This is a genomic window from Mycobacterium sp. ITM-2016-00317 (genome assembly GCF_002968295.1).
Taxonomy (GTDB): domain Bacteria; phylum Actinomycetota; class Actinomycetes; order Mycobacteriales; family Mycobacteriaceae; genus Mycobacterium.
On sequence record NZ_CP134399.1, the window covers coordinates 3145250 to 3258037 of the forward strand.

At 66.7% G+C, this 112788-nt stretch carries 112 protein-coding genes and 5 pseudogenes (2 of these 117 only partly in view); 54 read left to right on the top strand and 63 right to left on the bottom strand.

Annotated features, from left to right (window positions below; all coding sequences use genetic code 11):
* Positions 1-406: the 3' portion of a hypothetical protein gene (locus C6A87_RS14910; RefSeq protein WP_311112991.1), read on the top strand. The gene continues 113 nt to the left of window position 1, outside the view; the window shows 406 of its 519 coding nt (coding positions 114-519); the start codon falls outside the window, past its left edge; it ends in the stop codon at positions 404-406.
* Between the two features lie 27 nt (positions 407-433).
* Here the strand turns inward: C6A87_RS14910 and yaaA are convergent, their stop codons facing one another.
* The 6 genes from yaaA to C6A87_RS14940 form a co-directional block, all read right to left on the bottom strand.
* Entirely contained in the window at positions 434-1180 is a 747-nt protein-coding gene (gene yaaA / locus C6A87_RS14915; protein ID WP_311112992.1) for a peroxide stress protein YaaA, read from the bottom strand.
* Between the two features lie 34 nt (positions 1181-1214).
* Positions 1215-1799 (bottom strand): NlpC/P60 family protein, encoded by a 585-nt coding sequence (locus tag C6A87_RS14920; RefSeq protein ID WP_311112993.1) that lies wholly within the window; start codon positions 1797-1799, stop codon positions 1215-1217.
* 269 nt (positions 1800-2068) lie between these two features.
* The gene (locus C6A87_RS14925; protein ID WP_311112994.1) at positions 2069-3202 is read right to left on the bottom strand and encodes an alkaline phosphatase family protein; all 1134 of its coding nucleotides are present in this window, start codon (positions 3200-3202) and stop codon (positions 2069-2071) included.
* A gap of 1 nt (position 3203) precedes the next feature.
* Complete coding sequence (locus C6A87_RS14930) at positions 3204-3644, bottom strand: response regulator (protein ID WP_311112995.1); 441 nt, start codon at positions 3642-3644, stop codon at positions 3204-3206.
* The gene (locus tag C6A87_RS14935; RefSeq protein ID WP_311117945.1) at positions 3641-5161 is read right to left on the bottom strand and encodes a CHASE3 domain-containing protein; all 1521 of its coding nucleotides are present in this window, start codon (positions 5159-5161) and stop codon (positions 3641-3643) included. The genes C6A87_RS14930 and C6A87_RS14935 overlap by 4 nt, the downstream gene beginning before the upstream one ends.
* A gap of 74 nt (positions 5162-5235) precedes the next feature.
* Positions 5236-6411 carry a fused response regulator/phosphatase gene (locus C6A87_RS14940; protein WP_311112996.1) on the bottom strand — a complete coding sequence of 392 codons (1176 nt, stop codon included), beginning with the start codon at positions 6409-6411 and terminating at the stop codon, positions 5236-5238.
* A gap of 269 nt (positions 6412-6680) precedes the next feature.
* Between C6A87_RS14940 and C6A87_RS14945 the strand changes: the two genes are divergently transcribed.
* Together C6A87_RS14945 and C6A87_RS14950 are read left to right on the top strand one after the other, a co-directional pair.
* Positions 6681-7883, top strand: coding sequence for an acyltransferase (locus C6A87_RS14945; RefSeq protein ID WP_311112997.1), 1203 nt, complete (start codon positions 6681-6683; stop codon positions 7881-7883).
* A gap of 60 nt (positions 7884-7943) precedes the next feature.
* On the top strand, positions 7944-8627 hold the full coding sequence (locus C6A87_RS14950) for an Rv0518 family GDSL lipase (RefSeq protein ID WP_311112998.1): 684 nt from the start codon (positions 7944-7946) through the stop codon (positions 8625-8627).
* Between the two features lie 66 nt (positions 8628-8693).
* Here C6A87_RS14950 and katG read toward each other — a convergent pair whose 3' ends face one another.
* Entirely contained in the window at positions 8694-10925 is a 2232-nt protein-coding gene (katG, locus tag C6A87_RS14955; protein WP_311112999.1) for a catalase/peroxidase HPI, read from the bottom strand.
* A 43-nt stretch (positions 10926-10968) separates the two neighbouring features.
* Positions 10969-11424 carry a Fur family transcriptional regulator gene (locus C6A87_RS14960; protein ID WP_311113000.1) on the bottom strand — a complete coding sequence of 152 codons (456 nt, stop codon included), beginning with the start codon at positions 11422-11424 and terminating at the stop codon, positions 10969-10971.
* A gap of 70 nt (positions 11425-11494) precedes the next feature.
* Here C6A87_RS14960 and C6A87_RS14965 point away from each other — a divergent pair, with 70 nt between their 5' ends.
* A complete protein-coding gene (locus C6A87_RS14965) occupies positions 11495-11788 on the top strand; it encodes a Dabb family protein (RefSeq protein WP_311113001.1) in 294 nt (97 codons plus the stop codon).
* A 101-nt stretch (positions 11789-11889) separates the two neighbouring features.
* Positions 11890-12264 (top strand): group 1 truncated hemoglobin, encoded by a 375-nt coding sequence (locus tag C6A87_RS14970; RefSeq protein ID WP_311113002.1) that lies wholly within the window; start codon positions 11890-11892, stop codon positions 12262-12264.
* Here C6A87_RS14970 and C6A87_RS14975 read toward each other — a convergent pair.
* Positions 12185-13009 (bottom strand): glutamine amidotransferase, encoded by an 825-nt coding sequence (locus tag C6A87_RS14975; protein ID WP_311113003.1) that lies wholly within the window; start codon positions 13007-13009, stop codon positions 12185-12187. The genes C6A87_RS14970 and C6A87_RS14975 overlap by 80 nt on opposite strands.
* 35 nt (positions 13010-13044) lie before the next feature.
* On the opposite strand from C6A87_RS14975, the gene C6A87_RS14980 reads away from it, so the two are divergent.
* The 3 genes from C6A87_RS14980 to C6A87_RS14990 all read left to right on the top strand — a co-directional run bounded on the left by C6A87_RS14980 (position 13045) and on the right by C6A87_RS14990 (position 15200).
* Positions 13045-13824: an O-succinylbenzoate-CoA synthase gene (locus C6A87_RS14980; protein ID WP_311113004.1), complete on the top strand. Its 780-nt coding sequence runs from the start codon at positions 13045-13047 to the stop codon at positions 13822-13824.
* A 276-nt stretch (positions 13825-14100) separates the two neighbouring features.
* A complete protein-coding gene (locus C6A87_RS14985; RefSeq protein ID WP_311113005.1) occupies positions 14101-14493 on the top strand; it encodes a limonene-1,2-epoxide hydrolase family protein in 393 nt (130 codons plus the stop codon).
* Between the two features lie 200 nt (positions 14494-14693).
* Positions 14694-15200, top strand: coding sequence for an ester cyclase (locus C6A87_RS14990; protein ID WP_311113006.1), 507 nt, complete (start codon positions 14694-14696; stop codon positions 15198-15200).
* A 97-nt stretch (positions 15201-15297) separates the two neighbouring features.
* Here C6A87_RS14990 and aceA read toward each other — a convergent pair whose 3' ends face one another.
* The 5 genes from aceA to tenA form a co-directional block, all read right to left on the bottom strand.
* Entirely contained in the window at positions 15298-17610 is a 2313-nt protein-coding gene (gene aceA / locus C6A87_RS14995; protein ID WP_311113007.1) for an isocitrate lyase ICL2, read from the bottom strand.
* Positions 17611-17654: 44 nt separating this feature from the next.
* Positions 17655-18296 (bottom strand): uracil phosphoribosyltransferase, encoded by a 642-nt coding sequence (upp, locus tag C6A87_RS15000; RefSeq protein ID WP_311113008.1) that lies wholly within the window; start codon positions 18294-18296, stop codon positions 17655-17657.
* Positions 18296-19561, bottom strand: a complete 1266-nt coding sequence (locus tag C6A87_RS15005) for a URC4/urg3 family protein (protein WP_311113009.1) — start codon at positions 19559-19561, stop codon at positions 18296-18298. Before C6A87_RS15005 ends, upp begins: the two co-directional genes overlap by 1 nt.
* A complete protein-coding gene (locus C6A87_RS15010; protein WP_311113010.1) occupies positions 19558-20829 on the bottom strand; it encodes a GTP cyclohydrolase II in 1272 nt (423 codons plus the stop codon). Before C6A87_RS15010 ends, C6A87_RS15005 begins: the two co-directional genes overlap by 4 nt.
* 80 nt (positions 20830-20909) lie before the next feature.
* Positions 20910-21608, bottom strand: a complete 699-nt coding sequence (tenA, locus tag C6A87_RS15015; RefSeq protein WP_311113011.1) for a thiaminase II — start codon at positions 21606-21608, stop codon at positions 20910-20912.
* An 88-nt stretch (positions 21609-21696) separates the two neighbouring features.
* On the opposite strand from tenA, the gene C6A87_RS15020 reads away from it, so the two are divergent.
* The 3 genes from C6A87_RS15020 (at position 21697) to ripD (ending at position 23738) form a co-directional block, all read left to right on the top strand.
* Complete coding sequence (locus C6A87_RS15020; protein WP_311113012.1) at positions 21697-22383, top strand: DUF899 family protein; 687 nt, start codon at positions 21697-21699, stop codon at positions 22381-22383.
* A gap of 52 nt (positions 22384-22435) precedes the next feature.
* Positions 22436-22933, top strand: a complete 498-nt coding sequence (gene tpx, locus C6A87_RS15025; RefSeq protein WP_311113013.1) for a thiol peroxidase — start codon at positions 22436-22438, stop codon at positions 22931-22933.
* Positions 22934-23132: 199 nt separating this feature from the next.
* Positions 23133-23738 (top strand): NlpC/P60 family peptidoglycan-binding protein RipD, encoded by a 606-nt coding sequence (gene ripD / locus C6A87_RS15030; protein WP_311113014.1) that lies wholly within the window; start codon positions 23133-23135, stop codon positions 23736-23738.
* Between the two features lie 6 nt (positions 23739-23744).
* Here ripD and C6A87_RS15035 read toward each other — a convergent pair whose 3' ends face one another.
* Positions 23745-24713, bottom strand: coding sequence for an oxygenase MpaB family protein (locus C6A87_RS15035; protein ID WP_311113015.1), 969 nt, complete (start codon positions 24711-24713; stop codon positions 23745-23747).
* A gap of 145 nt (positions 24714-24858) precedes the next feature.
* Between C6A87_RS15035 and C6A87_RS15040 the strand changes: the two genes are divergently transcribed.
* The 3 genes from C6A87_RS15040 to C6A87_RS15050 all read left to right on the top strand — a co-directional run bounded on the left by C6A87_RS15040 (position 24859) and on the right by C6A87_RS15050 (position 28793).
* Positions 24859-25470 (top strand): TetR/AcrR family transcriptional regulator, encoded by a 612-nt coding sequence (locus C6A87_RS15040; RefSeq protein ID WP_311113016.1) that lies wholly within the window; start codon positions 24859-24861, stop codon positions 25468-25470.
* Positions 25471-25804: 334 nt separating this feature from the next.
* On the top strand, positions 25805-26905 hold the full coding sequence (locus C6A87_RS15045; RefSeq protein WP_311113017.1) for a PE-PPE domain-containing protein: 1101 nt from the start codon (positions 25805-25807) through the stop codon (positions 26903-26905).
* Positions 26906-26978: 73 nt separating this feature from the next.
* Positions 26979-28793 (top strand): fatty acyl-AMP ligase, encoded by a 1815-nt coding sequence (locus C6A87_RS15050; RefSeq protein WP_311113018.1) that lies wholly within the window; start codon positions 26979-26981, stop codon positions 28791-28793.
* A gap of 4 nt (positions 28794-28797) precedes the next feature.
* Here the strand turns inward: C6A87_RS15050 and C6A87_RS15055 are convergent, their stop codons facing one another.
* Both C6A87_RS15055 and C6A87_RS15060 read right to left on the bottom strand, forming a co-directional pair.
* A complete protein-coding gene (locus tag C6A87_RS15055) occupies positions 28798-29508 on the bottom strand; it encodes a CPBP family intramembrane glutamic endopeptidase (protein WP_311113019.1) in 711 nt (236 codons plus the stop codon).
* Between the two features lie 21 nt (positions 29509-29529).
* Entirely contained in the window at positions 29530-30141 is a 612-nt protein-coding gene (locus C6A87_RS15060; RefSeq protein ID WP_311117946.1) for a YdcF family protein, read from the bottom strand.
* A gap of 122 nt (positions 30142-30263) precedes the next feature.
* Between C6A87_RS15060 and C6A87_RS15065 the strand changes: the two genes are divergently transcribed.
* Positions 30264-30815 (top strand): hypothetical protein, encoded by a 552-nt coding sequence (locus C6A87_RS15065; RefSeq protein ID WP_311117947.1) that lies wholly within the window; start codon positions 30264-30266, stop codon positions 30813-30815.
* Positions 30816-30979: 164 nt separating this feature from the next.
* A complete protein-coding gene (locus C6A87_RS15070; protein WP_311113020.1) occupies positions 30980-32521 on the top strand; it encodes a hypothetical protein in 1542 nt (513 codons plus the stop codon).
* A 30-nt stretch (positions 32522-32551) separates the two neighbouring features.
* On the opposite strand, the gene C6A87_RS15075 is transcribed toward C6A87_RS15070, so the two are convergent.
* The gene (locus tag C6A87_RS15075; RefSeq protein ID WP_311113021.1) at positions 32552-33304 is read right to left on the bottom strand and encodes an alpha/beta fold hydrolase; all 753 of its coding nucleotides are present in this window, start codon (positions 33302-33304) and stop codon (positions 32552-32554) included.
* A 98-nt stretch (positions 33305-33402) separates the two neighbouring features.
* Here C6A87_RS15075 and C6A87_RS15080 point away from each other — a divergent pair, with 98 nt between their 5' ends.
* Complete coding sequence (locus tag C6A87_RS15080) at positions 33403-34284, top strand: TIGR03854 family LLM class F420-dependent oxidoreductase (protein ID WP_311117948.1); 882 nt, start codon at positions 33403-33405, stop codon at positions 34282-34284.
* Here the strand turns inward: C6A87_RS15080 and C6A87_RS15085 are convergent.
* Positions 34256-35793: pseudogene (locus tag C6A87_RS15085) on the bottom strand (class I adenylate-forming enzyme family protein). The gene C6A87_RS15080 and the pseudogene C6A87_RS15085 sit on opposite strands and share 29 nt — an antisense overlap.
* A 63-nt stretch (positions 35794-35856) precedes the next feature.
* On the opposite strand from C6A87_RS15085, the gene C6A87_RS15090 reads away from it, so the two are divergent.
* The 3 genes and pseudogenes from C6A87_RS15090 to C6A87_RS15100 all read left to right on the top strand — a co-directional run bounded on the left by C6A87_RS15090 (position 35857) and on the right by C6A87_RS15100 (position 37047).
* Positions 35857-36369 carry a DinB family protein gene (locus C6A87_RS15090; RefSeq protein WP_311113022.1) on the top strand — a complete coding sequence of 171 codons (513 nt, stop codon included), beginning with the start codon at positions 35857-35859 and terminating at the stop codon, positions 36367-36369.
* A gap of 33 nt (positions 36370-36402) precedes the next feature.
* Positions 36403-36657, top strand: a pseudogene (locus C6A87_RS15095) (STAS/SEC14 domain-containing protein); the annotation flags it as partial.
* A gap of 9 nt (positions 36658-36666) precedes the next feature.
* Complete coding sequence (locus tag C6A87_RS15100) at positions 36667-37047, top strand: DUF4267 domain-containing protein (RefSeq protein WP_311113023.1); 381 nt, start codon at positions 36667-36669, stop codon at positions 37045-37047.
* A gap of 7 nt (positions 37048-37054) precedes the next feature.
* Here C6A87_RS15100 and C6A87_RS15105 read toward each other — a convergent pair whose 3' ends face one another.
* Positions 37055-37603 carry a class I SAM-dependent methyltransferase gene (locus tag C6A87_RS15105; protein ID WP_311113024.1) on the bottom strand — a complete coding sequence of 183 codons (549 nt, stop codon included), beginning with the start codon at positions 37601-37603 and terminating at the stop codon, positions 37055-37057.
* Positions 37604-37630: 27 nt separating this feature from the next.
* Positions 37631-37975: a DUF3253 domain-containing protein gene (locus C6A87_RS15110; RefSeq protein WP_311113025.1), complete on the bottom strand. Its 345-nt coding sequence runs from the start codon at positions 37973-37975 to the stop codon at positions 37631-37633.
* A 157-nt stretch (positions 37976-38132) separates the two neighbouring features.
* Between C6A87_RS15110 and C6A87_RS15115 the strand changes: the two genes are divergently transcribed.
* Positions 38133-38399 (top strand): hypothetical protein, encoded by a 267-nt coding sequence (locus C6A87_RS15115; RefSeq protein WP_040542565.1) that lies wholly within the window; start codon positions 38133-38135, stop codon positions 38397-38399.
* A gap of 72 nt (positions 38400-38471) precedes the next feature.
* On the opposite strand, the gene C6A87_RS15120 is transcribed toward C6A87_RS15115, so the two are convergent.
* The gene (locus C6A87_RS15120) at positions 38472-39431 is read right to left on the bottom strand and encodes an alpha/beta hydrolase family protein (protein WP_311113026.1); all 960 of its coding nucleotides are present in this window, start codon (positions 39429-39431) and stop codon (positions 38472-38474) included.
* A gap of 176 nt (positions 39432-39607) precedes the next feature.
* On the opposite strand from C6A87_RS15120, the pseudogene C6A87_RS15125 reads away from it, so the two are divergent.
* Positions 39608-40945: pseudogene (locus C6A87_RS15125) on the top strand (NAD(P)/FAD-dependent oxidoreductase); the annotation flags it as partial.
* Positions 40946-41250: 305 nt separating this feature from the next.
* Here the strand turns inward: C6A87_RS15125 and C6A87_RS15130 are convergent.
* The 6 genes from C6A87_RS15130 to C6A87_RS15155 all read right to left on the bottom strand — a co-directional run bounded on the left by C6A87_RS15130 (position 41251) and on the right by C6A87_RS15155 (position 45257).
* Entirely contained in the window at positions 41251-41616 is a 366-nt protein-coding gene (locus C6A87_RS15130) for a S4 domain-containing protein (protein WP_311113028.1), read from the bottom strand.
* A gap of 27 nt (positions 41617-41643) precedes the next feature.
* Positions 41644-42510: an EamA family transporter gene (locus tag C6A87_RS15135; RefSeq protein ID WP_311113029.1), complete on the bottom strand. Its 867-nt coding sequence runs from the start codon at positions 42508-42510 to the stop codon at positions 41644-41646.
* 74 nt (positions 42511-42584) lie between these two features.
* A complete protein-coding gene (locus C6A87_RS15140) occupies positions 42585-42884 on the bottom strand; it encodes a hypothetical protein (RefSeq protein WP_311113030.1) in 300 nt (99 codons plus the stop codon).
* Between the two features lie 2 nt (positions 42885-42886).
* A complete protein-coding gene (locus tag C6A87_RS15145; RefSeq protein ID WP_311113031.1) occupies positions 42887-43537 on the bottom strand; it encodes a DJ-1/PfpI family protein in 651 nt (216 codons plus the stop codon).
* A gap of 82 nt (positions 43538-43619) precedes the next feature.
* Positions 43620-44582: a helix-turn-helix domain-containing protein gene (locus C6A87_RS15150; protein ID WP_311113032.1), complete on the bottom strand. Its 963-nt coding sequence runs from the start codon at positions 44580-44582 to the stop codon at positions 43620-43622.
* Positions 44583-44591: 9 nt separating this feature from the next.
* Complete coding sequence (locus C6A87_RS15155) at positions 44592-45257, bottom strand: HD domain-containing protein (protein WP_311113033.1); 666 nt, start codon at positions 45255-45257, stop codon at positions 44592-44594.
* A gap of 149 nt (positions 45258-45406) precedes the next feature.
* Here C6A87_RS15155 and C6A87_RS15160 point away from each other — a divergent pair, with 149 nt between their 5' ends.
* Positions 45407-46156: an SDR family oxidoreductase gene (locus tag C6A87_RS15160; RefSeq protein ID WP_311113034.1), complete on the top strand. Its 750-nt coding sequence runs from the start codon at positions 45407-45409 to the stop codon at positions 46154-46156.
* A gap of 30 nt (positions 46157-46186) precedes the next feature.
* Positions 46187-46795 (top strand): TetR/AcrR family transcriptional regulator, encoded by a 609-nt coding sequence (locus tag C6A87_RS15165; protein WP_311113035.1) that lies wholly within the window; start codon positions 46187-46189, stop codon positions 46793-46795.
* Here the strand turns inward: C6A87_RS15165 and C6A87_RS15170 are convergent.
* Together C6A87_RS15170 and C6A87_RS15175 are read right to left on the bottom strand one after the other, a co-directional pair.
* Positions 46785-47360, bottom strand: coding sequence for an FKBP-type peptidyl-prolyl cis-trans isomerase (locus C6A87_RS15170; protein WP_311113036.1), 576 nt, complete (start codon positions 47358-47360; stop codon positions 46785-46787). The genes C6A87_RS15165 and C6A87_RS15170 overlap by 11 nt on opposite strands.
* A 56-nt stretch (positions 47361-47416) precedes the next feature.
* Positions 47417-47926: a MarR family transcriptional regulator gene (locus C6A87_RS15175; protein WP_311113037.1), complete on the bottom strand. Its 510-nt coding sequence runs from the start codon at positions 47924-47926 to the stop codon at positions 47417-47419.
* Positions 47927-47982: 56 nt separating this feature from the next.
* Between C6A87_RS15175 and C6A87_RS15180 the strand changes: the two genes are divergently transcribed.
* The 5 genes from C6A87_RS15180 (at position 47983) to C6A87_RS15200 (ending at position 51466) form a co-directional block, all read left to right on the top strand.
* Positions 47983-49104 carry an FUSC family protein gene (locus C6A87_RS15180; protein ID WP_311113038.1) on the top strand — a complete coding sequence of 374 codons (1122 nt, stop codon included), beginning with the start codon at positions 47983-47985 and terminating at the stop codon, positions 49102-49104.
* A gap of 199 nt (positions 49105-49303) precedes the next feature.
* Positions 49304-50224 (top strand): permease, encoded by a 921-nt coding sequence (locus tag C6A87_RS15185; protein ID WP_311113039.1) that lies wholly within the window; start codon positions 49304-49306, stop codon positions 50222-50224.
* A 56-nt stretch (positions 50225-50280) separates the two neighbouring features.
* The gene (locus C6A87_RS15190; RefSeq protein ID WP_311113040.1) at positions 50281-50622 is read left to right on the top strand and encodes a metalloregulator ArsR/SmtB family transcription factor; all 342 of its coding nucleotides are present in this window, start codon (positions 50281-50283) and stop codon (positions 50620-50622) included.
* Positions 50603-50953 (top strand): DUF1801 domain-containing protein, encoded by a 351-nt coding sequence (locus C6A87_RS15195; RefSeq protein WP_311113041.1) that lies wholly within the window; start codon positions 50603-50605, stop codon positions 50951-50953. Before C6A87_RS15190 ends, C6A87_RS15195 begins: the two co-directional genes overlap by 20 nt.
* A gap of 21 nt (positions 50954-50974) precedes the next feature.
* The gene (locus C6A87_RS15200; RefSeq protein ID WP_311113042.1) at positions 50975-51466 is read left to right on the top strand and encodes an SRPBCC domain-containing protein; all 492 of its coding nucleotides are present in this window, start codon (positions 50975-50977) and stop codon (positions 51464-51466) included.
* A gap of 12 nt (positions 51467-51478) precedes the next feature.
* On the opposite strand, the gene C6A87_RS15205 is transcribed toward C6A87_RS15200, so the two are convergent.
* From C6A87_RS15205 to C6A87_RS15215, 3 genes are all read right to left on the bottom strand, one after another.
* On the bottom strand, positions 51479-51616 hold the full coding sequence (locus tag C6A87_RS15205; protein WP_311113043.1) for a PLDc N-terminal domain-containing protein: 138 nt from the start codon (positions 51614-51616) through the stop codon (positions 51479-51481).
* 97 nt (positions 51617-51713) lie between these two features.
* Positions 51714-52964 carry a cytochrome P450 gene (locus C6A87_RS15210; RefSeq protein WP_311113044.1) on the bottom strand — a complete coding sequence of 417 codons (1251 nt, stop codon included), beginning with the start codon at positions 52962-52964 and terminating at the stop codon, positions 51714-51716.
* Between the two features lie 82 nt (positions 52965-53046).
* On the bottom strand, positions 53047-54486 hold the full coding sequence (locus C6A87_RS15215; RefSeq protein WP_311113045.1) for an aldehyde dehydrogenase: 1440 nt from the start codon (positions 54484-54486) through the stop codon (positions 53047-53049).
* Positions 54487-55027: 541 nt separating this feature from the next.
* On the opposite strand from C6A87_RS15215, the gene C6A87_RS15220 reads away from it, so the two are divergent.
* Positions 55028-55765, top strand: a complete 738-nt coding sequence (locus C6A87_RS15220; RefSeq protein WP_311113046.1) for a sigma-70 family RNA polymerase sigma factor — start codon at positions 55028-55030, stop codon at positions 55763-55765.
* Positions 55766-55965: 200 nt separating this feature from the next.
* Here the strand turns inward: C6A87_RS15220 and C6A87_RS15225 are convergent, their stop codons facing one another.
* Positions 55966-57648 (bottom strand): GMC family oxidoreductase, encoded by a 1683-nt coding sequence (locus C6A87_RS15225; RefSeq protein ID WP_311113047.1) that lies wholly within the window; start codon positions 57646-57648, stop codon positions 55966-55968.
* A gap of 136 nt (positions 57649-57784) precedes the next feature.
* On the bottom strand, positions 57785-58258 hold the full coding sequence (locus tag C6A87_RS15230; protein ID WP_311113048.1) for a molybdopterin-dependent oxidoreductase: 474 nt from the start codon (positions 58256-58258) through the stop codon (positions 57785-57787).
* Between the two features lie 690 nt (positions 58259-58948).
* Between C6A87_RS15230 and C6A87_RS15235 the strand changes: the two genes are divergently transcribed.
* Positions 58949-59500 (top strand): RNA polymerase sigma factor, encoded by a 552-nt coding sequence (locus tag C6A87_RS15235; RefSeq protein WP_311117949.1) that lies wholly within the window; start codon positions 58949-58951, stop codon positions 59498-59500.
* Between the two features lie 62 nt (positions 59501-59562).
* Here C6A87_RS15235 and C6A87_RS15240 read toward each other — a convergent pair whose 3' ends face one another.
* The gene (locus tag C6A87_RS15240; RefSeq protein ID WP_311113049.1) at positions 59563-60372 is read right to left on the bottom strand and encodes an acetoacetate decarboxylase family protein; all 810 of its coding nucleotides are present in this window, start codon (positions 60370-60372) and stop codon (positions 59563-59565) included.
* 332 nt (positions 60373-60704) lie between these two features.
* On the bottom strand, positions 60705-61022 hold the full coding sequence (locus C6A87_RS15245; RefSeq protein ID WP_311113050.1) for a hypothetical protein: 318 nt from the start codon (positions 61020-61022) through the stop codon (positions 60705-60707).
* Positions 61023-61147: 125 nt separating this feature from the next.
* Between C6A87_RS15245 and C6A87_RS15250 the strand changes: the two are divergent.
* The 4 genes and pseudogenes from C6A87_RS15250 to C6A87_RS15265 all read left to right on the top strand — a co-directional run bounded on the left by C6A87_RS15250 (position 61148) and on the right by C6A87_RS15265 (position 64929).
* Positions 61148-61757, top strand: a pseudogene (locus tag C6A87_RS15250) (dihydrofolate reductase family protein).
* Positions 61758-61808: 51 nt separating this feature from the next.
* Positions 61809-62273 carry an SRPBCC family protein gene (locus tag C6A87_RS15255; RefSeq protein WP_311113052.1) on the top strand — a complete coding sequence of 155 codons (465 nt, stop codon included), beginning with the start codon at positions 61809-61811 and terminating at the stop codon, positions 62271-62273.
* A 448-nt stretch (positions 62274-62721) separates the two neighbouring features.
* A complete protein-coding gene (locus tag C6A87_RS15260; RefSeq protein WP_311113053.1) occupies positions 62722-63108 on the top strand; it encodes a DUF6394 family protein in 387 nt (128 codons plus the stop codon).
* A 9-nt stretch (positions 63109-63117) separates the two neighbouring features.
* Entirely contained in the window at positions 63118-64929 is a 1812-nt protein-coding gene (locus C6A87_RS15265; protein WP_311113054.1) for a potassium channel protein, read from the top strand.
* 1 nt (position 64930) lies between these two features.
* Here C6A87_RS15265 and C6A87_RS15270 read toward each other — a convergent pair whose 3' ends face one another.
* Positions 64931-65620, bottom strand: a complete 690-nt coding sequence (locus tag C6A87_RS15270) for a type 1 glutamine amidotransferase domain-containing protein (protein ID WP_311113055.1) — start codon at positions 65618-65620, stop codon at positions 64931-64933.
* A gap of 105 nt (positions 65621-65725) precedes the next feature.
* Here C6A87_RS15270 and C6A87_RS15275 point away from each other — a divergent pair, with 105 nt between their 5' ends.
* Entirely contained in the window at positions 65726-65908 is a 183-nt protein-coding gene (locus C6A87_RS15275) for a hypothetical protein (RefSeq protein ID WP_311113056.1), read from the top strand.
* Between the two features lie 17 nt (positions 65909-65925).
* Here the strand turns inward: C6A87_RS15275 and C6A87_RS15280 are convergent, their stop codons facing one another.
* From C6A87_RS15280 to C6A87_RS15290, 3 genes are all read right to left on the bottom strand, one after another.
* Positions 65926-67107: a serine hydrolase gene (locus tag C6A87_RS15280; RefSeq protein ID WP_311113057.1), complete on the bottom strand. Its 1182-nt coding sequence runs from the start codon at positions 67105-67107 to the stop codon at positions 65926-65928.
* A complete protein-coding gene (locus C6A87_RS15285; protein WP_311113058.1) occupies positions 67104-68579 on the bottom strand; it encodes a biotin carboxylase in 1476 nt (491 codons plus the stop codon). The genes C6A87_RS15280 and C6A87_RS15285 overlap by 4 nt, the downstream gene beginning before the upstream one ends.
* Positions 68580-68700: 121 nt before the next feature.
* Entirely contained in the window at positions 68701-70620 is a 1920-nt protein-coding gene (locus C6A87_RS15290; protein ID WP_311113059.1) for an ABC transporter ATP-binding protein/permease, read from the bottom strand.
* 720 nt (positions 70621-71340) lie between these two features.
* Here C6A87_RS15290 and C6A87_RS15295 point away from each other — a divergent pair.
* Genes C6A87_RS15295 through C6A87_RS15310 form a run of 4 tightly spaced genes read left to right on the top strand, consistent with a single transcriptional unit; the run spans position 71341 to position 75443 of the window.
* A complete protein-coding gene (locus C6A87_RS15295) occupies positions 71341-71769 on the top strand; it encodes an MmpS family transport accessory protein (protein WP_105341162.1) in 429 nt (142 codons plus the stop codon).
* Positions 71766-74666, top strand: coding sequence for an RND family transporter (locus tag C6A87_RS15300; RefSeq protein WP_396836874.1), 2901 nt, complete (start codon positions 71766-71768; stop codon positions 74664-74666). Before C6A87_RS15295 ends, C6A87_RS15300 begins: the two co-directional genes overlap by 4 nt.
* A gap of 5 nt (positions 74667-74671) precedes the next feature.
* Complete coding sequence (locus C6A87_RS15305) at positions 74672-75004, top strand: DUF732 domain-containing protein (protein ID WP_311113060.1); 333 nt, start codon at positions 74672-74674, stop codon at positions 75002-75004.
* Positions 74991-75443: a DUF5078 domain-containing protein gene (locus C6A87_RS15310; protein WP_396836875.1), complete on the top strand. Its 453-nt coding sequence runs from the start codon at positions 74991-74993 to the stop codon at positions 75441-75443. Before C6A87_RS15305 ends, C6A87_RS15310 begins: the two co-directional genes overlap by 14 nt.
* A gap of 25 nt (positions 75444-75468) precedes the next feature.
* Here the strand turns inward: C6A87_RS15310 and C6A87_RS15315 are convergent, their stop codons facing one another.
* Complete coding sequence (locus C6A87_RS15315; RefSeq protein WP_311113061.1) at positions 75469-75597, bottom strand: hypothetical protein; 129 nt, start codon at positions 75595-75597, stop codon at positions 75469-75471.
* An 8-nt stretch (positions 75598-75605) separates the two neighbouring features.
* Positions 75606-75995: a helix-turn-helix domain-containing protein gene (locus C6A87_RS15320; protein ID WP_311113062.1), complete on the bottom strand. Its 390-nt coding sequence runs from the start codon at positions 75993-75995 to the stop codon at positions 75606-75608.
* A 930-nt stretch (positions 75996-76925) separates the two neighbouring features.
* Here C6A87_RS15320 and C6A87_RS15325 point away from each other — a divergent pair.
* Positions 76926-77669, top strand: coding sequence for a hypothetical protein (locus C6A87_RS15325; RefSeq protein ID WP_311113063.1), 744 nt, complete (start codon positions 76926-76928; stop codon positions 77667-77669).
* A gap of 21 nt (positions 77670-77690) precedes the next feature.
* Here C6A87_RS15325 and C6A87_RS15330 read toward each other — a convergent pair whose 3' ends face one another.
* On the bottom strand, positions 77691-78278 hold the full coding sequence (locus C6A87_RS15330) for a TetR family transcriptional regulator (RefSeq protein ID WP_311113064.1): 588 nt from the start codon (positions 78276-78278) through the stop codon (positions 77691-77693).
* A gap of 108 nt (positions 78279-78386) precedes the next feature.
* On the opposite strand from C6A87_RS15330, the gene C6A87_RS15335 reads away from it, so the two are divergent.
* Positions 78387-79100 carry an SDR family NAD(P)-dependent oxidoreductase gene (locus C6A87_RS15335; RefSeq protein WP_311113065.1) on the top strand — a complete coding sequence of 238 codons (714 nt, stop codon included), beginning with the start codon at positions 78387-78389 and terminating at the stop codon, positions 79098-79100.
* A gap of 88 nt (positions 79101-79188) precedes the next feature.
* Here the strand turns inward: C6A87_RS15335 and C6A87_RS15340 are convergent, their stop codons facing one another.
* From C6A87_RS15340 to C6A87_RS15350, 3 genes are all read right to left on the bottom strand, one after another.
* Positions 79189-81612, bottom strand: coding sequence for a plasma-membrane proton-efflux P-type ATPase (locus C6A87_RS15340; protein ID WP_311113066.1), 2424 nt, complete (start codon positions 81610-81612; stop codon positions 79189-79191).
* Positions 81613-81769: 157 nt separating this feature from the next.
* Positions 81770-83713 (bottom strand): thiamine pyrophosphate-dependent enzyme, encoded by a 1944-nt coding sequence (locus tag C6A87_RS15345; RefSeq protein WP_311113067.1) that lies wholly within the window; start codon positions 83711-83713, stop codon positions 81770-81772.
* Positions 83710-85338 (bottom strand): glutamate synthase-related protein, encoded by a 1629-nt coding sequence (locus C6A87_RS15350; RefSeq protein ID WP_311113068.1) that lies wholly within the window; start codon positions 85336-85338, stop codon positions 83710-83712. Before C6A87_RS15350 ends, C6A87_RS15345 begins: the two co-directional genes overlap by 4 nt.
* Before the next feature lie 274 nt (positions 85339-85612).
* Here C6A87_RS15350 and C6A87_RS15355 point away from each other — a divergent pair, with 274 nt between their 5' ends.
* Positions 85613-86257 carry a dihydrofolate reductase family protein gene (locus C6A87_RS15355; RefSeq protein WP_311113069.1) on the top strand — a complete coding sequence of 215 codons (645 nt, stop codon included), beginning with the start codon at positions 85613-85615 and terminating at the stop codon, positions 86255-86257.
* A gap of 196 nt (positions 86258-86453) precedes the next feature.
* On the opposite strand, the gene C6A87_RS15360 is transcribed toward C6A87_RS15355, so the two are convergent.
* Positions 86454-87590, bottom strand: coding sequence for a PucR family transcriptional regulator (locus tag C6A87_RS15360; protein WP_311113070.1), 1137 nt, complete (start codon positions 87588-87590; stop codon positions 86454-86456).
* A gap of 140 nt (positions 87591-87730) precedes the next feature.
* Between C6A87_RS15360 and C6A87_RS15365 the strand changes: the two genes are divergently transcribed.
* Positions 87731-88639, top strand: a complete 909-nt coding sequence (locus tag C6A87_RS15365) for an MFS transporter (RefSeq protein WP_311113071.1) — start codon at positions 87731-87733, stop codon at positions 88637-88639.
* Between the two features lie 24 nt (positions 88640-88663).
* On the opposite strand, the gene C6A87_RS15370 is transcribed toward C6A87_RS15365, so the two are convergent.
* Complete coding sequence (locus tag C6A87_RS15370) at positions 88664-89635, bottom strand: IS481 family transposase (protein ID WP_311113072.1); 972 nt, start codon at positions 89633-89635, stop codon at positions 88664-88666.
* A gap of 147 nt (positions 89636-89782) precedes the next feature.
* Between C6A87_RS15370 and C6A87_RS15375 the strand changes: the two genes are divergently transcribed.
* Both C6A87_RS15375 and C6A87_RS15380 read left to right on the top strand, forming a co-directional pair.
* Positions 89783-90178 (top strand): hypothetical protein, encoded by a 396-nt coding sequence (locus C6A87_RS15375; RefSeq protein WP_311113073.1) that lies wholly within the window; start codon positions 89783-89785, stop codon positions 90176-90178.
* Between the two features lie 33 nt (positions 90179-90211).
* Positions 90212-91528: an ArgE/DapE family deacylase gene (locus tag C6A87_RS15380; RefSeq protein ID WP_311113074.1), complete on the top strand. Its 1317-nt coding sequence runs from the start codon at positions 90212-90214 to the stop codon at positions 91526-91528.
* Between the two features lie 30 nt (positions 91529-91558).
* Here the strand turns inward: C6A87_RS15380 and C6A87_RS15385 are convergent, their stop codons facing one another.
* Both C6A87_RS15385 and C6A87_RS15390 read right to left on the bottom strand, forming a co-directional pair.
* On the bottom strand, positions 91559-92452 hold the full coding sequence (locus tag C6A87_RS15385) for an alpha/beta hydrolase (RefSeq protein ID WP_311113075.1): 894 nt from the start codon (positions 92450-92452) through the stop codon (positions 91559-91561).
* A gap of 95 nt (positions 92453-92547) precedes the next feature.
* Positions 92548-94233 (bottom strand): GMC family oxidoreductase N-terminal domain-containing protein, encoded by a 1686-nt coding sequence (locus C6A87_RS15390; protein WP_311113076.1) that lies wholly within the window; start codon positions 94231-94233, stop codon positions 92548-92550.
* A 102-nt stretch (positions 94234-94335) separates the two neighbouring features.
* Between C6A87_RS15390 and C6A87_RS15395 the strand changes: the two genes are divergently transcribed.
* Positions 94336-94527 (top strand): hypothetical protein, encoded by a 192-nt coding sequence (locus C6A87_RS15395; protein WP_311113077.1) that lies wholly within the window; start codon positions 94336-94338, stop codon positions 94525-94527.
* Positions 94528-94854: 327 nt separating this feature from the next.
* On the opposite strand, the gene C6A87_RS15400 is transcribed toward C6A87_RS15395, so the two are convergent.
* Positions 94855-95478, bottom strand: coding sequence for a DJ-1/PfpI family protein (locus C6A87_RS15400; RefSeq protein WP_311113078.1), 624 nt, complete (start codon positions 95476-95478; stop codon positions 94855-94857).
* An 83-nt stretch (positions 95479-95561) separates the two neighbouring features.
* Here C6A87_RS15400 and C6A87_RS15405 point away from each other — a divergent pair, with 83 nt between their 5' ends.
* Positions 95562-96899, top strand: a complete 1338-nt coding sequence (locus C6A87_RS15405; protein ID WP_311113079.1) for a PLP-dependent aminotransferase family protein — start codon at positions 95562-95564, stop codon at positions 96897-96899.
* A 9-nt stretch (positions 96900-96908) separates the two neighbouring features.
* On the opposite strand, the gene C6A87_RS15410 is transcribed toward C6A87_RS15405, so the two are convergent.
* The 5 genes from C6A87_RS15410 to C6A87_RS15430 all read right to left on the bottom strand — a co-directional run bounded on the left by C6A87_RS15410 (position 96909) and on the right by C6A87_RS15430 (position 102347).
* The gene (locus C6A87_RS15410; RefSeq protein WP_311113080.1) at positions 96909-97499 is read right to left on the bottom strand and encodes an HD domain-containing protein; all 591 of its coding nucleotides are present in this window, start codon (positions 97497-97499) and stop codon (positions 96909-96911) included.
* A gap of 104 nt (positions 97500-97603) precedes the next feature.
* Positions 97604-98389, bottom strand: a complete 786-nt coding sequence (locus tag C6A87_RS15415; RefSeq protein WP_311113081.1) for a nitrilase-related carbon-nitrogen hydrolase — start codon at positions 98387-98389, stop codon at positions 97604-97606.
* A 22-nt stretch (positions 98390-98411) separates the two neighbouring features.
* Positions 98412-99725 (bottom strand): NtaA/DmoA family FMN-dependent monooxygenase, encoded by a 1314-nt coding sequence (locus C6A87_RS15420; protein ID WP_311113082.1) that lies wholly within the window; start codon positions 99723-99725, stop codon positions 98412-98414.
* Between the two features lie 62 nt (positions 99726-99787).
* A complete protein-coding gene (locus C6A87_RS15425; RefSeq protein WP_311113083.1) occupies positions 99788-101176 on the bottom strand; it encodes an amino acid permease in 1389 nt (462 codons plus the stop codon).
* Positions 101177-101366: 190 nt separating this feature from the next.
* Complete coding sequence (locus tag C6A87_RS15430; protein WP_311113084.1) at positions 101367-102347, bottom strand: LacI family DNA-binding transcriptional regulator; 981 nt, start codon at positions 102345-102347, stop codon at positions 101367-101369.
* 266 nt (positions 102348-102613) lie between these two features.
* Between C6A87_RS15430 and C6A87_RS15435 the strand changes: the two are divergent.
* Together C6A87_RS15435 and C6A87_RS15440 are read left to right on the top strand one after the other, a co-directional pair.
* A pseudogene (locus tag C6A87_RS15435) lies at positions 102614-103406 on the top strand (SDR family oxidoreductase).
* Positions 103407-103448: 42 nt separating this feature from the next.
* Positions 103449-104360, top strand: coding sequence for a helix-turn-helix transcriptional regulator (locus C6A87_RS15440; RefSeq protein WP_311113085.1), 912 nt, complete (start codon positions 103449-103451; stop codon positions 104358-104360).
* A 17-nt stretch (positions 104361-104377) separates the two neighbouring features.
* Here the strand turns inward: C6A87_RS15440 and C6A87_RS15445 are convergent, their stop codons facing one another.
* Entirely contained in the window at positions 104378-104524 is a 147-nt protein-coding gene (locus C6A87_RS15445; protein WP_311113086.1) for a hypothetical protein, read from the bottom strand.
* A gap of 194 nt (positions 104525-104718) precedes the next feature.
* Here C6A87_RS15445 and C6A87_RS15450 point away from each other — a divergent pair, with 194 nt between their 5' ends.
* Complete coding sequence (locus tag C6A87_RS15450) at positions 104719-105201, top strand: helix-turn-helix domain-containing protein (protein ID WP_311113087.1); 483 nt, start codon at positions 104719-104721, stop codon at positions 105199-105201.
* Here C6A87_RS15450 and C6A87_RS15455 read toward each other — a convergent pair.
* Positions 105152-106702, bottom strand: coding sequence for an MFS transporter (locus tag C6A87_RS15455; protein ID WP_311113088.1), 1551 nt, complete (start codon positions 106700-106702; stop codon positions 105152-105154). The two genes, C6A87_RS15450 and C6A87_RS15455, sit on opposite strands and share 50 nt — an antisense overlap.
* Positions 106703-106785: 83 nt before the next feature.
* Between C6A87_RS15455 and C6A87_RS15460 the strand changes: the two genes are divergently transcribed.
* Positions 106786-107529, top strand: coding sequence for a TetR/AcrR family transcriptional regulator (locus tag C6A87_RS15460; protein ID WP_311113089.1), 744 nt, complete (start codon positions 106786-106788; stop codon positions 107527-107529).
* A 207-nt stretch (positions 107530-107736) separates the two neighbouring features.
* Here the strand turns inward: C6A87_RS15460 and C6A87_RS15465 are convergent, their stop codons facing one another.
* Together C6A87_RS15465 and C6A87_RS15470 are read right to left on the bottom strand one after the other, a co-directional pair.
* Positions 107737-108732, bottom strand: a complete 996-nt coding sequence (locus C6A87_RS15465) for an alpha/beta fold hydrolase (protein ID WP_311113090.1) — start codon at positions 108730-108732, stop codon at positions 107737-107739.
* 3 nt (positions 108733-108735) lie between these two features.
* Positions 108736-110190 carry a glutamine synthetase family protein gene (locus C6A87_RS15470; protein WP_311113091.1) on the bottom strand — a complete coding sequence of 485 codons (1455 nt, stop codon included), beginning with the start codon at positions 110188-110190 and terminating at the stop codon, positions 108736-108738.
* A 541-nt stretch (positions 110191-110731) separates the two neighbouring features.
* Here C6A87_RS15470 and C6A87_RS15475 point away from each other — a divergent pair.
* Both C6A87_RS15475 and C6A87_RS15480 read left to right on the top strand, forming a co-directional pair.
* Positions 110732-111313 carry a TIGR00730 family Rossman fold protein gene (locus C6A87_RS15475; RefSeq protein ID WP_311113092.1) on the top strand — a complete coding sequence of 194 codons (582 nt, stop codon included), beginning with the start codon at positions 110732-110734 and terminating at the stop codon, positions 111311-111313.
* Entirely contained in the window at positions 111303-111725 is a 423-nt protein-coding gene (locus C6A87_RS15480) for an NUDIX domain-containing protein (protein WP_311113093.1), read from the top strand. The genes C6A87_RS15475 and C6A87_RS15480 overlap by 11 nt, the downstream gene beginning before the upstream one ends.
* 412 nt (positions 111726-112137) lie before the next feature.
* Here C6A87_RS15480 and C6A87_RS15485 read toward each other — a convergent pair whose 3' ends face one another.
* Together C6A87_RS15485 and C6A87_RS15490 are read right to left on the bottom strand one after the other, a co-directional pair.
* Entirely contained in the window at positions 112138-112686 is a 549-nt protein-coding gene (locus C6A87_RS15485) for a hypothetical protein (RefSeq protein WP_311113094.1), read from the bottom strand.
* On the bottom strand, positions 112683-112788 hold the 3' portion of the coding sequence (locus C6A87_RS15490; protein ID WP_311113095.1) for a hypothetical protein. The gene runs 995 nt beyond the window's last position; 106 of the gene's 1101 nt are visible here — the last part of the coding sequence; its start codon lies off the right edge, out of view — the gene reads right to left on this strand; it ends in the stop codon at positions 112683-112685. The genes C6A87_RS15485 and C6A87_RS15490 overlap by 4 nt, the downstream gene beginning before the upstream one ends.

Consider the following 112788-nt stretch of genomic DNA (forward strand, 5'->3'; position numbering starts at 1 on the left):
GTCCGCAGGACCGGTCATGGCGCCGTTCAGCCAGACCTGGCGGCGGTGCGATTTCAGCAAGTTCGCCTACACCGGCCCCACCGCCTACGGCAGGATGTTCGGCCAATTCCGGGTCGAGGGCGGCGAGTTGGTGGCGGATCTGCAACTGGCGACCGGGAAGCTGAACGCGCCGTACGACGTCCGCGTGATCCAGATGCCGCGCGCGTCGGCGTCGTCCTGCAACGCCGGGGATCCCGGAGTGCTGGCGGCGACGCTGTTCACCGACGGGGCCGGATCGGGGTCGGTCACCGTCCGCGGCCCGATCGCCCCCGGCACCACCGGCGTGTGGGCGTCGGTCACCCGCCCGAGCCCGTTCTCGCAGACGCCCGAGGAGTTCTACACCACCGACTTCGTCGTCTCGATGTAGTCGGATCAGGCTGCTGCCCAGCGGTTTTCAGGCAGGCACCACCACGGTCAGGTGGTCGCCGCGGCGCTCGACCCGCATGTCGGCGCGGCGCGCCACCGCTGCCACCGCCGCGGCGTCGGCGGGCTCGGATCTGGTGGTCGCCAGCGCGCGGGCCAGCCGGCCCTTGTGCGCCTTGTTGAAGTGGCTGACGGTGGTGCGCCTGCCGTCGTCGCGCTCGGCCACCACGTCCACTGACACCGCGCCGGGCACCTTGCCCAGTGCCGCATACGATCCCGACCGAAGGTCGACGACCAGCTGCTGTTCGGCGAGCTCGGCCAGGACCGGTTCGAGGACCGGTTTCCAGCGCGCCGCCAGCGTGGGCCGCCCCGGCAGCTTCGAGCCTGCCGACAGCCGGTAGGCCGGGATGTGGTCGCCGGCCCGCAGCAGGCCGAACAGTGCCGAGCCCACGGCCAATCGCTCCTCTGCGCGGCCGGCGGCGGCGCCGGTCAGGGATTCGACGTCGAGCGCGTCGTAGAGCACCCCGGTGTAGCGGCGGATCGCGGGCAGCGTCGGGGTAGTGCACAACGCGGCATTGCGGTCGATCTCGGCGTCCTGGGACGGCGAGATACCGAGGGCCTTGCGACAGGCGGGCCGGTCGGCGGCAAGGGCGACCAGTTCGCCGACGAGTTCGGCGCGCAGACCGTTCAGCGCCGGTGTGCTCAGCGTGTCCAGCGACAGAGGAGGTCCGTCGCCGCCGGCGCGTTTGGTCTCAGAGGGCGGCAGCAGCACGATCACCGCACAGAGGCTAGTGCCTGCCGCAGTGGCCGATTCAGGGTGCCGGTGGCGGGGGAACCTCGTGTGCCGCCAGCATGACCGGCGCGGGCGCCGGCGGCGGTGGAGGGGGCGGCGGGAGCAGTGGGTCGAAGCCGGGCGGAGGCGGCGGGGGTGGCGGCGCCATGGGCGGCGGCGGCCCCATCGGCGGCGGGGGCGGGGGCGCCATCGGCGGCAGGAGCATCGGGTCGGCGGCGGGCGGCACGTCGGCGGGCATCGGCAGGAACATGTGGTTGGTGAACTGCTTCTGGAAGGCGCCGCCGCCTCCGACCTTCACGCCGCGGCCTCCCTCGCCGGAGGACACCGGGGTGCCGTCGGGCAGCGTGACGGCGGTGTGGCCGCGGTTCCAGCCCACCACCAGCGCGCCGGGCTGGGATCCGTACTGGAACCCGCGGGCCAGCAGTGCGCTCTCGATGTTTCCGGTGTGGAACCGGTCCCCGTAGACCGGCCGGCCGGTGGCGGCATTGGTCACCCAGGACACGAGCCCGGAGCAGTCGGTGCCGGCGGGGGAGTCCCCGCCGGAGACGTACGGTGTGCCCGACACTTGGTTGACAAGTGTCAAGAGTATTGCGGTGGCAAACATGCGGACGGACAGTAACAGAGGGTCTCTAATTCACCCAAAATCTGTGATGGCGAGCACCATACGCGTGCACCGCACCACCTTGTCACGAAAAGTGTTGTGCACAGGCGCGATTGGCAGTCCACCGGCACATCATCAGCGTATCGCCCAAATATGTTCTTCTACAGTGCTTTCAGTGACTCCAGCACAGGCGAAACGGTGGGTGTCGACCTTGCGTCCGTGGCGTTAGTTTGTTTGCTGGACGGTGTCCGGACGCAGCGCTGGGCGGCTGCTCAGCGATGGGCCACCAGCAACGGGATCCGCTGCTCGGCGTCGGTCAGCGAGCCATGCTGCCCCACCAGCGAAGATTCGATCGGTTCGGTCGTCCGGCGCAGCATGCCGGAATTGCCCCGCGCGGCGGCCACGACGTCGCCGATCCGCCCGCGGATGGCTTCGGCGACGTGTTCGCCGAACCAGCCGAGCTCGATCGCCTCGTCCCCGGTGACCACCCACGCGCGGTCGCCGAGGGTCGAGCGCCAGCTGTCCAGCACGTCCGGGGTGGCGCCGGCCCGGGTGTAGACGTGCCGCGCCCGCACCTCGCCGCCGACCGCCGTGGTGCCGTCGGCGAGCGCTGCCTCGGCGTCGAGGTCGATGACGCTGGTGTCCAGCGAGACCATGCCGTGGTCGGCGACCACGGCCAGCAGGCCGCCGGTGGGCAGGCCCTCGACGATCGACTCGACCATCCTGTCGACCTGCCGCAGTTGCAGCCGCCAGGCCCGCGACCCGGGCCCGTGCAGGTGGCCCACCAGGTCCAGATCGGCGTGGTAGCCGTAACAGAACCCGCGATCGGCGATGACCGAGCCGATGGTGGCCGCCAGGTCACCCATGGTGTGCACGCCCGCGTAGGTGCCGCCGCGCAGCACCGCGCGCGTCAGACCCGATCCGGCGAACTTGGCCTCCGAGATCACGGTGACCGCGGCGCCCGCCGAGGCGGCGCGCTCGAACAGTGTCGGTCGCGGCTGCACCACCTCGGGGACCGCTGTGTCTCGCAGATCCTCGCCCCAGGGGTGCGGTGTCCAGCGCAATGCGTTGACGACTCCGGTGCCGGGCAGCCGGAAGGACATCCCGACCATGCCGTGCTCGCCGGAGCGGCAGCCGGTACCCACCGCCGCCAATCCGGCCGCGGTGGTCGAGGGGAAGCCGGCCTGCAGAGTGGGCCCGCGCAGGCCGGCCAGCACCGGCGCATCGCGGGCGTGGGCGTCCAGCAGTTCGGCGCCCAGACCGTCGATCAGCAGGACGCAAGCGCCTGCCACGTCGTAGGGCAGCCGGATCGGCGATTCGAAGCCGGTCAGGCCCATCGCTGCGAGCACGGAGGGCACCACGTCGGCCAGGTGCGGCAGCGACGGATCCGGACGCGGCGGCGCCATGTCAGAACTGCGGGAGCCGAACCACCTGGACGAAGAACTCGTCGATCTGGCGGACGGCGTTCATGAACTGGTCCAGGTCGACCGGCTTGGTGACGTAGGCGTTGGCGTGCAGCTTGTAGCTACGCAGGATGTCCTCTTCGGCCGACGACGTGGTCAGCACCACCACAGGAATGTGGCTCAGATCGGGGTCCGACTTGATCTGCTCGAGCAGCTGGCGACCGTCGTACTTCGGCAGGTTCAGGTCGAGCAGCACCAGGTCCGGCCGCGGCGCATCGGCGTACGCACCCCGCCGGTACAGGAAGTCCAGGCCCTCCTCGCCGTCGTGGGCGACGTGCAGCGTGTTCTTGATTTTGTTGTGCTCGAATGCTTCCCGCGTGATCAGCTCGTCTCCGGGGTCATCCTCGATGAGCAGGACGTCGATGGCGCGTTCAGCCTGTGTCATGGGGTCGATCCTTGCAGGGCGACAGGCGTCGTGTCATCCGCGGTGATCGGCAGCGTGAACCGGAACCTGGTGCCGTCGGTGTAGGAGGTGTCGATCCAGATCGCGCCGCCGTGGTGTTCGACGATCTTCTTGCACAGCGCCAGCCCGATGCCCGTGCCGCTGTAGGCGTCGCGGCCGTGCAGGCGCTGGAAGATCACGAACACCTTGTCGGCGAACTCGGGAGCGATGCCGATCCCGTTGTCGGTCACCGTGAACGACCAGTTGTCGGTGTCCTCGTCGGTGTCGCGGGCGACGTCGATGACGATATGCGGGGCCACGCCGTCGCGATGGAACTTCACCGCGTTGCCGATCAGGTTCTGCCACAGCATCGTGAACAGCGTGGGGTCGCCCGTGAGGGTCGGCAGCCCGTCGGCGGGGCGCTCGATCACGGCCCCGGATTCCTCCACCGCCGCGGACAGATTGTTCATCGCGGTGTCGAGCGTCTTGTCCAGGTCGACCTCGGTCTCGGTGGAGTTGAGCCGCCCGACCCGCGAGAACGTGAGCAGGTCGTTGATCAGCACCTGCATGCGTTTGGCCCCGTCGACCGCGAAACCGATGTACTCGGTGCCGCGTTCGTCGAGCTTGTCGCCGTAGCGCTTCTCCAGGAGCTGGCAGAACGAGGCGACCTTGCGCAGCGGTTCCTGCAGGTCGTGGGACGCCACGTAGGCGAACTGTTCGAGTTCGGCGTTGGAGCGGCGCAGTTCCTCGGCGTGCACGTCGAGCGCCTCGGTGGCCTCCCGCGACGCCTCGAGTTCGTCCACGATCCGTTGCCGCATGTTCTCCACGTCGCCGGCGATGGCGCGGATGTCCCTGGGCCCCTGCGCGAGGATGCGCTCACCGAAGTTGCCCTGCGCGACGCGACGGCACGCGGCGGCCAGCACGCCCAGCGGCCGCACCAGTGACCGGCGCAGCACCACCGCCAGGGCCACGATCGTCGCCGCGAAGGTGGCCGCGATCGCCAGCAGGACGGCGTTGCGCAGGGTCCGCACCCGCTCCAGTTCGGCGACATCACTGTCGCGGGCCTGGCTCAGTCGCTTGTTCTGGGCGTCGAAAAGCCCGCGCAGCGCGTCGAAGTCGGTCTTGCCGATCTCGGTCAGCGCGGGATCGACCGCGCCGGGGAAGCCGTTGCGGACGTTCGCGATCACCGGCTCCGCGTACCCCGTCCGCCAGGCGCCGGAGGCCTGTTCGATCGCGTCGAGGTCGGCGAGCAGATCGGGACGATCCTGCTCCAGCTGGCGGATCTCGGCGGCGGCCTGCTGTTCGGTCACCCGGCCCTCGTCGTAGGGCAGCAGGAACTGCCGGTCCGCGGCGATCAGGTAGCCGCGCACCGCGGTCTCCTGGTCCCGGAGGGCCGCCTGTAGCTGATAGGCCGCGACGCGGGCGGGTTGGATGTGGTTGATGAGCTGGCTGGACACCTGGTCGGTGCGGTTGAGCAGCACCGCCACCGTGATCCCGCCGATGAGCACCACCAGCCCCATCACCGACAGCACGACGTACTGCCAGCCCTGCACCGTCAGGCCTGCCGCGATGTTGCGGCGGCGCTGTCCGCCGCTCACGAGGTCCTGGTCCGTTCCACCCGCACCACCGCGATGTCGTCGCTGATGCCGCCGTGCGAGGCCGCGCGCTCCTCGACCGCGTCGATGAGGGCGTCGACGAACTCACGCCCGGGCAGGGCGGCCAGCGAGCGCGCGAGCTCGAGCAGGCCGTGCTCGCCGAGGCGCTCGTTGCCGCGGCCGATGTGGCCCTCGAAGAGGCCGTCGGTGAGCAACACCAGTCCCTTTCCCTCGGGCAGCTCGACCTGCTGCGCTTTCCAGTCACTGCCGTGCAGACCGAGTGCCGGACCGCCGGGCGGTTCGACCCATTCCACAGTGCCCCCGCCATGCAGCAGCATGCCGGGATGCCCGGCCCGCACCGCGGTGACCAGCGGTCCCTCCGGGGGGATCGCGAGACTGAGCACGGTCGCGAAGATGCCGCGGCCCGCCCGCTCGGCGCGCAGGATCCGTTCCAGTTGTTTCATCCGGTCCGAGCCGCGCAGACCCGCGAAGGTCAGTGCCCGCCACGCGATACGCAGCGCCACCCCCAGTGCCGCCTCGTCGGCGCCGTGCCCGGACACGTCGCCGATCATCACGTGCACGGTGCGATCCGGGGTCTGCACGAAGTCGTAGAAGTCGCCGCCGAGCAGTGCGTTTTCCCGGCTGGGGCGGTACTGGGTGACGATCTCGACACCCGGATCGTCGAGCAGCAGCGGCGACGGGAGCAGGCCGCGCTCCAGGCGAGCATTCTCGCGGGCGCGCAACTGGCTGGCGTGCAGGTCGACCGTGGTGAGCTCGGCCCGCTTGCGCTCGATGGCGTAGAGCACCGCGCGCCGCAGTACCTCGGGATCGACCCGGTCCTTGACCAGATAGTCCTGCGCTCCGGCCGACAGCGCAGACACCCCGACGTGCTCGTCGTTGAGCCCGGTCAGCACGACGATCGGGAGGGTCGGCGCGTGCCTGGCGATCCGGCTGACACCCTCGATCCCGTCGGTGTCGTGCAGGTGCAGGTCCAACAGGATGCAGTCGGGCCGGGCGATCGCGATCTCCTGCTCGGCCCGGGCCATCGACTCGGCCCAGACCACCTGCATCTCCGTGCCTGCGTCGGCTATCAGCTCTTCGACCAGGATCGCGTCCGCGCGATCGTCCTCCACGAGGAGCAGCGACAGGGCCCGACCGTCACTCGGGGCGATCATGTGACCCGACACCCCCGTTGGCCGGCGGCGAACTCCTCCGCCGATACGTTCGATTGACAACGTCCCGAGGATACCTGGCCCGGCACGGGAGGCGGACGCCCCGCGCCGCGGCGTTGCGTGCCACGCCGGCAGGTCGCGCGCTGGTAATCTCCGACCCGGTCGCCGGTTGGACATCACGGGTGGGCGGCCGTGCCGTATTCGCCGTCCCGCGACCTCAGCCGGGACCGTCACTGACGACGCCGACAGCAAACTGCCTGGAAATTTACGAAATGAGTCGTGTGCGCACCGGAGAGATCAGAGCCTTGTCCGGCTTGCGCATCGTGGCCGCTCTGTGGGTTGTGCTGTTCCACTTCCGGCCGATGTTCGCCGAGGCCGCGCCCGGCGCCAGCAGCGCGCTGGCGCCGATCCTCAACGCCGGCGCCCAGGGCGTCGACCTCTTCTTCATCCTCAGCGGTTTCGTGCTGACGTGGAATTACCTGGAGCGGATGGGGGAGAGCTGGTCGACACGGTCGACCCTGCGATTCCTGTGGCTGCGCCTGGCCCGGGTATGGCCGGTGTACCTGGTGACCATGCACCTGGCCGCGGCGTTCGCGATCTTCACCCTCTATGTCGGTGGCTTCCCGTTGCCCCCGCCGGTGATCGAATCGCTGAACGCGCTGAGCTGGCTCAAACAGGTGCTGCTGACCCAGTTGTGGTTCCAGCCGTACTTCGACGGCTCCAGCTGGAACGGGCCGGCCTGGTCGATCAGCGCGGAATGGCTGGCCTATCTGATGTTCGGCGGGCTGGTCTTGGTCATCTTCCGGGTCGCGGCCGCGACCCGCGCCCGCGGACTGATCTGGCTGGCGCTCGCCGCCGCGTTGGCGCCGACTCTGCTGCTCCTGGCCCACGGGGTGTTCTACACGCCGTGGAGCTGGCTGCCGCGCATCGTCATGCAGTTCACCGCCGGAGCGCTGGCGTGCGCGGCGGTCCGCAAGCTGGTGCTCACCGACCGCACCCGCAAGGCAGCCGGTCTGGCCTCGCTGCTGCTGGGCGTCGCGATCGTCGGCGGGCTGTACGCGCTCGACGCGAATCCCCCTGGGGAGATGCTCGATGCCGGCGGGCTGATCGACGTGCTGTTCGTCCCGCTGGTGATCACACTGTCGATCGGCGCGGGCACGCTGCCGGCGCTGCTGTCGACCAGGGTGATGGTCTACCTCGGGCACATCTCGTTCGGCCTGTACATGGTGCACGAGATCGTGCACACCATGTGGAACTGGGCGGTGCTGCAGTTCGACATCCACCTCACGCCGAGCTGGTGGGCCAAGCTCGTCGTCCTCGGGCTGATCCTGGGCGCCGGTGTCGCGGCAGCGCTGCTCTACCACCTTGTCGAGGAGCCCGCCCGGCGGTGGATGCGGCGGATGGTGGAGCCGAGGGAGGCCCCTTCGACGCAGTCGGCGGGACGCTTGCACCCGGTCGCGGCGCGTGCCGGATAGCGAGTTCGGCGGACGGCGAGTCGGGGCGCGGCCGGGCCGCCGCGACCCTAGGCTGGTGCAGTGAGTCGCCTTCTTACAGTGGTGTTTTCCGTCACGGTGTTGTTCAGCGCCGGATTCGCCCACGCTCCGCAGCACCGCGAGGTGCGCCTGACGCAGTTTGTCCAGAACCGTGTCTCGGTGATCGGCGACTCCTACACCACCGGCAGCGATCAGGGCGGCAACGGTCCGCAGGGTTGGGCTCCGCAGGTGTGGAAGGCGTTGACCGAGCACGGCATCGGCGTGCTGCCGACGGTGGCCGCCGAAGGCGGCGCCGGGTACTGCACCCGCGGCAACCGCGGCGGGGTGTACGAGGACCTGACCGTGCGCGCGGTCAAACCCAGCGACGTGCTGGTGGTGTTCTTCGGGTCCCGCAACGACATGAACGTCGAGCCGACGCGTCTGTCGATCGCGATGTACGGCACCTTCAAGATGGCCCGTCAGATCGCCCGCACCGCCGACCTGCTGGTGATCGGGCCGCCTTGGCCGACCGCCGATCCGCCGCCGGAGATCGTGCGCGTGCGCGATGTGCTGAAGTACCAGGCCGAGCTGGCCGGCGGCACGTTCTTCGATCCGATCGCCGCGCGCTGGTTCGTCGGGCGCCCCGAGCTCATCGGCAGGGACGGCGTGCATCCGACCGACGCCGGTCACGCCTACATGGCCGAGAAGATCGCACCGCTGATCAGCTCCCGGCTCCATCCGTTCTAGCAGGCACGAGAAAAGGGGCGCCCGGTCGGCGATTTCGCCGGCCGAGCGCCCCTTCCTTGCGGGCTGTTACTCGAGACCCTTGCCGATGTCGTAGCGATCGGCGTCCATCACCTTGGACCACGCCGCGACGAAGTCCTTGACGAACTTCTCCTTGGCGTCGCTTTCGGCGTACACCTCGGCGACGGCGCGCAGCTGCGAGTTCGATCCGAACAGCAGATCGACGCGGGTGCCGGTCCACTTCTGCGAGCCGGTCGCCCGGTCGTTGCCGACGTAGGTGCCGTCATCGGCGGGCGAGGGCTTCCAGTCGGTGCCCATGTCGAGCAGGTTGACGAAGAAGTCGTTGGTCAACGCGCCCGGCTTGTCGGTGAACACGCCGTGCCTGGTGCCACCGAAGTTGGTGTCCAGCACACGCAGGCCGCCGACGAGGACCGTCATCTCCGGAGCCGACAACCCGAGCAGGTTGGCCCGGTTCACCAGCCGGAACTCGGCCGGCAGGTCGCCGCCCTTGCCCAGGTAGTTGCGGAACCCGTCGGCCTTGGGCTCCAGATAGGAGAACGACTCGACGTCGGTCTGCTCGGCGGTCGCATCGCCCCGGCCCGAGGTGAACGGCACCTCGACGTCGAACCCTGCGGACTTGGCCGCCTTTTCGACACCGACGGCACCGCCGAGGACCACCAGGTCGGCGAACGACACCCGCGTCCCCGATGCGGCCTGGATCTCCTCGAGCTTGCGGATCACCTGGGCCAGCTCGTCGGGCTCGTTGACCTCCCAGCCGAGCTGCGGCTGCAGCCGGATCCGGCCACCGTTGGCGCCGCCGCGCTTGTCGCTCAGGCGGAACGACGAAGCCGCCTTCCACGCCGTCGACACCAATTGCGACACAGTCAGACCCGAGTCGGCGATCGCGCTCTTCAGTTTCGCGACCTCGTCGGCGGACAGCTCGGTGCCGGCCGGGGTGAGGTCCTGCCAGAGCCAGGTGTCCTTGGGCACCTCGGGTCCGAGGTAGCGCACCACCGGGCCCATGTCACGGTGCAGCAGCTTGAACCAGGCCTTGGCGAACTCCTCGGCCAGCTCCTCGGGATGATCCAGCCACCGGCGGGTGATCTGCTCGTAGATCGGGTCGAACCGCAGCGCCAGGTCGGAGGTCAGCATCGACGGGTGGGTCTTGCCGGCCCCGTGGGCCTCGGGAACCGAGTTGGCCCAGCCGTTGTCCTTGGGCCGCCACTGGTTGGCGCCCGCGGGGCTCTTGAACAGTTCCCACTCATTGCCGTACAGGATCTCCAGGAAGCTGTTGTCCCACTTGGTGGGCGTGTGCGTCCAGGTCACCTCCAGGCCGCTGGAGACGGTGTCCTTACCGTGGCCGGCGCCCTGCGGGTTGGCCCAGCCCAGACCCTGAAGCTCCAGATCGGCGGCTTCGGGCTCGGGGCCGACGAGTTCGGCGTCACCGTTGCCGTGCGTCTTGCCGAACGTGTGGCCGCCGACGATGAGCGCGGCGGTCTCGATGTCGTTCATCGCCATCCGGCCGAACGTCTCGCGGATGTCGATCGCGCTGGCGAGCGGGTCCGGATTGCCGTTGGGGCCTTCGGGATTGACGTAGATCAGGCCCATCTGGACTGCGGCCAGCGGGTTCTCCAGGTCACGCTCACCGGTGTAGCGCTTGTCGTCGAGCCATTCCTGCTCGGGACCCCAGTACACGTCCTCCTCGGGCTCCCAGCGGTCCTCGCGACCGAACGCGAAACCGGCGGTGCGGAAGCCCATGTCCTCCAGTGCGACGTTGCCCGCGTAGACGATCAGGTCGGCCCACGAGATGGCCTTGCCGTACTTCTGCTTGACCGGCCAGAGCAGGCGGCGCGCCTTGTCCAGGTTGACGTTGTCGGGCCAGCTGTTGAGCGGCGCGAAACGCTGCATGCCTGCGCCGGCGCCGCCGCGGCCGTCACTGACCCGGTAGGTGCCCGCGGAGTGCCAGGCCATCCGGATGAACAGCGGGCCGTAGTGGCCGAAGTCGGCCGGCCACCAGTCCTGCGAGGTGCGCATGACCTCGACGATGTCGGCGCGCAGCGCGTCGACGTCGAGGGACTGCACCTTCGAGGTGTAGTCGAAGTCGTCGTCGAGCGGGTTGATGACGTCGGGGTTCTTCTGCAGGATCTTCAGGTTCAGCTGGTTGGGCCACCAGTCGTGGTTGCCACCACCGGCCACCGGCGGCTTGAGCCGTCCGAAGCCTGCGGGGCAGCCGCCTTCGGGCGCTTCTGACTGCGCTTCTCCGATGGGCGGGCTGTCTTCCAAGGGGCGATCGTCGGGCACAGGGCCTTCCTTCCGTATTGGTGGTGGTGGTGTCGAACAGTGATCACGGATGTGATCGGGGGACTTGCTGGGTGACGCACTGCGGGCAGAGGCCCCAGTAGACGACCTCGGCCTCGTCGACCACGAAGCCGTCGAGTTCGCCGAGCGGGTCGGACGGGATCAGGCACGGCGCCGCGCCGACCGCGCAGTCGACGTCGGCGATCGCGCCGCAGGAACGGCACACGATGTGGTGGTGATTGTCGCCGACCCGCGTCTCGTAGCGGGCCACCGACCCCAGCGGCTGGATCTTACGCACCAGGCCGGCTGCGGTCAGCGCCGCGAGCACGTCGTAGACCGCCTGGCGGGACACCTCGGGCAGCGTCGCGCGCACCGCTCCGAAGATTGTGTCGGTGTCGGCGTGTGGATGCGCCGCAACCGCCTGCAGGGCAGCTAGTCTCGGACGCGTCACGCGCAGGTCCGCCTCGCGGAGCAGTTGCGCGTAGTCCGAAGTCACCCCCATGTTCTACGCGGTTTTCTGGACTGAGTCAAGAAAAGGTCCACGGGATCGCCCGCACTGTTAGGGTTCGGCGGTGATCCGAAACGTGGTGCTGGCGAAGTTGAAGGACGGCTACGACACTGCCGAGGTGGAGCGCATCCAGACCGGCCTGCGCGCACTGAACTGCCCCGGCACCGTGCGCTACACGGCCGGCACCGACGCCGGATTGCGCGACGGGAACTGGGACTTCGTAATCGTCGCCGACTTCGACGATGTCGCCGCCTACCGCGGCTACGACGAGGACGCGACCCACAACGAGTTGCGGGCCCGGCTGGCGCCGTTCGTCGAACAGATCGCCCGCGCCCAGTTCGAGATCCCGGCGAGCTGACCGGGCCTCACCGCGGCCCCGGTGCGACGGTGAGGACAAGTTAACGCGGTCTCAAAGTCGCGCAGTGCCGCGTGTTAACCCGCGGCGACCACCCTGTCGGGATGAGCATCTTCGACCAGATCGGCGGCCGCGCTGCTGTCACGGCGGCTGTCGACGACTTCTACCGCCGGGTCATCGCCGACCCCGAGTTGACGCCGTACTTCGACGGCGTCGACATGCGTCGGCTCAAGGGCCATCAACGCTCGTTCATCGCCGCGGCGATCGGCGGGCCGGAGCCCTATCTCGGACGCTCCATGCAGGAGGTCCACGGAGGCCTCGCCATCCAGCCGGCCCACTTCGACCGTGTCGTCGGTCATCTGGTGGAGACGTTGACCGACCTGGGGGTCGAGGGCTCCATCATCGGTCAGATCGGCGACCGGCTGGCACCGCTGAAGGCCGAGATCGTCGCCCCGGAAGCGCCCGCACGCGCGGGCTGAGCGTCAGCGGCCTGCGGTAGCGCTGCACGAAACGGCGCAGGATCTCCGTCGCGTGTGTCACCTGCCTGCGCCGGGCGTCGTCCTTGAGCGCCTGGGCGGACTCCGGTGCGAAGTATCCGTAGTCCTTGTAGACGTCGATGCGGGTGCAGATCCCGTCGACGTCGAGCTCGGGGTGGAACTGTGTGGCGTAGACGTTCTCGCCCACCCGGAAAGCCTGGATCGGGCACGCCGCGGACCGGGCGAGCACGACCGCACGGTCGGGCAGCATCGCCACCGCCTCCTTGTGCCCGCCGAACGCGTCGAAGCTGTCCGGCAGCCCGGCGAACAGCGGGTCGCGTCTCCCGTCGTCGGTCAGCTCCACGGTGACCCCGCCGACCGGCTCGCTGTGGGACCGGTCGATCACCGCACCGATGGCCGCGCCCACCGTGCCGACCCCGTAACAGCACCCGAGGAACGGGTGGTCGTCGGCCACGACGCGGGCGAGCAGCCGGCCCAGTTCGTCCTCGACCCGGCGCTGGGTCGGTGTCTTGGCCGCCGGGTCGTCGCTGACGTTGTAGGGCCCGCCGCCGAGGATGATGCCCGACCAGTGCGCGGGGTCGACATCGCCGAGTTCCTGCGTTGTCAACCGGACCCGGCGCAGCCCGGTCTCGTCCAGGTGCGATAAGCGCATCACCGCCGCGTACTCGTCATCCGCGGCCTCATCCTCGGCGCGGATGGACAACAGCAGAAACGCGGCGTCGGCCACAGCGCCAGAGTAACGACCGGATAGCTTGTCGGTCAGTGAGAACACTCATCGATATCGACGATCCGGCGGTGTTCGCCGTCCCGACCGCCTCCGGCGTGCGCGAAGGCGCGCTTCTCGACGGACCCCAGGGTTGGGGCGAGTTCAGCCCGCCCACCGACGCCGACGACGCGCTCGCCGCGCGCTGGCTGACAGCCGCGATGGAGCCGAGCACCGTCGGCTGGCCCGACGCGGTGCGCGGCCGGGTGCGGGTCGCCGACCGGCCGGCCCGTGTCGTCGTGGGCCCCGGTGGCGTCGACGAAGCGGTATCCCGCATCGCGGCGCTGGGTCCGGCCGTCGACCTGGTGGAACTGGCCTGCCGCAGCGCCGACGACGCCGCAGCGGTGCGGCGCCGAGTGGATGTGCGCCTCGCGGTCGACGCGGACCTGCTGGCCACCGACCCGGGGTGCGCCGACGTCGCCGTCCTGCGCTGCGGCGCACTCGGTGGAGTGCGGCGCGCGATGCGCCGGGCCGAGAAGCTGAACATGCCGTGCGCGGTGGCGTTCACCGGCGCGACCAGCATCGGCCTGGCCGCCGACGTCGCGCTGGCCGCGGCCCTGCCTACGCTGCCGACGGTCTTCGGGCCGGTCCCGGAGTGGCTGGCCGACCACGACGTCGTCTCGGGCTCAAGGTCTCTCGTCCCGGCAGACGGTCACCTGCCCGCCGCGCCCATGCCCGCCGGGCCGGATCCGGCACGCCTGGCGCGGGTCACCGTCACCGACCCCGACACCGTCACGCGGTGGCGCGACCTTCTGCGCCGGGCCGCGGCACTGCTTTAGCGTCACCGACCGCGACCTACCGGGGAATCTCCGAGCCGATCCCCAACATGGTTGGGCAACAGGGGAATCGAGGACAAACAGCGCTCAAGAATCCCTCGGCGATCCAGACGGACACCAGGATCAACCGCGTTCGATTTTTCCAAACACGTTCTCCGCTTGCGCATCTGCACAACCGCACCGCCCAATCCGACCGCCGCGGCTCGGGATGCACCGACCGCGGATACGTCAGTAGCATTCTGCGCGAATGTGATTCGTTGATATCCCTCCTCTGCTACGGTGAGGGCTGATCACCGAACGACCGACGGGAATGCGATGACTGCTGAAGAGATCGTGCGCGCCGAGATCGCCGCATGGGGTCGAAATGACGTCGACGAAGTCATGAGTCACTTCGGCGAAGACGCCGCATTCGACATCGGCCCGTCCTATCCACGCCTGCAGGGTCGCGACGCGATCCACAAGATGATGAAGGCGTTCTTCGCCGGTGGCACGTGCGTCGATCTCGAAATCCGCCATCTCGCCGTGGACAGCGACGTGGTGATGATGGAGCGCTTCGATCACTGGATCGTCGACGGCAAGCAGAAGAGCTGGCCGGTGATGGGTGCTTATCAGGTGCGCGAGGGCAAAATCGTGGCCTGGCGGGAGTACTTCTACCCGCCGAGCGATTCCTGACCTCACGTCTTCACGGGTCAGGCGCCGCTGGGTGCCCGTCTCGTCGACGAACTCCAGGTGCAACAGCTCGCTCATGATGTCGTCCGACGGATTGTCCACCCGCCCGTCGAGATACTCGGCGATCACGTCGAACCTGTCGGTGCCCACCAGTGGGTCCATCCGTCGGTCGATGTCCGCAAAGCTGTTGTGGGTCAACCCGATTGGGACAGTCCACCCCCTGCCTCATCCGCAAGCCCGCTCCGGAGTTTGCTGACGGCGGCGACGTCACCGGCTACGGTAACCATGACACCGACCGGCTTGGAGGCATCGTGGAGGCGAACAGAGCACTGGTGAAGAAGTTTTTCGCCGCGGTGGAGAGCGGTGACTTCGACGCCTTCGACGCACTGGTGGCCGAGGACTACGACGACCACCTCGCGGGGCAGTCACCAGGGCGCGAAACGCTCAAGACCTACTTTCAGCAGTTGCGGGTCGCCTTCCCGGATATCAAGCTTCCGATTTCCCAGATGGTCGCCGAGGGCGATCGCGTCGCGGTGCTCAACTCGGTGCAGGGCACGCATCGCGGCGAGTTTCTCGGTATCGCGGCCACCGGACGGCGAGTCGACGCACCTGCGTTCCAGTTGTACCGGATCGAGGGAGGCCAACTGGCTGAGCACTGGGAAGTCGCCGACTTCGCCACGCTGATGCGGCAACTGCAGCCCGACACCTAGGCAGTTCGACAGTCACATCCACCACAGGAATCCACGTTTCGCGGTGGTGCACTCGCACTTTCGCCGCAAAACGTGGATACCTGTGACTGGCGCCGGCTCAGTCCTGCTTGCTGATCAGCCGGAGCAGCGCCTTCCGGTCGGGAGCCAGCAGCTCGTCGATCCGCGGCTGGTTCACGTCGGCGACGATGATCTCGCCGACCTCCTGGTAGACGTCGCTGAAGATGCCGTGCGACTTCATCTTCTCGGTCTGATAGATGTTGTCCTCGGTCGGCGTCACGTAGTAGACGATCTCGGCCTTGAACCGGTGGATCAACCACAGGTGGATGAGGTCCATCAGCCGCTTCTGCCGCAGCTGCTCGGCGAAGGTGTTCTGGTCGCGCACCGTCAGGATGCTGCGGCCGTGCCGGTCCTTGATCGGGTCGACCACCACGTTGGCCAGCGGCTCTGTGCCGTCTTCGGAGCCGTCGCTGAATATCTGCAGATCCAGCACATCGGAACCGGCACGCCGCGGACGCAGCTGCACGTGCAGCTTCTCCGGCAGCTGGTAGTGCTCGCCCCACAGCGCCAGCCATTCCTCCAGCAGCTTCTTGGGCACCTCGGTCTGAACCAGGTGCTGGTGCTGGGTGGATCCCTTGCCCATCGACTTCGTGGTCGCGGTACGGCCCGACGACGCCGCCAGCGCGGCGTCGCTGCGCGGCCCACCGACCAGCGTTTGCGGTGTGCGGTAAGGAGATTCGACGAGCCGCATCTTGCGCTGCAGCCGGGCCAGCGCGAGCATGCCCTCCTGGCGCAGCGACGTGGCGAACTCCTCGGACGCCACACCGTCGACCTGATGGCCGCCGTAGGTGATGAAGTTGAAGACGAACCCCAACTTGCCGATCTCCTCCGGGAACGCCCGCATCTCCTCGTCGGTCATACCGGTGGTGTCCCAGTTGAACGACGGCGACAGGTTGTAGGCCAGCATCTTGTCGGGGTAGACCGCGTGGATGGCGTCGGCGAACTGCTTGGCGTCGGCCAGATCGGCGGTCTTGGTCTCCATCCACAGGATGTCGGCGAACGGCGCGGCCGCCAGCGACTTGGCGATCGCGTAGGGGATTCCGCCGCGCACCTGGTAGTAGCCTTCGGGGGTCTTGACCCGCTCGCAGTCCCAGGCCACGTCCGCGCCGAGTTCCTTGGCCTTCTCGCGTGCCGTGTACAGCGGCGCACGCTCGGCGAACACCCGCCATTCGGCCACGCTCATCGCCGGCGGCTCGCCTTCACGCTCGCGGAACTCCAGCAGTTCGGCGACCGCCTCGCCGTAGGTGTTCAGCCCGGCGTCGTCCTGCCAGGCGTCGACGAACCGCGACTCCACCTTGTCGAAGGCCGCGTCGAGCGAGGCCGCCGTGCCGTCCTGCCATGCCGCGGCCGCCTCGTCGATCACCGTCGTCAACCCCTGACGTTCCAGCCAGGCGTCGGCGGTGGCGTACTCGCCGTCGGGCAGCGCGTAGAGCAGATGGCCGTTGATCTCGGCGACGCCCTTGTTGTAGAAGCGCCGCATCATCGCCAGGTAGCACGCCTTGTACGGCGGGATCTTCAGGTTGGTCGCGCCGAGCAGGAACGGCTGGTCGCGTTCGTCGGCGCGGCTGTCGATCAGGTTGGCGGCCTCGGCGTCGGTGCGGGCGACGATGATGCCGGGCACCCGCATGATGTCGAGCTGGAACCTCGCCGCGTTCAGGCGCTTGATCTGCTCGTCCGACGGCACCAGCACCTTGCCGCCCTGGTGACCGCACTTCTTGGTGCCGGGCCGCTGGTCCTCGATGTGGTAGCCGGGGACGCCGGCCTCGACGAACCGTCTGATCAGGTTGCGCACATGCGGGTCTCCGCCGTGCCCGGTGTCGGCGTCGGCGATGATGAACGGGCGGTAGTCCACCGCCGGCGTCGCCGCCCGCTGGTCACTGGTCATCTGCAGACGCTGGTACTGCTGGTTGCGGTCGGCGGTCAGCAGCGCGCGAACGATGCCGGCGGCCTCCTCGGGTACCTGGCTGAGCGGATAGCTGGCCAGGTCGGGCCCGGGGTCCTCGGAGATGGAGCCTTTGGCGGAGGTCGCCCAGCCGCCGAGGTAGATGCCCTCGATGCCCATCCGTTTCATCACCACGGCCTGGCCGGGGGAGTAGGGACCGAACGTGGTGATGCTCTTGCCCTTGGCGAACAGTTCCCGAAGGTGCGGGTAGAACGCGGTGGCGGCCTCGCGGGCGACCGGGTAGTCGGCCGGGATGGTGCCGCGCTGTTCGGCGACCTGGCGGGCGGTGTACAGGCGGATGATGCCCTCGAACCGGGGGCTGTCGAAGTACCGCTGCGTGTCGGCGACATCGCGCTCGAACGGCTCGCCGGGTGCGTCGGTCTGGAAGGCGTCAGCTTCGATGATGGCCATGCTTCACCCTACGGCGCAGGGCCGCGCAGATGGGCGCCTGTGGGCTATTTGGTGCCGAAGATCCGGTCGGCCACGTCGCCCAGACCCGGCAGGATGTAGCCGTTCGCGTCGAGCTCTCGGTCGACGGCCGCGGTGTAGATCGGCACCTCCGGGTGGGCTTGGTTCATCGCCGCGATGCCCTCGGGACAGGTGAGTAGGCAGACGAACTTGATCGACTTCGGCCGGTACTCGCGCAGCCGGTCCACCGCCGCGATCGCGGAGTTGCCGGTGGCCAGCAGCGGATCGAGCACGATCACGTCCCGCTCCTGCAGATCGCCGGGCATCTTGAAGTAGTACTCCACGGCGACAAGGGTTTTCGGGTCGCGATAGAGGCCGATGTGCCCCACCCGCGCCGACGGCGCCACCTCCAGCAGGCCTTCGAGCAGGCCGGTGCCCGCGCGCAGCACCGACACGAACACCAGCTTCTTGCCGTCCACCACGTTGCCGGTGGTGGTCTCCATCGGCGTGTGCACCTCGATCTCGTGCAGCGCGAGGTCGCGCAGCACCTCGTAGGCCATCAGCGCCGACACCTCGTGTGCCAGACGTCGGAAACTGTTGGTGGACAGATCTTTCTGCCGCATCAGGGTGATCTTGTGCTGGACCAGTGGGTGGTCGACGACGTGCACGCCGCCCGGACCGTCAGCCATCAGAACACCGTCCCGTCACTGGTCACCGTCAGCGGCGGGAGCCCACCGCGTAATCGCTGGGCCGCCGCCCGCCCGGCCGCCCACGTCCCGCCCTCCAGCACACACGCCAGCGGCATGTCGGAGGCGCCGGCGCCGAGTCGATCCCGCACCAGCGGTGCGAGTTCGTCGAGCAGTGCCACCGTCAGCGCCCGCCACTCGACCACCAATTCGTCGGCGGGGGCCCAGCTCCGGGCCGCGACCTCCTGGTCGCGCAGCGTCAGCGCACCGTGGTCGAGCAGCAGGCCGCCGTTGCGGTACTCGGCCAATCCGGTCAGCGCGTCGACGCCGGTCACCGTGACACCGGCCCATTCGAACGGCTCCAGCAACGAGTACGTCAGCCACTGCGACAGTTTGTGCAGGGGCAGCCAGCCGGCCGTCAGCCCGGGCCCGGCCACCGCGTCGTGGCGCCAGCAGTCGCCGACCGGTTCGTCGCCGATCTTGTTGTCGGACGGCCAGATCCGCGACAGCGACGCCAGCAGCCGGGCCAGGATGCCGGTGGCGCGGACCTCCCCGGTGACGGCCGGGCCGCGGTAGAGATCGTCGTAGAGGCCGCCGGGCAGGCCCTGCGCGCCGAACACCTCGGGCTGGGCGGCCAGCGCGTCACCGAGCCGGTGCATCAGCGCGACGCGCCCGGCGAGCCCGACCAGCGGGTTGTCCGGGCCGACCTGGAACGCCGCGGCCAGCCGCTCCTCGGTCAGCGCGCACAGTCCGGCGGCGTCGACCTGCAACGGCCGGTCCGGGTCACCGGAGAACGCCCCGGAGACGAAGGTGTGCCAGCTGGCCACCGCCAGGCCTTCCGAGCGGGTGAACCGCACCACCGACGTTCCGCGCGTCTCGGTGTAGCCCCACTGCGCGCCGGCGCCTGCGTCGAGCAGCACGCTCACCACGGCCAGATCGATCATCGCCCGGGCCCGCTCGTCCGCACCGGCTGCGCCGAGCAGCGCGGCCAGGTCGCCGCGGCGGTCCACCCCGCCGGCCTCGAAGTGACGCCACCGGCTGTGCACCGGGATCCGCAAGTCCGGGAACCTGGATCGGGTGAGGGCCGTGACCTCGCCGGCGGTGCGCTGCAGCGCGGCGTCGTCGACGGTGAACCAGCGCGAGTCCCCGGCACGGGCGCGCTCGAGCAGTTGCGCCGCCCGGGTCCGTACCGCAGCGGTGGTACGCAGCAGCGCGGCGGCACCCGCGGGATCGGTGGCGTCGGGCGGGGCATGGGTCTGCGCGGTCATCCGCCGAGCGCCCTGCCTTTGGCCTTCTTCAGTTCGTCCGCGTCGGGCACCTGCCCGGGGGTGAAGTAGCCGGCGGCCATCTTCGCGTCGATCTCGACGCGCGCGTCGGCGGGGACGAGCTCGTCGGGGATCGACACGCGTTCCCCGACCTCGATGCCGGAGCCGGTGATCGCGTCGTACTTCATGTTGCTCATCGAGACCAGCCGGTGGATCTTGCGGATCCCCAGCCAGTGCAGGACGTCGGGCATCAACTCCTGGAACCGCATGTCCTGTACCCCGGCCACGCACTCGGTACGGGCGAAGTACCGATCGGCGGTGTCGCCGCCGACCTGCCGTTTGCGGGCGTTGTAGACCAGGAACTTGGTCACCTCGCCCAGCGCCCGGCCCTCCTTGCGGGAGTAGGCGACCAGCCCGACGCCGCCGCGCTGCGCTCCCAGGATGCATTCCTCGATCGCGTGCGTCAGGTAGGGCCGGCAGGTGCAAATGTCCGAGCCGAACACGTCGGACCCGTTGCACTCGTCGTGCACGCGCGCGGTCAGCTCGACGCCGGGGTCGGCCAGAGCGCGCGGGTCGCCGAAGATGTAGATCGTCTGTCCGCCGATCGGCGGCAGGAACACCTCGAGGTCCGAGCGGGTCACCAGCTCGGGGTACATGCCGCCGGTTTCCTCGAAAAGCACTCGGCGCAGGTCGGTTTCACTGCAGCCGAACCGCTGCGCGACCCCGGGCAGGTGCCAGACCGGCTCGAGTGCGGCCTTGGTGACCAGTGCCGCGCCGGTGGCAAGCAGCACCCGGCCGTCGGGGGTCAGCCGTCCTTTGAGGATCGCGTCGTGCACTTCGGGCAGAATCACCTGCGCCTTGGTCACCGCGATGGTGGGCCGGATGTCGAACCCGGCGGCGATCTGATCGGCGAACACGTCGGCGACGGCCGCACCCCACGGGTCGAGGCTGACGATCGTGGCGGGATCGGTCCACTGCGGGTGCGGCCCGACCACGTCGGTGGGCGCGGTGTCGGTCAGGTCGGCGCGGTGTTCGCGGGAGAGCTTTCCGGCGGCGACAGCCAGCGCCCGGTAAACGCCGTAGGCGCCGCTGTGGGTGCCGATGACGTTGCGGTGCGCGCGCGTGGTGGTGGTGCCGACGACCGGGCCGCGGGCGGCCGCGGTGGCGGCGCCCCAGTGCAGTTGCGGCGCCTCAGCGCCCGCGCTGTGCGAGGTCAGCCGGATGTGGCCACCGGGGGACCTGGCGGGTGGCGGAGCGGCATCGGCGGACATCGGCCTCCTCGGCGAAGTGCGCGCTCAAACAGGAAGCCGCCAGCTTAGCCACTGACCGCGGTCCGCGCCGCCCGTCCCGTTCACACCGGCCACTGCTCCCGCCGGTACGCGGCGTCGAAGAACATCCACTCGTACCGCGAGGTCGTCACGAAATGGGCTCGCGCGCATGCCTCCTGGGCTGCGTTGAGCTGTGGCCCCACCCGGTCGGCGAGCGCGAGCACCTCCGTGACGGTGGCGACGAAATCGTCACCGCCGTAGCTGTCGATCCACTGCTGGTACCGGGCATCGGTGGACCCGCGGTCCAGCAGTTCGGCGCCGACCTCGGCGTAGATCCAGTAGCACGGCAGCACCGCGGCCAGCCCGTCGGCGAAGCCGCCGTCGTACACGGTCGCGAGTAGGTAACTCGTGTAGGCCTGGGTGGTCGGGGAGACCGGCACGCCGTCGACGCTGCCGGGGGGCAGGCCGAGAGCGGGCAGCAGTTCGACGTGCAGCGCGAGTTCGACGTCGAGCACCTCGGCGGAGTGCCGGGCGAACATCGCGGTCTCGGCCAACGACGGCGCCTTGCCCGCCACCAGCGCCAGCGCCCGAGAGTAGGTGCGCAGGTAATGCACGTCCTGCGCGACGTACCCGGCGAACCCGTCGGGGTCCAGGCTGCCGTCGGTGAGGCCGGTGACGAACGGGTGGGCCACGATCGCGTCGAAGATCGGGGCGATTTCGGACCACAGTGCGGTGGTCCAGGAGTCAGGATTGTGGGGACCGATGCGTGGGGCGACGCTCAATTCGGCGTTCCTTTCAGCGATGAGTTTGTGGCCGGCGCGAGGTCGATACGGATGTCCACACCGATTGACTTGCCGGAGGCCGACTGTAATGACCGAAATCAACACGCTGCCGCCCGTGGTCGACAACCAGACGTGGCGGGCGGCACTCGACGAACTCCGCAAGCGGGAGAAAGCGGCCACCCGTGAGCTCGATGCGATCGCCGCGCAGCGCCGACGGTTGCCGATGGTGCAGATGCCGGACTACACGCTGGTCGGCGCCGAGGGCCCGGTGCGCCTGGCCGACGTCTTCGACGGCCGCTCGCAGCTGATCGTCTACAACCACATGTGGTCCGACGGCGCCGAGTGGCAGTGCGGCGGCTGCACCGGCTTCACCTCGCAGTTCACCCGCCTGGGATTCCTCGACAACTACGACGCGAGGTTCGTGATCGTCACGTCGGGCCCGATCGAGGAGGCACTGGCGTACCGGTCGAAGGTGGGCAACACGATGGATTGGTACTCGTCGGCTGGCAGCCCGTTCGCCACCGACGTCGACGCCGCACCCGACACCGGCTTCGCGGTCAACGTGTTCCTGCGCGACGGCGACACCGTCTACCGGACCTGGCACACCAACGGGCGGGGGACCGAGCAGATCAGCTACACGTTCCCGCTGATCGACCTGCTTCCCTGGGGGCGCCAGGAGGAGTGGCAGGACTCGCCGGAGGGCTGGCCGCAGCGGCCCACCTACTCGGGCTGGCTGGATTCACCCGACGTCGCCCGCCTCTACGGGAACCCCTGAGCGCCCGAACCCCGTCGCGACGGGACGGGCGCGGCTTGGCAGACTGTGCTGCATGGCTCAGATAACTTTGCGAGGAAATCCCATCAACACCGTCGGCGAGCTGCCCGCCGTCGGGTCCGCCGCCCCCGGTTTCAGCCTCACGGGCACCGATCTGGGCACCGTGGGCGCCGATCAGTTCAGCGGCAAGCCGTTGCTGCTCAACATCTTCCCTTCGGTCGACACCCCGGTGTGCGCCACCAGCGTCCGCAGGTTCAACGAGAGCGCCGCCGCCGGTGGGGTCTCGGTGCTGTGTGTGTCGAAGGACCTGCCGTTCGCCCAGAAGCGGTTCTGCGGCGCGGAGGGCATCGAGAACGTCACCACGGCCTCGGCCTTCCGTGACAGCTTCGGCGACGACTTCGGCGTCACCATCACCGACGGCCCGATGGCCGGCCTGCTGGCGCGCGCCGTCGTGGTGATCGGGGCCGACGGCAACGTCGCCTACACCGAGCTGGTGCCCGAGATCGGCCAGGAGCCCGATTACGACGCCGCGCTGGCCGCACTGAAGTCCTGACGAACCGGGACACGATAGAGGGCGGCACGCGGGCGTAGGTCACAGCTCGGTTCCGGTCCCGCATCTCCTTGATTCACCGTCCTGCGACGACGTCAAAGCCCCACGTTATGTGGTGTAGAAGTGGTTGTAGTGACTGTTGTTGATCAAAGAGTCCAGCGCCGGTGACGGCGCCGGCGGCCCGGAAAGCGGTGGAACTGCAATGCGACGCGTCTACGTCTTCGTGATCGGTCTCGCCCTGGTGCTGGCGACACCGGGCCTCGCATCGGCACAGCCCGCGCGATCGGCGACCAACCAGAAAGCGGTCGAGGTCGTCATCGCGCGGGCTCTGTCCCAGCGCGGCGTTCCGTTCGCCTACGGCGGCGGTGGCGCCTCCGGTCCGAGCAAGGGCACTGTGGCCGTCCCGACCGCGCCGTCGGACCAGGCCGAGCTCGATGCCCAGTCGCTGGATTTGGCGCCCGGCCTGAACCTGCCCAGCGTCACCCCCAATGTGGCCGCGCCGGTGCCCGCGCCCGCGCCGCGTATCGAGGTGGTCGGTTTCGACGCCTCGGGTCTGATGGTTTACGCCTACGCCGGTGCCGGGGTGAAGCTACCCAGGTCGTCCGGCGAGATGTACAAGGTGGGCCAGAAAGTCCTTCCCGCCCAGGCGCTGCCGGGCGATCTGATCTTCTACGGCCCCGAGGGCACCCAGAGCGTCGCGCTGTTCACCGGCAACGGGCAGATGGTGGAGACCACCGATTCCGGCGTGGCCCTCTCGACGGTGCGCACCAACGGCATGGCGCCCTACCTGGTCCGCATCATCGCCTGAGCCGGGTCAGGAGGGCGCGACGGCTCCCGGCACCCGGTACGCGAACGACTTCTTCTGCCGCTCCTGCATCTTCTGCAGGCACTGATGGTGCTTGCGGGCGTGATAGGCCAGCGGGAAATAAGTCAGCCGTTCGGGCAGAACGCGGTAGGCGGCGCGGATCACCGTGTACACGCGAACCAGCTCACGCTGCTCCCGTTCGCTCCACGTGACGCCGAGTTTGGCACGTAGACGAGGATCGAGTAGGCCCACGATCGACAGGTAGTTCAGCCGTAGCCCGCGCCGCACCATGGCCCGGGCCACCGGGTGCAGGGCGAGTGGGAGCCCCTGCGGGAGGTGCACTTTGCCCGTCACCATCTCATCAACCAGTTGCAGCGCCTGTGGCGTGCCCTCCAGCTTGTCGACCATCTCCTCGTAGTAGCGGTCCATCTCGTCCCGCGTCCGGGGATACCCGTTCATCGGGACGTGCAGTAGACGCGCGAGCGTGCGGTTGTCGCGCAGCAGTTCGTCCTTCTCCAGGTCAGTGAACTCCCGTCCGATCAACAGGGGACCGGCCTGGGAGTTGACGATGTAGCCCGTCGCGATGACCCACTGGTAGGCCTCGGGATTCAGCGCGCTGATCTGTCGCCCCGTGGTGGCGCTCTTCATCGTCATGGGCTGGTGCATCGCCCGGACGCGGTTGCCTTCGGCGACAGCCTCGGTCCCACCGTAGGTCCACCGCAGCACCGAGTCGATGGATCGGATCGCGCGACCGCCCTGATCGCCCTGAAACGCCGCCGAGTAGCGGCCGGTGACCTCCGCGATGACCGGATGCATCGCCTGCATCATGAACGCGGCGCCTTCGAGGACCAAGAACGTCCACCGGCCGGTGTGCTCGGCGGTCAGCGAGTCCGGCGGGACCAGTTCGGGGGCGTCAGGTTCGGCGGCTGCTGCGGGGGACAGGTCTGCGTCCAGTTCGGAATCCCTGGTGGCGGTCATATGGCGGCAAACCTCCTGATGATGGGGTTGCCGAACGCTAATATGACCGCCAGGTCGCATTCAAGTCGCGTCAGGAGTACTGATGGCCGTCAATAAGCCCAGTTCAGAGCGACGGAAGCTGCCGAAGCAGCAGAGGTCCCGCGACATGGTCGCAAAAATTGTGGACACGACGGCGCAACTGTTGCTCAAGACCGATCCCGACCGGCTGACCACGAACCTGATCGCCGACACCGCGGGCGTCAGCAAGGGCTCGATCTACCAGTACTTCGCCGACAAGGACGAGATCGTCAATGCCGCGATCGCGCGGTTGGCAGCCCAGCAGGCACCCGCGATCGAGGAAATGCTCAGATCGGTAACGCTGGATCAGCCGCAGGTGGCGATGCAGGCCTCGATCGACATCCTCATCGATGTCACGATCGCCAACCGGCGCCTCATCCGGTACCTCGCCGAGCGGCCCGACTACACCAGAACGTTCCAGGACATCTCCGGCCTCAACGCCACGCTGCTGGCGATGACCACGCTGCACATGGGCCACTACCGCGACCAGTACCGCAATGAGCTCAGCCCGCGTGCGCTGGCCTGGTTGTTCTTCAACATGGCGGTCTCCACCACGCTGCGCTACATCGAGTCCGACGACCCCATCAGCCTCGAAGAACTGCGCAGCGGACTCAAGTTCGCGTCGGCCTGCTGGTCGGCGACCGCGCCTGAGCCGGCCGGACGCATCCATCGCCTAGCAAACGCATTTCCATCAGGTTAAACCGCACCGAATCTCTGGCAAATGAATTCGCTACGTGGAGCGTCTCACCCGCCGGTCGTGGGCATGTACCAGCAGGCCCAGCCCCTGCCTGTCGGCGGGTACGACCGGCATCGGCCGGGTGCCGAGCCGCCCCGGTGAACCCGAGAAACCGTAAATATTGTGGGATTGACGACCGTCTATTAGTGTCATCTCGCCGGATCAGCTTCGGTCCAGCGCCTCTGGACCTCACCCCACAAAGGACCGCCACGTGCGTGGACTTCTCGCCGCTGCCAGCGCCGTATCGGTTGCTGCACTGACCTTCACGTCACCTCAGCCCTATGCGCTTGCAGCAAACGTGCTCACGGTCACTGGTTACACCGCGGGCGGAACGCTGCAGTGGGACATGAGCGAGGCCTTCCAGGGCCACTACTGCGACGCCGATTCAGGCAACACCTGCACGCCGGTCAGATACCTGTCCGGGCTACCGCTGGTGGGGGAGTCCGACGGTCTTCGGGCACTGAGATCGGCGATCAAGACCTCGACGGGTCCGACGGTCGTGCTGGGCTACTCCCAGGGCGCGTTGATCGCCGCGGATTGGCTTGCAGAGAACGAAGACGCGAGCGATCGTCCCTCCCCGGAGGATCTGTCCTTCGTGCTGTTCGGTAACTCGCTGCGTAAGTACGGCGGGGTGCGCCCGGCCTACGACATCGACCCACCGATGCCGAACAGCGACTACCACGTCACCGACATCGCGATCGAATACGACGGCGCCGCCGACTTTCCGGACGATCCGTTCAACCTGCTGGCACTGGCCAATGCGTTCGCCGGATTCCAGTACGTGCACATCTACGGCTATGAGGACGTGGATCTGGAGAACGACGAGAAGCTGGTCTGGACTGACGGCAACGTCACCTACGTCCTGATCCGCCAGCAGAACATCCCCCTGCTGGAACCCCTGCGTCGTCTCGGTCTGCACGAACTGGCCGACCAGCTCAACGGACCGCTCAAGGAGATCATCGACTCCGCCTACGACCGCGACTATCCCGGCCTGGTCGATTCCACCTCTGAAGATGTATCCGCACAGGTGATCTCCGCCGATACCGCGGAAATGGCCGATGAGGTCACCGACGACGCCGCGACAGTGGAGGTGGCATCGTCGCGGTCGCAGCGATCCCACGACGACGCCGAGGACGCCGAAGGCGCCGCTGAGGATGAGCCGGCACCGCTCATCGAGGACCTGGACGAATATCCGCCGAGCGCCGACGATTCCGACGACTCCGCCGCCGAGGACGACGAGGACGACGCGCTCACGGAGATCCCGGACGCGGCGACCTCCGACGATGTCCCCGTCGATGTCCCCGACGACGCGGCGGACGACGGAAGCGCCACCGAGACCGGTTCGGGTCCGGCCTCGGACTCCGGTTCGGACTCCGGTTCGGACGACGCCGCCGAGTAGTACGGCCACAGGCATTGCCCCTGCAACGCAACGCAATTGCCGGGGTTATCGACTGCCCGCCTAGACTGCGGTCATGGACCGCGACACGGCACAGGATGTGCCCGAAGGGCTGCTGCGGATCGAGGACTGCCTCGACGCCGAGGGCGGCATCGTGTTGCCTCCCGGCGTGACGTTGATCTCACTGATCGACCGCAACATCGCCCATGTCGGGGACACCGTCGCGTTCCGCTATCTCGACTTCTCCGGCCCCGCCGGGACACGGGCCGTCGAACTGACGTGGAGTGAGCTCGGTGTGCGGATGCGGGCGATCGGCGCACATCTACAGCAGGTGACCCGCCGCGGCGACCGGGTCGCGGTCCTGGCGCCGCAGGGGCTGGAGTACGTGGCGGGGTTCTTCGGCGCGGTCAAGGCGGGCAACGTCGCCGTGCCGCTGTTCGCACCCGAGTTGCCGGGCCACGCCGAACGCCTCGACGTCGCGTTGCGGGATTCGCGCCCGAGCGCGGTGCTGACGACGGTGGCCGCCCGCCGCTCGGTGGAGGACTTCCTGGCGACGATGGAGGACGCCGACCGGCCGACCGTGATCGTGATCGACGAGATCCCCGACGCCGCGGCCGCCGACTTCGTCCCCGTCACCATCGACGTCGACGACGTCTCGCACCTGCAGTACACCGGCGGCGCGACGCGCTCACCGGTCGGGGTGGAGATCACCCACCGGGCGGTGGGCACCAACCTGCTGCAGATGATCCTGTCGATCGACCTGCTCGACCGAAACACCCACGGCGTGAGCTGGTTACCGCTCTACCACGACATGGGCCTGTCGATGATCGGCTTTCCCGCGGTGTACGGCGGCCACTCGACGCTGATGTCGCCGACGGCGTTCATCCGCAGGCCGCTGCGGTGGATCGAGGCGCTGTCTGCCGGCGCCCGCACCGGTCGCGTCGTGACCGCCGCGCCGAACTTCGCCTACGAATGGGCGGCCCAGCGCGGCGTTCCCGGGGAGGGATCCGACATCGAGTTGGGGAACAACGTCGTGCTGATCATCGGCTCGGAACCGGTCAGCATCGGGGCGATCAATACCTTCACCGCGGCGTTCGCGCCGTACGGTCTGCCCCGCACCGCCTTCAAGCCGTCCTACGGGTTGGCCGAGGCGACGTTGTTCGTCTCGACGATTGCGCCCGCTGCGGAGCCCACCGCGGTCCACGTGGATCGGGCACGGCTGACCGAGGGGTGCGTGGTGCCGGTGGCCGCCGACGACGAGCGGGCCGTCACCCACGTGTCCTGTGGGCAGGTCGCGCGCAGCCTGTGGGCCGTGATCGTCGACGACAACGGGGCGGAGACGCCCGACGGCCGGGTCGGGGAGATCTGGTTGCAGGGCGACAACATCGGCCGAGGCTACTGGGGCATGCCCGAGCAGACCCGGGCCACGTTCCACGCCCGCCTGTCCGCGACGTTGCCGGAGGGCAGCCACGCCGCGGGCGCCGATGTCGGCAGAAAATGGCTGCGCACAGGCGATCTCGGCTTCTACCTGGACGGCGAGCTGTACGTGTGCGGGCGCACCGCCGACCAGCTGTGCATCGACGGGTGCAGCCACTATCCGCACGATATCGAAGCGACCGTCGCGGCGGCGTCGCCCGTGGTGCGCCGCGGATACGTCGCGGCGTTCATCGTCGATGCGGGGGTGGTCGTGGTGGCCGAACGCGCGGCGGGCACCGCGCGCGCCGACACCGCAGCGGCGATCGAGGCGGTGAGATCGGCGGTGCGGCAGCGCCACGGGGTGCCTGTCGCCGACGTGCGCGTGGTTCCTGCCGGGGCGATCCCGCGCACGACCAGCGGCAAGCTGGCCCGGCGCGCGTGCCGCGCGGAGTATCTGCGCGGCGGCTTCGACTGACGCCTCAGCTGACGGGCAGCGCTCCCGCGACGGTGTACATCAGCACCAGTCCGGGGAGCAGATTGGTCACCTGGTGCGCGACGATGCTCGCGCTCAGGTTCGCGGTGTACAGGCGGGCCAAACCGATCGGGATCGCGATGACCAGCAGCAGCGGGGCGCGACTCCACTCCAGGTGCGCCAAAGCGAATACCACGGTGCTGACCCAGAAGGCCGCCCAGCGCCCCCACCGTTGTGCCACGGCGCCCCAGAGCAACCCGCGGTAGACGATCTCCTCGAAGATCGGTGCGACGATCGCGATCAGCACGAACACCGCGACCGCCCACCCCCACCCGGCCCGTACTCCGCCGAACACCTCACCGGCCGCGGAGTTGGCGTCCTCGCCGACGATCTGGATCCACAGCAAGGACGCCGGAATCGTGACCAGCAGCCCTGCCACGCCGAACAACAGCCCGGTGGCGGCCGCGCGCCAGGACCACCGCATCGCGAGATCCAGGCGTGGCCCGTTGCCCCGTAGGTAGGTGATCACGATCGCCACCACGGCTGCGGCCGCGCTCGGCACCCCGACCACCACCAGGATCACCGAGACGTGCGGGGTCGCCGCGCCGCCGAACACCTGCGCCAGCAGCAGCGAGCTGACCAGATACACGGCTTCGACGAGAAGGAAGGCGCCGAGGCCCCAGCGGTGGCGGGGCTCGGCGCGGGGTGCGACAACCACACCCGAACGCTAGTTCACGGCTCAGCTGATGGTGATGAACGGGCTGATGACGTCCCGCACGAACTGCGCGATGTTGATCGACGGGTTCCCGTCGGGGAAGCTCACCGTTGCCAGCACGTTTCCGCCCGCGGCGGCGAAGTTGCCGTCGGCCCGGTCCTGGTGTGACGACGAGGTCACCAGGATGATCCCGGACGTGCCGGCATTCTTGGCCAGCGGCACCGAGAACGCGGCGTTCTGCACGGTGCTGTTGGCTCTGTCCTCGACGATGATCCGGTCGTCGGGGATGCCGTAGAGACGCAGCATCTTGCGCATCTGCCCGGCTTCGCTGTTGCCGTTGCGCGGGTTTCCACCGGTCACGATGATCGGCGACTGGGGAAACATGTGGCCGACTGCCATGCCCGCCAGCACCCGGGTGTGCAGGATCGTGCGCATGGTGCCGTCGGGTTTGAGCCCGTAGCCCAGGATGACGATCGCCGGTTTCGAGAAGTCCTTGGCCACGAACTGCGGTGCGGCGGCGGCCGTGCCGGTCGCAGGCCCGCCCGCAAGCAGTGCCACGGCCATCGCGAGCGCGACGAGGACCGCATGCAAGCGGGCTCGCGGACGGCGACGTGTCACTGCGGATGAGGGAGTCATCACCGGGTTCATCGCCGCGGCGGCCGAAGTCATTACGGTCCGGTCTCGAACCGTGAACGATGCGTGATCGACAGCGCTCGGCATTGGCGTGGATCGGCGATCCCGTGGTCTGGTGGAAGGTGATGTCCATCAACCGTTTCGCGCCCCGCCGTGCGGCTCTGGCCGCGACCGCCACGCTCGTCTGCCTACCGCTGGCTCTCACCACCGCGCCGGCCGCCTCAGCGGCGCCCGCGTCCGACGACCGGGGTTACGTCGATTCGACGGCGCGCTGCGCATCCCCCGCCACCATGGTCGTGTTCGGCAGCACGGCCGGCTCGAGGGTCGCGATCTGCCGTGACGCCGACGGCGAGCTGCAGTACCGCGGGGTGCGGGTACGCGACGGAGCCAGACTGATCACCTCCGCCACGCAGTCCTCGGACGGCGCGTTCACCGCCACCAACGACGGTGTCGACTACCTGGTGACCTCGAGCGCCCTGGTGGTCAGCGTGGGGCAGAAGGTGATCCGCGACGAGCCGATGGTGGACTTCCACCGGGCCGCGGGCTCCTCCGAAGACACCGAAGACACCGACTCGTCCGAACCGACGGGCGGATCGACCACGGCGCCGTCGTCGACGACCGCACCCACCCCGCTACCTCCGCCGCTGCCCGCAGAAGTCGGCGGCGAAGGCAGCTGACCCTTTCGCGCGCCTACGCCCGAAAAACGGATTCGCGATGCCTTCGCTGCATTGCACACCGAATTGCAGCTATACATCGAGCGAAAAGCCACGAATTCAGTGGCGAAGCGCGAATGCATTTGCCAACTGGGACCTCTGCTATTAACTGACGGCCCCGTCAGCAAATGTGCGTGTGGCGGAGAATAATCTCCATGAAGTGGACAGACGATCACATTCTGGATACGTTTTCGTCCGGTCGGGCCACAATTAGCAACATGGAGGGGGCGCACATGCCCACAGTCGCACGTAGTTACGTCACCGCAGGGGTCGCCCTGATGGGTGCAGGTGTCATCTCCGCGGCACCGATCACCACACCGCAGTCGCCGCACCGCAGCGCAAGCTATGAGGTCGGCCTGGTCGCCGCCACCCAGAGCTGTGCGCCGGGCGAGACGAGCGCGGTGTGCGGCACGCCGTCGGGACCGCCGTCCGCCCCCAACTTCACCCCGACGGCCGACAGCACCAACGTCTTCAACATTCCGGCGAATCTCTTTATCGCACTGGCAAATACGCCGTACCACTTCTTCACCGCACTCGGTGCGGGGAATGTCCAGCTCGGTTCCGAGCCCGACGGCGGCCCGAGCTTCCGGCCGGGCTACGAAGGCATCACCCTGACCCAGCCCGGCGGTAACGTCGTCGGCCTCGGCGCGAACCTGCACTACGGCGGCAGCTGGTGGGTCTACAGCCCGACGAACATCCTCGGCACCGACGCCGCCGACGTCGCTCGCTACCAGGCGCTGACCAACGTGCTGGTGCCTTTCCCCGCGCTTTCGGTGCCGCTGGGCAACATGCTGGCCGCTGTGGCCGCATCGCAGCTGCCGATGGACGAAGGCTGCTCGGGCACAGGTTCCGGCGGTTGTGACAATCCCTCCGGGATCCTCAGCAAAATGTTTGACGTCCGCGCGATCGCCGCACTGTTTTCGCCGGAGGGATACACCTATCCCGAGGTTCGGGAAGTCATCTCGTGCAACGCGCAGGGCCAGTGCTATGTCAAGGATCCCGACGGCCAGGAGCTTCCGTGGTCCGGTGAGACCGTCAAGCTCGATCCCACCACTCCGTTCGCGAGCTTCTACGACAGCCTGACGGGCACGCCCGACGTCTCGTCGATCAAGTTCGTCACCCCCGAGCTGGTGGTGAGCAGCCTGGTCGCCCTCGGCCGGGGCCTGAACACCGCGTACAACCCGTTCGTGCTCGGCACGCAGTGCGCGATCTGCGCACCGTTCGTCCCGAACCCGGATGGCGAGCCGATACCGGGACCGGTCTTCGAGGACCCTGACGCCGGCCCACTCACTGAGAGCGCCCCGGCGGCCGAGGCCGTGGCTGACACCGTCGCAGCCGCTCGCCCCGTGGTCGAGGACGCGCCCGAGACCGGCGTCGACGAGAAGACTCAGGACACCGCCGAGGACGTGACCGAGGACGCCACCGAGGACGCAGCCGACGAGCCCACCGGCCCCAAGCACCGCAAGCCGACCGGCACGAGCCAGACGGTGAAGAACGTACGGGAGTCGATCAATTCGACGATCTCCAAGCTCACCGGCGGGTTCAAGAAGCCGAGCGACAAGACCGACACGAAGGCCGACGAGGCGACCTCCTCGAAGTCGAAGGACGACTCCGGTTCGGAGGCGAAGAAGAGCGATTCGGATTCGGGCTCCGGCGGTTCCGAGGACTAGCCCTCCAGGCGGGCGCGCCGACCGGCGAGCTCACAGGTACGGGTCGGCCCACGCACTGATGATGCGGGCCGCCCGTGCCGCCTGGTTCTTACCGGTGAGCAGGTGGTCGGCGCCCTCCAAGGAGACGAAACTGCGGGGATGCCGCGCGGCGAGGAAGATGTCGCCGGCGTTGTCGATGCCGACGGTGTCGTCGGTCGGGGAGTGCATGACCAGCAGCGCGCGGCGCAGCGTTTCGATGCGCTCGCGGAGGTCGGCTGCACGGACGTCCTCGACGAAGGCACGCTTGAGTGTCAGCGCTTTTCCGCCGATCGACAACGACGCCTCGCCCTCCTGTTCGACGCAGGCCACGAGCGCGTCGTAGATCCGTTCCACGTGGGCCGGCTGACAAGGCGCGCCGATACTGGCCACCGCGGCCACCGACGGGCAGTCGTGCGCAGCCGCGATCACCGCGGAGCCCCCGAACGAATGTCCGACAAGCAGTCGCACCTCGCGACCGTCGTCGTTCATGAACTCGACCGCGCGGACGGTGTCGGCGACCTTGTGCGAGAACGATCCATCGCCCCAGTCGCCCTGCGAGTCGCCGAGACCGAGATTGTCGAACCGCAGCATGCCGATGCCCTCACGGGCGAGCTGCTTGCAGATCCGGCTCGCCGCCGGGCTGTCCTTACCGAGCGTGAAGCCGTGGGCGAACACGCCCCAGCCCCGTACGGTCCCGTCGGGCTCGTCGATCAGGCCGGCCAGCTCAGGCCCGCTGCTGCTGGAGAAGGTGACACGTTCGGACACCCGACCATCCTGTCACCCACCCTGCTTTCCGGGTGGGCACAAAGCCGGGCTGCGCCGCGTTGCCAGAACGAGGGGTCCGGCGCGGCAAGGAGTGCATGGTGAAAGTCAGGTTCGGCGTCAGTCTCGGCGCAGACGTCCCGCATGAGTGTCTGGGGCAGGTCGTCGACCAGCTGGAGAGCGCCGGCGTCGATTCGCTGTGGTTCTCCGAGCTGGTCTATTCGCCTGCGGTGGAGCCGTTCGTCGGCATGGCCTATGCGTTGGCCCGCACGAGCCGGCTCAAGGTCGGGACGTCGGTGGCGGTGCTGCCCGGGCGGCATCCGGTGCTGGTGGCCAAACAACTCGCGTCGCTGGCGGCGCTGGCGCCGAAGCGGGTGCTGCCGGTCTTCGGGCTGCGCTCGGCGCTGCCTGCCGAGCGGGACGCGTTCGTGGTGCCCGACGGTCGGCGTGCGGCAGTGTTCGACGAGTCCCTGCGTCTGCTGCGCACTGCGCTCGACGGGCGCGAACGCACCTTCGAGGGAGAGTTCTTCTCGATGCGCGACCTCGATGTACAGCCCAAACCTGATGGCCGCGTCGATATTTGGCTGGGCGGATCGTCACCGGCCGGCTACCGGCGCATCGGCGAGCATGCCGACGGCTGGCTGGGCAGCTTCGTGACCCCGGCCGAGGCGGGCCAGGCCAGGCTCGCGATCCGCGCCGCGGCGCAGGCGGCAGACCGCGAGGTCCCCGAGGATCACTACGGCATCAATCTGGCTGTCGGCGGCGGCGATCTGCCCGCGCCCGTCCTGGCCGCGATCCGACGGCGGCGCCCCGATCTCGACCCCACCGAACTGGTCGCCGCCGACTGGGCGCAACTGCACCGCCAGATCGACGGCTATCTGGCCGCCGGGCTGACGAAGTTCGTGATCCGGCCGGCGGCCGAGGTGCAGACGGCCGACTTCCTTGAGCAGTTCGTCAAAGAGCTTCTGCCGCGCCAGAATTGACGAACCAGCTGCGGATCTCGCGCCGGTTGAGCTTACCGCTGGGCAGGGTGGGGATCCGGTCGCTGCCGGCGATCAGCCAGCGGGTCGGGACCTTGTAGGACGACAGTGCATCCCGGGTGCGCCGCGCGACCGATTCGACGTCGATGCCGACGCCGGCACCAGCACGGCACACACCTCTTCGTCGCGCTCGGGATGGTCGGCGCCGACGACCACGCACTGCGCGACGTCGTCGAAGGCCGCGATGACGGCCTCCACCTCGAGCGGTGAGACGTTCGCCCCCGAGGTCTTGATCAGCTCGCTGGTCCGGCCGACGTAGAACAGCCGCGGGTCGCCGGCGCGGCGGTAGACCCGGTCTCCGGTGTGATACCAGCCGTCCTGGTCGAACGTGTCGCTGCGCTCGCGCTTGTTGTAACCGGCCATCACGCCGATGCCGCGGACCAGTAGCTCACCGACCTGCCCGTCCGGCACGGGTGCACCGGCCTCGTCGACGATCGCGATCTCGGTGTAAGCGAACCCGCCGGCGGTCTCGGACATGGTGCGGTGCACCGGGAATCCGTCGGGCACATCGGTCATCGCGATGTCGAGGGGGCCGTCGCGCAGCATGGGTGCGGGGCTGAGGTCCCGGTCGGCGAAGCTCGGGTGCTCCCGCAGTCGCTGGGTGAACGCCGGCCACCCCACCAGGCCGGTCGCCCGCTCGTTCTCGGCGAGGTCCAGGGCGGTCTCGGGGTCCAGCTTGGGCAGCACCAGCAGGGTCACGGGTTCGTGCAGCGCGCCGGTCGCCGCGAGCACTCCGCCGATCCAGAAGAACGGCATCGCCGACAGGATCACCGGGTCGGCGGCCGACCCGGTGACGGCGCGGATCGCGGCGGGCCACGTCGAGGTCTGGCGTGCGAGGGTGCCGTGGGTGTGCAGGACACCCTTGGGGTCGGCCGTCGAACCCGAGGTGTGCACCATGATCGCAAGGTCTGCCGGATGCACCTCGGCTTCGGCGGCCTGCTGGATCGCCGGCGGCACGGCGTCGGCGTCGTCGACGGTGCTCACCCACGGATGATCGGCGCCTTCGGTGAACACGATGCGGCGCAGAAACGGCGCTTCGCTCAACGTGATTCGTGGGCCGCGCTGGTCGCCCAGGCCGGGCAGTGCCTCGCGCAGTCGGTCGGCGACGTCGATGTCGAGCACCCGGGGCGGCGCGATCAGCATCGCGACGTCGGCCAACCGCAGCACCTTGGCGAGTTCGAGCGGGCGGTACATCGTGCTCAGCGGGACCGCGACGGCTCCGATCCGCGACACCGCCAACCACCAGCTCACCCACTGGGCGCTGTTGGGCATGAACAACCCGACCCGGGTGCCCTTGCCCGCCCCCTGCCCGAGCAGCCAGCGCGCGAGTCGGGCCGATTGCCGGTCCGCGTCGGCGTAGGTGAGCCGCTCGGTCGGGCTGACCACGTAACTGCGGTCGCCGTAGGCACGTGCGGCGGCGGTCAGGAGGGCCGGAACGGTCAGTGCATCCACGTGTCGATCTCCTCCAATGGCTGTCGGGCACCGGGGCTCGGCTCCGGTGGCAGGATCGCATGTGTGACCGGGGACCCGCGCGCGACACCGCCGATGAACACCGACGAGCGCACGACGCTGGAGGCGTGGCTGGACTTCCAGCGGGACACGCTGCTGCTCAAGTGCGACGGATTGTCCGAATCGCAGCTTCGGCTGGCCTCGGTGCCGCCGTCGCCGCTGACGCTGCAGGGCCTCGTCCAGCACATGGCCGAGGTCGAGCGCAACTGGTTCCGGCGCATCCTCGCAGGCGAGCCCGCCCCGCCGATCTACGATCCGGAAGCCGACACCGCCGGCCACGACGGTGGATTCGATCTCGCCGACGGCATCACCTTCGATGATGCGGTGGACACCTGGCGGCGTGAGGTCGCCGCCGCCCGCGCCAACAGTGCGGCATGCGCGTTGACCGAGACCCGGCCGTTCATGGGCACCGAGGTGTCACTGCGCTGGATCTACCTACACATGATCGGGGAGTACGGGCGGCACAACGGGCACGCGGACCTGCTCCGCGAGCGAATCGACGGCGCGGTGGGGGTCTGAGTGGGAGACTCGACACCGTCCGCCTGACTGGATCCGGGAGGTCGGATGATCGAGCTTCTCGAGGATCTGAAGACGAGCCTGGGCACGTTCGTGCGGCACCATTCGGCGTTCCGACGCATCGCGATCATCGCGGACCGGGAGTGGATCGCACACACGCTGCACGCAGTCGGCTGGATGGTCCCTGGCGAACTGAAACTGTTCGGCATATCCGATCTCGAACAGGCGAAGGCCTGGGCGGCCAGGCTGACCTCAGCGGAATCAGCCTGCCCGCCGGAGAACTGCACGTAGGGTCCCGGCATGACCGCAGACCGTGCAGCCCTGGTGGCCGGTGGCATCCGGCTGGCGTCGGGGATCTCGTTTCTCGTCGACCCGCTTCGCGCGAACAGGTTGTGGGGCGATCCCGACGAGCCGCCGCCGTCGGCCAGGTTACTGCTCCGCTCGATGGGGTACCGGGACGCGCTGATCGGCGGAATGCTGATCGCGGCCGGCCTGCGGGGGCAGGACACCCGCGGGTGGTTTCTGGCCTCCGGCGGCGCCGACGCATCCGACCTGCTCGGCGGGATGAGCGTGCACGACCAGATGCGGCCGGCGCAGAAACTCATCGGTCTCGGCGGCGCGGTCCTCGGCATCGGTGTCGGCATGTGGGGTGCCACTCGGCGCCCCGTCCGGGCGTCCTGACCCGGCGCTAGCGTCGACGGGCCAACAGCCACGCCTCGCCGTGTTCTTCGCCGTGCGCAATCGTCTCGAGAGCAGCGAACGCGGTGAACAGTTCGCCTGCACCGGCCCGAAACCGCCCGGGAGTCGCTCCGACCTCGCTGAGCGCGCTGATGGCGAGTATCCCGCCGACGGCCAACCGGTCGATGATCGACGCGTCGAGCCGAGCGTCGCGGAACTTGTTGCACAGCAGCACGTCCGCCGCGTCCCCCGCGGGCAGGCCGGTGTCGAGGTCGACGATGTCGAACCGGCAGCGCGCTGCCTGTCCGCATTTCTCTGCGAGCCCGCGCGCCTGGGCGATCGCCACGGCCGACGCGTCACACGCCCAGACCCGCAGCCCGCGCCGGGCCAGCCATACGCTGGCCGCCCCCGCTCCGCAGGCCAGTTCCACGGCGTGGCCACGGGTGGGGAAGAGGTCGGCGAAAGGCTGGAAACACGCGGGCAGACCGACCTCGTCGGCGGTGAGCGGACCGTGCTCGCGGTAGCGGCGGTTCCACCGGGCCGCGTCCTGTTCGGTCACGAGAACACAGGCTACGTGCGGATGTGGTCAGCGGTGGGCACGCACGCTGATCCGGATGGGGCCCCGCCAATCCTGTTCGGGGTTCAGCACTCTGCCGCGCTGGCTGATCTCTACGGCGCCACAGCGCGCCAGCTCGCGCGCGAGGTCGCGGGCATCGGCCATCAGCTCGCGCCAGTCCTGGCCGCCGACGGCGCGCGTGGCGTCGGACGGACAGGTACTGCTGTCCGGCCCCCGGTGGGCGGCAAGGGCGAGGATCGCGCCCCGCAGCCGCTCCGTGATCGGGGCGTCAGACAGCGCGCGTCGAGCCTCCTCGGACCCCGGCCCGTCCCCGTCCGCGATCCGCGCCAGCTCTGCACCTCGGGGCTCGGTCATCACCCTCAGTGTGCCCTGGACCCACCGCACCACACACCCACGTAACGCGCACGGCCCGGGGTTGTCGCAACTGATGTGTTTACCGTCCCCAGTTTGCGGATAGAGATTTCCTGTTCGCAAAGACTGCGGGTCGACACCCGGGATTGGAGTGCTCACGATGAAGTTGAACCACGTCCTTGCCAGCGCCGCCGTGTTCGGCGGACTCGCCGTCGGGGCGGTGGGGGTCGCCTCCACGGCCGCCGCTCAGCCGGGCTGGACACCGCCGCCGGTTCCGCCCGCCGGGCCCGAGGTCGGTCAGGCGCCTGCCGGGGCGCCGCCGAAGCCGGTCGACCCGCTGTGGGCCAACGGCCAGCCGCAGGTCTGGGACGAGGGCTGGCAGCACTGGGGCGTGTGGCTCAACGGCGTCTTCGTGCCCACCTACTGATCAGGCAGCCGCGGCCCCCGCAGACCCACGGTGCTGCGGGGGCCGCGCCGCTTTCACGGTTCCGCCCGGGACTCAGGCGCCGAGGACCCGCTGGATGTCGGGCTTCATCGCGTTGAGCTGCGAACCCCAGTAGCCCCACCCGTGGGTGCCGTTGGCGGGGAAGTTGAAGACGCCGTTCGACCCGCCGGCGGCCTGATATGCGCGCTGGAAATTCCGGTTGCTGTCCAGCGTGATCGCTTCGAGCACCTGACCCGGCACGTCGCCGCCTCCGCCGAGTTCTCCGGGCCGCCCGGTGCCGCAGTACACCCAGATCCGGGTGCCGTTGGCCACCAGACGCCCGACGTTGACCGTCGGGTCGTTGCGCTTCCACGCGGCGCTGCCGCCGAGGCCCCACATCGCCGTCGAGCTGAAGCCGCCCGCGTCGCGCATCGCGATGCTGACCAGCAGCGGCCACAGCCCCTCGGACAGGTTCAGATAGCCCGACAGCGACGCCGCGTAGCTGAACTGGCCCGGGTGATAGGCGGCCATGATCAGTGCCGCACTGCCCGACATCGACAGGCCGACCACCGCATTGCCGGTCGGGGAGGTGCCTTTGGTGGCGGCCAGGTAGGCCGGCAGCTCCGAGGTCAGGAATGTCTCCCACTGGTAGTTGTACGTGGTGCCGTTGCCGACGGCCGGGCCCTGCCAGTTGGTGTAGAAGCTCGACATGCCGCCCACGGGCATGACCACCGACAGTCCCGACTCGAAGAACGTCTCGAACGCCGCGGTCTCGATGTCCCACCCACTGTTGTCGTCGCGGGCCCGCAGCCCGTCGAGCAGGTAGACCGCCTTCGGTCCGCCGCCCTGGAACTTGACGGGAATGTCGCGGCCCATGGCCGCCGACGGCACCATCAGCGTTTCGACCGGCAGACCCGGGCGCGAGTACGCCGCGGCCGTCGCCGACCCTCCGGCCACCGCGATGAGACCGGACAGGAGCAGTGTTATCAGTGCGCTGACCGACAGTCGCCGGGCTGCGTGTCGTATCGGTTCCATTCGTTACCGCCGTCCTCTCGGCGCCCGGAGGCGCGCGTGCCTGGTCGAGCACGGCCGTGCCGGCCACTTCTTCGCCCGCACCGCGTGTACCCGCTCCGGATACTTCGTCATGTGACGATTTGACGTTACGTCCGTGCCGTTTTGGCGGGCGAGATGCGGGAACTAGCCTCGTAGTGGTGAGCCGGAGTCGTCCCAGAGTGTTGATCATCGGTGGAGGGTTCGGCGGTTTGTTCTGCGCCCGCCGGCTGGCCCGGAGCGCGGTGGACGTCACCGTGCTCGATCGTTCGGCCGGTCACCTGTTCCAGCCGCTGCTCTATCAGTGCGCGACCGGGACGCTGAGCATCGCGCACATCAGCCGCCCGCTGCGCGAGCAGTTCGCCCGCAACCCCAACATCCGGACACTGCTCGGCAAAGCGGTCGAGGTCGACCCCGACCGCCGGGTGGTGACCGCGATGCGGCCGGACGAGACCACGTTCACGCTGGAGTACGACGTGCTCGTCGTCGCGTCGGGTATGCAGCAGTCCTACTTCGGGAAGAGTCATTTCGCTGAGTGGGCGCCCGGGATGAAGACCCTCGACGACGCGCTGGGCATCCGGCAGCGGATCTTCACCGCCTTCGAGATCGCCGAGACCCTCCCGCCTGGGCCTGAGCGGGACGCTTGGCTGACATTCGCCGTCGCCGGCGGGGGGCCGACCGGTGTCGAACTGGCCGGCCAGATCCGGGAAATGGCGACCAGGACACTGGCCCACGAGTTCCACAGCATCGAGCCGGAGGAAGCTCGCGTGCTGCTGTTCGACGGTGGGGACCGGGTGCTGAAGAGTTTCGCCCCGGACCTTTCTCAAAGCGCCGCGCAGACCCTGCAGAAGCTCGGCGTCGAGATACGTCTCGGCGTCCATGTCACCGACGTGCGCCGGGACGGCGTCACCGTCACGCCGAAATCGGGAGCGGCCGAGGAGTGTTACGCAACGCGCACCGTCTTCTGGACCGCCGGGGTCGAGGCGGTCCCGTTCGCCCGTCATCTCGCGCAGGTGTGTGGGGTGGAGACCGACCGGGCGGGGCGACTGGCCGTCGAACCCGATCTGTCCCTGCCCGGACATCCCGAGATCTTCGTCGTCGGCGATCTGGTCGGCCGCGATGATCTGCCAGGCGTCGCCGAGAACGCGATGCAGGGCGGTCTGCACGCCGCCGCCTGCATCCGCCGCGACCTCGCCGGCCGACCCCGCCGCAGATACACCTACCGCAATCTGGGTTCGGCGGCCTACATCAGCCGTGGCAATGCGCTGCTCCAGGTCGGGCCGGTGAGACTGTCCGGGTTCGTGGGCTGGATCGCATGGGGTCTGCTGCACATCGCCTTCCTCACCGGCATGCGCAACCGGATCAGCACCGTGGCAACGTGGTTGGCCACCATCGCACGCTCCAGCCGCTATCACCGGGCGTTCATGCTGGGAAGTGCCAGCACCCCGGAACACCGCTACACGTGGTCCAGCCGCGAGGACCTGCCGACACCGCAGCCCCACCGGGGTTCGACCAACGGGATACCGGGAATACGGGGCGGCATGACCATCTCCCCGGAGGACGTACGACGGCTCCTCGACTCCGACGAAGGTGCCCGGCTGGTGCTGATCGAAGGCCGCGCCGAAGTCATCACCGATGAAGAGAAGGACAGCGACACCTACCGCGGCGCGCTCGAGGTGATCACCCGGCAGGAACTGCTCGACCGCATCGGCGGGGACGGCGACCTCAGCGACGACCGGGTGGCCGCGCAGGCCGCCTCGCTGGACACCGCGGTCAACGAACTGGGCGGCTAGTCAGCAGCCGGTCAGCCCTGGCCGGAGCGCCACTTGTCGAGTAGTCGGCGGTCCCGCTTGGTCGGCCGACCGGCCCCGCGGTCACGGACCGCGACGGGAATGAGCGGAACCGCGGGCGGCGGCGGAGTCCGGTCCAGGTAACAGGTCACCGCGTCGGCGGCGCCGACGCGTTTCTGGATGATCCGGGCGACCTCGACGATGCGCGTGTGCTCGCCGACCCTGGCGCGCACCTCGTCGCCGGGGGAGACGGGGGTGGACGGCTTGGCCTGCCTGCCGTTGACCTTGACCTGCCCACCGCGGCACGCCGACGCGGCGTCGGGGCGGGTCTTGGTGAGCCGGACCGCCCACAACCAGCGATCCACGCGCGTGGACTCCATGGGTCCATCTTGGACCACGACGCGGTGTCAGCCGACCTCGACCGGGACGGCCATCTCCCGGCCGCCGGCACGTGCGGCGCCGGTGCCCGCGGCGACCACCGCGATGATGCCGAGCACGCCCACCGGGCCGGGATTCTGGTCCAGAAGCAGGTATCCGACCAGCAGCGCGAAGGCGGGTTCGAGGCTCATCAAGATGCCGAACGCGGCGGTGGTCAGTCTGCGCAGTGCCAGCAGCTCCAGCACGTAGGGCAGCACCGGCAGCAGCAGCGCCATCCCGAGACCGATGAGCAGCACCTCCGGGGTCAGCTTCGAGAACGCGGAGCTGTCGACGAAGAAACTGGCCACCACGCCGGCGATCGGCATCGACACAGCCAGTCCGTTGACTCCAGCGACCTCGTCGCCGACCCGCTGCGTGAGCAGGATGTAGAGCGCCCAGCAGACGCCGGCCGCGATCGCCAGCAGCGCACCCCTGGGATCGATGCCGCCGCTGAAGGGTTCACTGAGCAGCACCACACCGAGCGCGGCCAGCGCCGGCCACAGAAACCGGTGCCTGCCGCGGCCGTGCATGATCGCCAGCGCCAGCGGCCCCAGGAACTCCAGCGCGGTGGCGGTGCCCAGCGCCAGTCGGTCCAGCGAAGCCATGAAGAACAGCGTGATCGCCGCGGTGACACAGCCGAGCACGATGCACATCCCGAATGTGCGCCAGGTGAACGCGGACGGACGGGGCCGCACCACCACCAGGAGCAGGATGCCGGCCAGCGAGAGCCGCAGCCATGCGGTGCCGTCGGAGCCGATATGATCGATCAGTCCGATCGCGACGACCAGACCCAGTTGGATCGAGATCTGGGCCGCGATGGCCATCAGCACACCGGTGCGGGCGGGATCGGAATTCACCTCTGCATTGGACGGCACGAACCGGCGCCGCGCGTACCCGGTCGGCAAACTGATTCCGTGTTGAGATAAACCCGTCAGCGGCGGCGGATCCCGGTGACTGCCGAGGGTGGCAACCGTCCGGCGCGGCTGTGACCGCTGAGCCGGTCCCCATCGACGGACACCTCGAACTCCAGCCGCAGCCGCATCGGTCTGGTCACCGTCTGCCGCCAGGTCACCCGGCCTTCGTCCGCGACGATGTCGGTGAGCGGCACCGTCTCCCGTTGGCCGGTGGCCGTGCCGCTGAGCATCCCGTCGCGCTCGACGAACGAGTAGACGATCTTCAGCGAGCCGATCGGAGTCTTGATCGCGACGTCCCAGTCACCCGCGATGGCCATCGTCACCACGCTTGCGGCTCGCGGCCGCCGGCGGTCCAGACCGTGCCGCGGCGCTCGAAGGCAAACATCTGCTCCACGGCCAGCGCGATGTGCGGGCCGTATGTGCGCTCCAGAAGGTGCAGCGCGAGATCCAGTCCGGAGGTCACACCCCCGGCAGTGACGAGGTCGCCGTCGTCGACGACCCGGGCCGCCACCGGGACCGCGCCGGCGGCTTCCAGCATCTCGACACCGAGGTGGTGGGTGTTTGCCAGGCCCTCGAGCAGACCCGCCATCGCCAGCGCCAGCGACCCGCCGCACACCGTCGCGACCGTCACCTCGGGGTTGGCCAGCGCCGCCCGTATCAGCGGCACGGCCGCGGTCTCGCCGAACCGTGCCAGCAGGACGGGGATCGTGTCGATCTCGTCCGGGTCTCCCGCCAACGGGCCGCTGGCCCCGGGGACGATCACGTAGCCGGGCTTGGCCGGGTCCAGACCGGCGGTGGCCCGCAGTGTCAGACCGCGGGAGCCGCTGACGACCGTGCGGGGCCCCTCCGCGGTGACCAGTTCGACGTCGAGTTCACCCCCGACATAGTCGCTGCCCGCGACCAGGACCTCGTACGGGGCGATGACGTCGAGCGGGTCGAACCCGTCGAACAGAACGATTTGTGCGTGCATGTCCTCATCGTCGGCGACACCCGGTGGTCTCCGACAGTGGCTGTCGCGCCACGCTCCGCTGTGATCTGGCCACGAAATCGGTTCATACTGCCTGCTTTTCGCGGAAGGTGTTGCGATAGGTCTGCGGCGCGACACCGCTGAGGCGGCGGAACTGCTCCCGGAAGTTGGCGGGGGAGGCGAAGCCGACGTCGCGGCCGATGCGTTCGACTCCGCGCGGGGAGCGTTCGAGGAGTTCCTGGGCATGGCGGATGCGCACCCCGGTGAGCCACTGCATCGGGGTCTGGCCGACCTCGGCCTGGAAGCGGCGGTTCAGCGTGCGCACGCTCATCGCGGCGTGGTCGGCGATGTCGGTCAGGGTCAGGTCGCGGTGGGCGTTTCCCTCGATCCAGGCCAGCACCGCATCGAATTCGGTTTTGTGCCCGATCCCGTTGGCGGGCAGGCTATTGCGGACGATGAACTGCGCCTGGCCGCCGCTGCGGTGCAGTGGCGCCACCGCGATGCGGGCCGCCGTGGCCGCCGCGGCGGCGCCGCGGTCCTGTTGGACCATGTGCAGGCACAGGTCGAGCCCGGCCGAAGCCCCCGCCGAGGTCAGGATCTGGCCTTCGTCGGCGTAGAGCACGTCGGGGTCGAGGTCGACGTTCGGGAAGCTCTCCCGGAACAGGTCGGCGGCCATCCAATGGGTGGTGGCCCGTTTACCGTCGAGCAGGCCGGCCGCGGCCAGGATGAAGGCCCCGGTGCAGATCGACGCGATCCGGGTTCCTCGGGCGTACACAGCCCGGAGCGCGTCGAGCACCGGTAGTGGGACTTCTGCCGCGGCGTCGTTGCGGCCGGGCACGACCACGGTGTCGGCATCGGCCAGACCCTCCAGGCCGTGATCGGTGCCGATGCGCAGCGGACCGGCGGTGACCAGCGGCTCACTACCGCACACCAGCACGCGATAAGCGTTGGCGCCGTTGACCTGCGAGACCCGGCCGAACACCTCGACCGGGACACTGAGGTCGAACGCGATCACGTCGGGCACCGCCAGGATCGCCACCTTGTGCATGAGCGGACCCTAACAGCGGCTGTCCACCGGGCGGTCGCCCCACGGGGCGCCGTCCACCACGTCCCAGAAGGTGACCCCCGGGCCGTTGAGCAGTTCGTTGATGTGCGCGGGGAAGGAGAACGGCGGGGCCTTCATCGGGTTCGCCCGAATGTCACGTCCGATCAGTTCGGCGATGGCGTAGCCGAGATCGTGACGTGGCCAGCAGGCGTGCACGCGGTCGACGAAACCCTGCGGCAGCGCCCCCTTGGCGGCACCGTCGATGTCCAGCGTGATCCCCTGAAAGGACACCGCCTGCACGGGCCCGAAGCGGTGGGCGATCCCGAGGCTGGTGTGCAGCGCGATCGCCTGCCACACCGGGAGGGCGCGCTCCTCGGGCACGCCGCGCTCACGCAGGAACTTCGCCGCGGCGTCGGCGCCGTCCACCTCGAAGCGCTGATCGCCCTGCCCGAAGTCGGTGATGCCGAGGTCGTGCAGGAGGCAACTGAGGAAGACCAGTTCCTCGTCGTAGTCGACGCCGGCCCGCAACCCGTCCGCCGCGGCCAGTTCCCGCCCGTACAGGAAGCTGCGGACACAGTGGTTGGCCAGAAACGCCGGCGACTCATCGATCACCAATTGCATTGCCGCCGTGCAGATATCGGTATCGGGCAGGTTCCATTGCGCAGTGTCGTCAGCCATCTGCCCACAGTGCCCGACCGGTAGCAACCCGGATAGTGGCCAGATGGACACGAATCGCCGCAATCTGGCCACGTTGTTTGGGTTCGCCCCGTGCGGCTATCCGCTATCGTGACGATACGTACCGTTTCGATAGGAGATGAACGAAATTGATGAAGAGCTACCTCGACAAGGATCTGCAGGGCAAGGTCGCGATCGTCACCGGCGCCGCGAGCGGCATCGGGCGCGCCACCACGCGACTGTTCACCGACTACGGCATGTCGGTGGTGGCCGAGGACCTGAATCCCGAGGTCGAGCGCGAGTTCGCCGACGTCGAGTCGGTGCAGGCACTCGTCGGTGACGTCGGACAGGAACGCACCGCCGTGGATGCGGTGGGCACGGCGCTCGACAGGTTCGGCCGTGTCGACATCGTGGTCAACAATGCCGGCACGATCGTCAACAAGCCCGTGGTGGACACGACGCTCGACGACTGGAACCGGATTCTGTCGACCAACGTGACGGGGGCGTTCCTGCACACCCGGGAGGCCATGAAGGCGATGATCCCGCAGGGCTCGGGCTCGATCGTGAACATCGGCTCGTATGCCTGCTTCCAGGCGTTCCCGACGATCTCGGCCTACGCCGCGTCCAAGGGTGCGCTGGCACAGCTGACGCGCACCGCCGCACTGGAGGGAATCGACCACGGCATCCGGGTCAACGCGATCGGCGTCGGCGATACGGTCACCAACATCCTCGGCGACCCCGGGGCGCTCAGTGAGCACGGGAAGGGCGCGCCGATCGGCCGGGCGGCGGACCCGCGGGAAATCGCCAACGCGGTAGCGTTTCTCGCATCCGGGCTGGCCGGCTACGCCGTCGGCGCGGTGTGGATGCTCGACGGCGGCATGAGTGTGGCCGTGCCGAACTGACCGCGCGCCGAACCGACAGGGGAAAAGTCGATGGAAGCCAAAGGTGCCGACACGACGGTCCGCCCGCGCGGCGCGGCGGTGACCGGATCCATCCTGCGCTGTGCGCGGGAACTGATTGCCCAACAGGGATTGGACTCGCTCACCGCCGAGGCCGTCGCCGCCCACGCCGGCGTCGGCAAGACCACGGTGTACCGGCGGTGGCCCAACGTCTGGGCACTCGTGGTGGACGCGTTCCTGGAGGACGTGAGCACGCTGGCGCCCATCCGGGAGCAGGCCACCGTGCGCGAGAGCTTCCGGTCCTCGATGCGCTTGTTGGCCAAGGCATATCGCGGTCCGACGGGTGAATTGCTCCGGGCGGTCATCGGCCGCGCACAGGTGGACAACGTGCTGCGCGAGGAGGTGCGGAACCGGTGGGTCGAGCCTCGTCGTGAGGCGGCGCGCGTGCTCGTCCGGCGCGGGATCGACAGCGGTGAACTACGCAGTGACGTCGATGTCGACGTCTTTCTCGACACCCTTTACGGACCGATCTATCACCGGTTCCTGGTTCCCTACCGCAGCGCCAGCCTGACCGACACGTACGTCGACCGGGTGGTGGACCAGGTGTTCTCGGGGGCCGAGCGACCCGGCGTCAGCCGGTGACCTCGAGGATCTTGATCGCGAAGATCAGCGAGTCGCCGGGCAGGATGCCCGCACCGGGCTGGCCGTCGGGGTAGCCGTCGGCAGAGGTCATCGCGACCGCGACGGTCGACCCGACGTTCTGACCGACGATGGCCTTCTGGAACCCGGGCACGACGCCGTCGAGCGGGAATGCCACCGGGGCGCCCCGGAGGTAGCTGCTGTCGAACACGGATCCGTCGCGACCGTTGACCCCCATGTAGCAGACGGACACGGTCGCGGTGTCCGCGACGACGGGTCCGCCGCCGGGCTGCAGGGTGTGCACCTGGGTCTCGCTGACACTGAACGGCGGCGTCACGGTGACCAGGGGCGCCGCGGAGTCGGTCGACCCGGTGACGGCGACGCTGCCGGTCGCACCGGACAGGGTCCACTCGGGGGTGGCGGCGGCGTCGGGCAGCGCCGTCGGGCAGCCGGGTGCCTGCGCTTCGGAGGAGGCCACCACGCTCGAGCCGCACGCGGACAGGGTCAGTGCGGAAGCCGCGGCACCGACGGCGAGGACGATCGACGGACGCAGGCGAAGGGAAGTCACCGCGGTCACGCTACCGTTTCGGTGCCGGCGCACTGGACGCGGCATCGGCGGGGCCGTCACTCGCCCAGTGCCGCACAGACTTTCCGCAACAGCGTGGTCAGTGTGGCGCGCTCGGCCGGGGTGAGGCCCGCGATGAGCTGTTCGTCGTCGGCCAGCCGACGGGGCATCTCGTCGTCGACGACGGCTTGACCGGCGTCGGTCAGTGCCAGCAGGACCACTCGCCCGTCGCGGTCCGACTTGTGCCGGACGAGCAGGCCACGTCGGACCAGGCTGTCGGCGATCTTGGTGATCGACGCCCCGCTGAGCATCGTGGTGGAGACCACCTCACTGGCGCGCAGCGGCCGATCGGCCCGCGCCAGGGCGCTGAGGACGCTGAACTCCGACCTGGTGATGCCGTGCTGTTCCAGGTCGAGGTCGAGCCGGTGGTTGCAGATCGACGCGATGCGCTGCACCCGGCCGAGCACATCGATGGGGGAGGTGTCGAGGTGGGGGCGCGCCCGGGCCCATTCACGGCGGACACGATCGACGGTGTCGACGGTCGGCGTCGCGTCGGATCCGCTGGTCATGACGGAGAGCCTACGCGCATTTAGTTCACTAGTAAATTAGTGATAAAGTTTTGTCAGTGCGCGCTTCCTCCCTTTCTCGACGGTTCAGCCATGGATACGCGGCGTTGACCCACGCCGCCACGCCGAGAGGGTGGCGCGGGGTACTCCGGATCGATGCGCACCGGGCGGGCCTCGCGGTCCCGTTGCGTGTCGGTGCGGCGGTGATGTTCGTGTTCGTCGTCGGCGGCCTCACAGGGCAGCGCGACGTCGCCGGTTTCGCCGCCCTCGGCGCACTGATCGCCGCATTCTGCAGACCCGATCCGTACCCGGTCCGAGCCGGACGTCTGGCCGTCCTCGGCTCCGGCATCACCGCATCGATCGGCCTCGGCGCCGCCCTGGGCGTCAGCGGCGGCGGCGTGCTCGTCGAGACCGCGGTGATATCCGTGCTCGCCGGGGTGGCGGCGTACCTGATGTGGGCCCTGCACATCGTGGGTCCCGGCGCGGTGGTCTTCGTGTTCGGCGCTGCGGGTGCGCAAGCCTTCGCGCACGACGGCGGCGACGTGCTTCGCGCGGTGACCTCGACGGCCACGGGGGCTGTCATCGGCGTGGTCGCCGCACTCGCCCCGTGGCTGTTCCGGACGTTGCGCCGCTCGGCTGTCGAATCGACAGCACCGCAACGGGAATCGTTGTGGGCCACACTGACACGTGCGCCACATCGGACGCTGGTGTCACGGAGCCTGCGGATCACCGTCGCAGGCGCGGTGGCCGCGGGGATCGCGATGGGCCTCGGATTCGAGCATCGGATGTGGGCGACGATGGGCGCGGTGGCCACCATGCAGGGTGTGGGCTATCACCTCACGGTGCACCGGGGGGTGCAGCGCCTGCTCGGCAACGTCGGCGGCGCCGCGCTGGCGGCGGCTCTGTTGGCCCTGCCGCTGGGGTACTGGGGCGCGGTCGCGGCGATCGTCGTCTTCCAGACCGCCGCCGAGATCGCGTCGACGGTGAACTACGCGTTGACGTCGCTGGCGGTGACGCCGATGGCGTTGCTGCTCACCGGCCTTCAGGCCGGGCTGGCGCCCGCGGTGGCGGTGGACCGCGTGCTCGACACCGCGGTCGGGATCGTCACCGGCATCGTCATCGCGGCAGTCACGATCAGCGGAGCAGACGCGGGGCGGCTGCGGGCAGGCCCGACCGGCTAGCTCAGGGCGGTTCAGCCACGCCGCAACGGTCAACACTGACGGTCATGGTGACGACTCAGAGCTCCACGGTGGCAGTCGGTTCACGGTGGGCCACGGCGGCCGGGGTCGCCGTCACGGTGGTCGTCGGCGTAGCCGGACTGACCTGGGCGAAATGGGTGCCCTATGTGGGTAAGGCGTTCGACGCCGCCCGCACCCACCAGTGGGCGGGTTCGGACATCCTCAAAGCCGGCGGGGTCGCGGCGGCGACGCTCCAAGTTGGCACGCGGCGACGACGTTCTTCCACGCCTATGTCGGCGCGATCTGGCCCGCGCTGCTGGTGGCACTGCTGCTCAGCGCCTGCGTGCAGGCGTTCGTTCCGCGCAGTTGGCTGCCCAGGCTGCTCAACCGGTCCAATCCGTTCACCAGTGCGGTCAGCGGCGGCGCGGCCGGCATGCCGTCGATGATGTGTGCGTGCTGCGCAGCGCCCGTGGCCGTGACGTTGCGTCGCGGTGGCGTCAATCAGGCTGCCGCAGTGGCATATTGGCTGGGCAATCCGCTGCTCAACCCGGCGGTGCTGGTCTTCCTTGCCCTAGTCGCGCCGTGGCAGTGGACCGTGACCAGGGTGCTCGTCGGTGTCGCGGCGGTCGTCGGAGGATCGGCGCTCATGGCCGTCGTGGCACGACAGCGCGACACCTCCGTGCCGCCGGAAGTCGTCCCGGCACTCGCCGACACCCGCGGCGAACCAGGACCGGCGGCCCGCTTCGGCATGGCCCTCGTCCGGCTGTGCGTCGTGCTGATCCCGGAGTACCTGGCGATGGTCCTGCTGATCGGTGCCGGACGCGGTTGGCTGCTCACGCTGATCGATCCTTCGAACAGAAGCGTGCTGATCGTCGTGGTCGCGGCGGTACTCGGCACCCTGATGGTCATCCCGACGGCCGGTGAGATCCCCATCCTGCACGGGCTTGCACTGCTCGGCGTCTCGTCGGGCGTGCTGGGTGCACTGCTGATCACGCTGCCGGCCGTCAGCCTCCCCGGTATCGCGATGGTGGCACGCAGCTTCGGCTGGCGCACGACTGCGGCCACCGCAGCCATGATCGTGGTCGCCGGACTGGCGGGCGGCGCGCTGCTCAGCGTCCTCTGAGCACGTCGCTGAAATATTCCTTGACAGGAATATGTCAGCAGCTTAGGTTCAGCGGTGTGCAGTCAACGGTCTTTGCGGCGCTCGGGGAGCCGAGCCGTCTCAGGATGGTCGAGCTGCTGCGCACCGGGCCGCTGTCGGTGGGGGAGATCGCCGAGAAGTTGGACATTCGCCAGCCGCAGGTCAGTAAACACCTTCGGGTACTGGGGGAGTCGGGGATCGTCAGCTATGAGGCACTGGCCCGGCAACGGATCTACCACCTCACCGCCGAGCCGTTCGAGCAGATCGCCGAGTGGATCGGATCCTTCGAAACGCTCTGGGACGTCCGCCTGGACTCGCTGGGCGCCTACCTCGACTCGATCGCCGGAGAAAGGACCGACCATGCCCCAGAAGACGGGTGACAGCGCGGTGACCGCCAAGATCGCCGAGTTGCCGGCCTACCGTGACGTCGCAGCCCGACTGCACAAGGTCATCACAGACGCCGCACCCGAACTCAGACCTCGCCTCTGGTACGGCATGCCGGGCTACGCAAAAACCGACAAAGGGCCGGTGATCTGCTTCTTCCGGGTCGACGCCGATGACTACGTGACGTTCGGGCTCACCGAAAAGGCCAGCCTCTCACCGGATGCGGACGCACCACACAAGCTGATCGGCTCTGCCTGGTTCCTCACCCAACTGGACCCGCCCACCGAGGCCCGTATCACCGAGATCGTCACCCGGGCCGCCAGCTGAAGACAGATTGGACGACACGCGATGCTCTTGCAACTGCTCAAACCCAAGAACCTCAGCTTCGAACGCACCTACCGCGCGCCTGTCGACACGGTGTGGCGGGCGTGGACCGATCCCGAAATGCTCCGGCAGTGGTGGGGTCCGGAGAACACGGTCGTCCCCGAGTGCCGCGTCGATCTGCGCGTCGGGGGTGAGATCTACATCGTCATGGAGGCCGGCGAAGCAATGGGCAAGTACCAGGGCACCCGCTGGCCCATGGCAGGCACGTTCACGCACATCGATACCGGCATCGCGTTGACCTACGACGCGCGCTCGTGGACCGAGGGCGAAGAAGCGGGCTCCACGATCCAGCACACCAACGACGTCACGCTGACCGAGGGCGACGGAACGACCACCGTACGGCTTCGCGTGACCATCACCAAGATCGGCCCGAAGGCGAAGATGGCCGCGTTCGGCATGAAGTGGGGCTACAAGGCCCAGCTCGACAAGCTCGAGAAGTATCTCGCAGCCAGCTGAGAAGGCAGCCCACTAAGAAGGTGCGGGGTCGAGTCGCCCGAAGGCGAAGTACGCGAGCGGACCGACCGGCCGCACCACCGACAACGCCCGCCACAGTGCTTTGGGACCGCGGATCTGCGATGCCGGCCGTCGTGTCAGGTCGACCAGCACGGCCGTGTTCCATCAACGTCAATCTGGACGGTTGCTGCAATCACCGTCCCGCCCAGCGATCCCCCGGCAGCTGCCTGGGTACGGCGACGGCGCAATCTCAGCGCATCGTGTAACGGATTGGTAGGTGCTTGAGCCCACCAACGAAGGTGGTGGCCATCAACTCGGGTTTCCCCGACAACTCAATGTGGTCCAAACGGGGGATCAGCCGACTGAAAAGGCTATTCATCTCCATGCGCGCCAGCGAGGCGCCCAGGCAGAAGTGCACGCCTTTACCGAAGGCGAGGTGTCTGTTCGGGTCGCGGCCGACGTCGAACCGGAACGGATCGTCGAAGACCTCCTCGTCACGGTTGCCGGACACATACGCCAAATACACCGCGTCTCCCTTGGCTATCGGGATTCCGCGAACCATCGTGTCGACGGCGGCGGTCCGCATGAACTCCTTGACCGGCGTGGACCACCGGATCATCTCCTCGACGGCGGTACCAATCAGGCCGGGATCCCGCTGGAGTCGGGCCAACTCGCCGGGGTGTTCGATCAAGGCCAGCAGGCCGCCGCTCATGGCGGCCTTGGTGGTGTCGTGCCCGGCGACGGCCATGAGCAAGTAGTACGACGCGGCGTCGGCGTCCGACAGCAGCGCGCCGTCGATGCGCGCGTTGGCGATCGCCGAGGCCATGTCCCCGGTCGGGGTCCTTCGTCGCGACAGCGTCAGATCGGAGAAGTACTGGAAGAAGTCCGTGATGACCGACTTCCGTCCTTGAGGATTGTCGATGCGTCTGTACTCGGCATCGTCGCCACCGACCATCTCCTTGGTGAGGCGAAGAATGTGGGCGAAGTCGCGCTCGGGGATACCGAGCAGCGACATGATCACGTAGAGAGGGAAATTGGCCGCGATGTCGGTGACGAAGTCGCATTCCGTGCCGATATCATGCATGCGGTCGACGTAACGTGCAGCTAGTGCGTCGACACGTTCCTCGAGGTCACGCAGTGCCTTGGGGCGGAACCAGTCGGCGGCGATCGCCCGCATCTTGCGATGGCTCCGGCCGTCCATACGCATCAGCGTGCGAAGACCGGTACCCGCCTCAAGGTCAGCTTGGGCGAGATCGTCCTCCCACGCGACGGCCAGTACGGCACGGGACGCGGAGATGAAGAGGTCGCTGTCGCGCTCGATGCCACTGATGTCAGCGTGTTTCGTGATCGCCCAGAACGGTCGGTAGGGCGCCTTGTCGACCCAAGCCACGGGGTGCTTGTCCCGCAGGTGGGTCAGCGCCGCGTGTAGGCGGTCCTCGTCGGTGTACGCCATGGGATCTGCGAAGACGTCGGCGGCGGTGTCAGTCGGACGACTGTTCATCTGAACTCCTTTTCGAAGTGGTCACTCTGGTTGTGCATCGGGCGCCACGCGGCCCTGGCCTGGCGCAGTTCTGCCGCGACGGTCAGGCGTAGATCGCTTTGACGTGCATGTAGTTGTCCATTGCGGTAGAACCCAACTCACGGCCAATTCCACTGCTGCGCACGCCACCGAACGGTGCTCCGATATCGGGTTGGTAGCGGTTGATGCCGACGGTGCCGGTGCGGATCCGGCGGGCGATGGGCTTGCCTCGGTCTGGATCGGAGGTCCAAACGGTCCCACCGAGCCCGTAGGCCGAATTGTTGGCGATGCGCACTGCGTCGTCGGTGTCGGTATAACCGATGACCGACAGGACCGGCCCGAAGATCTCCTCCTGCGCAATCGTGGCGCCATTGTCCACATCGGCGAAAAGTGTTGGCTCGACGAACCATCCGGTGTCGTGCCGTGCAGCGTTTCCGCCTACGACGCAGCGCGCCCCTTCGTGTATGCCCTTTTTGATATAGCGCTGGACGCGGTCTCGGTGTGCGCTGGAAACCATGGGGCCGATCTGAGTAGCGGGATCGAGTGCGTCTCCCACGCGAAGCGACGAGACCAAGGCGGCAAGAGTGTCGACGACCTCGGAATAACGACTTTCGGGGGCCAGGATCCGCGTGCTCAAGAAGCAGGTTTGACCGTTGTTCAGCAGCGTCGCCTCGAAGAGTCGCTCGCCGATGACCGAAAGGTCGAGGTCGGCATCATCGAGGATGATCGCTGCCGATTTCCCACCCAGTTCCAGAGTTACCGGGCGGAAGAGCCGACCACATACCTCAGCGATCTGGCGTCCGATCTCTGTCGAGCCCGTGAATGCCACCTTGTCGACCCCGGGATGTTCGACGAGGTGAGCACTGGCCTCGGCGCCACCACCCACGATGTTGACCACACCCGGTGGAATAGCAGTTGCCGAAACGGCTTCGGCGAAGGTGTAGCTGTCTAGCAGCGTCTGAGGGGAAGGTTTGAGCACCACGGTGCAACCCGCGGCAAGCGCTGGAGCGTATTTGAACGAGGCGAGGGATTGAGGATAATTCCACGGCACGATGGCTGCCACCACCCCCATTGGTTCTCTCCGGATCAACGTCGTGCCGTTCATCAGGTGAGGCTGCTCGGATTCGAACTGGGTATCGCGAAGAATCCCTGCGTAATAGCGCAGAACCAGAGCAGGCGTGACCGCTTCTACATTGCGTGAGAACGCGATCGGCATCCCGTTCTGCGACGAGACACGGCACGAAAGTTCATCGGCCCGGGCCGTCAGTTCGTCGGCCAACTGCTCGAGAGCGGCGGCTCGCCTCGCCGGTTCCCAGTTGGGCCACCCATGAGCATCGTCGAACGCGGCACGAGCGGAGGCAACCGCGGCGTCCACGTCACGCGGCTCCGCGGAGGGCACCACGCCCACGACTTCCTCCGTGCTGGGCGACACCAGTGCGATGGTCTCATTGGACGCAGGCTTCATCCATCTACCGTCGATGAAAAGCGAATCGTAGAAATACACTCTTGCTCCATTCATGGAAACGGGACAGAACCGGGATGTTTCCGGTGAATCCCTGCGGACAGCGACAGGCGACGCTCGGAGTGGATCTGAGGGACCCTCCGCATAAGCGAGTGTCGCCGCGACTCGATGTATTACCGCGGCGCGCATTCCCGCACAACGAAGTCCGACACCCGCAGATGAGCGACGGGTGAGAAAAGGACCGTTTTCGCCTGACGTCGTAAGATCCGCAGAGCCGTGACCGCAAAGGGTTCGGACCCCGATCTTTCAGGGCTCACAGACCCACAGCGATCTCACGGGGCCGAAGGGCAGCGATGCCGTGGTCACCGGTCTGTCCTTCCTCCGGTTTTCGTCTCATCGCGGACTCGAATACGAGCGCCCGGCTTCCCTAACGAGCGCGACGGCTCAAGACGTGTTCCGGCACGCGTGACCCGATGAACGGGGTGCGGCGACCGCTTACCCGATTCGACAACTCGCGCTGACGACGCCGGCAGTGAGGGGGCCGGCACGTGCGCCGAGCTTGAAACGAAACAGGAGAACTCGAATGGACAGCGCCAATCATTCCGTTGACATGGCAGGCGGGGGAGAACAGGACGCCGCGGCGTCAAACACACCGACGGTTCAGGATTGGAGCCGAGGCTCGGCGGAGCTGCGCTTCGCCGCCGAAGCCCTCCCCGTACGCGAGGACCTTCGGCGGATTGCCCTCCGCTACACCAGGAACGCACATGACGCGGAGGACCTCATCCAGGAGACTTACCTCAGGGCGTGGACACACTTCACATCGTTCGAATCCGGAACAAACGTCCGGGCCTGGATGGCGCGCATCATGGGGCACATTTGGATCGACATGCATCGACGAGCCACCCGGCGGCCGCAGGAAACGCTGTTCGAATCCTGGGACGGGCATGCGGCTCACAGTATGGACGTTGCGCAATCGGCAGAAGCGGTCGCACTACAGCGCCAAGGGGACGATTCGCTCAAGGAGTGCATTGCGCGGCTACCGAAGAGCTTTCAGGCGGTCGTCTTCTACGCGGATGTCTGCCAATTCCCCATCAGCGAAATCGCCGCGATCGAGCGCATTCCGGTCGGTACAGCGACGTCGCGTCTTTATCGGGCGCGCCGACGGCTACGCTCGCAACTCACCTCGAATGGGGAGGTCATCGTTGCCGATGTGCACGGCGGCACCCACGGAGATGAGGGCGCGGCGCCGAGCCGCCAAGTGGGGGTACAGACCACATCCGGTCCGACGGAAGGGACTACAGCTGTCACCCGGCGCCACTGACGGTCTTCGTCGCTCGGCGCGGGGTTGCCACCGTCCCGCGGCAGCACAGGCTCGACTTCCGGTGAGTGCGCCGCGATGAGGCTCGATCGGGCTAAGCAGCGTCGGCGTCCACTCCGCCGAAGAACACTGCACCGACAACTGGTTGACCCGCCCCGGACGTCGGCCTCAACGTCGCGGGGCGGGTTGCCCTCAGCTACGGTTCACAGCCCGTGCGCGTCTTTGAGCAGTTCAGCTGCGCGCTCGCCGATGACCACACAAGGTGCCATGGTATTTCCGGTGGTGATGCGGGGCATGATCGAGCCATCGGCGATGCGCAGGCGGTCCACTCCATACACCCGCAATTGGCCGTCGACCACCGACATCTCGTCGCGGCCCATCTTGGCGGTGCACGTCTGGTGCCAGTACGTAGAGGCGGCGTCCCGGATGAACCTTTCGAGTTCCCGGCCCTTCAATTTGCCTGGCTTCACTTCGCGTTTCACGAACGGACGTAGCGGGGCAGCGTAGGCGATCTCGCGGGATAGTTCCACGCCGGCCACCGCGGCGGCCATGTCCGCGGGAGCGGACAACATATTGGGGTCGATGCGAACAGGGTCGGTCGGATCAGCGCCGGTCAACCGCACGCTCCCTCGGCTCTCCGGTCGTACAACACCTGTGCCTAATGTCCACCCATTCTCGGGGAGACCGAATCGGGCGGCGGCTTCCGGACTGGCGATTGGACGCTCCACCTGGCACGTCTGGATATCTGGCGTGTCGAGACCCGGATCGCTCTTCCAGAAGAAGACGGCCTCTCCTGCGTTATTGCGGGGAACCATCGGTTGCGGCGACTCCCATACTGAAGCCACGGCAGGATGGTCCTGCATGTTCCGGCCCACGCCGGGAAGATGGCGAGTGGGTGTGATGCCGACACGACTCAGTTCGGGACAATCACCGATGCCGGAGAGCATCAACACCTTTGGCGTCTGGATCGCGCCGAGAGACAGTACAACCTCCGAACCGGCACGGATCCGGTGCGTCGCGCCTCGGTAGAGGAACTCCACCCCGGTTGCACAACTACCTTCCAATGTCACCCGAGTCACGAGGGCATGGGTCAGCACGGTGAGGTTGTGCCGGTCCATGTACGGGTAGGTGTAGGAGCGGAATACCGATTGCCGCACGCCGTCACAAACGCGAATCTCAGCGAGCGACGCTCCACCCCCACCCTCCATAATCCTCCCGTTCTGGCTGTCGAAGGTTGGCAGCCCCACAGCGGCTGCCGCAGCCACAAGCGCGGGAGCTACCGGGTGTGGGTCCGGTGCCGGCTGTACGTAGACGACGCCGCCGGTACCGCGACGTTCCGGATCAGGCGCGCCGCGCCAATCTTCGATCCGACGATAGATGTCGAGCACCGCATCGTATCCCCAGGCGTCGTCGTCGGCCTCAGAGGCGAAGTAGTCCCAGTCGTTCTTGTGACCACGTGCCCACATCATCACGTTGATACTCGAGCCGCCACCAAGAACCTTGCCCATGTTCATCGGAATCGACCGACCGTTGAGGTTCGGGTTGGGTTCGGCGGCATAGTTCCAGTCCGTCGCGCCGCCGATGTTCAGCGGCCACAGATGCGGCTGCAAGACAGACTCCAGGTCATCGTCGGGGCCGGCCTCGAGTAGCAACACATTCACCGCGGGATTCTCGGCGAGGCGACGGGCCACCACCGATCCCGAAGACCCTGATCCACAGACGATAAAGTCGTACTGCGTCTTCAATGCGGAACGCAGTCTGTCCTGATTGATTCGGATCCGCTGCGCCAATCCGCGATCCGCGGAACCGGCGCTGTCATCGAAGATCTCGCGTTCCGATGTCCAGCCACCCGCTACCGGGTCTTCTGTACCTCTGTTGTCAGCCATACCGTTTGACTCCTCGCGATAGAGCTCTCTCGACGCTGTCATGACGATTCCGTAATAGGCTCTGCCACTTGCGGTTTAACCAGGTCGTCTGACTTCTTGGCGTCCTCGACTGTTACGTTCTTACCGACCGCACCGGTCACCCCGTTGCGGTGCCCCGGTGCCTCCTGCGAGCGTGATCACCACCAGAGGAACGATCAGGCGATCCCAGTTGCACCACTTTCAGTTCGGTGAGGTCTTTGACCTGGCGCGCGCCGTTGCGGTCGCCGGGCACAACCAGACGGGGCTGTTCAAGTGGCGTGCCGTCCTCGGCCCAGGCAATGAGCGCTGGTGACGGCGTGCCCTCCGAGAGGACCTCGGTCCATGCGAGTGTCGCGGCGTAGCCGTCCGCGCCGGTTGCCACGATTGCAATGGTCAAGAACGGATGTGATTGGCCATCGACGCCGCGCGGATTGGCCGTGAACAGCAACGACTCCACGGTCGCGCCGATGTAGACATGGCGCTGTGTACCGCCCTCAGCCGCGACTGCGACCGGTTGCGTGTGATGCTGGAAACTCTGGAGGGTGGCAACACTGACCGTCATGGGCGTGTAGACGTCGCCGAATATCCGCACCTCGCCGGAAGCTCGGGCGGCTGGGCGCACGGGAGAGTCCGCGCCATTCGCCCCAGCGCATCCGACGACAAGCGCGAACGCCGTCAGCAGTATCGGCAAATGCCTGCGAGGGCGCCTTGTTTTCAACCGGGTGACCTCCCGCACCGCGGGCCTCACGACGCAGCCGGCAACGCGACGATCCGCAGGCGGGGCAGTTCTATCAGAAAACATTTCGCTCCAGTTCTTGAGTGATCAGACAGTCGGAGGCGTCTCCCCTCGGCCCCGGACTGTGGCGACGAATCCTTTCGGCGGACAGCAGGACTTATTTCAAGTGGGTTCGGCCTGTCCTGGCTCAGTGTCGCCGGCGGTCGATGTATTACCGTCGCCCCGGGCCGCACCACCGCACCGTTGCCGTTGACACGCATCCGCCGCGCCAATATATTGCATATGGCGGTGCTCAAGGATCTGAAAGATCGAAAGCTCGGTTTCGATCAGCGCAGGGCGCACCTTGGCTTCTGACGCGGCGAGCATCAATCGGTAGTTCGGCACCCGCGTGCAACGCCCACAGAGGAGGCGAAGGCGTGAGAAGCGAAGAGGTCCAGGGGAATGAGTAGCCGTCCGCCTACAGGAGACCGCGACGACGACTCAGTGAAATGGTTGCAACAGCTCCTGGACCAGGGCTGCCCCGGGCACCGCTGCGCCGTGACACGCATGCACGAGTTCTTGTTCAAAGCCGCCCGTCGCGAGCTCTACCGCAGAAGTGGGACCTTCACCGGCAAGGAGGTCAATGACCTCGCCCTTCAGGTGGCAGCGGACGCGCTGTTGGCGGTGTTGGCGAAGCTGCCCAGCTTCCGAGGCGAAAGTCAGCTCACCACTTGGGCATACAGGTTTGCAGCCCTCGAGTTGTCAAACAAGCTCAAGTGCCGCCGTCGCCATTCGTGGACTCTCCGCGCGCCGATGGACCATGACGACTGGGACAACTTTCCCGACCGAGTTCACCACAGCCCGAGCCGTCACGCGGAGGCTCGCGAGATGCTGACAGCGGTGACCCAGGCGGTGACAACCGTGCTCACAGAACGGCAGCGGGACGTGTTCATCGAAACCGTAGTCGAGGGAAACCCGCCTAATGACGTCGCCGACAAGTACGGAATCTCACGAAACACGCTTTACAAGAGCATTTTCGACTCCCGCCGTAAGATCCGCAGATTCCTGGCAGCAAACGGGTTCGACGCCGATGGTCCAGCGCTGACCGACTCACGATGAGCTCGCTGCGGCATCCGCCGTGCCGGTGAGGCCGCACGAGGGCCGCCATGGTTCACCAGGGTCTATTTTGCGAGATAATCGTGCACTGTCCCTCTCCATCCCAGCATGAAGTCCATGTGGGTGAATGTTGCGCTCAGAACTTCCTTGATGTGCAGGACCCGTCCCGTATCAAGAGTTATCCGGTTATCCGCGAAAGTGATGTTTGCGCCCCGGCAGTCGTGCACGTGGTAGTCGTCCGCCGTTTCGAGCGGTTGGCCCGCTAGCTGCAATACGTCCCATCCCGAGCCGTCGGCCTTCGGAATCGCCTTGAGGACGAAGGCGACCTCCTCGACCATTCGGGCCAAGGCGGATGGTTCAGCCGGCGCGCCGCGCTTGTCGACGTCGACGTCGACGACGACGACCCCATGACGCATGACCTTGATCGCCACCGCGTGGTCGAAGTCGCCATCGACAGTGAACTCGGCTTCTCGTTTGGGCATTCCCAGGAGATGGTGCCCCGCCATGATGGGAGAAACTGCGCTCTCTGGTGTGCTGCTGCCAAGGAACATCTGGATTACGTAGTGGCCGGAGACCTCCCGAGCTGATGTTCTCAGCGTCGCCGGCATCCCGATGGTGAGCTCGTTGTAGGGCCTGATGTTGCTTTCGGGCGCCGCGAACTTGTTGAAACCGACGGTCACGACATCTTCGAAGCCAGGTAGCGGGTAGAGGTCTTGGGGCAGGATGCCCTCTAGGTCGCGTGGGTCGACGCGAATCGACGCGGTATACATGCGTGCGTCTTGGAACATGTAGGGCGGCAGTGGATACGCTGATGTGACCTCAGCGGGAATTTGAACTTGCGTTTCACCGTGCGTCTTCTCCTGCAACACTTTCATCTCTTCTCAGTCGATGTCTTGATTGGGCCGCCGGCCCCTGGCCGACACGCTGGTCAAGTGGTGCGACCGGCTTTCCCATGCGAGCCCCCACGCGCGCGCATGAGAGGTCCACCCTCGATCAGCATGTTTTTCGATTGAGCATTGCTGCGGCCAGTGGGTTCGGTAAGCCGCCGCTCCGGCTTCTCGTGTGGGAGTAGCCGTACAAGTCAGTGTGGCCGGTTCGTGATGTCTTACTTCATGTCGGGTGTGCCAACAGAACGCCGAACCTGCTGGCCGCGTTCGGCATCAAGCAGTCTTGCAAGGAGCAGTTCGACGGCACTTCTCTACCACCTTCAGCGGTCACAGGTGTGCGCGGGGGCGGGCGCCGTCCAGGAACAGACGAGGTCTCCGGCGTCCACCGCGGCGGAGAAGACGGCCACCACGGGATCGAGGACCCGGCTGACGTAGAGCTGCGAGACGTGATCTCTGGCTGAGTCGCTCACGTGGTCCAACGCGTCGTAGACGCCTTGCTCGAGCGAGACGGTCGACTGTGCGTACTCGCCGCATGCGCGCGCCAGCGCGCCAAGCCGCGTTTCGAGCGGCCCGTCGGTGTCGACGGCGTCCTGCACGCGACGGTGAAGCGCGTCGATGTAGCGCTCGGCGACCGCCACGTAGAGGCGTTGTGGGTACCGAGTCAGCCAACCCACTGGTAGGTAGCCCGGTCAATCCGATGAGTTCACCGGCCCACCGCAGTCAGAATGAGGGTCACCGGGATCGCCAACGGATCGGAGAAGCTGTGCCCAGAACAAATCTTTCGATGTCGATCTCCGCCGACGGCTATGTGGCAGGGCCCGAGCAAAGCGCAGACCAGCCCCTCGGCGTCGGCGGGCAGAGACTTCACGGCTGGCACCTCGGCCCCGAGAAGGACCATCCGGTCAACCGGCAGGTGGTGTCGGACATGATGGACGGCATCGGCGCGACGATCATGGGCGCAACATGTTCGGTCCCGTTCGGGGCGCATGGGGGGACTCGGATTGGAGAGGGTGGTGGGGTGAGGACCCGCCCTACCACTGCCCGGTGTTCGTGCTGACCCACCATGCCCGCGACCCCATCGAGATGGGGGGTGGAACGACCTTCCACTTCGTCACCGACGGGATCGAATCCGCGTACCGCCAGGCCGAGGCGGCCGCCGGCACCAAGGCCATCTCGATCGCCGGTGGCGCATCGTGTGCCCGCCAGGCCATCAAAGCGGGGCTGGTCGACGAAATCGATCTGCAGGTCAACCCGGTCATACTTGGTTCGGGCGAGCGCCTGTTCGACGGTTTCGAGGCCGGCCTTATCTCGAACTCGAGCGGGTACTTCAGGCGCCCGGCGTCGCGCACCTCCGCTTCCGCGTGATCCGCTGACGCCGACCGGCGACGTTGCCGGATCGGCGAAGCTTCGGCAGTGTGGAGGGCATGAGCGACGACGCAAAGGTCACTGTCGAACGAACCATCACCGCACCCGTCGATGTCATCTTCGACGTGCTGTCCAATCCCGCCCGACACCCGGCCCTTGACGGCTCCGGGTTTGTCCGCAGTGTGGACCACGCCGATCGCATCCAGAAGGTCGGCGAAGTCTTCACGATGAACATGCAGGGCGACCACATGGGCGGTGAGTACAAGACCGACAACCATGTGTCCGGTTATGCGAAGGACAAGCTGCTGGCCTGGAAGACCGCGCCCGCGGGCACCGAACCGCCCGGATGGGAGTGGCTGTGGGAGCTGGAGTCCCAGGGCCCCGGTGAGACATTGGTCCGCCACACCTATGACTGGTCCAAGGTCACCGACAAGAAGCTGCTCGAGGCGGTGAAGTTCCCGTTGGTCACCAAGGATCAACTGTCCGACACCCTGGCCCGAATTGCCGCCGAGGTCTCGTCCTGACCGAGCTCGCTGCAAAGGGTCAGGCCGGGGGAGCGGCCATAGGCTGTGCCCCGGGGGGACTGAATTCCAGGGCGTACCGCGACTTTCCGGATGCGTCAGTCGGCGCCGCTCGTCGCGCCACCTCAGCATCTTCTCCAACGTCGAAAAGTCGTAACCCTCTGCCGTAGGACAGATCGCCGTCGGGGCGACCCGATTCTTCGGTGTGCTCTGCCAGCCGTGCTGCGACGATGCGGTAGTCGTCGATCGGCAGAAGTAGAGTGCACGTCGCGCGACAGCGGGCAGGGTTGCGGTTGGCGCCGGAGCCGGCGACCAGGATGGGGATCTTGCGCACCGGGGCGGGGTTCGGTCGTGTGAGCCGACCCCGAGACGCGAACCCGGCCCATTCGAGCCGCATGTGTGCTTACGATGCGTTCTGGTGCCATCACGGCTGCGCACCGTAGGAGGGCGAATGAACCTCGAGAAGGTCGTTTTCGGATTCTTCGTGCTCTTCGCCGCGACGTTGAACTTCGGCTTCTTCATCGGCGATATCGGCGACCCCGCACTGCACAACAGCTACGAGCTCTACGCCGCGGTGGTCGTGAACCTCATCGCGACCGTGCTCAAGTTCGGTGACCGCACCCAGATCGGGGCCGTACACCTGGCCACAAGCCTGGTGGCCGACCTCCAGCTCATCTCCGCAGCGCTCGTATGGGGATATGCCTCCTACGTCGCCACCGAGGGGTTGACCAGGGAGGCCACCGCCAGCGTGGTGTCGCTGTCCGGCGGCGCGCTGGTCGCGAACATAGTGTCGGTCGTCTTGCTGGTGGTCGAGACCGTGTCTTTCCAGCGCCGTTAGGAACCGGCCGTGAGCAACCCGCTGCTGCTGCTCTGGTCTCGCCTGTTCGGCACGGAGCAGGCGCGCCGCGCGCCGCGCTGGCGGGCGCCGATGGCCACCTCCAGGAAGGCCTCGGCCACAATCTTTTTGGTGATGCGCCGGATGCGAGTGCCGCTGATCGTCCTGATCGTGATTTTCGCGATCACCACCCTGGGCCTCACGCTGATCCCCGGCCAGGATGCGCAGGGCCGCCCGTGGCGCATGGGCTTTTTCGACGCCTTTTACGTGATGAGCTATACCGGTTCCACGATCGGCTTCGGTGAGATCCCATACCCGTTCACCTACAACCAGCGCATGTGGTTGACGATCTCGATCTATCTCACGGTGGTGGGCTGGGCGTACGCAATCGGGTCACTTCTGGCCCTGTTGCAGGAACGTGGCTTCCGGCAGGCGCTCGCTCTGCAGCATTTCACGCGCAAGGTCGACCGGATGCGAGAACCGTTCCTGCTCATCGTCGGGTACGGGCGCACCGGTGAACTCCTTGCCCGCTCGCTGGATGCGCTGGGGCGGCGCTTCGTGGTGATCGACAGTGATGACGAGCGAATCGATGACCTCGACATGGACTCGTACCGCGCGGACGTGCCCGGCCTCGTTGCCGATGCCGGCGACCCCGGACACCTCGCGGTCGCAGGGCTGGATCTGCCGTCCTGTGAGGGCGTGTTGGCGCTGACCGACGACGATGAAGCCAATCTGGCTGTCGTGCAGGCCACGGCGTTGCTGCGGCCCGACCTCCTCGTCATCAGCCGGGCGGTCTCGCCGACGACCGCGGAACGGATGCGCGCTTTCGGCACGCCCACCGTCGTCAATCCGTTCGACCGATTCGGCGATCACCTCCGGGTGGCGCTGCGCGCCCCGGCCTCCTATCAGCTCATGACCTGGCTGGAGAGCGGACCCGGCGCCCGCCTACCGCCCCGTGGCTGCCCACCTTCCCAGGGACACTGGGTGATCTGCGGTTACGGGCGCTTCGGCCGGGAAGTGACCCAGGACCTGCGCGCCGAGGGTTTGGACGTGACGGTGGTCGAGCCCAAAGACGTCGCCGAGCACGGCCCGGACACCATCGTGGGTTACGGCTACGAACCAGATGTGCTCACCCGGGCAGGGATCGAACGCGCCGCCGGGTTCGTGGCCGCCACGGACAACGACACCACCAATCTCTCGCTGATCGCTTCGGCCCGCCGGGCCAACCCCACGTTGTTCGTCGCGGCGAGGCAGAACAAGGCGGCCAGTGCGCCGCTGTTTGCAGCCGTAGAGGTCGACTCGATACTCGTCCCGGCAGACGTTGTCGCGCGCGAGGTGTACGCGCTTCTGGCCACGCCCCTGATGTGGCGGTTCCTGCGTGAGGTGCCGCGGCACGAAGATGCCTGGGCGGCCGCCATCGTCGACCGATTGACGCTGCTGTGCGGAGAGCGGTTGCAGGCGGTGTGGAAAGTACGGCTGACCGCGACGGAGGCCCCGGCCTTGACGATGTGGCTCGCCGAGGGCGGGGCGCGACTGGGAGACCTGCTGCGCAACCCGGATGACCGTGATGAACCGCTGCACGCGGTCCCGTTGCTGCTCGCGCGCGCAGCCGGGGGTGGCGACGACGCGGGCTTTGTGCTGGCACCGGACGATGATGTGGTGCTGGCTCCGGACGACGAGTTGCTGCTGGTCGGCTGGCCGTCTGCACGTCGCCTGCTCGACGCCACGCTCCTGGTCGACGCCACCAGGGAGTACGTCGTGCACGGACGGTACGTGCCTTCCAGCTGGGTGTGGCGCAAGCTGACCCGTTCCCGGGCAACCTGATTCAGCTCTTCTGCGACGCCAACTGCTTGATCAGTACGGCAGCAGCTTCCGCTGAGGACCCGGGGTTCTGCCCGGTGATCAGAAGGTTGTCGGTCACGACGTACGAGCCCCAATCCGGTCCCTTGGAGTAGACGCCCCCCAGGGCCTTGAGTTCGTCCTCGACCAAGAACGGCACGACGTCGGTGAGGCCGACTGCTTCTTCTTCGGAGTTGGCGAAACCGGTGACCTTCATGCCCTCGACGAGCGGTTCTCCGCCGGGCTTCTTCACATGGCGAAGGACGCCGGGCGCGTGGCAGACGAGCGCCACGGGTTTGCCGGCGGCCAAGAACGATTGGATGAGCGCGACCGAATCCGGATCCTCCGCGAGGTCCCAGAGAGGCCCGTGACCACCGGGGTAGAAGACGGTATCGAAATCTTCGGCGGAGACGCTGTCCAAGCGCACCGTGGAGGCGAGTTGGGCGTTGGCTGATGCGTCGGATTCGAAGCGACGCGTGAGGTCGGTCTGGGAGGAGGGTTCATTGCTCTTCGGATCGAGCGGGGGCTGCCCGCCCTTCGGCGAGGCCAGCACGATGTCGGCGTCGGCGTCTTTGAATGCGTAGTAGGGGGCAGCAAGCTCTTCGAGCCAGAACCCCGTCTTACGCCCTGTGTCACCGAGTTCATCGTGCGAGGTCAAGACGATCAGAATTCTCATGGTGCTTCTTCCCTCTGAGGTGTGACGGCCGGACCATCAATTGTCCGCCGGGGTCACCGTTCCGCGCGAAAAACGTTGCCGCGGGAAACTGACAGAATCCCTGACATGGACCACGTGCTGCTTCGGGCGTACCGCGAAGGACACGCGGCCTTCCCCGACACACTCGACAACCCGTATGCCGGTCACCTCGCCGCCGCCCGCCTGTGGCGGCTGGGTTGGCAGAAGGCACGCGCCGAACACCGGGGCGAGCCGTTCCCGCCGAACACCGAGTTGGACGTCAAGGGCTGACGCAGGCGCAGCTCAGATCAACCGGCGGTCCCGGAGAGTTGCTGTGCCACTGCGTCGAACGCCCGCAACATGTCCGACAGCATCCGCGGGTCCCCGGCGTCGGGCTGGGTGGACAACTTGGCGGCGACCACCTCGGCGGAGCGGTTGACGTAGATCATCTGCCCGTGCATGCCCTGGCACAACACGACGTTGTTGCCCGGGTAGGGAAACCACACCTGGTTGCGGTACATCCCGCCGGGCATCGTGTTCTCGCCCGGGCCGGCGGCGAACGCCTCTCGCGAGTCGGGCCCGCCCTGCAGGGTGTCGGCGATCCACGCCGCCGGAACCACCTGGCGGCCGGTCAACGAGACACCCTCGTGCAGGAATAGCGTCCCGAACCGGATCAGGTCGGTCAGACACGCGCTGATACCGCCGTCGAAGAAGCCGGTGCCGTCGGTGTCGACACCGATGGTGGCGTCACTTCCGGCGCCGAGTCGGCTCCACAACAGTTCCGACATCAGTTCGGGCATCCGCTGACCTCCCGCGATTTCGCAGACCCAGCCGAGGACGTCGGTTTCGCACGAGCGGTACTCGAACGGCCCTCCGTGATCTGACTTCTGTCGAAGGGCGAGCAGGAAGTCACGCAGCGTGGACGGGGCTTCTGGATCTCTGCGCGGTGCCCATCCGACCGCCTGGTCGAGCAGGTGTATCTCGGCGGTCGGGTGAAGGTAGTTGTCCGAGAAGGCGATACCCGACCGCATGTCCAACAGCTGGCGTACCGTGGCGCCGGCGTAGCCACTGGTTCCCAATGCGGGAACGTAGGACGTGACCGGCGCGTCGAGATCGATCGCGCCGCCTCCGTGCAGGGCGCCCACCACGGCCGCCACCAGCGATTTGCTCACCGAGAACAGCAGATGCCGGGTGTGGGCTGTGAAGCCGTCGAAGTATTCCTCGGTGATCATCGAATCGTGGTGCGCGACGGCCCATCCGTCGGTCGCGGTGCGGGCCAGCACTGCGCCGACGGTGGTGTGCGTGGCCTCGCTGTCGGACACTTCGATGCCGACGATCGGCGTACTGACCGAGCGCAACGCCGCGACCGCCTCGACGCCGCGGGAGATCACCGCAGTCGGCACGAAGTCCTCGACGTGCTGAAATGACCAGTGCGCGTATGGCTGCGACAGCCAGTTGGCCAGGGAGATACCGGCCGGGGCGTTGCTCACGCTCGTGCGACGAGCCGCGACACCATCGTCGTGGCCGGCGTCAGGGGCGTCGAGGCGAACTGCGCCTTGATCCCGTTGATCCAGTGCCGGCAGCGCTCGGTGAGTTGGTAATCCTCGGTCTGCAGGTGCCCGCGGGTGACAAGCACGCCGAGTTGGGCGCCCTCGCAGCGTATTTCGCCGGGTGCCGCGACGCGCATGTAGAAGGCCTCGGACTCGTCGAGCAGCGTCGCCGCATCGTTGCCGGGGCGCGCAAAGGAAACGTGCCCGTCGTCGTGGAGGTGCCACACCCCGGTGCGCGGGGTGGCGGTGAAGATCTCCACGTCCGGTGAGGTCTCCGAGAGGACGAGCTGGCCCCAGACCTCGTTCTCGCCGTAGCCGCGCTCCCAGCGCGCGTTGATCTCGTCGATGTCGAGCTCGTAGTCGACGTCCATGTACTCGAGCAGGTGAAAGAGAAACAGCGGCATGTCGGCGTAGGCCTCGGTGGTCAGGTTCGTCATCGGGCTCACGCCGCTCAGGCGGGGGTTCACCTCGCCGAGGTAGAGCTGGTCTGCGTCAAGGTCGTGCAGCAGATCCACCTCGAAGTAGCCGCGGTACCCCTGGCGGTGCAGGACGTCGCCCAGTTTGCCGACCATCTCCCGGGCCGCACGCGTCTGGGCAGGCGGCAGCACCTCGCGCCAGATGTCGTTGCCGCACCAGCTGCCCTTGCCCGGGGTCACCTCCGGATAGCCGACGAGACTCGTCATCGGCGGGCCGGTCACGGTGCCGTGGCGGGTCACCGTGCCCTCGAGGCACACCTCGACGTTGCGGATGCGCTTCATCACCTTGATGTCCTGCCCGCCCAGGGCACCCGCGGACCGGTCCCAATCGCCCCGGCTCCGAACGAAGAAGGTCCCGCTGCCGGCGTTGCCGTAGGGGATCTCGATGACGAGATCGTCTCCCAGCTCGGCGCTTTCTGCGAGGGTCACCAGTTCGTCGTAGGAGCCCGCCCGACCCATCACGTGGGGCACGCTCGGCACGCCTGCCTCGTCGGCCAGCTCTGTCATGACGAGCTTGGAGTCCAGTCGATGGCGCAGCTCCACCGGCGGGTGCATGACCTCGATTCCCGCCTCGTGCGCCAGCGCCTGAGTCTCCTCGTCCAGCATCACGAGGCAGGCCTTGCCGCCACCCTGCTGCGCGACGAAATCCAGTGTTTCGGGATCACGCAGGAGGTGGTTGCACACATCTCCCATCGACCCGAAATCGATCCGCTCCCGCCGCCGGGGCACGAACACCCGCGGGTGCTCGCCCTCGAACGAGTCAAAGTAGTTCAGGTAGAAGAAGTTTCGCACCCAACGGTCGATACCCAGCAGGTTGAACGGAGTCGGCGAGATGAAGTACAGCGGTGTGGTGTTGGTGTGGAAGAAAGCGCGGATGTCCGACAGACCATGCAGCACGGGACGCGGCCCGTCGCCCGGTCCACCCGCCACGATCACGCCCGCCGAGTCGGTGTCGGGTGTACCTCCATGGCACCAGTGTGCGCCCGGCCCGTCGGCCGTGTCGACGTATGACGCGCCCGCGGGCCGGCATCTGAGTGCATCCGCAAGTACTTCACCGCTACTGCGGGCCGATGCCGTCGACCCGACTCAACCGCCATCGTCCTTGGCCCAACAGTTCCATTCGCTGCTGGTGATGCCGGTCGACTGTGCTGCGATGGGTGACGCTGACAAGCACAGTCTCCGGGAGTTCGTGGCGCACCAGACTGTAGATCATGAATTCGAGCGGCTCGTCGAGCGCCGAGGTGGCCTCGTCGAGGAACACCGCTTTGGGCTTGGTCAGCAGCACCCGGGCGAAGGCGATGCGCTGCTGTTCGCCGGGGGAGAGCACCTTGGCCCAGTCCTCCTCGTCGGAGAGCCGGCTGGTGTAGCGCGGCAACGCCACGTCCTCCAACGCGCTCTGCAGGTCGCCGTCGGGGATGTCTCCGGACTCCCGCGGATAGGACACGACCGTCCGGAGGTTCCCGAGCGGCACGTAGGGGAGTTGGGACAGGAACATGGTCTCGTGCTCGCCGCCCGGGCAGTGCATGGTGCCCGAAGAGTAGGGCCACAACTGGGCCAGGCTGCGCAGCAACGTGGATTTGCCCGTGCCTGATTTCCCCGTGATGATCAGCGATTCTCCGCGGCTCAAGCTCAGGTCGAGGTCGCTGAGCAATTGTCTTCCCGCCGGATCGCGCACCTCCACCGCGCTGAGATCGACACCGTCACGATCATCGGCGACGACCGCCAGCACCGGCAGTTCCCGGCTCTGCTCGTCGGCGGTCACCAGTCCGTGGAGTCGCAGGATGGCGGCGCGGTAGCCGGCGAAGACGTCGTAGGAATTGCGGAAGAAGGACAGGGCGTCCTGAATGGCCCCGAATGCCGAGACCGATTGGATCACTGCACCGAGCTGGATCTGGCCGGCGAAAAGCCGAGGCGCCTGGATCAGCCACGGCAGCGGAATGATGATGTGGTTCATCGACAGATTCCATCCGGTGAAGACGATGGTCCTGTTGACGAACCTCTTGTAGTTCGACACCACCGGTGAGAACCGGGCGCGAAGCGCGCGGCGTTCCGGCTTCTCACCTCGGTACAGGGCCACGGCTTCGGCGGCATCACGCAGCCGGACCAGCGCGTAGCGGAACACCGCGTTGAACTTCTCGTTGTTGAAGGAGAGCCGGATCAGCGGACGTCCGAGCCAGAATGCGATGACGGTCGCGAACGTGACGTAGACGAACACCGACCAGAAGAGGGCACGCGGCAGCTCCACACCGAGTAGAGACACCGAACCCGAGAGATTCCACAGGATCTGGGTGAACGACATGACGGACACGATCGAGGAGATCGCGCCGAACAGCAGGGTGCCGTTACTGGTCTGATGCGGGGTGTTGGGTTGCGGTCCGGAGATCGCGGTGAAGACATCGATATCCGAGTGGATGCGCTGATCGGGGTTGTCGATGGTGCTGTCGATGAACCTCAGCCGGTAGTAGGCGCGCCCGTCCAACCAGTCGTCGGTGAGCCGGTCGGTCAACCACGCTCGCCAGGCCAGCATGAAACGCTGCGTGATGAACAGATCGACCATGATTCTGGTCACCAGAATTGCGGCCAACACCGAGAACACCAGCAGCGAGAGCCAGAAGCCGGATATCCCAGACTCTTTCACCGCCTGATTGCCGAGCGCGTGGCCCTCCACCGCGGTCTGCGCGGCGGAGTACAGGTCATTGCCCTGATAGCTGAACAGGACGCTCAATCGCACGCCGATGACCACTGACAACAGCATCGCGGCGAGTGACAGCCAGGGTCGCACGCTGCGCCGCCCCGTGAAGTACGCGCCGGTGACGGCCCAGAACTGCCGGCCCCAGACGGTGAACCTGGCAATGAGCGCCAAGGCGGCGACCGTGCTCAACGCGGCGATCGTCCATGCCTCGCCGATCCAGATCAGGGAGTCGGCGAGGGCGTTGCTCCAGTCGACCGACGGCGTGAACGGCTGGACCTCATCCATGGGACACCCCGATTGCGTGGTGGCTGCAGCGGACGCGTCCGCAGGTATCGATCAGGTGCCGCCCCGTGCAGGATCCCGCCGGATCGACACCGATTCGGCCGCGCGCCGTCGCTGACGGCGCCGTCGTCACCGCACTCTGCTGGCCGTGCGCATCAGACCACCGTAACTTCTGCGAGCGCCACTGCCTCTGAGGTCGACGTGCCATGGCCGCCACCACAACGGACGAGACGAGAGGCCCAGGCCACACCCGGCAATCAATGAGTCAGTGGCCGCACGTTGCCGGCGGCCGCGCCCGACGATCTTTCTCAGATGGACAGGGCGCGGGCTGTCAGCCCAGGCCACACCGGGGCCGAACCTGCGACCGCTGAGTTCGGCCGGGGCCGAGACTCGGAGCGGCGGTACGCGCACATCAAAGACGGTCGCGCACACCGTTGACGCTGATAATCACTTCGGCCAGAGGGGATTTCGACGACGCGTGTCAGCACCCTAAAGAGGTCCGAGGATCGTTTCTCTGCGGCGCTGCGCGCCGAGGGCATGCGCACTGCGGGCCGTGTCGCCCCGCCCCGTCGGTGCGACATTCCGGCGATGCGGCCGTTCGAAACTTCGTTCGCGCCCGTTACGCCGTGTGACTACCGCCACCTAGCCGTTCGTTTGTTTTAAGTAGACCATCTGTATAACTTGGGTCGGTCGATGGCATATCAGCGCAGGAGGAACCTCGGGATGCAACTGCTCAAGCGGGTGTGGCTGCCTCTTGTGATGGCTGTCGTGGTCGCAGTCGCGGCGTTCGCCGTCGACCGTGTGCGAGGCGTCTTCGGGTCCGAACCACCCCTGGTGACGCCGATCGAGTTCGCGAACGATCCCGAGCCCTTCGATCCAAAAGTGGTGACCTACGAGATCTTTGGCCCGGAAGGGGCGGCAGTGGATGTGAACTACGTGGACCTCGAGGGCGAGCCGCAACGCGTTGACGGTGCGGTCCTGCCCTGGTCGCTCACGCTGGAGACGATGGAGCCGTCGGCTGCGGCCAATATCGTGGCCCAGGGCAAGACGAGCTTCCTCGGCTGCCGGGTTCTCGTGGACGGCGAGCTGAAGGACGAACGCAGCGTCCGTGGCACCAACGTCCAGACCTTCTGCATCGTGAAGTCCGCGTGAGCGCGCACAGCGCCGATGCGCGCACCGGCCCTATCGTCACTGCCGGTTCGGCACCCCACGAGACAGCGCATTTCGGCCGCATCGCCCGCGTCTTCCGCAAGCTCGCGATCCCGATCATCCTGGTCTGGATCGGCATCGCCGCCTTCCTGAACATCTCGGTGCCACAGCTCGAAGCCGTCGGCAAAATGCGGTCGGTGTCGATGAGTCCCGAAGAGGCGCCCGCAGTCATCGCCACCGAGCGCATGGGTGAAGTCTTCGAAGAGTACGAGTCGAACAGCTCGGTGATGATCGTGCTGGAGGGGGAGGAGAAGCTGGGTGACGACACCCGGCGCTACTACTCCGAGCTGATCGAGAGACTGGAAGCCGACACCGTCCACGTCGAGCATGTCCAGGACCTGTGGAGTGATCCGCTGACCGCGTCAGGCGTGCAGAGTGGCGACGGCAAGGCCGTCTACGTCCAGGCGAACCTGGCCGGCAACCAGGGCGAGGCGCTGGCCAACGAGTCCATCGCGGCGGTGAAGAACATCGTCGAGGACATGCAGGCGCCTGACGGGGTCTCCGTGTTCGTCACCGGCTCCGCGGCGATGACGGCCGAACAGGAGGAAGCCAGCCACGGCAGCATGCGTCTGGTGGAGGCGCTGACCTTCCTCGTCATCATCATCATGTTGCTGATCATCTTCCGGTCGATCATGACGACGGTGATGATCATCGGCATGGTCGTGGTCAGCCTGCTGACGGTCCGCGGCGCGGTGGCCTTCCTCGGATACCACGACATCATCGGTCTCTCCACCTTCGCAACCGGCCTGCTGGTCACCCTGGCGATCGCGATCTCTGTCGACTACGCCATCTTCCTCGTCGGTCGCTATCAGGAGGCCAGGGGCAGTGGCGAGGACCGAGAGTCGGCCTACTACACCATGTTCGGCGGTACCGCACACGTCATCGTCGGTTCCGGCCTGACGATCGCCGGTGCCACGTTCTGCCTCAGCTTCACCAGGTTGCCGTACTTCCAGACCCTCGGCGTGCCACTGGCCATCGGCATGCTGGTGCTGATCGTCACGGCCATGACGTTCGGTGCGGCAATGGTCACCGTGGCGGGCCGGTTCATGGATCCGAAGCGCTCGATGCGGATCCGGGGTTGGCGCAAGGTGGGTGCGGCCGTCGTGCGGTGGCCGGGGCCCATTCTGATCACCACCATCGCCGTGTCCCTGATCGGCCTGTTGGCACTGCCCGGCTACAAGACCAGCTACAACGACCGGCTGTATCTACCCGATGACATCAGCTCCAACCAGGGGTACGCGGCCGCCGAGCGGCACTTCTCCCCGGCGCGGCTGAACCCCGAGATGCTGATGATCGAAAGCAATCGGGACCTGCGAAATCCGGCCGACTTCCTGGTCATCGAGAAAATCGCCAAAGCCATCTTCCAGGTCGACGGCATCGGACGGGTGCAGACGATCACCCGGCCGGACGGCACCCCGATCGAGAACACCACGATCCCGTATGCGATCAGCCAGCAGGGCACCCTGCAGCGGCTCAACGAAAAGTACAACGCCGACCGCACCGCCGACATGTCCAATCAGGTCGCGGAGATGCAGAAGACGATCGAGAACATGGACAAGATGAACGCCATCACCGTCGAGATGGCAGACACCACCAGCAAGATGGTGTCGTCCATGGACGGCATGGTGCTCAACATCGAAGAGTTGCGCGACAACATCGCCAACTTCGACGACTTCTTCCGCCCGATACGGAACTACCTCTACTGGGAACCGCACTGCTACAACATCCCGATGTGCTGGTCGATCCGTTCGGTATTCGACGTCATCGACGGCATGGACGTGATGACCTCGGACATGAACGAGATGATGCCGCAGATGCACCGGCTCAACGAGCTGATGCCGCAGATGGTCGCGATCATGCCCGAGATGAAGCAGACCATGGTGAGCATGAAAGAGATGATGCTGACCATGCAGCAGACCCAGCAGGGTATGCAGGAACAACAACGCATCATGCAGGAAACCTCGACCGAAATGGGCAAGGCCTTCAACGATGCGATGAACGACGACTCGTTCTACCTTCCTTCGGAGGCGTTCGACAACCCGGATTTCGCAAGGGGTTTGGAGCAGTTCCTGTCGCCGAACGGGCATGCTGTGCGGTTCATCATCAACCACGAGGGTGATCCGATGTCGGCCGCGGGCATCGAGCGGATCGATGCGATCAAGACCGCTGCCGCGCGGGCGATCAAGGGCACGCCGTTCGAAGGCTCGACGATCTACCTGGGCGGAACCGCGGCCACGTTCAAGGACATGGCCGACGGAACCAAATATGACCTGATGATCGCCGGGATCGCCGCGATCGGCCTGATCTTCCTGATCATGCTCTTCCTGACCCGTGCGATCGTGGCTGCCGCGGTGATCGTCGGTACCGTGATCCTCTCCCTGGGCGCATCGTTCGGCGTATCAGTGCTGCTGTGGCAGCACATCCTCGGCATCGAGTTGCACTGGATGGTGCTGCCGATGGCGGTGATCATCCTGCTGGCGGTGGGGGCGGACTACAACCTGTTGGTCGTCGCCCGCCTGAAGGAGGAGATCCACGCCGGACTGAAGACCGGCATGATCCGGACGATGGGCGGCAGCGGTTCGACGGTGACCGCGGCCGGCATGGTGTTCGCCTTCACGATGATGGTGATGACGGTCAGCGACCTGACGATCATGGGTCAGGTCGGCACCACCATCGGCCTGGGCCTGTTGTTCGACACCCTGGTGATCCGCTCGTTCATGATGCCCTCTGTCGCAGCACTTCTGGGCAGATGGTTCTGGTGGCCGCAGCACGTCCGGTCCCGGCCGAAACCGCAGCCCTGGCCGCCGATTCAACGTCAGCCGCAGGAGGCACTGCTGTGACGAGGATGGCGAAGGTGACGTCCGCAGCGATCGTCGGTGTGATGGCGTCGGCAGTCGCCGCTGCGCCCGTGGCGCACGCCGATCCCGATACGGCGTTCGCCGCGCAGTTGCACACCTACGGCATCTACGGGCAGAAGGACTACAACGCCTGGATTGCCAAGATCATGTGCAAACGCCTGCGCACCGGCCTTGATGCAGACCCCTTCAAATCGGCCGAATTCGTCCACGCGCAACTCAACACCGGCACCACCACCGAACAGGCCTGGCAGTTCGTCGGCGGCGCGGTAAACACCTACTGCCCGGAGCAGATCGAGGGGTTACGCCTTGCCACGCAATAGATTCGCCGGTGCCGGCCTGGCCGTCATCGCCGCGGTCTCCACGCTGACGCTGACCCCGGCCCTCGCGAATGCCGATGCCACCGACGAGTATCCGATCCCGAGCAATATGCTCAGAACCACCTGCACCGTCGACCAGTACATGGCCGCCGTGCGCGACACCAACCCGGTGTACTACGAGCGTTACATGATCGACTACAAGAACAAGTCCCCCGAGGTTCAGCGGTGGACGCGGGATCGCATCACCTGGTTCTTCTCGATGGACTTCGCGGGGCGGTGCGCCTATTCGGAGGAGACGGCCACCAACGCCTTCTACGAGCAGCTCGCCTGGAACTGGCCGAACTGGGCCAAGCTGTTCTTCAACAACAAGGGCGTTGTCGCGCACGGCACCAAGAACTGCGCGAAGTATCCGCCCGCCGATCCCGGCGTCTGGACGTGGTAGTCCGGGCCCGGTGACGAGAGCCACCTCATTCGAAATACGATGCGGTGCGCAGCAATTGCTGCGCGGCGTCCAGCAGAGTGCGGCGTAGGTCGGCGTCGCTGACGTCCTCGACAAACTTGTCGGTCGCGGCGGCATAGATCCCATTGGTGACCATGGAGATGACTACCCGGCCGGCCCCTGATCGCCGCCGAGTAGCAAGTTGGTGAGACGGTCGACCAGATCGGTGAGGTCCCCGCGGGACTGGATCAGATGCTCCAGGGCCGGATCACCGTTGAGGACGGCTGCCAGTCGGCGGTGCCGCACGATTGTCTCGATGAGCCCGCTGATGGTGATCTCCCGGCGGGTGCCGGTATCCGGGACAGCCTCCGCGATCGCCACCACGCGAGCCATATCGTCGAACATGGGCTGAGCGGCGGCCGCGACGATGTCTTCCTTGGAGCGGAACTGGTAGTAGACCGACGCCTTACCGACGCCGATGCTGTCGGCGATCATCTGGAAGGTGGTGCCGCTGACACCGTGTTCAGCGAACTGCGCCACCGCGGCCTCCAGCACGCGAGCGCGGGCGGTACCCCGCCCCAGCACGGATTTCGCCACTCGTCAGCCCCGGGTGTGGCGGCGCAGCAATTGCGTCTCGGGGATAGGCACGAGGTCAGGGTACCCCCGCCGGGATCGACCACACGCATCTCGTGGGACTTTGCGCCTCGTCTTGTTCACTGCGATCGCGGCATTACATACCGCGTGAAGATGCGAGATCGCTCGCTGCTATTTCTCGTGATCCCTCGACCTTGTGGGGCTATGCGCCTGCAATCCAGTCGAATTGGCGAACAATGCGCGGCCCGATCACCCTGTCTCATCACCGGCAGTGCCGAGAATCCTCTACGGCTGTCATCGAACGCGTTGCGGGACTGCACAACACGGAATGCACACCGGCGAGACGAGACGTTCAATTCCTCTACACGCCTCGAGCCTAGGGAGACGCAGTCCGGAGAACTGCAGTCTCGGGAGGCCCCGAAGCCGCCCTCGCCTGAGTCCGCTGTCACGTGACCCTCGACACCGACTGAACTGAGCTCCCTTCTCCCAGCCGATGCAGCATCGCCGCCAGCCAGCAAACGCTATCCGGGCTATCGCTCCTACGTGCGCACACTGCCGATGGCCGAATCAATGCCCGGACTTTGCCGGATAACGAAAACAGGAATATGCTTAGAACAGCTCGTTACCGAGCGGTACTGCCAGGTAGATGGCATATATCACAATATGGCAACAGATGAGTCAGTCGCCACACGCGTGACGTGCCGCCGAGAGGCCACTTGGCGTCATCGCAGCGGTAACGCACACAGCAAACTTTCTCTGGCGTGGCATCCGGCCGGGTCGGCGCTCAGTCGCCCCCGAGCCCGCCCCGTCGGCAGTTCAACGCTGCCGTCGTCCGCGCCGAGAGGGCGGGGCCGTGCCCGACACGGTTCCACATGTTGAGAACAGATAGAAGTGAGCAAGACCATGCCGAAAGTCGGCCAATCCACCACGATGTTCCGTGTTCAGAAGCACGGAACGAAGATCGTCACAACCCTTCTCGTCATCACCGGCCTCGGCGGCGCGGCTGTGGTTCTTTCGCCGACGCACCGGCATACAGAGGTCGCGGTAGAGCAGCGTCCGGCGGATGATGCCGCGCCGACCACAGCTGGAGCCGCCCCGCAGGCACCCGTGACGGTAGCCGAGGCGGCTGCGGTCGTGCCCGAGCCACCGGTGGCCGTGCCCGCGCCGCCGTTGGTGGTGCACAAAGACTCCAACGCGCAGGACATCGTCAAGGCCATCGTCGACCACGGTCACGCCGCCGGTCTGAGCGAAGAGCAGATCACCACTGTCATCGCCACGGCGAAGATCGAATCGAGTTTCCGCCCAGCCGTATCCGGTGGTGTGCAGGCCTACGGGGGACGCGGCACCGCGGCTGACGAGGTCATCGGCCTGTTCCAGGAGAAAGCCAGCTTCGGCACCGTCGCCGAGCGCCAGGACCCGAACACGGCGATCACCCGCTTCATCGCCCGGTTCCTCGACGCGTACAAGAAGCACGGCATCGCCGGCGACCATGTGCAGGCGGCCACGCTCGCCCAGAACCCGCAACTGCGCAAGCGAAACGGTGGCGTCGGGACTCACTACTACAGGACCATTCAAGCCGCGATGGGCGCAGCCTCAGACCTGTACCGGGAGGCCATCACGCGGCGGCCCGCCTGATCGCAGCACGATTCGTCGCCGTCAGGGAAGCGCGGGGCCCGGTTGGGGGAGTGGATGCGCCCCCTCCGGGCGCAACCCGTCGAAGATGATGGCGAGGTAGCGCTGCCACAGCAGAGGTGCTGGGGCAGCGAGGTTCTCGACGACGTGCACCGGCGCGCACATCAACAGGAAGACGTCCATCGTGCTGACATCCGGCCGGAGCGCGCCCGCGTCGTGGGCGCGGTCGACGAGCGTCCCCAGTGCGGTCTGCAGCTCCTTGCGCACCTCCGTGACCCGCGGATCACTCTCGCTGGCCGACTGAAGAAATGTCAGATCATGCCGTTGGCGTTGGTCTGCCGCGATCGTCAGGAATTCCAGTAGGGCTGCCCCTGGGTCGGCCGCGTCTGCCAGCCGACGCGCGGCAGCGGTGAGGGCCGCGGTATGGGCGCAGACGATGGACGCGATCAGATCCTCTTTGGAGGCGAAGTGCCGGAACACTGTGCCCTTCGCGACACCGGCCCGGCGGGCGATGTCGGCGACCGAGGCGGCCGGGCCCCGCTCGGCAAACTCCTCCTCTGCCGCGGCCAGTAACAGCTCGCGGTTACGGGCCGCATCCGCACGGAGAATCACCGCTTGAGACTACCAAGTTGACCGATCGGTCATCTTCTGGCATCGTCGCGAAGGCAAGGTGACCGCACGGTCATCTTCGTTGAGACGGCGAAAACAGCTGGAGGACAGATGAAGTTGCAAGGCGCGACCGCGCTCGTGACCGGTGCCAATCGGGGGATCGGTCACCACTTCGCGGAGGAACTCCTCCGGCGCGGTGCCAAGGTGTACGCGACGGCACGTCGGCCCGAGTCGGTGGACCTGCCCGGCGCCGAGGTGCTGCGACTCGACATCACCGACCAGTCGTCGGTCGACGCGGCCGCCGAGCGTGCCGGTGATGTCGACGTCCTGGTCAACAATGCCGCCGACACCGCGGGCGGAAACCTCGTCACCGGTGATCTCGCCGCCATCCGCTCGACCATGGACTCGAACTACTACGGCACACTCGCGATGATTCGGGCATTCGCACCGATCCTGGCCCGCAACGGCGGCGGCGCCATCCTCAACGTATTGTCCGCTGTTGCGTGGAACACCGTCGAGGGCAACACCGCCTATGCCGCAGCCAAATCCGCAGAGTGGGGACTGACCAATGGCGTGCGCGTCGAACTGGAACGCCAAGGCACCCTCGTCACTGCTCTGGTGCCCGGACTGGTCGGAACGCAGACGCTTTTCGATTTCGCCGAGCGCAATGGCATCCAGTTCCCCGACGGCGCTGTGATCGATCCCGCCGACCTGGTGCGGTTGGCGCTCGACGGCCTTGAGGCCGGCGAGATCGAGATCATGGACCCTCTGGCGATCGAGGCTAAGGCGACGCTGTCGGGACCGCCCAGGGCTTTGGCGCTCTAGCCGCGAGCGTGCGTGTCTGCGGCTGACACGCCGGGCCACAACGGGATTCGGCGCACGCTCGTCGCGTTACCGGGCGACGATCTCGCCGTCATCTCGATTCCGAACGGACGGGCCGGCGGTCCAGCCAGTGCTGCGCGGCGAGCTTGGCCCGGTCCTCGACGAGGAACCAGACCAGGGCATAGCCCCAGACGACCCCGGCCCACGCCCAACCCAGCGGGGTCATCAACACTCCGTAGACCGCGATCAGTGTGGCGATCACCTGGGTGGCGATCACCGCGACGAGCAGTACCGGCGCCGGGCCCGGCCGCGACCAGAATGTCCCGCGGGTACGGGTGACGAATACCGTCAGGTGTCCCGACACCGACAATTTCAGGTAGATCAGAGTGCGGATCAGGTCCTCGTCGAGCCCGAAGGCGGAGTGCGCTATCGCCAACAGCAGGAAGGTCTCGACGACACCCATCACGCCCAGCGTGGTGGCGATGGTGAGCACGCGACGCATGTCCCAGGAGACAGGTTGGTCCGAGCCCCGAACACGGTCGTAGGCGATCGTCAGGATCGCGGCGTCGTTGAGAAGCGCCAGGAACACGATCATCACCGCGGTGACCGGAAAGAAGTTCAGGACCACGATCGACAACGTGATCAACAGCAGCACCCGGATGGTCTCGGCGATGCGGTAAGTGGCGTAATTGGTCATCCGGGCGAAGATCTCTCTGGCCTGACGGATCGCGTCCACGATCACCGACAGTCCCGGCGCAAGCAGCACCACGTCGGCGGCGGCGCGGGCGGCCTCGGTCGCTCCGGCCACCGCGATGCCGGCGTCGGCCTGTTTCAGGGCCGGCGCGTCGTTGACTCCGTCGCCCGTCATCCCCACGATGTGCCCACGCGCCTGCAGCAGTCGCACGATGCGGTACTTGTGTTCCGGAAACACCTGGGCGAAGCCGTCGGCCGCGGCCACCTGCGCGGCCAAGGCATCGTCGTTCTTGGCGGTGTCCAACGCGGCGGCGTCCACGATGCGATCGCCCAGACCGACCCGGCGGGCGATCTCGCGGCCGATGGCGGCCTGGTCGCCGGTGACCATCTTGACCTCGACGCCGAGCTGCTGCGCCGCGCGAATGGTCGCGGGGGAGTCGTCCCGGGGTGGGTCGGCAAGGGCCACCACACCCAACAGGCGCCAGTCGCCCTGATCGTCGGTGCGCGCCACGCCCAACGACCGGTAGCCGCGCTCGGCGAACCGCTCGACCACCTCACCGACCTGATTCGTGGCGGAGTCGTGCGCACACAGCGCGCCGATGACCTGCGGGGCGCCCTTGCTGACCTTGACAGTGCGACCGTCGTCGCCGCGAATCGTCGCCTCGGTGCGCTTGGTGACCGGATCGAACGGGGTGAAGTCCTCGGCCACAGGCGGTGGCATCTGGCCGGCGGTCCCCAGCACGGCCATGTCGATGGGATCGTTGTCCTCCGCGCGTGAGGCCGAGGCCGCGGCCCGCAGTAGGTCGGCGTCATCGACCGCGAGCGCCACCCAGGACTCCGCCACCGTCAGTCGGTTCTCGGTGAGCGTGCCGGTCTTGTCCGAACACAGCACATCCACCCCGCCGAGTTCCTCGACCGCGGGCAGGTGACTGACGACGGCCTGGTGGCGGGCCAGCTTCCGGGCACCGACGGCCATGGTGACCGACAGCACCGCGGGGAGCGCGACCGGCACCGACGCGATCGTGACGACCAGGGCGAACTCCAGTGTCTCCAACACCGCATTGCCACGGATCAGCGACACCACGACCGTCAGTGCCACCAGGGCCGCTGACAGCACGATGAGGTAGTTGCCGATGCGCAGCACCGCTTGTTGGAAGTGGCTGACGGTGCCCGCAGTCTGCACCAATGAGGTCGTGCGCCCCATGAACGACGAGGCCCCGGTGGCGTAGACGACGGCGTCGGTTTCACCGCGCACGAGTACCGACCCCGAGTAGAGCACCTCACCGCGGCCGCGGGACACCGCCAGTGACTCCCCGGTCAGCGCGGACTGGTCCACCTCGACCGTCGTGTCGTCGAGCACCCGCAGATCGGCGGGCACCACGTCGCCCAGTCGAACCCGCACGACATCCCCGGGCACCAGATCCCGCAGCTCCACGGTCACCCACACGCCGTCCCGCAATGCCCGCGCCGAGGTGGCCAGACGCTGTCTGAGCGCGTCGATGGCGTTGGCCGCCTGGTGTTCCTCGACGAAGCCGACCAACCCGTTCATCACCAGCAGCACGGCGATGATCGCCGCGTCGGCCCAATGCCGCGCGAGCAGCGACAACACCAGTGCCGCTTCGATCATCCAGGGGATGGGCGCCCAGAAGTATGCGAGGAATGCCAGCACCGGATTCCGACGGCGCTCGGCGATCTCGTTGGCCCCGTACTGCTGCTGTCGCCGCTGCGCCTCGTCCGTGGTCAGCCCGTGCGCCGAGCTGTCCAACTCGCTCAGCACCTGTTCCAGCGGGTTCTTGGACAACGCGTCGTCGGCCTGCTGCATCTTCACACCCCCGCCCGAAATCAACGGGGGCGGCCGAGGGGCGACCTGCGGTCCGCAGCGGTGATCCCCGACGTCCACTGTCACACCGGCTCGGAGGGTTGTAAAGGGCGGTATCGGTTATCGCCGGCGCAGCGGGACGGCCCGTCGGCGTGGGGTCCTAGTGTGTGGCCGGATCAGTCAGGATCTCGACCATGGCCGGCCCCGGGTGGCTGAGCGCCTCGGAGATCGCGTGACCGAGATCCCGTGGATCGGTGACGCGTCTGCCGTAGCCGCCGCAGTTGCGTGCGTACGCGGCGAAGTCCGGGTTCTGCAGAGAGGTCTGCCAGACCGCGTATTCGGCGCTGCGCTGTTCCTCGCTGATCTTCGCGAGTTCACCGTTGTTGAGCAGGATGTGCGTGATGTTCATGTCGTACTTCACTGCGGTGGTGAAGTCGGCGAGGTACTGACCGAAGCCGCCGTCGCCGGTGATGGCGACGATGGGACGGTCCGGTGCGGCGGCCCAGGCGCCCATCGCCGCAGGGAATCCGAAGCCGATGGATCCGAGATACCCGGACATCAGCACCGATTGTTCTGAGGCTTCGAAGTACCGACCGAACGAGTAGGCGTGATTGCCGACGTCCACCGTCAGTACCGCATTCGGCGGTACCAGTCGGTTGAGCTCTTCGAATACGGTTGCGGCAGCGACTCGGCCGTCTAGATGCTTGACCGCACGCCGGGTCTTTTCCGTGCGCCACACCGACCAACGTTCGGCAACCTCCGGACGCTGATCCACCAGCGCGGAGTTCGGGTGGAGGCCGTCGAGAAGGGCGGCGGCGCTGACCCCCGCATCACCGAGTACCGGCACCGTGACGGGGCGGAACCGGCCCAGCATCATGGGGTCGGTGTCCACCTGGATGATCGGCTTGTACGGCGATATCCCGGTGTGATTCGAGAAGGACGCGCCGAATACCAGCAGAAGGTCGGCCTTGTTCATCATCCACGATGCGACCGGTGTACCGGACCGGCCCAGCACGCCGCAGGCGAGGGGGTGGGCGTCCGAGATCTGCCCCTTGGCTTTAAAAGTGGTCAGCACCGGCGCATTCAGCCGTTCGGCCAGTGCGATGATCGCCGGCATGTCGAACTTCGCGCCGGCACCGACGACGACAAGCGGTCTGGTCGCGGTGCGAATCAACTCGAGGGCCTGGCCGACCGAGGCCGGCGGGGGAGACACCCGAAGGTCGGGCATGCGGCCTTCTGGGCCGGAGGTCGATGCGGCGGGGGCCGCGAGGATCTGCACTTCGTCGGGCAGCACGAGATGGCCTACTCCGCGATCGATGATGGCGTGCTTGAGGGCCATCGTCATCAGCTCCGCATGGTCGGAGCCAGAACGCACCATCGCCGAGTACACCGACACGTCGGCGAATGCCGCGAGCAGATCGATGTCCTGGAACGCGCCCTTGCCCGCCACGGAGGAATCGACGTTCCCGGATAGGGCCAGAACCGGTGCGCGGTCGGATTTCGCGTCGTAGAGGCCGGTCAGCAAGTTCGTGGAGCCTGGACCGGCGATACCCAAGCATGCGGCGGGCCTGCCGGTCAGCTTTCCGTAGGCGGCAGCTGCGAATGCTGCGGCACCCTCGTGGCGGATGCCGAAATACCGGATCTTCCCGGTGGTTTCGGCGCGATGCATGGCCTCGGCGATGCCGAGGTTCGAGTGGCCGACCATGCCGAAGACCGTGTCGACGCCCCAGTTGGTCATGGTCTCGACCAGAACGTCACTCACCGTACGCACGTGCGGGGCGGGTTCAGGTACACCCACGTAGACGCCGTCCGCGCGAGCATCGACGGGGTAGGTGCGGACATTGAAGTCGGGGCCACCTGCGGCCTCGCCGGTGAACGGATCGAAGTCGAAACCGTGCCACGGGCAACGGATCTTGTCGTTCTCGAGGGTGCCCTGACCAAGCGGGCCACCCTGATGGGGACACCGGTTGTCGATGGCACCGTAACGGCCGTCGAGTCTGGTCAGCGCGACTGTCTTGAGTCCGACCGGGCAGGTGGTCACTTCGCCCTCGTCGAGATCTCCGGCGTCGACGGCCTTGTGCCAGGTGAGACCTTGGTCAGTCACAGCGGAATAGCTCCTGCAAAAGGGACCCCGCTCAGATAGGCGAAGTCTCGGTCGAAGGTGACGAGGTCGTCGAGTTCGAAGTCGGCAAGACGCTGGTGCCCGCACGCCCGGGCAAGGACCACCATCAGGTCGACGGTCGCCCGCAGGAACCGGTTCAACCGCTCTGCTGCTGCGCTCACAGGAAGCCGGGCCCGTAGGCGTGGATCTTGCGTGGCGATGCCGGCCGGGCAGGTGTTGGTGTTGCATGCGCGCATCCCGACGCAGCCGATTGCCTGGAGCGCCGCGTTCGAGAGACCGATGGCGTCGGCGCCCAACGCCAGCGCTTTGACCATGTCCGCCGGTGTGCGCATGCCCCCCGTGACGGCGAGCGTCACGTGGCGTTCGCCCGCCTTGTCCAGATGCCGCCGGGCACGTGACAGTGCGGGGATCGTGGGCACCGATATGTTGTCCCGGAACAGCGTGGGCGCTGCACCGGTGCCGCCGCCGCGGCCGTCGAGGATGAGGTAATCCACGCCGATCTCGAGCGCGGCATCGATATCACGCTCGATGTGCTGCGCACTCATCTTGTAGCCGACCGGGATTCCGCCGGAGACGTCACGGACCTGCGCGGCGAAATCTCGGAATTGGTCGAGGGACGTCCATTCGGGAAACCGTGCCGGGGAGATCGCCGCCGTGCCCGGGGGAAGGCCCCGGACCTCGGCGATCCGGCCCACCACCTTGGGGCCGGGGAGGTGTCCACCGGTACCGGTCTTGGCCCCCTGGCCCCCCTTGAAGTGGAAGGCTTGGACTTTGCTCATGTGCTCGAAGCTCCAGCCGAACAGGCCGGATGCCAGCTCGTAGAAGTACTTCGAATTCTCTTGCTGCTCTTCGGGAAGCATGCCGCCCTCACCCGAACAGATTCCCGTCCCAGCAAGTTCGGCACCCGCCGCGAGCGCGGTCTTGGCTTCCTGGGAAAGAGCGCCGAAGCTCATGTCGCTGATGAACAACGGAATGTCGAGCACCAGTGGACGTGCCGCGTTCGGGCCGATGACCGTCGTGGTGCTCACCGGTTCGTCGTCGGTCAGCGGCAGCCGGGCGAGCTGCGCGGTGAGCACTTGGATCGAATCCCACGACGGCAGGAGCTCGCGTGGCACGCCCATGGCCGCCGTCGGACCATGCCGGCCGACTCTGCTCAATCCATGTGCCGCCAGTTCGTGAATCTGTGTGACGAACGGTTCCTCGGCGGTATCGGATGCGCTGATCCACCTGCCCTGGTAGCCATCGTCGGCGTAGGTCTGCGGATTGCTGCGCGCGAACTCGGCGATGGCCGACTCGTCGACGTACACGGCGCCGTCGGACACCCACGTGGGGAAGGTGGCCAATGCCATTGCGGGGTTGACCGGCGACACGCCGGAATCGATCTCGTAGCGCCACCCGTGGACGCCGCACACCACGAGGTCGCCCTCAACGCGGCCGTCCGACAGAAGCGCCCCGCGGTGCGCACACCGGCCGTACAACGCCGAGACGTCGTCGCCGCGACGGACCAGCACGACGTCGACACCTGCCGCGACGATCGCATACGGGGTGTTGTCGGGGAGTTCGGATAGCGAGGCGACGCGCAGTGTTCTGCCTGTTTCAATTGTCACGCGTGCCTGTCCCCATCGTTCAACTGTCAATCACCGACGATCGTACGCGTCGGTCGTCGGCAGATGCGTCAGGATGCCGCAACCGGAACATGCAGCGCCTGCGGGTGATCCGCCAACGCATTCAGCCGGTATCCCCCGGGGGAGCGGTGATGCGATCGACCCGGCGTGGCGCGAAGGGGGGGCATTGCGTTGAATGCGCACGGCGATGACTTTGGGCGCTGACGGAGGTCATACTTTTCCGTAGGAGCAATCCTGTTCCGACGAAGGAGCGTCCATGCCGCGCACCCGGGTCCACAACCTCAATGTCTCTCTGGACGGTTATGCCGCCGGCGACCACGTGTCTTTTGACCATCCGATCGGTGATGCTGGGCAGCTTTTCGAGCAGTTCGACGGTCGTGTCATCCATGGAGTCGACAAGGTGCAAGACCCTATTACCGTCGACCGCGCGCTGACCAGTATGTGGAGTCAGGGCATCGGCGCCGAGATCATGGGCAGGCGAAAATTCGGCCCTCACACCGGTGAATGGCCGGACGACGGATGGCAGGGATGGTGGGGAGACGAGCCGCCGTTTCACACGCCGGTTTTCGTCATGACCCATTACGAGCATCCGCCGATTGAGTTCGCCAACGGAACGAGCTTCCATTTCGTCAGCGGGTCGGCGAAAGACGTTCTGCGCCTTGCCCAAGATGCGGCCGGCGGTCGCGATGTCCGCCTCGGCGGTGGGCCATCGACTGTGCGTCAGTTCCTTGAAGCCGATCTGGTGGATTTCATGCACCTGGTGATCGTGCCCGTAGTGCTAGGGCACGGCGTTGCTCTGTGGGACGGACTGGGCGATCTGCGGGGGAGGTTCGTCGTCGAGTCCGTCGCCACCCCGAGCGGCCTCGCCCATCAATTCTTCAACCGCGTAGCGAACCTGTAACTGCGCGTGCCGAAGTGGGCCCTCAGTTCGAGGACGCTGAAGCTTCAGCATGACCGTTGCGTTGGTGTTCCGCCGACACTTTGGTCGCGCGCTCAGCGACGCTTGGTGAGCGTGACGACTATGCAGTGCGATCCGCGAACCCGCGGTTGTCGGCCCGCGGTCACGCACGCTGGAGGCATACTTCCAGGAATTGGCCTCACTCGTGAACTCGGCCGGCAGCTTCGATGGCCAGCAATAAGTGCAGGGCGCCGGCGTCGCGGGGAATTGCTGGATCGAGCCCGGTACTGCTGTTGACCCGAGCCAACCGGTTGATGACCGTGTGGCGATGGCAATAGAGCCGCCCGGCCGTTTCGGCGATCGAACCCGTGTCGAGGTAGATGCGCAACGTATCGGTCAACGCTTCCCGATCGCGCGGCGGCATCGATGTCAGATCGGCGAGCGTCTTCTTTGCATAGGCCGTCCCGATAGCGCCGAGCCGGTGCGCGGCGATCTTGTCCCAATGCCGTTCGAGGGTCGCGGCACGGCCGGGCTCGGCCCAGGTGGACAGCTCGCGCGCAAGGCGCCACATGCCGGCGACTTCGGAAAGTCCGGTGGCGGGGACGGAAACCCCGGCCGGGATGGTGAGCAGTAGCTGTTCTGCCTCCCGGGTCAGCGCATCGACAAGCAGAATGGCGAATTCGACACCCTCGAGGCGTAGCAACACCACCCGCGGGGTGCAGTTGCGGATCAATCGGCCGAACTCGTTGGGGTGCAGGTCACCCGAAACGACAACAAGGTACTCGCCGTCGGCTGGCAATCCGAGTGCCGCGGCCGCCTGGCGGTGTAGCTGCGGGTCACCGGTGTCTTCGCTGAGCAACTGCCGGAGCAGAAAGGTTCGTTCGAGCTCGAGTTCGGCGTTGACTCTCGACATCTCGTCGAGGTAGCCGGCTTGCACATTGGTGGTGTGTCGCTCCACGGCGCTCCAAATCCAGGCCACCGCCTCTGAGAGGGCGGCCGCGCCGCCGTCGGTGCGTGCCGAAAGAGCCTCCCAGATAAAGGGGAAATCCATCCGTACCGCCCGTAGGAGCGATTCGAGCGGAACCTGCTGAAGAGCACGTCGGCGTCCGATGCGTTCGGAATACTCCTGCAGTTCCGCCAACCGGTCCTCGCCCTGGATCATCTCGAACAGCAGGCGCAAGGTCGTGCGCGCGGTGCGGTGGAGATCGTCGTCGTCGACGATGGAATCTGCGTAGCCGGTCAGAGTGCGGACTTGCCGAACATAGGCGGCGGCGATGGCGTCCAGGTCTGCCAGGCAGGCCGCTATCCCGGGAAGGCACTCACTCCGACTGTGCACTTGCACACTCTATCGGTCAATCTCTAGGCGCGACGTGATTGTCAGTTGGAGTATCGGCCATCAGACTTGAATCGACCGTTCTCGTCGGTGCTCGTTGTCGCACGCCGGCTCAGGCAACTCACGAAAGGATTTGCACAACTATGAGCTCAGGCGATGCAACCGAATCGTTGGAGTTGTCCAGCCAGGACGCGAGACGAATCGCCTTCGCCGCGTTCGTCGGTACCGCGCTCGAGTGGTACGACTACTTTCTGTTCGGTACGGCTGCTGCGCTGGTGTTCAACCGACTGTTCTTCACTGATCTCAACCCGGCTGCGGCGATGCTGGCGTCGTTCGCCACCTTCGGTGTCGGCTTCGCTGCGCGACCGATCGGTGCGGTGATCTTCGGCTACATCGGCGATCGATATGGCAGGCGCCCAGCTCTTTTGGCGACCATCATCATGATCGGCTGTGCCACTGGCCTGGTGGGCGTCCTGCCCGACTATGCGGCCATCGGGATCGCCGCGCCGGCCATGCTCGCCGTCCTGCGTTTGGTGCAGGGTTTCGCCGTGGGCGGCGAGTGGGGTGGTGCCACCACCATGGCCATTGAACACTCGCCGATCGAGCAACGAGGGCGTTTTGCCGCGCTGGTTCAGATCGGCTCGCCTGTCGGCACGCTGATCTCCTCGGGGGCGTTCGCGCTGGTGCTGATGCTGCCGTCGGAGTCGTTCGATTCGTGGGGCTGGCGGCTGCCGTTCCTGGCCGCGTTCCCATTACTCGGAATCGCGCTGTGGATCCGGCTGACCATGGAAGAGTCGCCGGTCTTCAAGCGGCTCGCCGCCCTCGAAGCCGAGGCGGAAGTGCCTGTGCTCCAGCTCTTGCGCACCGCGGGCAGTCGGCTTCTCGTTGCCGTGGCGGCCGCGCTGCTCGGCGTGGGTGGCTTCTACATCATGACGACGTTCGTGGTGAGCTACGGCAGCAACGTGTTGGAAGTCGATCGCCAGGTCATGGTGAACGCCACGCTGGTGGCTGCGGCGCTGCAGATCGCGGTCACCATCTTCGCCGGCGGCTAGGTGTCGTGACCTGACACGTTGTTGTCAGGCGGCGAGTCGGCTGATGGGTGGTTTCCCGCCGAGGGCGGAGTGGCCTCGTTGAGTGTTGTAGCGGCGAAGGAATCGGTCAAGGCCGCGTTTGCGCTGGTTGTTGCTTGTCCATGGGCGGTCGTAGGCCCATTCGGTCAGTAGCGTCCGGTTGAAGCGTTCGGCTTTGCCGTTGGTCCAGGGACAACCTGGCCGGATGAAACGGCGTTTGAGCTGCCACGCTGAACACACCCAGCCCCAGTTGGTGCCGCGCCGGTAGACCAGGGCGTTGTCAGTCAGCAGACGCCGAACGCGCATACCGCGGGCAGCGAACCAGGCCAGGGCCCGATGCAGAAATCCAGCGCAGGTCAAGTCCTTCTCATCGGGTAGCACTTCGCTGTAGGCCAGCCGGGTGTGGTCATCGATGGCAGTGTGGATGTAGTCGTAGCCGATGCGGATCTTCTTGTGCCGGTTGGCCACTGACACAGCGGCGTCTCGGCCGTGCAGGCGCCACCCGCCCCCGGCCGGGATGCGGCCAAGCTTTTTGACATCGACATGGACCAGGGACCCAGGTGTGCGGTGTTCGTAGCGGATGGTGCTGCGCCGCGACGAGCGCACCGCCTCGCCGGTGATCGGGTCGATCGCCGACAGATGTGGCACGTGATGGCGTGCCAGGATGCGCCCGACTGTGGAGGCATTGAGCCTAAGCTCGGCGGCCAGCACCACCGCGCCCCGCTTGCGTCGACGCCGAGCAGCAAGCACTTTCTGTTCGACCTTCGGGCTGGTGCGCTGAGGCATCCGGTGCGGACGCGAGGACCGGTCGGCCAATGCCGCGTCGCCGCCCTCGGCGTGCCGGCGCAGCCACTTGTAGACCGTTGAGCGCGAGATCCCCAGTTGTTCAGCCACATGCGCAGGTGGCCAGCCAGCAGCGACACGCTCAACGATCAGCCGACGAGCGAACAGGTTGGTACGGGCGTTAGCGTGAGACACGAGGACCTCCTACGGAATGAATGCCTAGACACATCCACTCCGTCAGGAGGTCCTCCCCATTTCAAGCAGGCACGCCGTCAACAACCTCTTGGGTCACGACAGCTAGGAGAGAAGTTCGGTCCCGGCCGGATGACAGTCGCCGGGGCGGTGACGACAGCGATCGCGGCCTTCCCGCTGTTCTGGCTGATCGACACCCGCAACGCGTGGGCCATCACCGCTGCCGTCGCAGCCGGAATCGCGCTGATCACGCTCGCTTACGCCGTGACGGGAGCTCTTCTGGCCGAGCTCCTCCCGCCGAGTTTGCGGTACAGCGGTGTGTCACTCGGCTACAACCTCGCCGGGGCAGTGAGCGGCTTTCTGCCGTTGGTCGCCACGGCGCTGCTCTCGGTCGGCGGCAACGCATCGTGGCCTGCCGCTCTGGTACTCATCGGCATCTGTGTCATCACGGCCATCGGCGGACTCGCCGGTGAACGTATGCGGCTGCGCGATGACCTGCCCAATCCTCATGTCACTAATAAACCCACCATGCCGCAAGATATTTGATCCTCCGCCTTACTGAACCGGGATGGAAACACCATGACTTCGACCCACACCCCGACAGCCGCTCTCTCTGCCGACCAGCGCGACCGCATACTCGCCGCAGTCGACGCGCAGTTCGACAGGCAGCTGCGATTCACCCAGGAGCTGATTCGTCACCGGTCCCTGCGTGGGACCGAGGCATCGGCTCAGGATCTGTTGTACGGCGCCATGTCGGGACGCGGCCTGGAAATGGATCGCTGGGAACTCGACCCTCAGGACCTGGCCGGCCATCCTGGCGCCGGCAAAGTTGAAATCTCTTACACGGGAGTCGACAACGTCGTCGGGACCTACCGGCCCCGCCGTGAGGTCGGTCGCTCGTTGATCCTCAACGGCCACGTCGACGTCGTTCCCGAAGGACCGGAAGCGCAGTGGCAACGGTCCCCGTGGGATGCCGCAATTGTCGACGGGTGGCTGTACGGACGCGGCAGCGGCGATATGAAGGCCGGGCTGGTTGCCAATCTGTTCGCCTTCGATGCGCTGCGCGCTGCCGGCCTGGACCCGCTGGGACGCATCCATTTTCAGTCCGTCGTGGAGGAGGAGTGCACGGGCAACGGTTCGCTGTCGGCACTGATGCGCGGTTACACCGCCGACGCGGTCTTGATTCCGGAACCCGAAGAGGACATGTTGGTTCGCGCCAACGTCGGCACCATCTGGTTTCGTGTTCGGGTGGCGGGCCATCCCGGTCATCCTCGCGAGATGAGTTCCGGTTTCAACGCAATCGATGCGGCGTACTTCGTGGTCGAGAAACTGCGTCAGTTGGAGGCGCGCTGGAACACCGAGAAGGATCAGCACCGCTACTTCGAGGACCTCGAGCACCCGATCAACCTCAACGTCGGCAAGATCAAGGGTGGCGATTGGAACTCGAGCGTGCCCGCCTGGTGCGAACTCGACCTGAGAATTGCGCTGTATCCGGGCACGACTGCAGATGACGCGTGGTCTGAGATCACCGCTGCGCTCGCAGGCATCGAGTGCGACGCCCACGGCCACCCCATCTCAGCCGAAGCCATTACCACGGGGTTCTACGCCGAAGGCTATGTACTGGAGAAGGGCTCGGACGCTGAGCGCGTTCTGGGGGAGAGCCACTGCGATGTCTTCGAGGGCGCCGAGTTGAAAAGCTTCACCACCCCGGGCTACCTCGACGGACGGGTTTTCGTCCAGTACGGGAAAGTTCCTGCCCTGGTCTACGGCCCGATCTCCAAGGACATCCACGGATTCGACGAGCGTGTCGACATCGACTCGGTTCGGCGCATCACCAAATCCATTGCGCTGTTCGTCGCGCGGTGGTGCGGCGTGGAGAATTCCGTGGCTCCGTAGCAGCGGCGAACCTCTGACTAGCGGCCTCGGCTATGGACTCGTGCCGCACTCAAGTACGAAGTCACGGATGCACGCGTTCACTTCGCCAGGGGCCTCCGCAGGCAGCGAGTGAGAGGCCTGGGGCCACAGATGGTACCGCCACGCGGGGACCACTGATCGCAGCCGGCTGATTGCCTTCTCTGTGTCATGAATCGTGTTGCCGGCCAGCAGAACTTGGACCGGAATCTGCACTGAACGCAGGAGGCGATCAGGAGCGAAGATGATGGGGGCGGTTCGACGAGGCGCACCAAAGGTAGCGAATCCGGCAAGGAAGAGCCTGGTAAGGCTGTCGATCGATGTGCCCCGTGCGGGGTGCCCCATGACCCACTCTGCTGCCCGCTGGGCTCTTGCCGAACGTGGGTGCGCCAGGAGCAATGCGAGACTTCTCCAGAATTGCAGGGAGAGCCGGGCCACTGTGTCTGCGGGATCGATGAGCGTCAGCGTGCTCAGTCGGCTCGGCGTCGCAACGGCGGTGTGCGTGGCCAGCCAACCGCCGTAGGAGTGCCCCACCAGATGCACGTCCCGTAGGTCGAGATCCCGCAGCACCGCGTCGATCGTGCGTGCGCAATCCAGCGGTCTGGACACGGCTTTTGTTTGGGTGCTGGCGCCTGGCTGGCCCAGCATATCCAGCGTGTAGACAGTGAAGTCACTTGTCAGGCCGACAGCCTGCTCCCACCACATGGCCGAGGTCAGGAAGAGTCCGTGGATGAGCACAACGGGCACGCCGCATTCAGCTCCATGCTGATACACCCGAACGTCGCCGAACTCGGTGGAAACGTTGTAGACGGCATCGGGTCGGGGACTCAACGCGCGCATCTCGTCGTACACAGTCAGGTAATGCTGCCGGTCGCCTGCGCTCTTGAACCCAGCATTCGAAATGCCCACGAGGCCCCAATCACCGCCGCGACGTTCCCTGTCGAGGTCAACGTAGGCAGAACTCCTGCGTTGGTCAAAGGCCCGTTGTCGCCGTGTCCTCTAGTTCATTCCAGGATGGCCCGCGCTGCGCGCTCGGCGATCAGCATGACCGGCGCGTTCGTGTTCCCGGACGTGATGGTGGGCATCGCGGAAGCATCGACCACTCGAAGCCCGGCGACGCCTAACACACGGCAGTCGGTGTCGAGCACCGTGCCGGCCGACTGCGGCCGACCGTCTGGGTCGAACGCGCCCATTGCGCAGGTGCCCACCGGGTGGAAGATCGTGGTGCCCAGTTCACGGGCGGCCGACTGCAGGTCTTCGTCGCTCAGAAGTTGTGGGCCGGGAAGCATCTCTTCGGGGTGGTAGCGGGCGAGCGCCGGGGCCGCCATGATCTGTCGAGTCATCCGGAGACCACGGACGGCAACGTCACGATCGGCGTCAGTGGACAGGTAGTTGCACAAGATCTTTGGGTGGGTCAGCGGGTCCGCGTCGACCATTCGCACATGGCCACGCGAGGTGGGCCGCAGGTTGCAGACCGAAGGAGTGATAGCTCCGAACGGGTGCAGGGGTTCACCGAACTTCGGCAGTGACAGTGGCTGCACATGCCACTCCAAATCCGGGCTGGCCAGTGCGGGGTCGCTTCTGACGAACGCCCCCAGCGTGGACGGCGGCATTGTCAGGGGTCCGGAGCGTAGGAGCAGGTACTGGATCCCCATGCCTGCGCGGGTGATCCAGTTCCGGTACAGCGTGTTGACCGTGCGCGCACCCCGGACGCGGTAGACCGTTCGGATCTGTAAATGGTCCTGGAGGTTCTCACCGACTCCCGGCAGATCGACGACTACCGGCACGTGATGTTGGGCGAGCAGCCCGGCCTGCCCCAGCCCCGAGACCTGCATCAGATGCGGCGACCCGACCGCACCCGCGGCCAGGATGACCTCCCGGCGGGCTCGAACGTCGACGAGTTGGCCGTCTTTGAGCAGCCGCACGCCGTTGGCACGGTGCTGGGCCGTCGTCCAGGCGCCGCGGCGCTGACCCTCTGCGACCTGATCGTCCATCAGTAGTTTCACGGCCTGGGAGTGGGTGTAGACGGTGAGATTGGGGCGGTGGGCGACGGGATGAAGGAAAGAGTCGGCCATCGACCAGCGTCGGCCACGCCGTTGGTTGACGTGGAAGTACGCGCTACCGGAGTTGTCGCCGCGGTTGAACTCGTCGATCGGGGAGATGCCCAGATCGTCAGCTGCTGCCTGCCAGGCGTCCAGGATCTTCCAGCGCACCCGCGGCCGCTCGACCCGGATCTCCCCATCGGCGCCGTGCCAGTCGTCGGCTCCGCCGAAGTAGTTCTCCAGCTCCTTGTAGATCTCCAGTGTCTCGCCCGGGCGATCTGGACCGCCCCACAGCCATCGCTGGTCACCGGTGGCCTGCGCCCACAGTTCGTAATCACTGGCCTGCCCGCGCATGTGGATCATGGCGTTGATCGACGAGCAGCCGCCGATCACGCGCCCGCGCGCGTAGAGGATGCTGCGCCCGGCCAGACCTGGATCGGCCTCCGTCGTGAAGCACCAATCGGTGCGCGGGTTGCCGATGGTGTACAGATAGCCCACCGGCACCTTGATCCAGAACCAGTTGTCTTTGCCGCCGGCCTCGATCAGGAGCACACGGTGATCAGGGTTGGCGCTGAGCCGATTGGCGAGCAGGCAGCCTGCGCTGCCCGCCCCCACGATGACGAAGTCGAACTCGGCCACGGGGCTCATTTCCGGCACCATTCCTCCATTGCCGTCGGATGCGTGTCCTAGTGTGCGCGATGACGGCCCGGTCCACGCGCATTCCCGGGTGCCGCATAGGTCCGTTTGACGGTGACGCAGACGTTCTACGTATTTCTGTGGCCGCACCCGGGGATGGAGCAGGAGCTGGTCGCCTACGAAGAGGTTGGGCACGAAAGCAAAAGCGATCTTGTGTTCGAGATCTGCCAGTCCCACAGAGCCACCCGCCCCCGGGTGACCGAAAACGGTGGATTGCGCAGGTTCGGGCACCACGAAGTTCTGTGACGGCAGCATGTAGCCGAGGCCGAATGCGCTTCCAGGCGCAGCACCCGGTCGCGGCCGCGTACGCGTTCTGTGATCGCTTCCCGCAGAAGACCCGGAGCGACCAGGGTTCCGCCGATCAGGTCGCCGTAGAAATTGGCCAGATCACGAGCGGTGGCCACTAGGCCAGCTGCTGGCCAGCCGGCCGCCAGTACTTCTGGATCATTATAGGATGCAACGGGATTCGATGACGCCCTGATGATTAGGGTCGGCGTGCCCCGCCGCTGAACTGGACATATAAGGAATAAGTACACGGTCGAGTTCGGATCCTCGATACGAGCGACCTCGCCGCTAAATGAGAGCGGGAACCTCAGCTGGCAGATACGGCCCGATGTTGCGCAAAGCCCGGGCGATGTAGTCCTGCTTCTCGCCAACCGGGGCGACGTAGTGCAACGCCGCTACGGCCTCGTCCTTCCCGCACAGCCGCGCGATCACCCAGCCGGCAAGATAGTGCGACGCCAAACAACCGCCGGCGGTGGCCACATTGCCCTTGGCGAAAAACGGCTGATTCAGCACATCCACTCCGGCAGCGATCACCCAAGGCTTCGTGGTCAGGTCGGTGCAGGCGGGCACATCGCGCAGCAGGCCCAGCTCGGCAAGGACCAACGCCCCGGAGCACTGCGCGGCGATCAGCTGACGCTGCGGGTCGAGGCCACGCAAAACCTCCATGATGGCCGGGGTTTCGACGACCTCGCGAGTGGCGATGCCGCTGCCCACGATGACTGCATCGGCTTGGACCGCTTCCTCCAAGGTGGACATCTGCCCGATGGTGACGCCATTCATCGACGTCACCTGCGCAGTAGGGGTAGCAACGGTGACCCGCCAATCATCGTTGTTGATGCGGTTGAGCACCCCGAGTGCGATCAGGGAGTCCAGCTCGTTGTAACCCTCGAAGGTCAAGATGGCGATGTGCATGACCGTTGTCCTCTCCGTGTGGTGAAACCACCGTAAGAGCTATATGCATGACGGTCTAAGAATTGTCATGCATACATTGGCCGGTGCCCGCCGCCCGGTATAAGCGCATCGTCGACGCCTTCGCTGTCAAGATTCGGGCGGGTCAACTGAGCTCCGGCACGCAGCTGCCCACCCATCGCCAGCTCGCCGCGCGGGAGGGCATCGCCCTGGTCACCGCCTCGCGTGTTTACGCCGAACTCGAAGCGATGGGCCTGGTCAGCAGCGAACAGGGCCGCGGAACATTCGTTCGCGATCTGGCCCTTCCCCCCGGCCACGGCATCGACCAGCAGGCCCTGGCCGCCGACGCCGTTGACCTGAACTTCAACTACCCCGCACTTCCCTGCCAGGCTGACCTCCTACGCCAGGCGTTGCGCGAGCTGGCGGGCTCCGGCGACCTGGAAGCGCTGCTGCGCTACCAACCCCACGGCGGACGTGAACGCGACCGGGCCGCGGTGGCCACGCATCTGCTCAACCGCGGACTCGACCTCACCCCCGATTGCGTCGCCGTGGTCAACGGCGCTCAACACGGGCTGACCGTCACCGCCCTCGCCGCATTGCGGCCAGGCGATCTAGTCGCTGCCGACGCCATCACCTACCCCGGGTTCAAAGTAGTTTCCGAAGCTTTGCGTCTCGAACTAGCACCGATCCCAACGAATTCGACCGGTCCCGACTTGGACGCGTTGCAACGCCTGTGTCAGCACCGGCCGGTACGTGCCATCTACACCATGCCCACAATGCACAACCCGCTTGGCTGGGTCATAGACGAGGATGCCCGGCGACGTCTGACAACCATCGCCCGCCGACATGAGCTGCTCATCATCGAAGACGCCTCGTACGCCTACCTCGCTGACCGGCCCCCGCCACCGCTGGCCGCCACCGCTCCGGACATCACCGTGTATGTCTCGGGTCTATCCAAGAATGTCGCCACCGGACTGCGCGTCGGGTTCATCGCCGCACCGCCGCTGCGCATGCCCGCCATCGAACGAGCGATCCGCGCAACCACCTGGAACACGCCCGCCATTACCGCTGCAATCGCCACGCGCTGGCTCGAGGACGGGACGGTCGCTCGCCTCGAAGCCGAGAAACGCACCGACGCCGCCCTGAGGCAGGCGATCGCCTACGAGACATTGAAACCCCTTCAGCAGCATGCGTATCCGACGTCCTACTTCACCTGGTTGCCACTACCTGAAAACGCCCGCGCCGACCGGATCGCGGCCAATCTGGCGACACACCGGATCTCGGTATCGACAGCCGAGCCCTTCGCGATCACCGAGAACCCGCCGCAGGCAATACGCCTAGCCCTCGGCTCAACCGAACTCAGCACGCTCGCCGACGCACTCACCACAGTCCGTCGCACCATCGAGGACGACGCTCATCGGTAGCCGAGCCCATTATTGAAATGCACTGGGCATCACACGAATCAGAGATGGAATCGCCCACGTCGGGTCAGTGCGTGACGGTCCACGGTTCGCGAGCGAAGACCTCCTCGACCATCGGGCGGAAGAACTGAGCGGACGATGCGCGAATTGCGGATCGAAACAGTTCTGGTCGTACTTCTCGCAGAACTCGACACAGTCGTCGAACCATTGGTGGCCGCGATACCGTTCCCGGGCGTCTCGGACGCCACCCATGTGGGGGGCGTAGTAGTACTGCTGGAATTCGGGATGGACCTTCACGATCCAGGCGACGCGCTCCGGTACGTAGGGCGCGAGGACGGCTGCGGCGAACGCGCCATGGGCATGGGGTGCGTAGGTGTCACCGATGTCGTGCAGAAGCGCCGCGACGACGTAGTCAGCCGGTCGTCCGTCGTCGAAGGCGCGGGTCGCCGACTGCAGTGAGTGGTCCAGCCGGCTGATGGGATAGGCCTGCTCGCCGTCGGCGAGAGCTTCCACCAGTGACAGGACGCGGGAGACCAGGCCGGCGTTGTTCATCTCTTCGGCGCGACTGATCAGCGCGTAGTCCTCGGCGGTGCCTTCGGCCATCGTGCGGTAGGTGGCACGTGTCGGTGTGCCCATGACCGACTCCTTTCCCTGATTCCCGATAAACCTAGCCGTGCGTCGCTGTGACCGCGTGCCTGCCGCACCGGTCACGACAGGCGGTACAACTCCGGCCGCCGGTGACGCAGGTAGTCGACGTCCTCGTCGACCTCGGCGCCGACACCAGCGCCCAGCGTCAAGCGGGACTGTGCCGTCGCCACTGCACCGCCACACTCCACGATCACGTCTCCGTCACCGCTCACGACCCGGGAGCCGCCCACGAACGTGAGGCCGGCCTCGGCACCCACCAGATTGGAATAGACCAGTGAAGTGCGGTTTTCGAGTGCGCGCGACAGGCACGCCACCCGGTGATCACGGTGGTAGGGCTCCATGTTGGCCGATGCGACGACGAACAAGTCCACGCCCGAAAGTGCCAGTGTGCGCGCGACTTCGGGGAACTCGACATCGAAACAGATCATCGGGCCCAGCCGCAGTCCCGCCACCTCGATCACCTCGATGCGGTCACCGGCCGCAAAGGCGTCGGCCTCGGCGCCGAACAGGTGCGTCTTGCGATAGACCCCGGCTACCGCACCCGTCGGATCGATGCACAGCAGCGAGTTGTACACCGCATCGCCGGCACGCTCGGCGAATCCGGTGAGCAGCACCGTCCCGTGCGCGGCGGCGGCAGCGCACAGTTCCGCAACGGCGGCGGAGGACACCTCCATTGCGGCGGTCCCCACCGTGTCCAGGCGGTAGCCGCACAGGAACAGCTCGGGGAGGACCACGATGTCCACCCCCGGGTGTTCGGCGAGAATCGCCACCGCGCGTCGCGAGTTGCCGGCGACGTCGCCGGCCACGGCGGGCTCCTGCACAACTGCCACATCGAGGGTGCTCATGCCTGTTCCTCGCGCGGTCAGCTCAGAACTCCCGCAGCGTTTCGCGCAGCGTGGGCTGCGTGTACTCGGTCCGCACCAGGCCGCGCCGCTGCAGTTCGGGCACCAAGCCGTCGGTGACCTCGATGACGTGTCTGCGACTCACTCCCTGATTGTGCAGGGTGATGAGGAAACCGTCGCCGCCGACCTCGTCCATGAGCCATTCCATCTCGTCGGCGATCGAGGACGGCGTGCCGATCAACGGATAGGACGAAGAGAAGTCGGCCGAGTCGTAGATCAGCTCACGCAGGGTCTTGCCCGATCCCGGCTGCTGGAACTTGTCGAGTGAGCCCTGCTCGCCGTTGGTCGTCAGATGCGGCAGCGGTGCGTCCAGGTCGAACTGGGCGAAGTCGATATCGGTGATCGACGAGATCAGCGACATCGTCTGTTCGGCGAACGCCTGTGACGCCGTCATCCGCGCGCGTCGCGCCAGTGCCTCTTCGGTGGTCTCACCCAGGTTCGGAACCACGAGGTACATGACCTTGATGTCGTCGGGATTGCGGCCTTGGGCCGCAGCTCTGCCCCGGATGTCCTCGCGGTAGGCCCGCATGCCGTCGACCCCGTCGGCGAGTGTGATGATCGCGTCGGCGTGCTTGGCGGCGAAGTCACGTCCGCGCGGGGACCCGCCTGCCTGCAGGAAGGTCGGTCGGCCCTGCGGCGACGGAGCGGTGTTGAGCGGACCGCGGCATTTGTAGTACTTGCCGTGGAAGTTGATCTCGTGGACCTTTGTGAAGTCGGTGTGCACACCGCGCTTGCGGTCGACGACGACGGCGTCGGGCTCCCACGAATCCCACAGTTGGTAGACCAGATCCATGTACTCGTCCGCCATGGCGTAGCGGTCCTCACGCGGCGGCAGCTCGTCCAGGCCGAAGTTCTGCGCAGCCGCGTTCTCGGCGCTGGTCACGATGTTCCAGCCGAAGCGTCCATGCGAGATGTGGTCGATGGTCGAGCACATCCGAGCCAGCAGGAACGGCGGATAACCCAGCGTCGACAGCGTCGCCACCACACCGAGATGCCGTGTGGCGGCACTGATCAGCGTGGCCAGGTGCGCCGGGTCATGTTTGGGCACCATGCCCACCGCATGCTTGAGCACGGCCTCTTTGGTGCCGCCGAACGCTTCTGAGACGGCCAGCTTGTCCTCCATCATGATGAAGTCGAAGCCCGCACGCTCCAGGTTCTTTGCCATCTCGACATAGAACTGACCGTCCCACGGTGTCCCGCCGCTCTGCTCGAACGGCCCGGTCCACATGTCGGACGTGAAGTTCATGAACCAGCCGAGATGAAACTTCTTGTCTTGCAACTCGAATTCCTACTTTCTCGATACTGCGGTGAGGGGGTGGGTGCTTGCGAGTTCCGTAGCGGTCAGGGCTGCGGCTCGAGCTCGGCGCTCGTGACGGTGGAAACCGCGTTCAGCCGCAACCGCGAACGGATGATGAGGCCGACGACGAACAAGAACGCTGTGACGATGAAGGGCGCCCAGTCGACCAACGGCTCACCGGTGCGTGGCCACAGGACGTTGACGATCTCCACGATCACCCACAGCAGCGCAAGCCATCCCGCGACGTGTCCGGCGCGGCCCAGGAAGGTCGGTTCGGTGCGGTCCCAGGTGCCCCGCATCTTGCTGATCGCCAGCCCGACGACGGGGAAGGCGAACGACATGAAGAATCCGGCGGTGACGAATGTGACCAGCAGCGTGTAGATCTGCTCACTTTGGAACGGCAGATACAACGCGATCCCGATTGCGCCGGTGACGACCGTGGCGGTCGTGGGGGTGTTGATGCGGTGATGGAGTCTGCTGAGATAGCGGCTTCCAGGCAGCTCACCGTTGCGTCCGTAGGACCACACGATGCGTGAGACCGCGGAGCTGACCGCGACGACGGTGGCGAAGTAGGCGATGACGAACAGGACCATCACCGCCTTGAACGCGGGCGCAGGCAGGTACGCGGTGAGCGTGGCTGCCACCGGGTCGGCCTCGGTGGCGGCGGACTCGGGCATGGCCATCAAGAAGGCGAAGCACGTGAACAACACGACGATTCCGACGCCGACGAGGGATCCGACGATCGCCTTGGGGATGTCACGCTTGGGCTGTGCGACCTCTTCGGCCAGCGTGCTCGCGCTCTCGAAGCCCAGGAACGACCAGCCGGCGAACATGACCGCGACCACGAACGGGGTGGCCATGAACGCGGTGTCCGACGGCCAGGTGAGGGCGCTGCCAAGGGATTCGACGCTGTTGACCCGGTGGAAGCACAACAGCCAGATCGCGATACCCACGGATCCGACGACCTCGGCGATCAGGCACAGGAAGCCCACCACACGAACCGCCGCGCGGCCCAGCACGTTGACGAGCACCGCCCCGGCGAGGATGACCACTCCGACCAGGGACATGAGCTTCTGGTTGCCCGCGTCGAGGTCGAAAGCGGCTGCGGCGAACAACGCGCCCCCGTACGACACGGCCGTCATGGTCACGATCAGCGTCCACATGTACGCCCAGCCGGCGAACCACCCGTAGGCCGAACCGAGCAGACGTCGCGACCACTGATAGACGCCGCCGGCCATCGGCCACCGCGACGCCAGCACTCCGAAGGTCACCGCGATGAGGACCTGGCCGATGAGCACGACAACCAGCGCCCACCAGAAACCGGGACCGGCGGCGGCAAGTCCCAGCCCGAACACCATGTACATCGCGACGATCGGGGAGACGAAGACGAAGCCGAGCATCCCCGCCGACCACGTCGTGAACTCCCTCCGCATCGGACTGGCGGTGGTTGTGTCCAGTACCGGACGGGTCCCGAGATCCTCCACAAGCGCTCCTTCGGCGGTGCTGCTGCGCGTACAGGAACGTTCCTGTCGCTACCGGGAGAAGTTAGGCACATCCTGTGTCGTGGAGTTGCCGCTACAGTAACGTTCCTGTTAGCTCGCGCTACCGTCTGATGACGCGCTCCTAGGTGTCGCGCCGAGAACTCGCCCGGACAACCAGTTTTCCGGCCACCACCTCGTGGCGCGGGCCAGCGTCCCGTTCGATCTGGTCGACCAACATCCGGACCGCTGCGCGCCCCATCTCCTCGGCGTGCAGTTCCACAACCGAGATCGGCACGGGCGCAAGCGCGACCGCTGCACCATCGCCGAGATTGATCAGCATGAGGTCCTCCGGAACGCGCAGGCCCAGGTCCGTCGCGGCCAGTTCGGCGGCCAGCGCGAGCTGATCGAGGCCGACGAACAGCGCGTCCGGGGGTTCGGGAGTGTCGAGGATGTCGCGCACGGCGGCGCGGGCCGCCGAGGGATTGAAGGCACCCTGGATGCGCGCCCTGCGGGCCACGAATCCTCGCTGGTCGCAACATGCGATGAACTCATGTTCTACGGAATGGATGTACGAAGCAGGGGAGTCCGGGGCGATGAGCATCGGCCGACGCGAGCCACCGCGCACGAGATGATCGAGGACGTCGGCGACGACACCGCCCCAGTCGTTGTCGACCCAGCTCGCCGCGGCGGAGTCGGTGCGCCCCACCGTGCTCGCCGGGGTGCCGCGGCGGCGCGCCGACTCGAGCAGCTCATCTCCCTTGGCCGGGTCGACGGCGATGAGTCCGTCGTGCGCGACGTCCAACTGCATGTGAGCCGGCGCTACCGCCAGGAAGAAGCCGCTCTGGTTCGCCTCGATAGCCGCTCCAGCCATGACCCGCATGAAATAGTCGACATGCCAGAATGATTCGACGTCGACATCGCTGGGCAGCATCGTGATCACCAGGATTCCGGTGCGTCCGTTGCGCAACGAACGCGCCGCGACGCTGGGGCGGTACCCCAACTCGAGAGCGATCTTGCGCACCCGCTGCCGGGTCTTCTCGGGCAGCGAACCACTGCCGTTCAGAGAATCCGACACCGTCGTCGTCGACACGTTCGCGGCGAGTGCCACATCACGCAACGTCACCCTGCCTCTGCCGCGGCCACCCCCCATGTGCGCCCAATCTAGGCCGTTGGTCGTGAATTCTCAGCCGCAACGGCATGCCGGGGGTGCGGCGCTCCGCCATGTGGCTACCTGACAAAGGGGCCCTGGCAGTACCCGTAGTACGGGGATCTCCTCGGCGTCTGGAATATCGCCTAGCTTGCGATGAGAGATGCCCGGCGGGATCGATACGTGGTCCGCGCGGCGGTATCCATAAACGGTCCTGTCCGACCGAACTAGAAAGGCAACAAGTGGTACACAGCCAATTCACCACACATGCCGAACTTTTCGACCTGAGTGGTAAGCGCGGCCTAGTCACCGGTGGCACCAAGGGCATCGGGATGATGATCGCGCGCGGGCTTCTCCAGGCGGGTGCCCGCGTGGTCGTCAGCTCACGCAACGAAGAAGCGTGCGCTCAGGCGCAGGAACAGCTGTCCGAATTCGGCGACGTCCGGGCCGTCCCCGCCGATCTCCAGGCACGAGGAGTGTGAGCGCCTCTCTCGTCTCGTCACGGCCGATTCTGGGAGCCTCGACATCCTCGTCAACAATGCGGGCGCAATGTGGGACGAGCCGTTGGCGACGTTCCCGGACGCGGCCTGGGACACGGTCATCGACCTCAACCTGAAGGCGCCATTCTGGCTGGTACAGGCGCTGCTGCCTGCACTTCGCCGCGCCGGGAGCGCCGACGATCCCGCGCGGATCATCAACATCGGCAGCATCGCCGCCATCCACATCCCCCAGCGGCCCAACTACTCATACTCCAGCAGCAAGGCGGCGCTGCATCAACTCACCAGAGTGCTCGCCAAGGAACTGGGACCGCAGCACATCACGGTGAACGCGGTGGCGCCGGGACCATTCCCGTCAGAGATGATGGCTGCCACCCTCGACTCGTTCGGCGAGGCGATCGCGGAATCAGCCCCGCTGCGCCGGATCGGCCGCGACGACGACATGGCGGGTGTCGCCGTGTTCCTCGCCAGCCGGGCAGGCGCTTACCTGACGGGCACCATCGTCCCCGTCGACGGAGGGATCGCCACGACCGCATGAGACTTCAACGCCTCGCTTGCAGCGCGGGCCTACGGTGAGTGGATGGACACCACGCTCGATCTGCGCACCGAGATCCGCGAGTTTCTGCGGTCGCGACGCGCCCGCATCGCGCCTGAGAAAGCCGGCCTGCCCGCTTACGGTCGTAGACGTCGGGTCGAAGGTCTCCGGCGAGAGGAGGTAGCGCTGCTCGCTGGGGTATCGGTCGAGTACTACGTACGCATCGAGCGCGGCAGCCTGGCCGGCACCTCAGAAGGCGTGCTGGATGCGCTGGCGATGGCCTTACAGCTCGACGACGCGGAGCGCGATCACCTGTTCCATCTCGCACGCCAGCCCGCGTCGCCCGACGGTCGACGACACCGCAAACCTCCTGTGACAGTGCGTCCGGCGCTGCAGGGGATGCTCGACGCGATCACCGGTGCACCGGCGTGGATCCGTAATGCACGCCACGACGTACTCGCCATGAATCAGCTGGGCCGCGCGCTGTATTCGCCGGTGCTGGCCGACCCGCGACGGCCCGCCAACACAGCGCGGTTCGTCTACTTGCATCCCAGCGAGGCCGAGTCGTTCTTCGTCGACTACGAGCAGGTGGCGCGAAACGTCGCAGCGACGTTGCGGATGGAAGTGGGTCGTAATCCTCACGACGAGGTACTCGTGGCCTTGGTGGGCGAATTATCTACGGGCAGTGAGTTGTTCCGGCAGCGGTGGGCATCCCAGGACGTGCGGTTGCACGGATACGGGAGCAAGCGGGTGAACCATCCGGTGGTCGGCCGGCTCGACTTGAACTTTGAGTCCATGGATCTGCCCACCGACCCTGGACTGCACTTGAATGTCTATACCGCACCTGGGGGAGGGCGGGCGGCTGACAATCTGGCCCGGTTGGCGTCGTGGGCCAGGCAAGGAACGCTCGCTACCGAGCTTCCTGACCCCAGCATGGAGATTGGGGAAGAGGACTAGCGGCGCTGCACGTCGCCCTAGTCGGCATCCTCGTCGTCGCGGTGTGCGGCCTCGATCACCTCGGGCGAGACGGGCCTCTGTAACCACGTCCGCATCCGCACCAAGCCGCCCGCGACGGTGCCGATGGCGATCACCGCCGCGATGATCCAGAATGCAGTGGACATAGTCCCAGTGTCCGCCTTCGACAGGTCGGACGGGTCGATACGCACCTCTTCGTCGTCAGAGCGACCGCCGGCCATGCGGTGCAGGAGTTTACGTCCTCCCGGTATGGCGGGGGGTCGTTCGACCGCGGATATCGGAGTCAACGTCCGCTGACTGCGGTGCCGGGGCGGGTTGCGGTCAGCTCACGCCGCGGAGCGTGTGTGCGCAACGAAACAGGTCGGCGCTGCTCGCGGCCGCCACGGTCCTCTTCGCCACGGGGGGAGTGGAGGCACCGGCCAAGGACATCGCCGACCGGGCCGGAGTCGGAGTCGGAACGCTCTACCGGCATTTCCCACAACGCTCCGATCTGGCCAAGGCCGTCCTCGACAGCGAAATCGACGACTGCGCCCAAGCCGGCCCAGCCTTGAGCGCCGAGCACCCGCCCGGTCTCGCACTGCAGAAGTGGCTGCTGCGGTACACCGCGTTCCTGGCCACCAAGGACGGCCTGGCCTCGGCCCTCGCCTCGGGAAGCACTTCGTTCGACACCCTGCGTAACCACATCCTCGACACGCTCGAACCCACGCTGCGAGCGCTGCTCGACGCCGCGACCGCCGACGGCCAGATCCGACCTGACGTCGGCCCACGCCAACTCATGTACGCCGTCGCGAAGCTGTGCTTGCCCGCCGCAGGCGAGGGGTGACCGCGGGATCGGACTCGATGGGACCGGACGGAAACAGCAGACCGCAGACCAGCGCGCCGGCGGCGAAGATCACCGCACCCCAGAAGAAGGTGGTGGTGTAGCTCTCCATCGCGGCCATCGCCTGGGTCGCGGGGTTGGGTACACGGCCCTGCAGGTAGTCCGACGCTGCGGCTGCGGCCAGCGCGCTCAGCACAGCCGTGCCGATCGACCCGCCGATCTGCTGGAACGTGCTCACCGCCGCGGAGGCGACACCGGCGTCGTCGGCCTGCACCCCGGATGTGGCGGCTGCCATCGCGGGCGCCATCACCAGACCCAGGCCGAGGCCCGTGATCACCAGACCCGGCACCACATGCGTCACGTACGAGCTGTCGAACCCCAACTGGGTGAACAGCAGCAGGCCTACGGCCGCCAGCAACATGCCGGTGAACACCGAGAGCTTGGGTCCCACCGTGGCCGTGACCTTCGCCAGGGCGGTGGCCGACACGGCCAGCGCCGCGATCATGGGCAGGAACGCGAAGCCAGTCTGCAGCGGCGTGAACTGCTTGACCGTCGACAGGTAGAAGGTCAGGAACAGCAGGACGGCGAACATTCCTGCGCCGCAGACCAGCAGTGCCGCATAGGCGCCACCTCGGGTGCGGTCGGCCAGAATGCGCAGCGGCAGCAGGGGATTGGCGACGTCGCGTTCGATGAGCAGGAAGATGCCGATGAGCGAGATGCCCAGGCCGATGCAGCCCAGCGTCACGGCGCTGGTCCAGCCCTCCGCTTCGGCGTTGCCCAGGCCGTACACCAGCGCGACCAGGCCGCCGACGATGACCAGTGAACCGGGCAGGTCGAGGCGGGCCCGGGTCTCCGAGCGGCCCAGTGCCGGGACCAGGACGATGGTGCCGATGACGGCGATCAGGGCCAACGGCGCATTGACATAGAGGCACCAGCGCCAGGACAGGTACTCGGTCAGGGCGCCGCCGAGAATCAGGCCGATCGCGCCGCCACCACCGGAGATGGCACCGAATACCCCGAATGCCTTTGCCCGCTCGTCTTTTTCGGTGAACGTGACGGTCAGCAGCGAAAGAGCGGCCGGGGCGAGCATGGCGCCGAAGACACCCTGCAGAGCACGGGCGGCAATCAGCACTTCGATGCTGGCCGCCACGCCACCGAGCACCGACGCAGACGCGAAACCGATCAACCCGATGAGGAACATCGGCTTGCGTCCCACCAGGTCGCCGAGGCGGCCACCGACCAGCAACAGAGATCCGAAGGCCAGGGCGTATCCCGTGATCAGCCACTGCCGGGCGTCGTCGGAGAAGCCCAGGTCCAGCTGGGCCGACGGAAGGGCGATGTTGACGATGGTGGCGTCGAGCACCACGACCAATTGGGCGAGCGCAATGACGCCCAGGATCAACCACTTCGAGCTACCGATGGCGCGCTTGGCCCCGGGTTCGGGTGCGCGGTGCCGACCGCCGGCGCGCGGTTCTGCCGGGCGCGTTGAGTGAAGAGTGGTCACTGGGCCTCCAAAACGGAAAGATTGTTCCGTTTCAATGTAGGCTATCCGGAAGAACGTTTCCATTTCGAAGAGTGGGGTAGGACGTGGCGTTCAGCACAGCGCGCGGGGACCGGCAGCTCGACGACGTCTCGTATCCTGGCGGCGTGCCGCGCCCCGGATCGACCGCCGACTCGGACGGGAAGGCTTTGCGACGTGACGCCGCGCGTAATCGGCAGCGGGTTCTCGACGCCGCGGCCGAGGCGTTCGCCGAGGTGGGCTTGGACGTCGGCTACGAGGAAATCGCGCGGCGCGCCGGGGTCGGGGTGGGCACCGTGTACCGCCGGTTTCCTGAACGTGCCGAACTCGTCATCGCGTTGTTCGAGTCGCGCGTGGATGTGCTGGTCGACGTGGCGGACGTCGCCCTGCAAAAGCCCGACGGTCTGGCCGGTCTGCGATGGTTCCTGGAACGGGCAGTGGAGATGCAAGTCGAGGATCGCGGTCTGCAGGAGTTGGTGACCGGCAGCTCATTTCGGGATGAACGCCTGGTACGGGTGCGCCGCCGGGTCGAGCCCGCGGTGGCGCGCCTGCTGGATCGCGCCAAGCGGGAGGGTGTCATTCGCGCCGACATCGAACCTCTGGACATCGGCGCGCTCATGATGGTGGTCAGCACCATGCACACCCCGAGCCAGCCCCAACTGTGGCGGCGCTATCTGGAATTGGTGTTCGACGCGCTGGCTCCGGGCCCGGAGGGTTCGCGGCCACTGCCGCTACGAGCCCCGACCGAACACGAACTGGAGGAGTTGGCGATAAGCATGCGCAAGGGGGAATCAGCCCTTCACGCCCACTGAATCGGGCGGAAGCCGGTGAACCCGATGACCAGGAACCCGCGGTGAACAGGGCCACCCAGCCCCCAGGTGGGCCCGAGGAGGGTGAGGACGGCGACTAAGTGGAGACCGCGAGCTACCGGATCGATGTCACAACGGGGGACCGGAACGCCGTTACTGAGGTGCGACTGCTGCCGAGCTCCTCGGAACTCATCTGAAGACGACGGTTGGTCAAGCCAGCACGTCGCGGATTGCGGCATCCAGGAACCCTGCGAATCCGGCGTCATTGCCGGGATTGGCGACGCAATGCCCGAACGGCGAGTCGTAGGGCCGAAGCTCGGCGTTGGGCATCTGCACGACCTCGAGCTGGTTGTCCTCGGGCGGGAAGTACAGGTCTTGGGTGCACGGAATCAGGATGGCGCGGGCTGAGATCCCTTGCAGCGCGGCCTGAAAGTTGCCGCCGTAGAGCGGGTTTGCGCTGATATCGCCGTGCTGCCAGCTCCAGATCTTGGCCACCAGGTCGTGGGCGTCCCAGTTGTCGACGTGGTCGTCCTCCCACTCGACCAGCAGATCCTCAATCGTGTCGTGCCCGAGCGAGCGGTAGAGCCCGTCTCGAAAGAACGTCTGCGAGTAGGCCCACCCGGCGTACACCCGGGCGAACGCCTTGAGCCCCCGCACCGGCGGCTCGGCGTCGCCCGCCCAAAGAGGGTCGGCCTGCAGGGCCGCCTTGACGCCCTCCAGGAACACAAAGTTGTGCGGTGAGGTCTTGGCCGACGCGCAGAACGGGACGATCGCATCGACCACGTCGGGATACATCGCCCCCCAGTGATAGGCCTGACAGCCTGCCATGGACCAGCCGGCAACCAAGGCGATCCGCTGCACGCCGAGTTCGTCGAAGAGCAGCCGGTGCTGGCACCGCACGTTGTCGTAGAGCGTCACGCGCGGGAACGCCGCACCCCGCTGGGAGGGAGCCGCGTTGCTCGGCGACGTCGACAGACCGTTGCCGAACATATTGACCGACACCACGAAATGGTGCTCGGGGTCGATGGCCCGTCCCGGACCGAAGAAGCCCTCGTTGCGAACATGGGTTCCCGTGTAGAACGTCGGCAGGACGACGACGTTGTCGCCTGCCGCGTTCAACCGACCGTAGGTTCTGTACGCCAGCACTGCATTCGACAGCGTCTCACCGCCGAGCAGGGACACATCACCGAGGTCGAAGCTCTCCATGGGTCAGTAGAGCCGCAGGTACTCTTCGACCTCCCAGTCGGTGACGGCCTGGTGATACCGCTCCCACTCGTCGAGCTTGTACGCGATGTACGACTTGAGCATCGTTGGCCCCAGCACCTCTGCGGCCAACGCGTCATTCTGCAGATGACCGACGGCATCCAGCAGGTTGCGGGGGAGTCGCCGGATGCCCAGGGCCTCGGCCTCTTCGGGCGTCATGGAGTACAGGTCGCGGTCGGTGGGCTCGCCCGGGTCTACCTTGGCCACGATGCCCTCGACGCTGGCCGCGAGCGTGCAGGCCAGCGCCAGGTAGACGTTCATGCACATGTCCGCGGCACGGTTCTCAATGCAGTAGCGGCTCTGCGGCAGGCGGAACTGGGCAGCACGGTTGTTGTGGCCGTACGTCATGTTCGTGGGGGCCCAGGTGACCGTTCCGCCTTCGAACCCGCCCACCCGTGGCACAAGCCCGTTGTAGGAGTTGACCGTTGGGCACGTGATTGCGGTCAGCGCCGCGGAGTGGGCGAGCAGGCCGCCGACGGCGTAGCGGGACTCGTCACTCCATCCGCCATCGGGGTCTTCGAAGACGTTGTCGGCCGGAGCCTCCAGGGACCGCAGCGAGAAGTTGATGTGCGCGCCCGAACGCCAGTCGCCTGTCGTGGGTTTCGGCATGAACGTGACGAACATGCCATGCCGTTTGGCGACCTCCTTGAGTGCCAGGCGCAGGAAGACCAGGCGGTCGGCCATCTCCAGCACATTCGTGTAATGGAAGTCGAGTTCGAACTGGGAGTAGGCGCCCTCTGCGACGACGTCGTGCAGGTTCCAGCCCAGCCCCTCCAACATGTCCATCATGTCCTTGAGGAACGGCATCGCATCCAAGGAGTGTTCGACGTCGTAGCCGTAGGCCTGTCGGCGCGGACGCAGGCCGCCGACCTGCTGGGGATCGGTGTCGAAGGCTTTGACCGGTCGGCCGTTCTCGTCATAGCGCATGACGATGAACTCGGGTTCGATACCGGCGTAGCCGACGTAACCCTGTTGGGCGGCTTCGTGAATGGTGCGCTTCAGCGCCTGCCGGGGACACACGTTGTACGGCCTGTCTTCCCAGAACAGGTCGGCGAAGATGATCGCCGTAGTTGTGTCCCACGGGCAGATGTACACCGCGTCCAGGTCGGGGACCGGGATCTGATCGGAGTCGGCGGCCGTCAGTTCCGGGACGAAGGACACTGAATGCACGGCGAACTGCGGGCCCTTGCCCTTGCACAGCGCCTCGAAGTCGCTCATCGGCACCGGTTTGGTCTTCGGGACGCCGAACAGGTCGATCCAGCACGAGAGCACGTACTTGACTCCGGCTGCTTCCAGCTCGGCGCGCACGGCGGCGATCTTCGCGTCGTCGGGCAATGCCTCGGCCAAGGTTTCGGCGTAGCGGGGCGTGGTGCTGGTGTCCGGGTCGAGCGTGCTGGTCATAGCCCTCTTTCGGGACGAAGTTTCTTTGAGAGAATCACTGTATCGCCATATGAAACAAGTCGCATCCGGAAGCAAGTCGGGCCATCGCGAGCCGGGAACGGCCCAAGCTCATCGAACTCGCGGCGCTGGACCTGCGCGGTAGAGCAAAGTTTCGACTGGCCGTCCTCGGTGAACAGCCTGGACGCCTTCGCTCCGAGGAGCGGAATCACTCCGGTTGCTGATACTCAAACTGCAGATGCAGGCAGAATGCTTCTGCGACAGGCTCCTTCGTATCTAGGTATCACACACCATCTGCGCCGCCGGAGAATAACCGCGTAGCAACACGGCCGTCAGCGTTGGGCTGCCAGGCACGCTTGGGTGGTCAGGTCTGCAGTCTCTGCGCGGCGTTGTCGAAATGGGCTTCCGGCAGAGTGCAGGTGGGCATGGCCAGGGCGTAGGTGCGCCGATACTGCGCCGGCAACGCCGCGAAATCGGAGGCGGTCAGGTCCCGCTCAGCATCCCCAAGAACCTTTGGCCGAGCAGCTCATGTAAGGATTCATGGATGAATCGGATCTGCGTTTTCTCCGGCTCGAATTTGGGTCGCCATGATCAATACCACACGTCTGCAGTGGAACTGGGCGCGCTACTGGCTGAGCGTCAGATCGGTCTGGTTTACGGCGGAGCCGCCGTCGGACTCATGGGAGCAGTTGCAGATTCGGCTTTGGCCGCTGGCGGCGAGGTTATCGGGGTGATCCCACGGGCCCTTGTTGAACGCGAAGTTGCGCACACCGGTCTGCAGGATCTGCGGATCGTGGATTCCATGCATGAGCGCAAGGCGTTGATGGCTGAGCTGTCCGATGCCTTCATTGCCTTGCCTGGAGGAATCGGCACTCTCGAAGAGATTTTCGAAGTGTGGACGTGGACTCAGCTTGGCGCCCATGCGAAACCGTGCGGGCTGCTCAACACGCTCGACTTCTACGACGGATTGCTGACCTTCCTTGACCATGTTGTCGACGAAGGCTTCTTGAAGCCCGTGCATCGACAGATGCTTCTCTCGTCGGATTCACCCACTGACTTGGTGAATGGACTACTCACCTATCAAGTTCCAACGGAGACGAAGTGGATCAATCGCGATGAACGCTGATGGCTCTGGCCCACGCGTCGGATGTGGTGCAGCGATCGTCCAGAACGGTAGCCTGCTACTTGTCCGCCGCAGGCGCAATCCGGAGGCGGGTTGTTGGGGTCTCCCGGGAGGGAAGGTCGACCCGTTTGAGTCCGTGGCGGCCGCGGTGACGCGCGAGATCCGCGAAGAACTTGGCATCTCCATCGAACCGACCTTGCTCCTGTGCGTGGTCGACCAGATCGATCGTCAGGCCGGCCAGCACTGGGTTGCTCCGGTCTATCTCATCGAACGCTATGACGGCACACCCTCCGTTCTCGAACCGCAGGCGTTGTCGGCGATGCGGTGGTTCGATCTCGATGATCTGCCCGAGCCGCTGACCGAGGCGACGCGGCAGGCCGCATCGGCCCTTCGGCGTCGCACCTTGTTGAACTGAACTTGGGCCAGCATCTGTGTCCGGTCTCAATGTCGCCGGCGGTTGACTGAAGAAGCCGCCGGATTCACTGAGAGGCGCGGCCAACATTGAAGTCCGCCAGCTTTTCTGCGAACACCGCCAGATATAACGAGACGGGACACGGACGACGATTTATCCGATGCAGTATGCAGACGTTTACCGGTAACCCCGCGTATTCGATTGCTGCATATTCTCCCGGGTCATAACCTCGCCGCGTGGCACTGCTCGTCACCGGAGCCACTCTGCGGCGTTGGTAGCCTCGATCTGGCCGGTCCCGAACTCATGCAACGCGCACTCGACGATGACCGCCGCCGTAATCCACCCCTACATCGAGGCCATCGAGCGCGCCGCCAAGCTACTCGCACGGCGCGTGAACCCGAGCTATGGATAACCGCTAGGAAGTCCTGTCGGCGTTCCTGCCAGGGCCGGTGCGTATCCAGACCACTGCGAAGAACACCAACGTCAGCCCCAGCGGGAGGAGTCCGACGAGCCAGCTCAGCGCCAACGGGGGTCCCGGCTGCTTGAGCACATCGACGGCCAGGTCGCCGGTGCCTTCGCCCTGCGGGCCGTCGATCGTGAACCGCAGCGTCCACGTCCCCGACGAGTTGAGCGACTCCACGTCGAGGCCCCACACTTCGCGGTTGCGGGGATGCCGGGACAGTCGATCCGTGTCCTCCCGGCCATCGGGAGCGATCGCCGTGATGGTGCCGGACTTGCCTGCGAGTCCGCCGTCCGGTCCGAACGTGAAATCCAACGACTGCATGGCGCGCAGCGGCCAGACGGTGAACCCGACCGTCACCGGGTACGGGCCCACCTGGACGTGCTCGGTGTGCACGACGTAGTCCAGCGGATCGGAGGCCGCGGCCGGTGCCACGCCGATCGACAGCGCGGCGACGGCGCACAGCATCGCGACCATTGCCCGCAACCTGCTGTGGATGGTCATGCCGATGCCCCGACGGCAGGTGTCGCGTTCGATGCACGCAATGCCTGGCCGACTCGCCACGTCGCTCCGCCGAGCACCCCAGCAAGCAGCCCCCCGGCGACG

What these genes read in the sequence shown, in the direction of transcription:
- ripD (WP_311113014.1), top strand. Translation starts at nt 23,133, where the DNA reads ATGCGACGCGTCTACGTCTTCGTGATCGGTCTCGCCCTGGTGCTGGCG.
- C6A87_RS15065 (WP_311117947.1), top strand. Translation starts at nt 30,264, where the DNA reads ATGTCCATCAACCGTTTCGCGCCCCGCCGTGCGGCTCTGGCCGCGACC.
- C6A87_RS15175 (WP_311113037.1), bottom strand. Translation starts at nt 47,926, where the DNA reads ATGACCAGCGGATCCGACGCGACGCCGACCGTCGACACCGTCGATCGT.
- C6A87_RS15240 (WP_311113049.1), bottom strand. Translation starts at nt 60,372, where the DNA reads ATGAAAGTGTTGCAGGAGAAGACGCACGGTGAAACGCAAGTTCAAATT.
- C6A87_RS15465 (WP_311113090.1), bottom strand. Translation starts at nt 108,732, where the DNA reads ATGGAGAGCTTCGACCTCGGTGATGTGTCCCTGCTCGGCGGTGAGACG.
- tpx (WP_311113013.1), top strand. Translation starts at nt 22,436, where the DNA reads ATGGCTCAGATAACTTTGCGAGGAAATCCCATCAACACCGTCGGCGAG.
- C6A87_RS15355 (WP_311113069.1), top strand. Translation starts at nt 85,613, where the DNA reads ATGCCGCGCACCCGGGTCCACAACCTCAATGTCTCTCTGGACGGTTAT.
- C6A87_RS15225 (WP_311113047.1), bottom strand. Translation starts at nt 57,648, where the DNA reads ATGGCTGACAACAGAGGTACAGAAGACCCGGTAGCGGGTGGCTGGACA.
- C6A87_RS15480 (WP_311113093.1), top strand. Translation starts at nt 111,303, where the DNA reads ATGAACGCTGATGGCTCTGGCCCACGCGTCGGATGTGGTGCAGCGATC.
- C6A87_RS15475 (WP_311113092.1), top strand. Translation starts at nt 110,732, where the DNA reads ATGAATCGGATCTGCGTTTTCTCCGGCTCGAATTTGGGTCGCCATGAT.
- C6A87_RS14930 (WP_311112995.1), bottom strand. Translation starts at nt 3,644, where the DNA reads ATGACACAGGCTGAACGCGCCATCGACGTCCTGCTCATCGAGGATGAC.
- C6A87_RS15130 (WP_311113028.1), bottom strand. Translation starts at nt 41,616, where the DNA reads ATGGAGTCCACGCGCGTGGATCGCTGGTTGTGGGCGGTCCGGCTCACC.
- C6A87_RS15150 (WP_311113032.1), bottom strand. Translation starts at nt 44,582, where the DNA reads ATGCACAAGGTGGCGATCCTGGCGGTGCCCGACGTGATCGCGTTCGAC.
- C6A87_RS15315 (WP_311113061.1), bottom strand. Translation starts at nt 75,597, where the DNA reads ATGGTCACCAATGGGATCTATGCCGCCGCGACCGACAAGTTTGTCGAG.
- C6A87_RS15070 (WP_311113020.1), top strand. Translation starts at nt 30,980, where the DNA reads ATGTGCGTGTGGCGGAGAATAATCTCCATGAAGTGGACAGACGATCAC.
- C6A87_RS15040 (WP_311113016.1), top strand. Translation starts at nt 24,859, where the DNA reads ATGGTCGCAAAAATTGTGGACACGACGGCGCAACTGTTGCTCAAGACC.
- upp (WP_311113008.1), bottom strand. Translation starts at nt 18,296, where the DNA reads ATGGCTGACGGTCCGGGCGGCGTGCACGTCGTCGACCACCCACTGGTC.
- C6A87_RS15100 (WP_311113023.1), top strand. Translation starts at nt 36,667, where the DNA reads ATGACCGCAGACCGTGCAGCCCTGGTGGCCGGTGGCATCCGGCTGGCG.
- C6A87_RS15440 (WP_311113085.1), top strand. Translation starts at nt 103,449, where the DNA reads ATGGACACCACGCTCGATCTGCGCACCGAGATCCGCGAGTTTCTGCGG.
- C6A87_RS15165 (WP_311113035.1), top strand. Translation starts at nt 46,187, where the DNA reads ATGGAAGCCAAAGGTGCCGACACGACGGTCCGCCCGCGCGGCGCGGCG.
- C6A87_RS15220 (WP_311113046.1), top strand. Translation starts at nt 55,028, where the DNA reads ATGGACAGCGCCAATCATTCCGTTGACATGGCAGGCGGGGGAGAACAG.
- C6A87_RS15050 (WP_311113018.1), top strand. Translation starts at nt 26,979, where the DNA reads ATGGACCGCGACACGGCACAGGATGTGCCCGAAGGGCTGCTGCGGATC.
- C6A87_RS15470 (WP_311113091.1), bottom strand. Translation starts at nt 110,190, where the DNA reads ATGACCAGCACGCTCGACCCGGACACCAGCACCACGCCCCGCTACGCC.
- C6A87_RS15400 (WP_311113078.1), bottom strand. Translation starts at nt 95,478, where the DNA reads ATGCACATCGCCATCTTGACCTTCGAGGGTTACAACGAGCTGGACTCC.
- C6A87_RS15020 (WP_311113012.1), top strand. Translation starts at nt 21,697, where the DNA reads ATGACCGAAATCAACACGCTGCCGCCCGTGGTCGACAACCAGACGTGG.
- C6A87_RS14920 (WP_311112993.1), bottom strand. Translation starts at nt 1,799, where the DNA reads ATGTTTGCCACCGCAATACTCTTGACACTTGTCAACCAAGTGTCGGGC.
- C6A87_RS15295 (WP_105341162.1), top strand. Translation starts at nt 71,341, where the DNA reads ATGCAACTGCTCAAGCGGGTGTGGCTGCCTCTTGTGATGGCTGTCGTG.
- C6A87_RS15270 (WP_311113055.1), bottom strand. Translation starts at nt 65,620, where the DNA reads ATGAGAATTCTGATCGTCTTGACCTCGCACGATGAACTCGGTGACACA.
- C6A87_RS15120 (WP_311113026.1), bottom strand. Translation starts at nt 39,431, where the DNA reads ATGGAACCGATACGACACGCAGCCCGGCGACTGTCGGTCAGCGCACTG.
- C6A87_RS15255 (WP_311113052.1), top strand. Translation starts at nt 61,809, where the DNA reads ATGAGCGACGACGCAAAGGTCACTGTCGAACGAACCATCACCGCACCC.
- C6A87_RS15235 (WP_311117949.1), top strand. Translation starts at nt 58,949, where the DNA reads ATGCACGAGTTCTTGTTCAAAGCCGCCCGTCGCGAGCTCTACCGCAGA.
- C6A87_RS15210 (WP_311113044.1), bottom strand. Translation starts at nt 52,964, where the DNA reads ATGAACAGTCGTCCGACTGACACCGCCGCCGACGTCTTCGCAGATCCC.
- C6A87_RS15110 (WP_311113025.1), bottom strand. Translation starts at nt 37,975, where the DNA reads ATGACCGAGCCCCGAGGTGCAGAGCTGGCGCGGATCGCGGACGGGGAC.
- C6A87_RS15115 (WP_040542565.1), top strand. Translation starts at nt 38,133, where the DNA reads ATGAAGTTGAACCACGTCCTTGCCAGCGCCGCCGTGTTCGGCGGACTC.
- C6A87_RS15140 (WP_311113030.1), bottom strand. Translation starts at nt 42,884, where the DNA reads ATGGCCATCGCGGGTGACTGGGACGTCGCGATCAAGACTCCGATCGGC.
- C6A87_RS15390 (WP_311113076.1), bottom strand. Translation starts at nt 94,233, where the DNA reads ATGAGCCCCGTGGCCGAGTTCGACTTCGTCATCGTGGGGGCGGGCAGC.
- C6A87_RS15415 (WP_311113081.1), bottom strand. Translation starts at nt 98,389, where the DNA reads ATGAGCACCCTCGATGTGGCAGTTGTGCAGGAGCCCGCCGTGGCCGGC.
- C6A87_RS15160 (WP_311113034.1), top strand. Translation starts at nt 45,407, where the DNA reads ATGAAGAGCTACCTCGACAAGGATCTGCAGGGCAAGGTCGCGATCGTC.
- aceA (WP_311113007.1), bottom strand. Translation starts at nt 17,610, where the DNA reads ATGGCCATCATCGAAGCTGACGCCTTCCAGACCGACGCACCCGGCGAG.
- C6A87_RS15485 (WP_311113094.1), bottom strand. Translation starts at nt 112,686, where the DNA reads ATGACCATCCACAGCAGGTTGCGGGCAATGGTCGCGATGCTGTGCGCC.
- C6A87_RS15200 (WP_311113042.1), top strand. Translation starts at nt 50,975, where the DNA reads ATGCTCTTGCAACTGCTCAAACCCAAGAACCTCAGCTTCGAACGCACC.
- C6A87_RS15365 (WP_311113071.1), top strand. Translation starts at nt 87,731, where the DNA reads ATGAGCTCAGGCGATGCAACCGAATCGTTGGAGTTGTCCAGCCAGGAC.
- C6A87_RS15035 (WP_311113015.1), bottom strand. Translation starts at nt 24,713, where the DNA reads ATGACCGCCACCAGGGATTCCGAACTGGACGCAGACCTGTCCCCCGCA.
- C6A87_RS15445 (WP_311113086.1), bottom strand. Translation starts at nt 104,524, where the DNA reads ATGTCCACTGCATTCTGGATCATCGCGGCGGTGATCGCCATCGGCACC.
- C6A87_RS15060 (WP_311117946.1), bottom strand. Translation starts at nt 30,141, where the DNA reads ATGACTCCCTCATCCGCAGTGACACGTCGCCGTCCGCGAGCCCGCTTG.
- C6A87_RS15335 (WP_311113065.1), top strand. Translation starts at nt 78,387, where the DNA reads ATGAAGTTGCAAGGCGCGACCGCGCTCGTGACCGGTGCCAATCGGGGG.
- C6A87_RS14940 (WP_311112996.1), bottom strand. Translation starts at nt 6,411, where the DNA reads ATGATCGCCCCGAGTGACGGTCGGGCCCTGTCGCTGCTCCTCGTGGAG.
- C6A87_RS14970 (WP_311113002.1), top strand. Translation starts at nt 11,890, where the DNA reads ATGAGCATCTTCGACCAGATCGGCGGCCGCGCTGCTGTCACGGCGGCT.
- C6A87_RS15195 (WP_311113041.1), top strand. Translation starts at nt 50,603, where the DNA reads ATGCCCCAGAAGACGGGTGACAGCGCGGTGACCGCCAAGATCGCCGAG.
- C6A87_RS15380 (WP_311113074.1), top strand. Translation starts at nt 90,212, where the DNA reads ATGACTTCGACCCACACCCCGACAGCCGCTCTCTCTGCCGACCAGCGC.
- C6A87_RS15275 (WP_311113056.1), top strand. Translation starts at nt 65,726, where the DNA reads ATGGACCACGTGCTGCTTCGGGCGTACCGCGAAGGACACGCGGCCTTC.
- C6A87_RS14935 (WP_311117945.1), bottom strand. Translation starts at nt 5,161, where the DNA reads ATGGGGCTGGTGGTGCTCATCGGCGGGATCACGGTGGCGGTGCTGCTC.
- C6A87_RS14945 (WP_311112997.1), top strand. Translation starts at nt 6,681, where the DNA reads ATGAGTCGTGTGCGCACCGGAGAGATCAGAGCCTTGTCCGGCTTGCGC.
- C6A87_RS15290 (WP_311113059.1), bottom strand. Translation starts at nt 70,620, where the DNA reads ATGGATGAGGTCCAGCCGTTCACGCCGTCGGTCGACTGGAGCAACGCC.
- C6A87_RS14925 (WP_311112994.1), bottom strand. Translation starts at nt 3,202, where the DNA reads ATGGCGCCGCCGCGTCCGGATCCGTCGCTGCCGCACCTGGCCGACGTG.
- C6A87_RS14960 (WP_311113000.1), bottom strand. Translation starts at nt 11,424, where the DNA reads ATGGGGGTGACTTCGGACTACGCGCAACTGCTCCGCGAGGCGGACCTG.
- C6A87_RS15410 (WP_311113080.1), bottom strand. Translation starts at nt 97,499, where the DNA reads ATGGCCGAAGGCACCGCCGAGGACTACGCGCTGATCAGTCGCGCCGAA.
- C6A87_RS15340 (WP_311113066.1), bottom strand. Translation starts at nt 81,612, where the DNA reads ATGCAGCAGGCCGACGACGCGTTGTCCAAGAACCCGCTGGAACAGGTG.
- C6A87_RS15305 (WP_311113060.1), top strand. Translation starts at nt 74,672, where the DNA reads ATGGCGAAGGTGACGTCCGCAGCGATCGTCGGTGTGATGGCGTCGGCA.
- C6A87_RS15260 (WP_311113053.1), top strand. Translation starts at nt 62,722, where the DNA reads ATGAACCTCGAGAAGGTCGTTTTCGGATTCTTCGTGCTCTTCGCCGCG.
- C6A87_RS15145 (WP_311113031.1), bottom strand. Translation starts at nt 43,537, where the DNA reads ATGCACGCACAAATCGTTCTGTTCGACGGGTTCGACCCGCTCGACGTC.
- C6A87_RS15425 (WP_311113083.1), bottom strand. Translation starts at nt 101,176, where the DNA reads ATGCGGAGGGAGTTCACGACGTGGTCGGCGGGGATGCTCGGCTTCGTC.
- C6A87_RS15010 (WP_311113010.1), bottom strand. Translation starts at nt 20,829, where the DNA reads ATGTCCGCCGATGCCGCTCCGCCACCCGCCAGGTCCCCCGGTGGCCAC.
- C6A87_RS15005 (WP_311113009.1), bottom strand. Translation starts at nt 19,561, where the DNA reads ATGACCGCGCAGACCCATGCCCCGCCCGACGCCACCGATCCCGCGGGT.
- C6A87_RS15155 (WP_311113033.1), bottom strand. Translation starts at nt 45,257, where the DNA reads ATGGCTGACGACACTGCGCAATGGAACCTGCCCGATACCGATATCTGC.